The organism is Streptomyces sp. NPDC057099 (assembly GCF_042671245.1).
GTDB lineage: Bacteria > Actinomycetota > Actinomycetes > Streptomycetales > Streptomycetaceae > Streptomyces > Streptomyces purpurascens.
Map to the genome: position 1 here is coordinate 228,247 of NZ_JBHUTX010000004.1, position 114,656 is coordinate 342,902.

Sequence of the window (114,656 nt, forward strand, 5' to 3'; positions counted from 1 at the left end):
CGGTGCCCGGCTCGTCGTACAGGCCGGTGTTGCCGTAACGCTCCGGGCCGATGCGGGCGGCGATGGCCAGCTGGGCGAAGGTCTCGGCGTTGGAGAGCAGCGTGGGGGCGCCGCCGACGCCGTTCTGCGAGGCGCTGACCTTGCGGCCCGGCGGGACGGCCGGGCCGCCGTCGATCGAACGGATCAGCGACGCGGCGGCGCCGGTGACCATGCGGACCGGGTTGCGCTGCACACGCGCGCGCAGTGCCGACCGGCGGCCGTTGTTGAGACCGCGTTCGGCGAGCGCGGCCTCCATGGAGCGCTGTGTCGACTCACGGGTGACCCCCACCACGAGCGTGCGGGCACCCAGAGCCTCGGCGCACAGCAGCGCGCCGTCCAGGATCAGATGCGGGGCACGGTTGATCAACACCGTGTCCTTGCGGCAGGCAGGCTCGTCCTCGCTTCCGTTGACGACGACGACCGGCCGGATGCCGCGCTTGATCGCCGATTCGGCGACCGAGCGCAGCTTCTTGTGGAAGGGGAAGCCCGCGCCGCCGCGGCCCTTCAGGTTGATGCGTTCGGCGAGTTGCGCGAGCTGCTCGCCGCCCATCGGCTCGAGCGGCCCGTGCACCTTGAGATGCATGGGCAGATCGAGCCGATCGACAAGGTCGAAGCCCGACGTGAGCTGAGGAAGTCCGACGACGCGGACTTCGGGTACGTCGGGCAGAGCCTCGTTCACTTAAAGCCTCCGGAAGGCGTGTTCCAAGGTTCGCCCGATCCCGGTGCGTCGAAGTCGTAGGACGCACCGGGCGATGTTTCAGTGGCGGGACCGCTGTTGTACGTGTCGTTCGGGTAGTACGTGCCGAAGGCGGCGTTCGACTCACCCGTGTCGTACACGTCACTCGATCCATAGCCGGAGGCGCCTGGATTGCCATAGGCCGGAATGCTTTGTCCGGTGTCCTGCATGGGGTCGTAGGGCGGGATGTTGAAGCCCGTGTCCTGGAGGGGATCGTAGGCCGACGGCGGGGCCTCGCCGACCGGGGGCGGGGACGGGATCGGCCAGTTGCCCGAGGTGCTGGAGGGGCCGTCCACGAGCGGAAGGCTCTCGGTGGGCTGCATGTCCAGCGGCAGCTCCATGCGATTGCTCGGCCCCGGCGCGAAGGCCTGCTGGCCCGTGGGAGGGCCGGAGACCGCCCGGTAGGCGGCCGCGAATCCGTTGGCGGGCTCCCTGGCCGCGGGGCGTTCCGCCTTCTCGTACAGCGGCCCCGACGGGGATGCCGCGGGCCTGCGGGGCGCGTCCCGGTTCTCGTAGCCGGGCAGCGTGGAGCCGCCGGTCGCCCGGGCGCGGCTCTCCTCCAGGTCCCTGCGGGCCGAGGACTCGCCGGGGCCTATGAGGTCGGCGAACTTGTCGGCGATCTTTCGCTTGACCGGGCGCGGAGCGGCGCGCAGGGCGAGGGCCGCGGCCACTCCGGCCAGGGACAGGCCGTACAGGATGATGAAGATCGGCTTGGCCGCGCGACCCGCGTAGAGCCCGTGGACCAGGGCGGCGCACCAGGCCGGGTAGGCCAGCATGTGCATGGCCCGCCAGCGGGCGGCGACGGGGGCGGGGGATGCGAAGCGGTTGCGCAGTACGCCGGTGACGGCCACGAAGATCATGAGCATGCTGGCCAGGGTGCCGAGGCCGATGAGGAACGCCCTGCCCGTGACGGCCTCTTCACCGGTCAAGAGCAGCCCGAAGGGGATCACCGCGGCGACCCACGAGGTGTGCTCCAGCGCCAGCTTCACCCCGATGTGGACCAGGAGGAAGACGATCGAGGCGACCGCCGTGGTCCGGTGCACGGCCTGCGCCAGGATGCGCCTGCGCGTGTCGAGGAGGACCCGGTCCTGGGCGACGAGTCCCCAGATCACCGAGCAGGACAGGCACACGAGGGACAGCACGCCGGCGCCGAAGTTGAGGAACTCGGCGAACGAGTCGTCCGCCGTGGAGTCGTAGGGGTTCACGGCCGGCCTCCCCACATCCCGGCGGCCGGGGGTAGCGAGGTGTTACTGCGATGAGGGTTCATGGGGGCAACTCCGAGCGGTTCGGGAAAGCGGTCCCGCTGCCGCACTCTAAGCGGAGCCATACCGATGGGTACGAGGTTTGAGTTATTGCGTTGTTATCAAAGGACAATATGGATGTTGTGATGTCCCTTAGTGACTATTACGCGAAGTAACCTTTGACCCTGGTTCAGCTTTTCGGGTACCGAACGGCCGTCCAGAAGCGCGTCGCGGCGCGCTGGGGGCCTGCGGTACCCTAACGCCATGCGTGCCGTACGCCTTCTGCTTAGCGGGCCGCGCTGATCAGTCCCGGCCACCGGACGAGTCGAGTGGCCGGAATCGGCGCGGCGTCCCCTCCTGTGCGAGGGGATTTTTCGTTTCTCGAACCCACAGCCGCAGGCAGAGACGATCGATGGAGCTTTGAGGATCATGAGCGAGACGAACCCCGCTGCCGCCGCCGAGGTGGCGGCGCCGCACCGCTACACGGCCGCCATGGCAGCCGAGATCGAGGCACGCTGGCAGGACATCTGGGACGCCGACAACACCTACGGCGCGCCCAACCCGAAGGGTGACCTGGCGGGCGAGCGGGAGACCGTCGCCAAGCCCAAGAAGTTCATCATGGACATGTTCCCGTACCCCTCCGGCGCGGGCCTGCATGTCGGTCACCCCCTGGGCTACATCGCCACGGACGTGTTCGCCCGCTTCCAGCGGATGACCGGCCACAACGTCCTGCACACCCTGGGCTTCGACGCCTTCGGCCTGCCCGCCGAGCAGTACGCGGTGCAGACCGGCACGCACCCGCGCGTGTCCACCGAAGCCAACATGGAGAACATGAAGTCCCAGCTGCGCCGGCTGGGCCTGGGCCACGACAAGCGCCGGTCGTTCGCCACGATCGACCCGGACTACTACAAGTGGACCCAGTGGATCTTCCTGCAGATCTTCAACTCCTGGTACGACCACGAGGCCGGGCGGGCCCGCCCCATCGCCGAGCTGATCGAGCTGTTCGCCTCCGGTGAGCGGCCCGTTCCGGGACACACGCGCGCGTGGAGCGAGCTGAGCGCCGCCGAGCAGGCCGACGTCCTGGGTGAGTTCCGGCTGGCCTACGCCTCCGACGCGCCGGTCAACTGGTGCCCCGGGCTGGGCACCGTGCTGGCCAACGAGGAGGTCACCTCCGAGGGCCGCTCCGAGCGCGGCAACTTCCCGGTCTTCAAGTCCAAGCTGCGCCAGTGGAACATGCGCATCACCGCCTACGCCGACCGGCTGCTGGAGGACCTGGACGCGCTGGACTGGCCCGAGGCCATCAAGCTGCAGCAGCGCAACTGGATCGGCCGCTCCGAGGGCGCCCGGGTCGACTTCCCCGTCGACGGCGAGCGCATCACGGTCTTCACCACTCGCCCGGACACCCTGTTCGGCGCCACCTACATGGTGCTGGCCCCCGAGCACCCGCTGGTCGAGAAGTTCACCCCGGCCGCCTGGCCGGAGGGCACCCACGAGGTGTGGACCGGCGGCCACGCGACCCCCCGTGAGGCCGTCAGCGCCTACCGCGCGCAGGCCGCCTCGAAGTCCGACGTGGAGCGCCAGGCCGAGGCCAAGGACAAGACCGGCGTCTTCATCGGCGCGTACGCCACCAACCCGGTCAACGGCGAGCAGGTCCCGGTCTTCATCGCCGACTACGTGCTGATGGGCTACGGCACCGGCGCGATCATGGCCGTCCCGGCCGGAGACCAGCGCGACTTCGAGTTCGCGCGCGCCTTCGAGCTGCCGATCCACTGCATCGTCGAGCCCACCGACGGCCGTGGCACGGACACCTCGACCTGGGAGAACGCCTTCGGGTCGTACGACGCGAAGATCATCAACTCGTCGAACGACGAGATCAGCCTGGACGGCCTGGGCGTCGCCGAGGCCAAGGCGCGCATCACCGAGTGGCTGGAGCGGTCCGGCACCGGCGAGGGAACCGTCAACTTCCGGCTGCGCGACTGGCTGTTCAGCCGCCAGCGCTACTGGGGCGAGCCCTTCCCGATCGCCTACGACGAGGACGGCATCGCCCACGCGCTGCCCGAGTCGATGCTGCCCCTGGAACTGCCCGAGGTCGAGGACTACTCGCCCCGCACGTTCGACCCGGACGACGCCGACACCCAGCCCGAGACGCCGCTGTCCCGCAACGAGGACTGGGTCAACGTCACGCTGGACCTGGGCGACGGCCGCGGCCCGCGCACGTTCCGCCGCGAGACCAACACCATGCCCAACTGGGCCGGTTCCTGCTGGTACGAGCTGCGCTACCTGGACCCGCACAACTCCGAGAAGCTGGTCGACCCCGAGATCGAGCAGTACTGGATGGGCCCGCGCGAGGGCCAGCCGCACGGCGGTGTCGACCTGTACGTCGGCGGCGCCGAGCACGCCGTGCTGCACCTGCTGTACGCGCGCTTCTGGTCCAAGGTGCTGTACGACCTGGGGCACGTCTCCTCGGCCGAGCCGTTCCACAAGCTGTACAACCAGGGCATGATCCAGGCCTACGTCTACCGCGACAGCCGTGGCATCGCGGTGCCGGCCGCCGAGGTGGAGGAGCGCGACGGCGCGTACTACTACCAGGGCGAGAAGGTCACCCGTCTGCTGGGCAAGATGGGCAAGTCGCTGAAGAACGCGGTCACTCCGGACGAGATCTGCTCCGAGTACGGAGCCGACACGCTGCGCCTGTACGAGATGGCGATGGGCCCCCTGGACGTCTCCCGGCCGTGGGACACGCGCGCGGTGGTGGGCCAGTTCCGGCTGCTGCAGCGGCTGTGGCGCAACATCGTCGACGAGGCGACCGGCGAGGTGACCGTCGTCGACGCGGAGCCGGACGAGGAGACGCTGCGCGCCCTGCACAAGGCGATCGACGGGGTGCGCGGTGACCTGGAGGGCATGCGGTTCAACACCGCCATCGCCAAGGTCACCGAGCTGAACAACCACCTGACCAAGGCGGGCGGCGCCGTCTCGCGTCCGGTCGCCGAGGCCCTGGTGCTGATGGTCGCGCCGCTGGCCCCGCACGTCGCCGAGGAGCTGTGGCGCAGGCTGGGGCACACGGACTCGGTGGTGCACCACGACTTCCCGGTGGCCGACCCGCAGTACGTGGTCGACGAGACCGTGACGTGCGTCGTGCAGATCAAGGGCAAGGTCAAGGCGCGGCTGGAGGTCTCGCCGGCCATCTCCGACGACGAGCTGGAGAAGGTCGCCCTGGCGGACGAGAAGGTCGTCGCCGCGCTGGGCGGGGCCGGGATCCGGAAGGTGATCGTGCGGGCACCGAAGCTGGTGAACATCGTTCCGGCGTAGGCGCGGGGGCTGGGGACCGCTTTCGGGGTGACCCCTAGTGGTCCTGTGATGGTCCTCTACGGGCAGGTTCGGGGTTCTTCCGGAACTCCGGACCTGCCTGTTGCGTTTACCGTTGAAGAGCGACGTGAGGTGTGCCGCGATGCCCTGAGGAGGAGCCGGTGGAAGCAGTGATCGCAGTATTCGCCCTGCTTTTCGTGCTCTTTCTCGGGCTCGGCGTCTACGCGACCGTGAAGGTGGTCGGTGCCGCCAAGCGCGGTGTGGACCGCGGCCTCACCCAGGCCCGCCGCACCGTCGAGGACCACACCCTGCGGGCCAAGTCCTTCGCCCAGCCCGGCGCCGCGGGAGAGATCGCCCAGCTGCGACTGAAACTGCGCACCTCGATGCGCGCCACCCAGGACGCGCTGAACGCGGCCGTCGCCGAGGACGAGTCCCTGAAGGAGTCCATCGGCCTCTTCCAACGGCTCAGTGCGCACGGCCACGAGCTGGACGACGAGCTGAAGCGCCTGGAGACCGAGCCGGACCGCGGCGCGCTGACCCAGCGGCTGCCCGGGCTGCGCGAGCGCACCGAACGCATCACGCAGTCCGCGGACGCACTGCGCTGGGCGGCCCGCGACCGGGCCCGCCGCTTCGCCGAGGACGACCTCGACACGCTCAGCGCCCAGATCGACGTGGAGGCCGGGGCGCTGCGGCACTGGACGACGCCGGAGCCCGAGCCCGCCTCCCGGCCGTGGCCCGAAGCGCCCGCCGCCGATGCCACCACAGCCGGGCAGACCTGGCCGGAAGCGCCGCAGCCGAGCCCTGAGCAGGAGCCCGCAAGGCCCGCCATCACCCCGCCGGGACCGCGCCCCACCTACTCCTGGCAGAAGAAGGCCCGCCCCGAGAGCACCACTTGATCCGGCCACGCGCGCCGCGAGGCACAGGGGCCGGGCTGCCGCACGGGCACTACGGCAGGTAACCTCCAGCTCATGTCCCGCCATGTCGCGATCGTCACCGATTCAACGGCCTACCTGCCGGCCCGGACGATGGAGCGCCACGGCATCACAGCGGTACCCCTGACGGTGGTCCTCGGTGACCGGGCGCTCGAAGAGGGCACCGAGATCTCGACCCGTGCTCTCGCACAGGCTTTGCAGAAGCGGCGTCCCGTGACGACCTCGCGGCCCAGCCCCGCCGTCTTCGAGGAGACGTACCGCAAGGTCGCCGAGTCCGGCGCCACCGGCATCGTCTCCCTCCACCTCTCCGCCGAACTCTCCGGCACCTATGACGCGGCCGTCGTGGCCGCGCGCCAGGCGCCGGTGCCCGTGCGGGTGGTGGACACCGGCATGATCGCGATGGCGCTCGGGTTCTGCGCGCTCGCCGCGGCGGAGACCGCGGAGTCGGGCGGAACGGTGGACGAGGCCGTCACGGCAGCGGAGAAGAGGGCCGCGGGCACGTCCGCCTACTTCTACGTCGACACCCTCGACTACCTGCGCCGCGGCGGTCGTATCGGCGCCGCCCAGGCCCTGCTGGGCTCGGCGCTCGCGGTGAAGCCGCTGCTGCAACTGGCCGACGGCCGCATCGAACCGCTGGAGAAGGTGCGGACCGCGTCCAAGGCGATCGCCCGCCTCGAGGAGATCGCGGCCGACCGGGCGGGCGGCGCGCAGGTCGATGTCGCCGTCCACCATCTCGCCGCCCCGGACCGGGCGTCGGCCCTCGCCGACCGGCTGCGGACGCGGTTGACCGGGCTGGCCGATCTGCATGTCAGCGAGGTCGGCGCGGTGATCGGGGCGCATACGGGGCCCGGGCTGCTGGGAGTTGTGGTTTCGCCGCGGTGAACGTTGCTGCGGGGCTGCGGGCATCGGCTCCGATCACCCGTGTGAGTGGCGGAGTTGTCCACAGCCGGGCGGTTGTCCCCGGGAATTGACCAAGATCATCGCGGGTGGGCCGAGGTGGCCGATCCTCGTCGCATGGGACTTCGATCACGTTCACGTACAGCGACTGCGACCAGCGGCCCGGGCCGTGGACCCACGTCCGACGGGCGGGTCCGGCACCCTCGCCGCCGCCCGCATGGCGCAGGCGTCCGGGCTCGGCACCGTCATGCTTCTGCGGAGGAACTGCGTCGGCGGGCGGGGGTGCTGTTCGGAGAGCACGGCGGACGGGCTGGGCCTGCCGAGCGGGCTGGGCCGGATGAACGGGTCGAGCCTGCTGAATGGGTCGGGTCGGTTGAACGGGTCGAGGAACGGCGGGAGTCGGGGCAGGGGCCGTCGGTTCCGGGGCGGCCTTCCTGGGCTGTCGTGGAGGCGGATGACGGGGATCGTGCTCCGCGGGAGCGGGATCGGCACGGAGTTGTTGTGGAGCCCTGCTTGGAGCCCGACGTCCCCGCCGAGTCCGACGGCGGAGCGGCGGGCCGTGTCGCGGAAGGGGCCTGGCGGGAGCGGGCCGGGCTCGCGCTGCGGGAGCGCATGCCGTTGTGGTTGCAGGCCAGGTGTGGGCTGGAGCTGCGGAGTGTGCTCGCTCTGAGTGTGGTGCTCGTCGTGGCCGCGGTGTTCGCCGTGCAGCACTTCTGGACCGGCCGGACCCAGTCCGTGCGGCCGCCCGAGGTGGTGCGAGCGGCGGTGCCGTACGGGGAGCAGGGCCAGGGCGGGCAGGCCGAGGAGGAGCGGGGGCCGGGCGTGCCCGCGGGGGCGGCGAAGGCGACGGGTGCCGCAGGGCAGCCCGAGATCGTCGTGGACGTCGGCGGCAAGGTCCGTGAACCCGGAATCCATCGGCTGCCGAGCGGCTCGCGCGTCGCGGACGCCCTGCGCGCGGCGGGAGGTGTGAAGCCCGGGACGAACACCGACGGTCTCAACCGCGCCCGCTTCCTCGTGGACGGCGAACAGGTGGTCGTCGGAGGACCGGCCCCCGCCGCGGGAACCGGGGCAGGAACCGGGGCGGGCGGTACGGCTGCCGGAGGTCCGGCCGGTGGTGCGGCGGGCGGCGCGATGCCGGCGGCCCCGGTCTCCCTCAACATGGCCACCGCCGATCAGCTCGACACCTTGCCGGGTGTGGGCCCGGTGCTGGCGCAGCACATCATCGACTACCGCACGCGGCACGGCGGTTTCCGTTCCGTGGACGAACTGCGCGAGGTGAACGGCATCGGCGACCGCCGCTTCGCCGACCTGCGGAATCTCGTACGGCCATGAGGACGGCCCTTGACCCGCCGGTGCGGCGGGACGAGGCCGCTCCCGGAGCCGGAGCCGGAGCCGGAGCCGGAGCCGGAGCCGGAGCCGGAGCCGGAGCCGGAGCCTCGTCCGAGCAGGCTCGGTCGTCCGTGCATGCCTCGTCCGGGAAGCGTCTCGGCACCGCGCGTCCTCGGCAGGAAGGCCCCACCGACCTGAGGCTCGTGCCTCCCGCCCTCGCGGCCTGGGGGACGGCGGCGCTGGTGCTGGGTGCATCGCCGGGGTGGGCTGCGGGCATCGTGGCCGGCTGTCTGCTGGCCGTCGGCCTGTTGCCGCTGGCTCGGAGATCCGGTACGGCGTCCTGGCCGCGCGCGTCGGCCACCGCCGTGCTGCTCTGCGTCGCCGCTGCCGCCGCCTCGGCGGGGCTGCACGGGGCGGATCTGCGCCGGGGGCCCGTGCCCGGCCTGGCGCGGGAGTACGCGACGGTGACCGCCGAGGTCGAGCTCACCTCCGACCCACGGTTGACCCGTCCCAAGGTCCGGGGCGATCACGTGGCTCCCACCGCCGTACTGGTCGACGCCGAGGTGCGGCGGGTCCACGAGGCGGGTGGCAGGGCAGCGGTGACGCGGACGCCGGTGCTGATGATCGTCGACGTGAGGTCGGCCCACCGCGGTGCCGGGGGTGCCGGGGGTGGGCCGCCGGGGTCGGTGGCCGGTGAGCGGGTGCGGTCGCCGTGGCTCGGGCTGCTGCCGTCGACGCGGCTGCGGGTCAGCGCGCGGCTGGCGCCCGCGATGACGGGCGGCGACCGGGTCGCGGCCGTGCTGCGGGTGCGGGACCAGGGCGTACCGGAGGTGGTGGGAGAGCCCTCGGGGGCGCAGCGGCTCGCCGGGCGATTGCGCGCCGGGCTGCGGGAGGCGACCGGCGGGCTGCCGGCGGATGCTCGGGCTCTGTTGCCGGGGCTGGTGGTGGGCGACACCTCGCGGATCACCCCGGAGCTGGAGGAGGCCTTCAAGGAGACCGACCTCACGCACACGTTGGCTGTTTCCGGAGCGAATTTCACGATTCTGCTGGCCCTGCTGCTCGGGCCGCCGGGCCTGGCGCAACATGCCGAACGGCGGGGGATCGCGCCGCGTCTCGGTATCTCCCTGCGGGGGACGGCGGTGCTCGGGGGTGCGCTCTCCCTCGGGTTCGTCGTGGTCTGCAGACCGGATCCGAGCGTGTTGCGGGCGGCGGCCTGCGGGGCGGTCGCGCTGCTCGCCCTCGCGACCGGTCGGCGGAGGTCGCTGATCCCGGCGCTGGCGACGGCGGTCCTGCTGCTGGTGCTGTACGACCCGTGGCTGGCGCGGAGTTACGGGTTCCTGCTGTCCGTCGTGGCCACCGGGGCGCTGCTCACGCTGGCGCCGCGGTGGAGCGCCGGGCTGCGGCGGCGCGGGGTGCCGCCCAGGCTGGCCGAGGGGCTGGCCGCCGCTGCCGCCGCGCAGGCGCTGTGCGCGCCCGTGGTCACTGTGCTGTCGTCGCGGGTGAGCCTGGTCGCGGTGCCGTGCAATCTGCTCGCGGAGTTCGCGATCGCACCCGCCACCGTGCTGGGTTTCGCGGCCCTGGCCACGGCACCGGTGGGGATGCCGGTGGCCGAGGCCCTGGCGTGGTGTGCGCAGTGGCCCGCCGAATGGATCGCGGAGATCGCCCGGACCGGAGCGGCGCTGCCGGGAGCGGGGGTGGACTGGCCGGGCAGTTGGGCGGGCGCGGCGCTGCTCGCGGCCGTGACCCTGGTGGTGCTGCTCGTGGGGCGGCGGCTGCTCGGGCATCCGTGGTGGTGCGGGGTCTGCGGGCTGCTGCTGGCGCTGGCGGTGGTGCAGCCGCCGCCGCTGACCCGGGTGATCACGGGCTGGCCGCCGCCGGGCTGGCGGCTGGTGATGTGTGACGTGGGGCAGGGCGACGCCATGGTGCTCGCGGCGGGTGAGGGCGCCGGCGTGGTGGTGGACGCGGGGCCCGATCCGCAGCTCGTCGACCACTGCCTGCGCGCACTCGGCATCACCAGGATCCCGCTGGTCGTGCTCACCCACTTCCACGCAGATCATGTGGCGGGGCTGCCCGGCGTGCTGCGCGGACGGGCCGTGGGCGCGATCGAGACGACGGACTTCGAGGAGCCCGCCGACCAGGCCGCGTTCGTCCGGAGACAGGCGGCGGCCCGGCGGGTGCCCGTGACGAGTGCCGCCGTCGGGGAGCGGCGCCGCGCGGGCGGGCTGTCCTGGCAGGTGGTGTGGCCGCCGCCGAGCCCGCCACCGCCGTCGGCGGCCTATCCACCGGGTTCGCGTCCGCAGGTGCTCCCGGCCCACCCGGTGCCGGAGGGGCCGAACGACGCCAGTGTGGCCATGCTGGTCCGGACGGCGGGGCTTAGGCTGCTGCTCCTCGGGGACCTCGAACCCCCGGCCCAGCGGGCACTGGCCAGATCGCCGGCGGCCGAGGAACTGGAGGGCGTGGACGTGCTGAAAGTCGCCCACCACGGCTCGGCCTACCAGGACCCCGGCCTCATACGCCGGGCGGCCCCGCGGCTGGCCCTGATCAGCTGCGGCGCGAACAACACCTACGGGCATCCGGCGTCCGGCACGGTGGCGGCGCTGCGCGCCGGAGGTGCGACGGTGCTGCGGACGGACAGGGACGGCGCACTGGCGGTCATAGGAGGGCGCGGAGAGCTGAGGGTGGCGCGAGACTGAGGGCATGAACTCAGCACAGGTTGATGCCTATCTCCACCGCCTCGGGGTCGAGCCCCCGGCGTGGCCCACCGTCGACGCGTTGCGCGAGCTGCACCTGCGGCATCTGGTGGCCGTGCCGTTCGAGAACCTCTCGATCCATCTCGGCGAGGAGATCGTGCTGGAGGAGAAGCGGCTGCTGGACAAGGTGGTGGGCGCTCGGCGGGGCGGGTTCTGCTACGAACTCAACGGCGCCTTCGGGGCGTTGCTCGCCGCGCTGGGTTACGAGGTGTCGCTGCTCGCGGGGCGGGTGTACGGGGACGAGGGGCGGCTCGGAATCCCGTACGACCATCTCGCGCTGCGGGTACGGACGGTGGACGGGGGCGACTGGCTGGCCGACGTCGGGTTCGGGGCGCACAGCCATCTTCCGCTGGAGTTCGGGGAGAGGGGAGAACAGGAGGACCCGGGGGGCACGTTCCGGATCGTGGAGGCGGGGCCGGACGCGGCCGGGGTGCGCGGTGGGCACGACACGGCGGAGGCGGCGGACCTGCATGTGATCCGTGACGGCCGACCGCAGTACCGCCTGGAGATGCGGCCGCGGGCGCTCGGTGACTTCGTGGCCGGCGCGTGGTGGCACAGCACGTCGCCGGTGTCGCACTTCACGCGGTCGCTGGTCTGTTCGCGGGTCACGGAGGACGGAGGGAGGATCACGCTCAGCGGACGCAAGTTCACGGTGACGGAGGCCGACGGGACGCGGGAGGTGAGGGAGCTGGGGACGGACGACGAGGTGCTCGGGGTGTATCGGGAGCGGTTCGGGATCGAGCTCGATGCGGTGCCCGTGGTCCGGGGCGGCGGCGAGGAAGGCTGATCCGGACCGGCCGGGAAGGCTGATCCGGACCAGAAGGGGCACACCGTCCACACACGGTCCACATGGTTCTAGTCGGTTCTACTCGGGAGTAGTCCCATCACATGTGCTGGATTCCCGTGATGTGGTCGCGTGTTGCCTCGAAAGCCTCATCGGTGGTCGAATGCGTCCTCGGTGAACAGTGATCAAACCGCTGACTTCGAGTCGCACGAGGTGTCCAGATGATCAGCCGCTGGCTGGGAAGCCGAACCAACCGGGTGCAACGGACGAGCCCCCTGGCGGCGGTGCCGACACCGCCGAGTGCGGGGGTGTTGAGCTGTCGGGTGCTCGACCCGGTCAACGAGCCGGTCAGACACGCCGAGTTCGCGGTCACCGACGCCATGGGGCGTGCGGTGGTCAGCGGGGGCGCGGATCCGTTCGGGTCGTTCGTGACGACGGTGCCGGCGGGGGAGTACCGGCTCGCGGTGTCGGCGGAGGGGTACACGCCGTACCGGGCGACCACGCAGGTCGCCGAGAACACGCTCGCGTCGCTCGGGGACGTGACGCTGCAGGTGGCCCGGCCGCCGGAGCTGCCCGAGCCCGGCGACTGGGAGATCGAGTCGGCGCACTCCTCGCTCGGCTTCACCGCGCGGCACATCGGACTGGCCCGGATCCACGGGCAGTTCAAGTCGTTCGCGGGCGTCATACGGGTCGCCGATCCGCTGGAGCGGTCGGCGATGCATGTGGTGATCGACGCGGCGTCCATCGACACCAACGTGAGGATGCGTGACGACCATCTGCGGTCGGCGGACTTCCTGGACATCGCGAAGTTCCCGACGCTGGAGTTCTACAGCGACCGGTTCGTGCACAAGGGCGCGAACCGGTGGGCCGTGACGGGGGCGCTGTCGCTGCACGGCGTCACGCGGACGGTCACGCTGGACACGGAGTACCTGGGGCTGGGCAACGGCATGGAGGGCGAGGTGCGGGCGGCCTGCCGGGCCACGACCGAGCTGCACCGGGACGACTTCACCGTGAGCTGGCAGACGATGCTGGCGCGGGGCATCGCGGTGGTCGGGCCGAGCATCAAGATCGATCTCGATGTGCAGGTCGTCCGCAAGGGCTGAACCGGCGGATCCGGCGGATCGGGCCGCGACGCGGTGTCGGACAATGTCCGGCGTGAGTGATGTGCGACATGTGCTGGTGCTGCCCGACCGTGATGCCGCGGAAGAGGTGGTCGAGGCGCTCGGGGAGAGGTTCGGGGTCGTCGAGGAGCCGCAGCTCGTACGGGACGCGCTGGCCGGTGAGGACGACGCCGAGGACGCGCAGTGGCTGGTCGTCCTGAGGGACGAGGCCGGGCGGCTGGACGCCGGGCAGCTGGACCGGTTCGCCGGGGAGTGGGACGGCTGGCGGGAAGAGCCGTAGGGGGCTGGGCATACCCCGGTGCGTCCGGGGCCGTTGTCAGTGGCGCGTGGGATGCTTGTCGCGATGGCCAGGAAGACTGCGAATGACGACCCTCTCGCCCCGGTGACGCTCGCCGTGGGCCAGGAGGACCTGCTGCTCGACCGCGCCGTGCAGGAGGTGGTGGCCGCGGCGAAGGCCGCCGACGCCGACACGGACGTACGGGATCTGACCCCGGACCAGTTGCAGCCCGGCACGCTCGCCGAGCTGACGAGTCCGTCGCTCTTCGCTGAGCGCAAGGTCGTGGTCGTACGCAACGCGCAGGATCTCTCGGCCGACACGATCAAGGACGTCAAGTCCTATCTCGGAGCGCCCGCCGAGGAGATCACCCTCGTGCTGCTGCACGCCGGAGGGGCCAAGGGCAAGGGGCTGCTCGACGCGGCGCGCAAGGCCGGGGCGCGCGAGGTGGCCTGTCCGAAGATGACGAAGCCGGCGGACCGGCTGGCGTTCGTGCGGGGCGAGTTCCGGGCGACGGGGAGGTCGGCCACGCCGGAGGCGTGTCAGGCGCTCGTCGACGCGATCGGGAGCGATCTTCGGGAGCTGGCGTCGGCGGTCTCGCAGCTGGTCGCGGATGTCGAGGGGACGATCGACGAGGCGGTCGTCGGGCGGTACTACACCGGCCGGGCCGAGGCGTCGAGCTTCACGGTCGCCGACCGGGCGGTCGAGGGGCGGGCTGCGGAGGCGCTGGAGGCGTTGCGCTGGTCGCTGGCGACCGGGGTGGCGCCGGTGCTGATCACCAGCGCGCTGGCGCAGGGCGTCCGGGCGATCGGGAAGCTGTCCTCGGCGCGCGGCGGCCGGCCGGCCGATCTCGCGCGCGAGCTGGGGATGCCGCCATGGAAGATCGACCGGGTCCGGCAGCAGATGCGCGGCTGGACCCCGGACGGCGTGTCCGTGGCGCTGCGCGCGGTCGCCGAGGCGGACGCGGGAGTGAAGGGCGGCGGTGACGACCCGGGCTACGCCCTGGAGAAGGCGGTCGTCGCCATCGCCCGGGCGGCCCGGTCCCGGGGGCGAGGATAGGCGCCGCTTCTCAGGGGGCGGGGGCGTCGATGCCCGGCAGGTTTCCCTCGCTGTCGCGGACCAGCCGCCGGGGTTTCGCCCGGGCGGCCAGGTCCAGGGCAGGAGGTAGGGGGCCAGCTCCTCAGCGGACGGGCTGGCCGATGCCCGGCAGGTTTCCCTCGCTGTCGCGGACCAGCCGCTGGGTTTTCCCCCGGGTGGCCGGGGCCAGGGGGCGAGGGTATGGGCTGGCTCCTCAGCGGACAGGCGCGTCGATGCCCGGCAGGTTTCCCTCGCTGTCCCCGAATCAGCCGCCGGGTTTTCCCCCGGGCGGCCAGGTCCAGGGGGCGAGGGTAGGGGCGGCTCCTCAGCGGACGGGCGCGTCGGTGCCCGGCAGGCTTCCCTTCAGCGGACGGGCTCGCCGATGCCCAGTAGGTTTCCCTCGCTGTCGTGGAACCAGGCGCCGCGTTCACCGCGGGCGCCCTTGCTCGGGTAGTTTCCCTCGACCTCGGCGATCCCGTCCCGTGTGCGGAACCCGGGCAGGTCGACCTCCTCGAAGACCACACCGCGCCGCTTCAGCTCCGCCACGGCGGCGTCGATGTCGTCGACCTCCAGCGCCATCTGGGTGAAGGTGCCGGGCGAGGTACCCGTAGAGCGGAACAGGACGAACTCCCCGCCGCCGCAGCGGTAGAGCAGCCCGCCGGGGCGTTCGTCGGCGGGCTCCAGGCCGAGCTTCTCGGCGTAGAAGCGCCGCGCCCGGTCCAGGTCCTGGGCGGGCAGCCTGGTCGCCACGCGGGCCCGGGCCAGCACGTCCCTGTTGTCACCGTTCATCTCTCCACTGTGCCGCGAGTGACGGCCGGAGGGAGAATCGGGAGTGTCAGCCGTACGTCGCCCAGTGACGGAGAGGTGGCGAGGGTCATGGCTGAACACCCGCACGCAGCGCTCGTCCGCAAGGGATTCGAAGCCTTCTCGCGCGGCGACATGGACGCCTTGCGCGGGATGATCGCGTCGGACGCCACACACCACGTACCGGGAGATCACCCGTTGTCGGGCGACTTCAAAGGGGTGGACGCGATCATCGAGATGTACGAGCGGCTCGGCATGGAGACCGACGGGACGATGGATTCCGAACTGATCGGCATCTGTGTCGACGGCCGGGGCCATGTGGTCGCGATGAACCGCTTCACCGCAGAGCGCCGGGGCAAGCGCCTCGACGACACCGGCTGCATCATCTTCCGGATCGTCGGCGACAAGGTCACCGACCTCGACGAATGCGTCGAGGACATCGACAAGAACAACGCGTTCTGGTCCTGAACAGGCCGAAGGCCGGGTGCCCTCCCATGGGGAACGGGAGAGGCACCCGGCCTTCGATTCAAGCTGCTGGATCCGCGCCCGCGTGGCGAACGCAGGCCGCGCGCGGATCCTCAGGGGTGCCGGAAGGGAGCGGATGAGAGAGGGCCCGCTCGATTCCCCCCGGCGTCACATCAGATGTCAGCCCTTGAGCGCGGCGACCTTCTGAGCCAGCGCCGACTTCTTGTTGGCAGCCTGGTTCTTGTGGATGACGCCCTTGGAGACGGCCTTGTCGAGCTGACGCGCGGCAACGCGCTGGTACTCGTTGGCCTTCTCGACGTCACCCGCGGCAGCAGCCTCACGGGCCTTGCGGATCGCGGTCTTGAGGGAGGACTTGACGGCCTTGTTGCGCAGCCGCGCCTTCTCGTTGGTCTTGATCCGCTTGATCTGGGACTTGATGTTCGCCACGAATGAGCCTTTTCAGGTTCTGGCACGGGACCGCGCGGGACCCGCACCGATGATTTCTTGAAGGTAGCGCCTCCTGCTGAGAGGGCATGAGGCACAGCCCCCCACGGTACCAGCGGGCCCATCCACGGCCCAAACCCGTCCATGCTCCCCACGCGTGGGACCATGGAGGCTACGTATCGATCCGACCCGAGACCGCAGACCCTGCGGACGCCTCAAGAATCAGGACCCTGCGTGCCCGCGATCCCTAGCCATGTGCCCGAACCGAGCCGTACCGACCCGGCTCTGATCCGCAACTTCTGCATCATCGCGCACATCGACCACGGCAAGTCCACGCTCGCCGACCGGATGCTTCAGCTGACCGGAGTGGTCGAGCAGCGGCAGATGCGCGCCCAGTACCTCGACCGCATGGACATCGAGCGTGAGCGCGGCATCACGATCAAGTCCCAGGCGGTGCGTCTGCCGTGGGCTCCCACCGAGGAGCCGGGCAACACGCACATCCTCAACATGATCGACACTCCGGGCCACGTCGACTTCACCTACGAGGTCTCGCGGTCGCTCGCAGCCTGCGAGGGCACCGTCCTCCTGGTCGACGCGGCCCAGGGCATCGAGGCCCAGACTCTCGCCAACCTCTACCTGGCGATGGAGAACGACCTCAAGATCATCCCTGTACTGAACAAGATCGACCTCCCGGCCGCCCAGCCGGAGAAGTTCTCCGAGGAGCTCGCCAACCTCGTCGGCTGCGACCCGGAGGACGTCCTCAAGGTCTCCGCGAAGACCGGCGTGGGCGTCGACGCGCTGCTCGACAAGGTCGTCGCCGAGGTGCCGGCCCCGGTCGGCGTCGCGGACGCGCCTGCCCGCGCGATGATCTTCGACTCGGTCTACGACTCCTACCGCGGCGTCGTCACGTACGTTCGAGTCGTCGACGGCCAGCTCAACAAGCGTGAGCGCATCCGGATGATGTCCACCAACGCCACGCACGAGCTGCTCGAGATCGGGACGAACTCACCCGAGATGCTGTCCGCCGACGGCCTCGGTGTCGGCGAGGTGGGCTACATCATCACCGGTGTGAAGGACGTCCGCCAGTCCAAGGTCGGTGACACGATCACCAGCCTGCAGAAGGGCGCCACCGAGGCCCTCGGCGGGTACAAGGAACCCAAGCCGATGGTGTTCTCCGGCCTCTACCCCCTCGACGGATCCGACTACCCGGAGCTGCGCGAGGCCCTCGACAAGCTCCAGCTCAACGATGCCGCGCTGGTCTACGAGCCGGAGACCTCCGCGGCCCTCGGCTTCGGATTCCGCGTCGGCTTCCTGGGCCTTCTCCACCTCGACGTCATCCGTGAGCGGCTCGAGCGCGAGTTCGGGCTCGCCCTCATCGCCACCGCTCCGAACGTGGTCTACCGCGTGGTCATGGAGGATGGCACCGAGCACACGGTGACAAACCCGAGCGAGTTCCCCGAGGGCAAGATCAACGACGTGTACGAGCCGGTCGTACGCGCCACGCTCCTCGCCCCGAGTGAGTTCATCGGCGCGATCATGGAGCTGTGCCAGACCCGGCGCGGCACGCTGCTCGGTATGGACTACCTCTCCGAGGACCGCGTGGAGATCCGCTACACGCTTCCCCTCGCGGAGATCGTCTTCGACTTCTTCGACCAGCTCAAGTCCAAGACCAAGGGCTACGCCTCGCTCGACTACGAGCCCACCGGCGAGCAGGCCTCCAGTCTCGTCAAGGTCGACATCCTGCTGCACGGCGACAAGGTGGACGCCTTCTCGGCGGTCACGCACAAGGACGCGGCGTACGCGTACGGCGTGCGGCTCGTCGCCAAGCTGCGCGAGCTGATCCCGCGCCAGGCCTTCGAGATCCCCGTCCAGGCGGCCATCGGCTCCCGGGTCATCTCCCGCGAGACCATCCGCGCCATCCGCAAGGACGTCCTCGCCAAGTGCTACGGCGGTGACATCTCCCGTAAGCGGAAGCTGCTGGAGAAGCAGAAGGAGGGCAAGAAGCGGATGAAGATGGTGGGTTCCGTAGAGGTTCCGCAGGAAGCCTTCATCGCGGTCCTGTCCAGCGATGACAGCGCGGGGTCGGGCAAGGGCAAGAAGTAGTCACGGATTACCGTGGGTTACACCCCAAACCGGGTAGAACAGGGGCCCGCCGTGCGAGAGCGCGGCGGGCCCCTGTGCGCACGTGGGGTAGCTGTCTGTACGAAGAGACAGGCCGTGGGCCCTTACGCGGGGACCGGTCGGCCTTTACTCTGATCCCTGCTCGATAGTTACTCGCGAGTTAAACAACGGCTCGCGAGTAAAACCAGCCGCACCTGAGCCAGCCGCCTGACGCGGGCCCCGGAGGACGTCGTGAGCGACACACAGACCCTGATCGAGAACCGTCCGCCGTCGGTGGCGGGCCTGTTCCTGGAGCGCGTGGCGGCCACGCCGGACGCCGAGGCCTATCGGTATCCGGTCCCATCGTCCTCCGGTCAGGGGCCGGACGAGTGGAAGTCGCTGAGCTGGGCGCAGGCCGCCGAACGGGTCTACGCCATCGCGGCGGGACTCATCGAGCTGGGCGTGCGGGCCGAGCAGCGCGTCGCGCTCGCCTCCAGCACCCGGATCGAGTGGATCCTCGCCGACCTCGGCATCATGTGCGCGGGCGCCGCGACCACCACGGTGTACCCGCAGACCAACGCCGAGGAGTCCGCCTACATCCTGTCGGACTCCGAGAGCCGGGTGCTCATCGCGGAGAACGTCGACCAGCTGGCCAAGGCGAAGGAGAAGCGCGCCGAGCTGCCCGAGCTGACCCATGTCGTGGTCGTCGACCCGGCGGGTCTGGCGAGCGAGGAGAGCGCCGACTGGATCCTCACCCTCGACGAGCTGGAGAAGCGCGGCGCGGCCCGCCTGGAGAAGGACCCCGACCTGATCAAGGAGCGGGTCGGCGCCATCACCAAGGACCAGCTCGCCACCCTCATCTACACCTCCGGCACCACCGGCCGCCCCAAGGGCGTGCGCCTTCCGCACGACAACTGGTCGTACATGGCGAAGGCGATCGCCGCGACCGGCCTGGTCAGCAGCGAGGACGTGCAGTACCTGTGGCTGCCCCTCGCGCACGTCTTCGGCAAGGTGCTCACCTCCGGCCAGATCGAGGTCGGGCACGTCACCGCCGTGGACGGCCGCGTCGACAAGATCATCGAGAACCTGCCGATCGTGCAGCCCACGTACATGGCTGCAGTGCCGCGCATCTTCGAGAAGGTCTACAACGGCGTCGCCGCCAAGGCCCGTGCGGGCGGCGGGGCCAAGTACAAGATCTTCCAGTGGGCGGCCGAGGTCGCCCGCGAGTACGCCAAGGTCTCCCAGGACAACTTCCGGCGCACCGGCACCCTGTCCGTGCCCTTCGGCCTCGGCGCCAAGCACAAGGTCGCCGACGCGCTGGTGTTCGCCAAGATCCGTGAGGCCTTCGGCGGCAACCTGCGGGCCTGTGTCTCCGGGTCGGCCGCCCTCGCGCCGGAGATCGGGTACTTCTTCTCCGGCGCCGGCATCCACATCCTCGAGGGCTACGGCCTCACCGAGTCCTCGGCGGCTTCGTTCGTGAACCCGGGCGAGGCCTACCGCACCGGTACGGTCGGCAAGCCGCTGCCCGGCACGGAGGTGCGGATCGCGGACGACGGGGAGATCCTGCTGCGCGGCCCCGGCATCATGGAGGGCTACCACGGGCTGCCCGAGAAGACCGCCGAGGTGCTGGAGTCGGACGGCTGGTTCCACACCGGGGACATCGGGGAGCTGTCGGCCGACGGGTACCTGCGGATCACCGACCGCAAGAAGGACCTCATCAAGACCTCGGGCGGCAAGTACATCGCGCCGGCGGAGGTCGAGGGGCAGTTCAAGGCGGTGTGCCCGTACGTGTCCAACATCCTGGTGCACGGGGCCGACCGGAACTTCTGCACGGCGCTGATCGCTCTTGACGAGTTGGCCATCGTGGAGTGGGCGAAGGAGAACGGGCTCGGGGGGAAGTCGTACGCCGAGATCGTGGCCGCGCCCGCGACGGTGGCGATGGTCGACGGGTATGTGAAGCAGCTCAACGAGGGGCTTCAGAAGTGGCAGACCATCAAGAAGTTCCGGTTGCTGCCGCGGGATCTTGATGTGGAGCACGGGGAGATCACGCCGAGTCTGAAGTTGAAGAGGCCGGTTGTGGAGCGGGAGTACAAGCATCTGATCGAGGAGATGTACGAAGGCTCTCGCGAGGCGTAGGTGTGGGTCGGGAGCGCGGGCGGCTGCGGGTTGTTCGTGGTTGCTCGCGCAGTTCCCCGCGCCCCTAGGTGGCCGAACCAACTCGGCGTTTGAGGTCCTGGATCTCCGTTCGCAGGCGTTCCACCTCTCTGCCCTTGCGGTAGAGGTCCAGGAAGACGCTGACCTTCGCGCGTAGGACCCATGGGTCGAAGGGCTTCGTCAGGTAGTCGGCGGCGCCGGTCGCGTAGCCGCGGAAGGCGTAGCCCGAGTCGTCGTCCGCTCCGGTCAGGAAGATGATCGGGACGTCTCGGGTCTGGTCGAGGCGTTTGATGTGGGCGGCTGTCTCGAAGCCGTCCATGCCCGGCATGCGGATGTCGAGCAGGACCAGGGCGATCGGCTGCCGCAGGAGGGCCTTCATGGCCTCCTCGCCCGAACGGGCGCGGACCAGCGGTTCGTTGAGGGAGGCGAGGACGGCCTCCAGGGCGGTCAGGTTGTCCTCCATGTCGTCGACCAGGAGGATTCCGGCGCGATCGGTGCTCATGACGGTCGAGTCTCCTCCGCCGGGTCCTCTGTGTCCTCCGCGTGCTCCGGGTCCAGCAGTTCGCACACGACCGTCAGCAGCCGGTCGATGTCCACCGGCTTGGGCACGTAGTCGTTGGCGCCGCGGGCGATGGACTTCTCCCGGTCGCCCGGCATCGCCTTCGCGGTCAGCGCCACGATCGGCAGGCCCGTCCAGCGGGGAGCGCGGCGGATGGCGGAGATGGTCTCGTAGCCGTCCATCTCCGGCATCATGATGTCCATCAGGACCAGTTCGACGTCCGCGCTGCGCTCCAGGGTCTCGATGCCCTCGCGGCCGTTCTCCGCGTACAGCACGGTCATGCCGACCCGGCCCAGGACATGGGTCAGGGCGAACACGTTGCGGATGTCGTCGTCGACGATCAGCACCCGGCGCCCGGCCAGGATCCGGCCCGGCCTGCCGGACGTCCACGCCTCCAGCTTCGTCGGCGCCGGCCAGGAGTCCTCCGTGTCGTGCGCGGCCGGGTAGGGTCCCACCGTCGACTGGAGGGGCAGGGGCAGGGCAGCGCGCTCCTCCGGGACCGGAATCGGAGCCGTGTGGCCGGGGCTGACGACCGGGACGTACAGGGTGAACCTGGAGCCCTTGCCGGGCTCGCTCTCGGCGATGATCCGGCCGCCGAGCAGGCCCGCGATCTCCCGGCTGATCGACAGGCCGAGGCCGGTGCCGCCGTACTTGCGGTTGGTGGTGCCGTCGGCCTGCTGGAACGCCTCGAAGATCACCGGGAGTTTCTCCGGCGCTATGCCGATGCCCGTGTCGGACACGGCGAAGGCGACGACGTCGTCGGCGTCCCGGACATGGTGGCGCTCGGCATCCTGCACCACCCGGTCGACCCGCAGCTCGACCTTGCCCGACGCGGTGAACTTGATCGCGTTGGACAGGAGATTGCGCAGGATCTGCTGGAGCCGTTGTTCGTCCGAGTACATCTCGCGCGGCACGTCCTCGCCGACCGCGACCTCGAAGGCGAGGCCCCGGTCGATGGTGAGGGGGCGGAACGTGGCGTGGACGTAGTCGAGCAGCTTGATCAGCGGGAGCCGCTTGGGGCGTACGTCCATCCGGCCCGCCTCGATCTTCGACAGGTCGAGGATGTCGTTGATCAGCTGGAGCAGGTCCGAGCCCGAGCGGTGGATCGTCGTCGCGAACTGCACCTCCTGGTCGGAGAGACGGCCGTCCGGGTTGTCGGAGAGCAGCCGGGCCAGGATCAGCAGGGAGTTCAGCGGGGTGCGCAGCTCGTGCGACATGTTCGCCAGGAACTCCGACTTGTACTGCGAGGACGTGGCCAGCAGGGCGGCCTTCTCCTCCAGTGCGGCGTTGGAGCGCTGCAGCTCGCCCTGCTGCTTCTGGAGTTCGTCCGAGCGCTCCTGGAGCTGCATGGCGAGGCGCTGGGACTCGCCGAGCAGGGACTCCGTGCGGGAGTTGGCGATGATCGTGTTGATGGCGACGCCGATGGTGTTGACGAACTGGTCGAAGAACGCCAGGTGCACATCGGAGAAGCGGGAGAACGAGGCGAGCTCGATGACACCGAGGAGCTTGTCCTCGAAGAGGATCGGGATGATGACGATCGTGGTGGGGGCCGCCTCGCCCAGGCCACTGTTGATCTTGATGTAGTCGGGCGGGGCGCCCTCCACCAGGATCCGCTTCTTCTCCCGGGCCGCCTGCGCGACCAGGCCGTGCACGGGGAGGCCGCCGGTCTCCACGGTCGCGTCCTGGGCGGCGCCGTAGCCGGCGATGAAGGCCAGGCCCTTGATCGGCACGGCGGTGCGCAGGACCGCGCCGTCCTCGTCCGGGTCGGCCAGGTAGAACGCGCCGTACTGGGCGTTCACCAGCGGGGTCAGCTCCCGGAGTATCAGGTCGGCGACCTCCATCAGGTCGCGGTGGCCCTGCATCAGGGCGGCCAGGCGGGCCAGATTGGACTCCAGCCAGTCCTTCGCGCGGGTCGTCTCGCGGAGGTTGGCCACCATCAGGTTGATGTTGTCCTTCAGCTCGGCGACCTCGCCGCGCGTCTCGACCGTGATCGAGCGGGACATGTCGCCCTGGGCCACGGCGGAGGCGACCTCGGCGATGGCGCGGACCTGGGTGGTGAGGTTGAGCGCGAGTTCGTTGACGTTCGTCGTCAGGCGCTTCCAGGTGCCGTAGACGCCCTCGACCCGGGCCTGGCCGCCCAGTTGGCCCTCGCTGCCGACCTCGCGGGCCACGCGGGTGACCTCGGAGGCGAAGGAGGACAGCGTGTCGACCATCGTGTTGATGGTGGTCTTCAGCTCCAGGATCTCGCCGCGCGCGTCCACGTCGATCTTCCGGGACAGGTCGCCCTGCGCCACGGCCGTCGCCACCTGGGCGATGTTGCGCACCTGGGAGGTGAGGTTGTCGGCCATGTAGTTGACGTTGTCCGTCAGGTCCCGCCAGACGCCGGAGACGCCCAGCACCTGGGCCCGTCCGCCGAGCCGGCCGTCGGTGCCGACCTCGCGGGCCACGCGGGTCACCTCGTCGGCGAAGGCGCGCAGCTGCTCCACCATCGTGTTGACGGTGTCCTTCAGCTCCAGGATCTCGCCCCGGGCGTCGACCGTGATCTTCTTCGACAGGTCGCCGTTGGCGACGGCGGTGGTCACCTGGGCGATGTTGCGCACCTGGGAGGTCAGGTTCAGCGCCATGAAGTTGACGTTGTCGGTGAGGTCCTTCCAGACCCCGGAGACGCCCCTGACCTGGGCCTGACCGCCGAGGTTGCCTTCGGTGCCGACCTCGCGGGCGACGCGCGTGACCTCGTCGGCGAAGGCGGAGAGCTGGTCGACCATCGTGTTGATCGTGGACTTGAGCTCCAGGATCTCGCCCTTGGCCTCCACCGTGATCTTCTTGCCGAGGTCGCCCTGGGCGACGGCGGTGGAGACGAGGGCGATGTTCCGCACCTGGGAGGTGAGGTTGTCCGCCATGAAGTTGACGTTGTCGGTGAGGTCCTTCCAGACCCCGGAGACGCCCCTGACCTGCGCCCGGCCGCCGAGGTTGCCTTCGGTGCCGACCTCGCGGGCCACGCGCGTGACCTCGTCGGCGAAGGCGGAGAGCTGGTCGACCATCGTGTTGATGGTCGACTTGAGCTCCAGGATCTCGCCCTGCGCGGCGACCGTGATCTTCTGGGACAGATCGCCGTTGGCCACGGCCGTGGTCACCTGGGCGATGTTGCGGACCTGGGAGGTCAGGTTCGACGCCATGAAGTTGACGTTGTCGGTGAGGTCCTTCCAGACCCCCGACACGCCCCGCACCTGCGCCCGGCCGCCCAACTGGCCCTCGGTGCCGACCTCGCGGGCGACGCGCGTGACCTCGTCGGCGAAGGCGGAGAGCTGGTCGACCATCGTGTTCACGGTCAGCTTCAGTTCCAGCAGCTCGCCGGTCGCCTCCACCGTGACCGTGCGGGTCAGGTCGCCCCGGGCCACCGCCGTCGTCACGGCCGCGATGTCCCGCACCTGGGCCGTCAGCCGGGACGCCATGGTGTTGACGGCCTCGGTGACGTCCCGCCAACTGCCCGACAGGCCGCGCACATTGGCCCGGCCGCCGAGCCGTCCCTCGGTGCCGACCTCGCGCGCGACCCGGGTCACCTCGCCCGTGAAGAGGGACAGTTGGTCCACCATCGTGTTCACGGCCCGGCCGAGGCGACGCAGGTCGCCGCGTAACTGCCGGGTCCCGTCGTGCAGATCGACCCGCTGGGTCAGATCGCCTCCGGCCACCGCGTCCAGTACGCGCGTGGCGTTCGCCGCCGGGGCGACCAAGGCGTCGAGGAGCTGGTTCACGTCGTTGACGCGGGAGGTCCACAGGCCCTGGCCCGGGCTGGCCGAGAGGCGCTCGTCGAGCCGGCCGTGCCGCACCAGCTCCCGTCGGACGCGCTGGACCTCGGTGGTGAAGTGCACGCTGCGGTCCATGATCTGGTTGTAGACCGCGGTGAGTTCGGCCACCATCCCGTGGCCGGATTCCGGCACTTTGGTGAAGTCGCCGTCGCGTGCGGCGGTCATCGCGGCAAGGAGTGGACGCAGATCGGATGTACGAATCTGACCGTCTTCGTACCGGTCTTCGACCACAGGCGTAGCACTGTTCTCACTCATGGCGGCCCACTTCGGTAACTCGGCGCTTATGGGCGGGGTCAGTCTGTCACTCTGTCGGCATCGACTGTGGCGTATTCGTACGAACTGCCCGGGGAGCTGTCCATGGGGGCCATTCCGACGCAACGGGAGACCGCCTCCCGTGCCTCGCAGGCGCCTGCACACGCTTCGGAGACGCCCGCGTCCGGTGAGGACGCGCTCGTCTCCGAGGAGCCCGTACCGACCGCCGAGACACGCACGCCCGACGTGTGCGCCCCGGCCTGCGCGGCGCCCGCACCCATATCCCAGGCGCCCGCACGGGAGTGCGCGCGGGCGCACGCGACCCTGTCCGGCAGCTCGCTCGCGCCGGGCACCGCGCGCGCCCTGGTGCGCTCGGCGCTCGCCGAGTGGACCCGGCTCGGTCTGCCCGGCACCGAGCACCTCACCGACCGCCTCGCCGACGACGCCACGCTCGTCGTCAGCGAGCTCGTCACCAACGCCGTCGTGCACGCCGGCACGGACGTCGAGCTGGAGTGCCGGCTGGAGGGCGCCGAAGGCGGCGACCGCGGCGACGGCGGCGACGGCGTCGACACGGAGACGGTCGCGCTCGTCGTCGAGGTCTGCGACCACCACCCCTCACGCGCCCCGCGCGGCGGCGAACCGGAGACACCGCACGACATGCCCGAGTACGGGCGCGGCCTGCGGCTCGTCGGCGCGCTCTCCGAGGCCTGGGGCATCACGTACCGCACGGGCCGGAAGACCGTGTGGGCGCGGTTGCCCGCCGGGGGGTGCGCGGCGGGCGAGCAGATCGAGGCGTACGCCGAGGAGCAGGCGCTGGCGCGCGGGCTGCGGGTGGCGGAGATCCTGGCACCGGAGCCGCGCCAGGGCTGGGAGGCCGAAGGGCTGCCGGGTGCGTCGGACGCGGCGGACGCGGGGGAGTCGAGGGAGGCCGGACGGGGTCGGCGGGACGCGCAGGACTTCCGGGACGCGCAGCACTCTCGCGCTGTGCAGGACTCTCGCGGCTTACGGGACCGACAGGGCTCACCGGACCGACAAGACCCCCGTGGCCTACGGGACTCACGTGACTGGAACGACGTACGGGACTGGCGGGACCGTCACGAGGGCGGCTGTGACGGGCGCGACGGTGCCTGGCTGGGCCGCGGGGCCCTCTCCTTCCTCGCGGAGGCCTCCGACCTGCTCGCCGGGCAGCTCGACGAGGACCTGGTAGCCGCCCTCGCCGGGCAGCTGATCGTGCCGCGGCTGGCCGACTGGTGCGCGGTGTGGCTGGAGGACGAGGCCACCGGCGGCGGCTGGAGCGGCGGGGCCGGAGCGGGCGGGGCGCGCCTGGCCCGGGTCTGGCACGGCAGCGAGAACCGCATCGAGGAGCTGCGCCGGGCCCTGGAGAAGGACCCGCCGCACCCGTCCGACCCGCCCGGGTCCTGGCCCGTCGACTATCCCTGGCCGGGCGAGGCGCTCGGTGACGCGCCGGGCGAGCCGGGGTCGGCGCTCGCGTACCGGCTGGTCGCCGGGGGACGCCCGCTGGGCACCCTGGTCATCGGCCGGTCCGGGGCCGCCGGCTTCCCCGACGAGATCACCGGCCTCGTGGAGGATCTCAGCCGCCGCGTCGCCCTCGCCATCGGCGCCGCCCGCCAGTACGCCCGCCAGGCCACCATCAGTGCCGTACTCCAGCGCGGACTGCTGCCCGGCGCCGTCGCCGAGATCCCCGGGGTGCGCAGCGCGCTCGTCTACGAGCCGTACGACAAGGGCGGGCCCAGCGGCGACTTCTACGACCTGTTCCCGGCCGGAGACGGCCGCTGGTGCTTCGCCGTCGGCGACGTCCAGGGCAAGGGGCCCGAAGCGGCCGTCGTGATCGGACTGGCCCGGCCCTGGCTGCGGCTGCTGGCCCGGGAGGGCTACCGGGTCGCCGACGTCCTCGACCGCCTCAACCAGCTCCTCCTCGACGACGCCACGGAGGCCGCCGACGCGGCGGCCCGGGCGCTGGTGGCCGCGGGCGCCCGGCCGACCCCGCCCGGCGACGGCCCCCAGACCCGCTTCCTGTCCCTGCTCTACGGCGAACTGGTCCCCTTCGACGGTGGTGTCCGCTGCACCGTCGCCTCCGCCGGGCATCCGCTGCCCCTGCTGCTCGGGGCGGGCGGCGAGGTCCACGCGACAGCGCGGCCGCAGACCCTCCTGGGCGTCGTCGAGGACGCCACGTACACCAGCGACACCTTCGAGCTGCGGCCCGGCGACACGCTGCTGTGCGTCACCGACGGCGTGACCGAGCGCCGCTCCGGCTCCCGCCAGTTCGACGACGAGGACGGGCTCGCGGCAGCCCTGGCCGGGTGCGCGGGGCTGGACGCCGAGCTGATAGCCGAGCGGATCAAACGGCTGGTGCACGAGTTCGGGGCCCGGCCCCCGGCCGACGATCTCGCGCTGCTGGTGCTCCAGGCGGAGTGAGCAGACGGAGCGACCGCGCGGGTGCTGGACAATGGAAGGCATGCCTTCCGCACTTCCCGACGGCGAGCCCGTCCCCGACGACGGCGCGCTGCCCGTGTCCGCGCTCGCCGGGGCCGCCGACCGCCCGCTCGGGTTCTATCTGCACGTCCCGTACTGCGCGACCCGCTGCGGCTACTGCGACTTCAACACCTACACGGCGACCGAGCTGCGCGGCACGGGCGGTGTGCTGGCCTCCCGCGACAACTACGCCGAGACGCTGGTCGAGGAGGTCCGCCTGGCACGCAAGGTGCTGGGCGATGATCCGCGGCCCGTTCGTACGGTGTTCGTGGGCGGGGGGACGCCCACGCTGCTGGCCGCCGGTGATCTCGTACGGATGCTGGGCGCGATCCGTGACGAGTTCGGACTCGCGCCGGACGCCGAGGTCACGACGGAGGCGAATCCGGAGTCGGTGGATCCGGCGTATCTCGCCGCGCTGCGGGAGGGCGGCTTCAACCGGATCTCGTTCGGCATGCAGAGCGCGCGGCAGCATGTGCTGAAGGTGCTGGACCGTACGCATACGCCCGGGCGCCCCGAGGCGTGTGTGGCGGAGGCGCGGGCGGCGGGCTTCGAGCACGTCAACCTCGACCTGATCTACGGCACGCCGGGGGAGAGCGACGACGACTGGCGGGCCACGCTGAGCGCGGCGCTGGGGGCGGGGCCGGACCATGTCAGCGCCTACGCGCTGATCGTCGAGGAAGGCACGCAGCTGGCCCGTCGTATCCGCCGGGGCGAGGTCCCCATGACGGACGACGATGTGCACGCCGACCGCTATCTCATCGCCGAGGAGGCGCTGTCCTCGGCGGGGTTCGAGTGGTACGAGGTGTCCAACTGGGCGACCTCGGAGGCGGGGCGGTGTCTGCACAACGAGCTGTACTGGCGGGGGGCCGACTGGTGGGGGGCCGGGCCGGGGGCGCACAGCCATGTGGGGGGCGTGCGGTGGTGGAACGTCAAGCATCCGGGCGCTTATGCGGGGGCGCTGGCGGTGGGGCGGTCGCCTGGGGCCGGGCGTGAGGTGCTGGCGGAGGAGGACCGGCGGGTCGAGCGGATTCTGCTGGAGTTGCGGCTGCGGGAGGGGGTGCCGTTGGCGTTGCTGCGGGAGGAGGGGCTTGCCGCGTCGCGGCGGGCTTTGTCGGACGGGCTTCTGGATGCGGGGCCGTATGAGGACGGGCGCGCGGTGCTGACCTTGCGGGGGCGGTTGCTGGCGGACGGGGTTGTACGGGACCTCGTGGACTGAGGTGCTCGGGGTTCTTGCTGGGGCCGGGTGGGTCCGCAACCCGGCGTGGCGGGGTGCCGCTTCTTTGGGACGGGAGCCGCCCCTAGCGGCACGCATGCCCGCAGCTAAGCGGTTACGAAGTCGATCAGCTCCTCGACCCTGCCCAGCAGCTCCGGCTCCAGGTCCTTGTACGAGCGCACCCCCGACAGGATCCGCTGCCAGGCCGCGCCCGTGTTGGGGGGCCAGCCCAGGGCCCGGCACACGCCCGTCTTCCAGTCCTGGCCGCGTGGTACCCGGGGCCATGCCTCGATGCCCAGGGACGACGGTTTCACCGCCTCCCAGATGTCGATGTACGGGTGGCCCACCACCAGGGCGTGCTCGCTCGTGACCGACTCGGCGATGCGCCACTCCTTGCTGCCCGGGACCAGGTGGTCCACCAGGACGCCGAGGCGGGCGTCCGGGCCGGGGGCGAAGTCGGTGACGATCGCGGGCAGGTCGTCGACGCCCTCCAGGTACTCCACGACCACGCCCTCGATGCGCAGGTCGTCGCCCCACACCTTCTCGACCAGCTCGGCGTCGTGCCGGCCCTCGACGTAGATGCGGCCGGCGCGTGCCACACGCGCGCGTGCGCCGGGGACGGCCACCGAACCGGAGGCGGTGTGCGTGGGGCGGGCGGGGCCGGACGACGGGCGGACCAGCGTCACCACCCTGCCCTCCAGCAGGAAACCGCGCGGCTCCATCGGGAACACCCGGTGCTTGCCGAAGCGGTCCTCCAGCGTCACCGTGCCCGCCTCGCAGCGGATCACCGCGCCGCAGAAGCCGCTCCCCGCCTCCTCGACCACCAGGCCCGGATCCGCCGGAACCTCGGGTACCGGCTTCGGCTTCTTCCACGGCGGAGTCAGATCGGCGGAGTACTGGCGCATTCGAATGACGATAGGAGAAGGCGTACGGCGATCACCGCGACACGCCGAAACGCGCGGCCAGCGCGTCCCGCTGGGCCCGGACGAACGCCGCATCTACCACCGCTCCGTGACCGGGCACGTACAGTGCGTCGTCACCGCCCAGGTCGAGCAGCCGGTCCAGCGCGGCCGGCCAGTGCGACGGCACGGCGTCGGGGCCCGCCTGGGGTTCGCCGGACTCCTCGACCAGGTCGCCGCAGAACACCACCTCCGGATCACCCGGCACCAGCACCGCCAGGTCGTGCGCGGTGTGCCCCGGGCCCACGTTCGCCAGCAGCACCTGGCGGCCGCCGCCCAGGTCGAGCGTCCACTCGCCGGAGACCAGGTGGCCGGGCGGGACCAGCCGCTCCGCCGCCTCCTCGGCCGCGGACGCCGCCAGGCCCTGTCGCACCCCGTCCTCGCGCAGTTCCTCGCGGTCTCGCACCCGGGTCAGGAGCGCGTCCACGCCCACCGCGCCGAACACCTCGGTGTCCGGGAGCGCCGCGGCGCCGAAGACATGGTCGAAGTGCGGATGGGTCAGCGCGAGATGTGTCACACGGTGACCGGTGAGTGCCCGCGCCTGCGCGCCCAGTTTCGCGCCCTCGGCGAGGCTGGACCCCGCGTCGATCATGAGAACCGCCCCCTCGCCGGCGACCAGCCCGATCGTGCAGTCCCACACCGGCAGCCGGCACCGGCCCACACCGGCGGCCACGCGTTCCCATCCGAGCTCTTCCCAAGTCACCGTCATACGGCGACGCTAGCGGGTGCGCCCCGCCCGGGGTGCGGCGCGCACGACCAGCCTTGCCGGGGGTGTACCCCACCGCCGTACACTGGGCCGGGGGATGCTGGCACTCGCACGCATAGAGTGCCAGGCCGCGACAGGCAGGCAGCAGGCGGACGACTTCTGGAGGTGCGCGCGATGCTCAGTGAACGCAGGCTTCAGGTGCTGCGCGCCATCGTCCAGGACTATGTCGGCACCGAGGAGCCCGTCGGCTCCAAGGCCCTCACCGAGCGGCACAGCCTCGGCGTCTCCCCGGCCACCGTCCGCAACGACATGGCGGCCCTCGAGGACGAGGGATACATCGCCCAGCCGCACACCAGTGCCGGGCGCATCCCCACCGACAAGGGCTACCGGCTGTTCGTGGACAAGCTGGCCGGCGTCAAGCCGATGACCGCGCCCGAGCGGCGCGCGATCCAGAACTTCCTCGAGGGCGCCGTCGACCTCGACGACGTCGTGGCGCGTACGGTTCGGCTGCTGGCGCAGCTCACGCGCCAGGTGGCCGTCGTGCAGTACCCGTCGCTGACCCGGTCGACCGTGCGGCATGTGGAGTTGCTCTCCCTCGCGCCCGCGCGGCTGATGCTCGTGCTGATCACGGACACCGGGCGGGTCGAGCAGCGGGTGGTCGACTGCCCGGCGCCCTTCGGCGAGGCCTCGCTCGCGGATCTGCGCGCACGGCTCAACAGCCGTGTCGCCAACCGCCGTTTCGCGGATGTGCCGAGTTTGGTGGAGGATCTGGCGGAGGCGTTCGAGCACGAGGACCGGGGCACGGTTTCCATGGTGCTCTCCACGCTTCTGGAGACGCTCGTCGAGGAGAACGAGGAGCGGCTGATGATCGGCGGCACCGCCAATCTCACCCGCTTCGGGCATGACTTTCCCCTGGTGATCCGGCCGGTGCTGGAGGCGCTGGAGGAGCAGGTCGTGCTCCTCAAGCTGCTCGGCGAGGCGAAGGATCCGGGCGTGACCGTACGTATCGGTCATGAGAACGCCCACGAAGGACTCAACTCCACGTCCGTCGTGTCGGTCGGCTACGGTTCGGGCGGCGAGGCAGTCGCCAAGCTCGGCGTGGTCGGACCGACCCGCATGGACTACCCGGGAACGATGGGAGCGGTACGCGCAGTGGCACGGTACGTCGGACAGATCCTGGCGGAGTCGTAGTGGCCACGGACTACTACGCCGTACTCGGCGTGCGCCGCGACGCGTCGCAGGAAGAGATCAAGAAGGCCTTCCGGCGGCTCGCACGCGAGCTGCATCCGGACGTCAACCCCGATCCGAAGACCCAGGAGCGGTTCAAGGAGATCAACGCCGCCTACGAGGTGTTGTCGGACCCGCAGAAGAAGCAGGTCTACGACCTCGGCGGCGACCCGCTCTCGCAGGCCGCGGGCGGCGGCGCGGGCGGCTTCGGAGCCGGTGGCTTCGGGAACTTCTCCGACATCATGGACGCGTTCTTCGGCACGGCGTCGCAGCGCGGTCCGCGCTCGCGCACCCGCCGCGGCCAGGACGCGATGATCCGTATCGAGGTCGAGCTCGACGAGGCGGCCTTCGGTACGACCAAGGACATCCAGGTCGACACGGCCGTCGTCTGCAACACCTGCAGCGGCGAGGGTGCCGCGCCGGGTACGAGCGCGCAGACGTGTGACATGTGCCGCGGTCGCGGTGAGGTGTCGCAGGTCACCCGGTCGTTCCTCGGCCAGGTCATGACGTCCCGGCCCTGCCCGCAGTGCCAGGGCTTCGGGACCGTGGTGCCGACGCCGTGCCCGGAGTGCGCCGGCGACGGCCGCGTCCGCTCCCGGCGGACCCTGACCGTGAAGATCCCCGCCGGTGTCGACAACGGCACGCGCATCCAGCTCGCCGGCGAGGGCGAGGTCGGGCCCGGTGGCGGTCCCGCCGGTGATCTCTACGTCGAGATCCACGAACTTCCGCACTCCACCTTCCAGCGGCGCGGCGACGACCTGCACTGCACGGTGACGATCCCCATGACGGCCGCGTGTCTCGGCACGAAGGTGCCGCTGGAGACGCTGGACGGCATGGAGGAGGTCGACATCCGCCCGGGCACCCAGTCCGGCCAGTCGATCCCGCTGCACGGCCGGGGCATCACGCACCTGCGGGGCGGCGGACGCGGCGACCTCATCGTCCACGTCGAGGTCCAGACCCCGACGAAGCTCGACCCCGAGCAGGAGCGACTGCTGCGCGAGCTGGCCAAGCTGCGCGGCGAGGAGCGGCCCACGGGGCAGTTCCAGCCTGGGCAGCAGGGGTTGTTCTCGCGGTTGAAGGATGCGTTCAACGGGCGCTGATCGGTTTTCTGGGCGCCTTTTCCTCTGGTCTATGCCACACGGCAGGCCGGTTTCGGGGTTGTTCGGAGGACGTGACAACATGCGGTCATGTCCTCCGCGCTGACCGATCTCTTCCCGCACCCGATCGTGCAGGCCCCCATGGCGGGTGGCGTCTCCGTACCGCAGCTCGCCGCCGCCGTGTGCGAGGCGGGCGGGCTCGGATTCCTCGCCGCCGGGTACAAAACCGCCGACGGGGTGTACCAGGAGATCAAGCAGCTGCGGAGCCTCACGAGCAGGCCCTTCGGCGTGAACGTCTTCATGCCGCAGCCCGAGTACGCCGACCCCGCCGCCGTCGACGTCTACGCCCACCAGCTGGCCGGCGAGGCCACCTGGTACGAGGCCGAACTCGGCGACCCCGACAGCGGTCGCGACGACGGCTACGAGGCCAAGCTCGCGGTGCTGCGCGACAACCCCGTGCCCGTGGTGTCGTTCCACTTCGGCGTGCCGAGCCGCGAGGTCATCGACACCCTGCACCGCGTCGGCACCTTCGTCCTGGCCGCCGCGACCACCCCCGACGAGGCCCGGGCCGTGGAGCGGGCGGGTGCGGACGGCGTCATCGTGCAGGGCGTCGAGGCCGGCGGCCACCAGGGCACGCACCGGGACATACCGGAGACGGACGGTTCCGGCATCGGGCTGCTGTCGTTGGTCGCCCAGATCCGGGAATCCGTGAACATCCCGATCGTCGCCGCCGGCGGCATCATGCGCGGCGGCCAGATCGCCGGGGTGCTCGCGGCCGGCGCCAGCGCGGCCCAGCTCGGCACGGCGTTCCTCGCCACGCACGAGTCCGGCGCGAACGCCCTGCACAAGCAGGCGCTGACCAACCCCCTGTTCGTGCGTACGGAGTTGACCCGAGCCTTCTCCGGGCGTCCGGCGCGCGGGCTCGTCAACCGTTTCCTGCGCGAGCACGGCCCGTACGCGCCGCCCGCCTACCCCGAGATCCACCACCTGACCTCGCCGCTGCGCAAGGCCGCCGCAAAGGCGGGGGACGCGCAGGGCATGGCCCTCTGGGCCGGGCAGGGCCACCGGATGGCCCGGGAGCTGCCCGCCGGGCAGCTGGTGGAGGTGCTGGCCGGTGAACTCGCCACGGCACGCGCGGTGTTGTCGGGCGGGGGCGGCGTCCGATGACCGCGCCGGTGTTCGTGGTCGAGCACCTCGACGCGGGCGGTGGCGGTAGCGGTGGCCGGTACGTCCTCGACGGTCCGGAAGGGCGGCACGCCGTCTCCGTGAAGCGGCTGCGGCCCGGCGAGGACATCGTCCTCACGGACGGGGCCGGCCGCTGGGCGGACTGCGTCGTGCTCGACACCGAGGGCAAGGACCGGCTGATCGTCCGGCTGGACTCGGTGACCGAGGAGCCGGTGGAGCAGCCTCGGGTCACGGTCGTCCAGGCGCTGCCCAAGGGCGACCGCGGGGAGCTGGCCGTCGAGACGATGACCGAGGTCGGTGTCGACGCGATCGTGCCGTGGTCGGCGGCGCGTTGCATCACGCAGTGGAAGGGCGAGCGCGGGCTGAAGGCGCTGGGCAAGTGGCGGGCGACGGCCCGGGAAGCCGGGAAGCAGTCGCGCCGCGTGCGGTTTCCCGAGGTCGCGGAGGCGGCTTCGACCAAGCAGGTCGCTTCGCTGCTGGCCGGTGCCGACTTCGCCGCCGTGCTCCACGAGAGCGGGGACGAGCCGCTGGCGACCGCCGAACTGCCGTCCTCCGGTGAGATCGTGCTGGTCGTGGGGCCCGAAGGGGGCGTTTCGCCCGAGGAGTTGGCGCAGTTCGAGGAGGCCGGGGCGAAGGCGTACCGGCTGGGGCGCAGTGTGCTGCGCACATCGACCGCCGGGACGGCTGCCGCCGCCGTACTCCTGGCCCGCACCGGCCGGTGGTCCTGAGCCCGTAGTGCTGCGGGCCGTGGTGGCCGTATGCGCTCTACCGCCCCGCCCTCGTCGGTGGCAGGCTGCCTTCCATGGGGGCATCGAGGAGGACCGGACGGGGCTCGCGCGGCCGCCGGGTCGCGGCCGTGGCGGCGTTCGCGGTGGTCGGTGTGGGCGGCGCCGTCGCCTGTGAACCCGGGGCGGGGATCAGTTCCGCGGCCGTCGCCTATACGACCGACGAGACCGTCACCAAGGAACTCGACCGGCAGAAGGCGGGCGTGCGTTGGCTCACGTGTACCGCCTCGTACGGGGACTCCGGCAAGGGCGGGAACGCGTCGCCCTCGGCGCGGGAGAAGACCGTCGCGACCGTCGACTGCGAGGGGGAGACCAAGGACGGGAAGGACATCACCGTCACCGGCCGGGTCACCCACGCGGTGGACGGCGAATGCGTGCGCGGGAAGATCACCGCCAAGGTCGACGGCAAGGTGTGGTTCGAGGTCGACGGGCTCGGCAACTGCGACGCCACTCCGTCGCCGGTGGGGGGCGGTCCCACGAACGGGCAGCCCGGGCCCACCGTCACCGTGACCGTCACACAGACCATCTGGTGCGAGCGCTATCCGGACTGCAGGCCCGTCGAGGGCAAGTGATCCGAAGTCTGTCCGCGCGGCGTCGTCCCTGCATAGGGTGATCGGGTGACTCAGTCCGCATCGCCTGCTTACCTCCGGTTCCCCCACGTGCGCGGCGACCTGGTCGCCTTCACCGCCGAGGACGACGTGTGGCTCGCCCCTCTCGACGGCGGCCGGGCCTGGCGGGTCAGCGCCGACAACGTGCCGGTGACCCAGCCCCGCATCTCGCCCGACGGCACCACCGTCGCGTGGACCTCCTCCCGCGACGGCGCTCCCGAGGTGCACATCGCCCCGGCCGACGGCGGCCCCGCCAAGCGGCTGACGTACTGGGGCAGTTCGAGGACCCAGGTGCGCGGCTGGACCCCGGACGGCGACGTCCTGGCCACCAGCACCCAGGGGCAGGCCAGCCTGCGCCGCAGCTGGGCGCGTGCCGTCCCGCTCGACGGCGGTCCGGCCACCACCCTGCCGTACGGGCCCGTCGGTGACATCGCCTACGGGCCGAGTGTCGTCCTGCTGTCCGCGCCGATGGGGCGCGAGGCCGCCTGGTGGAAGCGGTACCGGGGCGGTGGCGCGGGCAAGTTGTGGATCGACCGGGAGGGGGACGGGGAGTTCGTACGGCTGCATCAGGAGCTCGACGGGAACATCGAGTACCCGCTGTGGGCCGGCGAGCGCATCGCGTTCCTGTCCGACCACGAGGGCACCGGCGCGCTGTACTCCTCCCTCGCCGACGGGTCCGACCTGCGGCGCCACACGCCGCTCGACGGCTTCTACGCCCGGCACGCCGCGACCGACGGCACCCGGGTCGTCTGGTCCAGCGCCGGTGAGCTGTGGGTGCTCGACGATCTGGACGGGGCCGAGCCGCGTCGGCTGGACGTGCGGCTGGGCGGGCAGCGCGTCGATCTCCAGCCGTTTCCGCTGAACGCCGCCCGGTCGTTCGGGGCGGCGTCCCCGGACCACACCGCGCGCGGCAGTGCCGTCTCCGTACGCGGCTCCGTCCACTGGGTCACCCACCGCGCAGGGCCCGCCCGCGCCCTCGCCGCGACGCCCGGTGTGCGGGCCCGGCAGCCGCGTGCCTTCCGCGCCGACGGCGAGGAGTGGGTGGTGTGGGTGACGGACGCCGAGGGCGACGACGCCCTGGAGTTCGCGCCCGCCACCGGGCTCGCCCCGGGAGCGACGCCGCGCCGGCTCGCCGCCGGGCAGCTCGGCCGGGTGCTGGACCTCGCCATGGCGCCCGACGGCAGCCGCGCGGCCGTGGCCTCCCACGACGGGCGGCTGCTGCTCGTCGAGCGGGAGACGGGCGAGGTGCGGGAGGTGGACCGGAGCGAGGACGGTGATGTGTCGGGCGTCGTCTTCTCGCCCGACTCCTCCTGGCTGGCCTGGTCCCACCCCGGCCCGCGGCCCCTGTCCCAACTGAAGCTCGCCAACACCACCGACCTGTCGGTCACCGAGGCGACCCCGCTGCGCTTCCAGGACTACGCGCCCGCGTTCACGGTGGACGGCAAGCACCTCGCGTTCCTGTCGACCCGCTCCTTCGACCCGGTCTACGACGAGCACGTCTTCGACCTGGCCTTCGTGGAGGGTGCCAGGCCGCACCTCATCACCCTCGCGGCGACCACGCCGTCCCCGTTCGGGCCGCAGCGGCACGGCCGGTCCTTCGAGACGCCCGACCGGGAGGAGACCCCCGACAGCGAGGGCACCCCCACCACCCGCATCGACCTCGAAGGCCTCAACGACCGCATCGTGCCCTTCCCGGTCGAGGCCGCCCGCTACTCCAATCTGCGGGCGGCGAAGGACGGCGTCCTGTGGCTGCGCCACCCCGTCGCCGGTGTGCTCGGCGCGTCCCGGGCCACCCCGGACGACCCGGAGCCCAAGTCCGAGCTGGAGCGGTACGACCTCGCCCAGCAGCGCGTCGAGCATCTCGCCATCGACGCCGATCACTTCGAGGTCAGCGGCGACGGCAAGCGCGTGCTGCTGTGGACCGACGGACGGCTGAAGGTCGTCCCCAGCGACCGGCGCGCCTCGAACGACGACGACAGCGACTCCAACATCACCGTCGACCTCGGCCGCGTACGCCAGTTCATCGACCCGGCCGCCGAGTGGCGGCAGATGTTCGACGAGAACGGCCGCATCATGCGGGACCACTTCTGGCGGCCCGACATGAGCGGCGTCGACTGGACCGGCGTCCTCGACCGCTACCGCCCGGTCGTGGACCGGCTCGCCACCCACGACGACCTGGTCGACCTGCTGTGGGAGGTGCAGGGCGAACTCGGCACCTCGCACGCCTACGTCACCCCGCGCGGCGGCTACGGCCGCGGCGCCCGCCAGGGCCTGCTCGGCGCGGACATCTCCCGCCACGAGGACGGCAGTTGGCGCGTCGACCGCATCCTGCCCTCGGAGACCTCCGACCCGGACGCCCGCAGCCCGCTGGCCGCACCCGGTGTCGCCGTACGCCCCGGGGACGCGATCCTCGCGATCGCCGGACAGCCGGTCGACCCGGTCGCGGGGCCCGGCCCGCTGCTGATCGGCACGGCCGGCAAGCCGGTCGAGCTGACCATCTCCCCGTCCGGCGGCGGCGACCCGCGGCACGCCGTCGTCGTCCCGGTCGCCGACGAGGAGCCGCTGCGCTACCACGCCTGGGTCGCCGACCGGCGTGCCTACGTCCACGAGAAGTCCGGCGGCCGCCTCGGCTACCTGCACGTCCCGGACATGCAGGCGCCCGGCTGGGCCCAGATCCACCGCGACCTGCGCGTCGAGGTCGCCCGCGAGGGCCTGGTCGTCGACATCCGCGAGAACCGCGGCGGCCACACCTCCCAGCTCGTGATCGAGAAGCTCGCCCGGCGCATCGTCGGATGGGCCGTGCCCCGTGGCATGCGCCCCTTCAGCTACCCCGAGGACGCCCCCCGGGGCCCCGTCGTGGCCGTCGCCAACGAGTTCTCCGGCTCCGACGGCGACATCGTCAACGCCGCGATCAAGGCCCTGGGCCTCGGCCCGGTGGTCGGCGCCCGCACCTGGGGCGGCGTCATCGGCATCGACAGCCGCTACCGCCTCGTCGACGGCACCCTGGTCACCCAACCCAAGTACGCCTTCTGGCTGGAGGGCTACGAGTGGGGCGTGGAGAACCACGGCGTGGACCCGGATGTGGAGGTCGTACAGCGCCCCCAGGACTACGCGGCGGGCAGGGACGCCCAACTGGACGAGGCAATCCGCCTGGCACTGGAGAGCCTGGAGGCCAGTCCCGCTAAGACGCCCCCGAGTTTGCCGACCTCTTAAGGGGCGCGGGGAACTGCGCGACCAGCCACAACGCACCCGCACACGACGACGATACGATGCCCGAGTAGGACCACATTCGGCCAACCCCCGGAGGGACCATGGCAGGGGAGCCCCAGGAAGACTGCCTGTTCTGCAAGATCGTCGCCGGCACCATCCCGGCGACCATCGTCCGCCAGACAGACACCACCATCGCGTTCCGCGACATCAACCCCCAGGCCCCCACCCACGTCCTGATCATCCCCAAGGCGCACTACGAGAACGCCGCCGCCCTCGCCGCCGCCGACCCCGCCCTCACCGCGGACGTGATCCGCGAGGCCCAGGCCGTCGCCGACGAGGAGAAGCTCGACAGCCACCGCCTCGTCTTCAACACCGGCAGCGGCGCCGGCCAGACCGTCTGGCACGTGCACGGCCACGTACTCGGCGGCCGCGGCCTCGACTGGCCCCCCGGGTAGTCGCCTTGTCCGTACGCGAACTCGTGGTCCTCGGCACCGCCAGCCAGGTACCGACCCGGCACCGCAACCACAACGGCTACCTGCTGCGCTGGGACGGCGAGGGCATCCTGTTCGACCCCGGCGAGGGCACGCAGCGCCAGATGCTGCGGGCCGGGGTCGCCGCGCACGACCTGAACCGGATCTGCGTCACGCACTTCCACGGCGACCACAGCCTCGGCCTCGCCGGTGTCATCCAGCGCATCAACCTGGACAAGGTGCCGCACGAGATCACCGCGCACTACCCCCGCTCCGGGCAGCGCTTCTTCGACCGGCTCCGGTACGCCACCGCCTACCGTGAGACCGTCGACATCAGCCAGTCGCCCGTCTCCGCCGACGGGCCCCTCGCCCGTTCGGGCACCTACACGCTGGACGCCCGGAAGCTGTCGCACCCCGTGGAGTCGTACGGCTACCGGATCGTCGAGCCCGACGGCCGCCGCATGCTGCCCGAGCGGCTCGCCGCGCACGGCATCAAGGGCCCGGACGTCGGCCGGATCCAGCGCGAGGGCTCGCTCGGCGGGGTCGCGCTCGACGACGTGAGCGAGGTGCGGCGCGGGCAGCGGTTCGCGTTCGTCATGGACACCCGGCTGTGCGACGGGGTGTACGCGCTCGCCGAGGGCTGTGACATGCTCGTCATCGAGTCGACCTTCCTCGACGAGGACGAGCAACTCGCCGTGGAGCACGGGCATCTGACGGCGGGACAGGCCGCGCGGGTGGCCCGGGACGGCGGTGTGCGGCATCTGGTGCTGACCCACTTCAGTCAGCGCTACACCGACCCGGAGGAGTTCGAGCGGCAGGCGCGGGCCGCCGGCTACGAGGGTGAGCTGACCGTGGCGCACGATCTACTGAGAGTGCCGGTTCCGAAGCGTCGGTGAATCGGCCGTACGATGAATTGATGTCCCTCCCCAAAGCCGAACTGCACCTTCACATCGAAGGCACCCTGGAACCGGAACTTGCCTTCGAGCTTGCCGCGCGCAACGGCGTCACACTGCCGTACGCCGACACGGACGAGCTGCGCGAGGCGTACCGGTTCGAGGACCTGCAGTCCTTCCTGAACCTGTACTACGAGCTCATGGCCGTCCTGCGCACCGAGCGCGACTTCGAGGACCTGGCCAACGAGTACCTCGCCCGCGCCGCCGCCCAGGGGGTCTGGCACGCGGAGATCTTCTTCGACCCGCAGGCCCACACCAGCCGGGGGCTGGAGATCGGCACGGTCGTCGAGGGGCTGTGGCGGGCGCTGGGCAGCAGCGAGGCGAACCACGGTGTCTCGACCCGGCTGATCCTGTGCTTCCTGCGCGACGAGTCCGCCGAGTCGGCCCTGGCGACCCTGGACGCGGCGAAGCCGTACCTGGACCGGATCACCGGCGTCGGCCTCGACTCGGCCGAGGTCGGGCACCCGCCGGTGAAGTTCCGCGAGGTCTACGAGGCCGCCGCCGCGCTCGGGCTGCGGCGGGTCGCGCACGCCGGTGAGGAGGGACCGCCGGAGTACATCACCGAGGCGCTGGACATCCTCGGCGTGGAGCGGGTCGACCACGGCCTGCGCTGTGTGGAGGACCCGGCGCTGGTGGAGCGGCTGGTGCGGGACCGGGTGCCGCTGACGCTGTGCCCGCTGTCGAACGTACGGCTGCGGACCGTCGACACCCTCGCCGACCACCCCCTGCCCGCCATGCTGGACGCCGGGCTCATGTGCACGGTGAACTCGGACGACCCGGCCTACTTCGGCGGGTACGCCGGCGAGAACTTCGACGCCGTGCGCGCCACCCTCGGCCTCAGCGAGGAGCGGCTGCGGGAACTCGCCCGCAACTCCTTCCTCGCCTCCTTCCTGGAGGACGACGAGGAGCTGCGGGCGCGGTATCTCGCCGAGGTGGAGGCCTACGCCTTCCCGTAGGCAGACCTACAGGGCTCCGGACCCCGGTGAGGCACCCGCCTGCCGGGGTCCCGCCTTGTCGTAGGCCCGCTGGGTGGGAATCGCCGCGGCCTCCACGGCGATCTCCACGACCGGCTGTTCCGGGGCGCCGATCTCGGGGACCGTGCCGGTGGGCGTGCCCGTGGCGGCGGCGACCAGGGCGGCCGGGTGGCCGCCGCGGCGGCGGATCGCGCCGGGCAGCAGCGGGCGTCCGCCGGTGTGCAGGGCGACGGCGGTCATCGGCACGGCGATGACCAGCAGCCCGGCGGCCAGGATCGCGCCCATGACCGGGAACCCGGCCTGCGCCGACAGCACACTGCCGGTGAGCGGTCCGGCGGCCGTGCCCAGCGAGGACGCCGAGCCGACCAGCACCGCCCAGCGGCCGCGCGGGTCGAGCGAGGCGGCGAGCCCGATCAGATACGACAGCACCACCGGGTACATCGTGTTCCAGGCGATCTCGCCGGTCGCGAAGCTCGTCAGGTCGGTCGAGGAGGCGCTGAGCGTGATGCAGCCGGCGATGAGGACCGTGCCGGCGCCGATGGGCACGGCACGTCCCAGCCGCGCGCCGAGCGCGCCCGCCGCCAGGACCCCGGTCAGGCCGGCGCCCAGTGCCACGGCGAACACGGCACCGACGGTGCTCTCGCTCAGATGGGCCTGGTCGAGACCGATCCGTCCGCTCACGCCCCACAGGGAGTTCTGGGCGAGCGACCAGCACAGCATGGCGGCGGCCAGCACCAGTCCCGAACGGGCGTGCGGCAACCGGGCCTTGTGCTGCCGCGTGGGTGCGGCGGGCGCACCGGCGGGGAGACGGCCGGTCAGCGGCCACACGACCAGGGCCGTGAGGGCGATCGCGGCCAGCGGCAGGCCGTGCCCCGGGCCGAGGTGCGGGACCGTCAGATACACGGCGCCCGCGAGGGCGGAGACGGTGAGCAGACCGGCGGTGGAGGCCCGGTGCGGATCCCGCTGTCCGGCGATGAGGGTGGCGGCGACGGTGGTGGCCGTGCCGGACCCGAACCCGCCGAGGACGGCCCCGGCGACGACGGCCGGGACGGCGGTGGTGAGGGCGGCGCCGCCGTAGCCGATCAGGGCCAGGGTGAGCCCGATGCGGGCGAGGGTGCGGGCCCCGATCCGTTCGACCCGTGAGGCCAGGACGAATCCGGCGGCGGCCGAACTCAGCAGCAGGGCACTGCCGGCGGCGCCGGCCTGCGTGGCGGAGAGTGGTAGGCCCGAATCGAGCCTGCCGACGGTGGTCGGCAGCAGATACGGAGCGAGGTACCCGGCCGTGAAAAGGGCGACGAGGGACCAGGGAGTGGTGCGGGGGGCGAACACGGGCGTTCCCAGGGCATGCGAAAGGAGCGGGAAGAGGGGGGAGGGGCGACGACCGTCGACGGACAGGAACGCGCGGGCAATTTGTATCAAGCAAGTAGTCGAACGCGTGAACCGAGAGAGCGTGATCTGGATCACGTTGCGTTTGATGCGGTGAAGTTCGGGTAAACGAGCGCCTTTCGCCAGGTGGCGCGGGTGTTCCCGCTAACGCCAGTGCACCGATCCGGCCCCCGTGGGAACCGTCGCCTCGGCCTTCGCCCGGATCTCCCGCATCACGGTGACGATCCGCTCCTCGTGCTCCGGAGTGAGCCGGGCGACCGGCACCGAGCAGCTGATCGCGTCCAGTGCGGGGGAGTCGTAGCGCAGCGCGAACCCGAAGCCGACGATCCCGCTCACGCCCTCCTCCCGGTCCACGGAGTGGCCGCGGGCCCGGACCCGCGCGAGGTCGGCCGCCAGGGACTCCCGGCTCGTGTGCGAGTTCGGGGTCAGTGCCTCGTAGGGGCCCTCGGGCAGCTCCTCGTCCGGGCGTTCCGCCAGCAGGGCCTTGCCCAGGGCCCCGACATGGGCGGGCAGCCGGCGTCCCACCCGGCTGATCGTGCGCAGGTACTCGTGCGACTCCCGCGTCGCCAGATAGGCCACGTCCCGGCCGTCCAGACGTCCCATGTGGATGGTCTCGCCGAGCGCCTCGGACGCCTCGTCGAGATACGGCCGTACGGCCCGCACCCGGGGGTCGGAATCGAGGTAGCCGGTGCCGGTGAGCAGGGCGTGGATGCCGATGCCGTACAGGGAGCCGGTGACGTCGGTGCGGACCCAGCCGCGCGAGATCAGGGTCTGGAGCAGCGCGTACATCGAGCTGCGCGGCACGCCGAGCGCGTCGGCCAGCTCCTGCAGCCGGGCCGGGCGGTCGCCGCGTGCCGCGAGGAGCTCCAGCAGCTCGACCGTGCGCGCCGCGGACTTCACTTCGCGGACGCCCCCTGTGTCTGACATGTGCCGATCGTAATCGGGCGGCCCGGGCGGTTGACGTTCGCGTATCCAACCGCCATTCTCATATATAGATGACGTCTACATAAGGAGATGACCGTGAGCGCTGGCGCTGGACCGGAAGCGGTCGCGCAGCGGCTGCGGGACGGCATGGCCGGTGGCGTGCTGTCGTTCCCGCTGACCGGCTTCCGCGACGACGGCACCCTCGACCCGGAGGGCTTCCGCGCCTACGTCGCGCAGCGGCTCGCCGCCTCGCCCGGCGCCGTCTTCCCCGCCTGCGGCACCGGCGAGTTCTTCTCGCTGGACGAGGACGAGTACCGGCAGGTCGTCACGATCACCGTCGAGGAGGCGGCGGGCCGCGTCCCCGTCGTGGCCGGCATCGGATACGGCTGGGCGCAGGCCGTGCGGTTCGCGCGCATCGCCGAGGACGCCGGCGCCGACGCGCTCCTCGTGCTGCCGCACTACCTCGTCGCCGCCCCGCAGGACGGCCTGGTCGCCCAGCTGGAACAGATCGCCGCCCGCACCCGGCTGCCGCTGATCGCCTACCAGCGCGGCCAGGTCGCCTTCACCGCCGAGTCCCTCAAGCGCATCGCGGCCCTGCCGAACGTCATCGGCCTCAAGGACGGCCACAGCGACCTCGACCGGCTGCAACGCCTCACGCTCGCCGCCCCCGAGGACTTCCTGTTCTTCAACGGCGCCGCCACCGCCGAGATCCAGGCCCGCGCCTACGCCACCGTCGGCGTCCCCGCCTACTCCTCCGCCGTGCACGCCTTCGCCCCCGAGATCGCCGACGCGTTCTTCGCCGCCCTGCGCGACGGCGACCACGGCACGGTCGACAAGCTGCTGCGCGACTTCTACGTCCCGCTCGTCGAACTGCGCGACCGCGTCCCCGGGTACGCCGTGTCGCTGGTGAAGGCGGCGGCCCGGCTGCGCGGCCACCGGGTCGGGCCGGTCCGCGCCCCGCTCACCGACCCCTCGCCCGCCGACCTGGCGACCCTCACCTCCGTCCTCGCCACCGGCCTCGACCTCGTAGGAGCCGCCCTGTGAACCTCGCCATCACGGACGTACGGCTGACGCCGATCCTGGTCGCCGACCCGCCGCTGCTGAACACGCAGGGCGTGCACCAGCCGTACACGCCCCGGCTGATCGTCGAGGTCGTCACGGCCGACGGGATCACGGGCGTGGGGGAGACCTACGGCGACGCCAAGTACCTGGAGCTGGCCCGCCCCTTCGCCGAGCGGCTGAAGGGGCACCAGGTCAGCGATCTGAACGGCCTGTTCACGCTCGCGGACCAGGTCGCCGTCGACCGCTCCCGGGTCGAGAACGCCGTCGACGTCGGCGGGCTGCGGGGCGTCCAGACCGCCGACAAGCTGCGGCTGTCCGTCGTCTCCGCCTTCGAGGTCGCCTGCCTCGACGCCCTCGGCAAGGCCCTCGGACTGCCCGTGCACGCGCTGCTGGGCGGCAAGGTGCGCGACGCCGTCGAGTACAGCGCCTACCTGTTCTACAAGTGGGCCGACCACCCGGAGGGCATCCCGGCCGAGAAGGACGACTGGGGCGCCGCGATCGACCCGGCGGGCGTGGTGGAACAGGCCCGCCGGTTCAAGGAGCGCTACGGCTTCACCTCCTTCAAGCTCAAGGGCGGCGTCTTCCCGCCCGACGAGGAGATCGCGGCCGTCCGGGCGCTCGCCGAGGCGTTCCCCGGGCATCCGCTGCGGCTCGACCCCAACGGCGCCTGGTCCGTCGAGGCGTCGGTCAAGGTGGCCCAGGAGCTCGGGGAGGTCCTGGAGTACCTGGAGGACCCCGCGCTAGGCACCCCCGCCATGGCCGAGGTCGCCGAGCGGACCGGCGTGCCACTGGCCACCAACATGTGTGTGACGACCTTCGCCGAGATCAAGGAGGCGTTCACCAAGGGCGCCGTGCAGGTGGTCCTCTCCGACCACCACTACTGGGGCGGCCTGCGCAACACCCAGCAGCTCGCCGCCGTCTGCCGCACCTTCGGCGTCGGCGTGTCGATGCACTCCAACACCCACCTGGGCATCTCGCTCGCCGCGATGACCCACGTCGCGGCCACCGTCCCGAACCTCCACCACGCCTGCGACTCCCACTACCCCTGGCAGTCGGAGGACGTCCTCACCGAGCGGCTCACCTTCGAGGGCGGCAAGGTGACGGTGTCGGACGCCCCCGGGCTCGGCGTGGAGCTCGACCGCGAGCGCCTCGCCGCACTGCACCGGCGGTGGCTGGACGACGACGGCGCGCTGCGCGACCGCGACGACGCGGCGGCCATGCGCGTCGCCGACCCGGAGTGGGTGACGCCCTCGATGCCCCGCTGGTAGGACATGACCGGGTGATCGGCGTCACGTTGTCGGTGGTGTGGTGCAGACTGGCCTGATCCGCACCACGTCAGGGAGCGCACCGTGATCGCGTCCACCGCCCCGGCCGGAAAGGGCCCGAGAAAGGGATCGCACCGCCAGAACCAGGTCGATCCCCTCGCCCCGCTGCGCGAGCCGGACGACCCGCCCTGGGATGTCTACCTCACCGGCACCGTCTTCCTCGACATCATCTTCACCGGGCTCGACTCCGCCCCGGTGCGCGGGACCGAGTCCTGGGCACGCGGGATGGGGTCGAGCCCCGGCGGCGTCGCCAACATGGCCACCGCCCTGGCCCGCCTCGGCCTCCGGACGTCCCTCGCGGCGGCCTTCGGCGACGACCACTACGGCGACTACTGCTGGGACGCCCTGGAGCACGGCGAGGGCATCGACCTCTCCCCGTCGCGCACGGTGCCCGGCTGGCACTCCCCGGTGACCGTCTCCATGGCGTACGAGGGGGAGCGCACGATGGTCTCGCACGGCCATGAGCCGCCCCTGGAGGAACCGGCCCCCGAGTGCCCGCCCCGCGCCCGTGCCGCCGTCGCCTCCCTCGCCCCGGGCGTCAGCGCGCCCTGGATCGCCCAGGCCGCGAGCAAGGGCACCCGGGTCTTCGGCGACGTCGGCTGGGACGACACCGGCGCGTGGGACCTGGCGGCACTGCCCGACCTGCGGCACTGCGAGGCCTTCCTGCCGAACGCGCAGGAGGCGATGCGGTACACCGGCGCCGACTGCCCGCGGGCCGCGGCGCACGCCCTGACCGAGTACGTGCCGCTCGCGGTGGTCACGCTCGGGGCGGACGGCGCGTACGCGGTGGACCGGCGTACGGGGGAGACCGCCGAGGTGCCGGCCATCGAGGTCGAGGCGCTCGACCCGACCGGGGCCGGTGACGTGTTCGTCGCCGGGTTCGTGACCGCGACGCTGGCGGACTGGCCGCTCGCGGACCGGCTGGCCTTCGCCGGGCTGACCGCGGCGCTGTCGGTGCAGGAGTTCGGCGGGTCCCTGTCGGCGCCGGGGTGGTCGGAGATCGCGGGGTGGTGGCGGAAGGTGCAGTCGGTCCAGGGACAGTCGGCGACGGCGTTGCGGCGGTACGGGTTCCTTGCGGGGCTGGTGCCGGAGAAGTTGGTCAGGCCCTGGCCGTTGCGGCGTGCCGTGCCGACGATCGGGTTCCGGCGCTCGGCGTGACCGGCCGGGTCAAGGCGAACTGCCGACCCGGTTTCCAACCCCACCCCTAAAAGCCCTACGGCGTTGTCAGTCCCCCGTCGTACCCTTGGAATCGCGAGGCCGCCCTCAGCTACGCGGCCGTGACGAGGAGGAACCGCAGGCCTTAAGCGCCGGCCCATGACTCAGACACCCACAGCTCACACCCCCGCGCAGGAGCAGGCGAGAGCGCAGTTCACCGTCCCCGCCCAGCACCCCATGGTGACCGTGCTGGGGTCCGGCGACAGCCTCCTGCGCGTGATCGAGAAGGCCTTCCCGGCGGCCGACATCCATGTCCGGGGCAATGAGATCAGCGCGGTCGGCGACCCAGCGGACGTCGCCCTCATTTCGCGCGTGTTCGACGAGATGATGCTCGTGCTCCGCACCGGGCAGCCGATGACGGAGGACGCAGTGGAACGCTCGATCGCCATGCTCAAGGCGAGCGAGAACGGGGAGAGCGACGGCCAGGAGACCCCGGCCGAGGTGCTCACGCAGAACATCCTGTCCTCGCGGGGCCGCACGATCCGCCCCAAGACGCTCAACCAGAAGCGCTACGTGGACGCGATCGACAAGCACACCATCGTCTTCGGCATCGGCCCCGCCGGCACCGGCAAGACGTACCTGGCGATGGCCAAGGCGGTGCAGGCCCTGCAGTCCAAGCAGGTCAACCGCATCATCCTGACCCGCCCGGCGGTCGAGGCCGGAGAGCGCCTCGGCTTCCTCCCGGGCACGCTCTACGAGAAGATCGACCCGTATCTGCGCCCTCTCTACGACGCGCTGCACGACATGCTCGACCCGGACTCGATCCCGCGGCTGATGGCGGCGGGGACGATCGAGGTGGCGCCGCTGGCATATATGAGGGGTCGCGCGCAGCCGACATTCACGAACGTCCTCACGCCGGACGGATGGCGCCCCATTGGTGACCTCAAGGTAGGTGACCTGGTCACTGGTTCGAACGGGGAACCGACTCCGGTCCTGGGCGTCTACCCGCAGGGCGAGAAGGACATCTACCGGGTCACCGCTCAGGACGGTTCCTGGACCTTGTGCTGCGGCGAGCACCTGTGGACCGTCAGGACACGTGACGACAAGCGCCGCGACAAGCCGTGGCGGGTCCTTGAGACCCAGGAGATGATCGGTAACCTGCGTGCCGCACATGCGCGCCGGTACGAGCTGCCGCTGCTTACCGCGCCAGTGCAGATGCCCGAGCGGGAGGTCCCGATGGACCCGTACGCGCTGGGGCTGCTGCTCGGTGACGGATGCCTGACCGGTTCCACCACACCCTCCTTCGCCTCGACGGACCCAGAGCTGGCCGAGGCTCTGGAGGCCGCGCTCCCGGGCATCGCCGTACGGCATCGTGGTGGCCCGGACTACGTGCTCAACCGTGTCAAGTCACCGGGCGATGTGGTCACGCTGGAGAATCCGATCACTCGTGTCCTGCGCGAGCTGGACCTCCTGCGCACGCGCTCCCATTCCAAGCTTGTCCCGGACGACTATCTGCACAACTCCGCCGAGGTCCGGCTGAGCCTGTTGCAGGGGCTCCTCGACTCCGACGGCGGCCCGGTCACGCAGAAGGACCGCACCTGTCGGATCCAGTACACGACGACGTCGATTCTGCTCCGTGACGATGTGATCGCTCTCGTCCAGTCGCTGGGTGGCGTCGCGTACACCCGCCGCAGGGCTGCTGAGGGCCGCAAGCCCGGCCTCGCGAACGGCCGGGAGGTCGCCTATCGCCACGACGCCCACATCATCGACATCCGGCTCCCCGAAGGGATCGAACCCTTCCGCCTCTCCCGTAAGCGAGACAAGTACCTCGCGGCCGGAGGGGGCGGGCGCCCGATGCGGTTCATCGACAGCATCGAGCCGGCGGGCCGCGAGGAGACGGTCTGTATCCAGGTGGCGGCCGAGGACTCGCTGTACATCACGCAGGACTACCTGCTGACGCACAACACCCTCAACGACGCCTTCATCATCCTGGACGAGGCCCAGAACACGAGCCCCGAACAGATGAAGATGTTCCTCACCCGCCTCGGCTTCGAATCGAAGATCGTGATCACGGGTGACGTGACGCAGGTCGACCTCCCGGACGGCACCAAGAGCGGTCTGCGGCAGGTGCAGGACATCCTGGAGGGCCTGGACGACGTCCACTTCTCCCGGCTGTCGTCGCAGGACGTGGTCCGGCACAAGCTGGTGGGCCGTATCGTCGACGCGTACGAGCAGTACGACACCAAGCACGGCACCCAGAACGGCGGGCACAAGAGCCGCGGCAAGTCCGTGCACAAGGGGAAGTAGAAAAGCACCACACCATGTCGATCGACGTCAACAACGAGTCCGGCACCGAGGTCGACGAGCAGGCGATCCTCGACATCGCCCGCTACGCGCTCGCTCGGATGCGCATCCACCCGCTCTCCGAGCTCTCGGTCATCGTCGTGGACGCCGACGCCATGGAGCAGCTCCACATCCAGTGGATGGACCTCCCCGGCCCCACGGATGTCATGTCCTTCCCGATGGACGAGCTGCGCCCGCCGTCCAAGGACGAGGACGAGCCGCCGCAGGGGCTGCTCGGCGACATCGTGCTCTGCCCCGAGGTCGCCACCAAGCAGGGCGCCGAGGCCGACACGCAGCACTCCATGGACGAGGAGCTCCAGTTGCTCACCGTCCACGGGGTGCTGCACCTGCTGGGCTATGACCACGAGGAACCGGACGAGAAGGCCGAGATGTTCGGCCTTCAGGCGGCCATCGTGGACGGCTGGCGCTCGGAGCGGGGCCTGACCGGCCCGTCCCCGGCGCCGACGGTCTCGTAGAGCCGCCGCCGATGAATCCGCAACTCGCCCTGGGCGCGGTCGCCCTGGTCGTCGTGGCCTGGCTCGCCGCCTGCGCGGAGGCGGGCCTCGCCCGCGTCTCCAGCTTCCGCGCCGAGGAGGCCGTACGCGGCGGCAGGCGCGGCAGCGCCAAGCTCTCCCAGGTGGCCGCCGACCCGACCCGCTATCTGAACGTGGCGCTGCTGGTGCGCGTCGCCTGCGAGATGGCCGCCGCCGCGCTGATCACCTACGGCTGCCTGATGGAGTTCGACAACACGACCGAGGCCCTCCTGATCGCCATCGCGGTCATGGTCCTCGTGTCGTACGTCGCCGTCGGGGTGTCCCCGCGCACCATCGGCCGCCAGCACCCGCTGAACACGGCGACGCTCTCGGCGTACGTCCTGGTGCCGCTGGCCCGGATCATGGGCCCCATCCCGTCGCTGCTCATCCTCATCGGCAACGCGCTCACCCCCGGCAAGGGCTTCCGCCGCGGTCCCTTCGCCTCCGAGGCGGAGCTGCGGGCGCTGGTCGACCTCGCCGAGAAGGAGTCCCTCATCGAGGACGAGGAGCGCCGCATGGTGCACTCGGTCTTCGAGCTGGGCGACACCCTCGTGCGGGAGGTCATGGTCCCGCGCACGGACCTGGTGGTCATCGAGCGGTTCAAGACCATCCGCCAGGCCCTCACCCTCGCCCTGCGCTCCGGCTTCTCCCGGATCCCGGTGACCGGCGAGAGCGAGGACGACATCGTCGGGATCGTGTATCTGAAGGACCTGGTCCGCAAGACGCACATCAGCCGCGAGGCGGAGTCCGAGCAGGTGTCCACGGCGATGCGCCCGGCGTTCTTCGTGCCCGACACCAAGAACGCGGGCGACCTGCTGCGCGAGATGCAGAAGGAGCGCAACCACGTCGCCGTCGCGGTCGACGAGTACGGCGGCACGGCCGGCATCGTCACCATCGAGGACATCCTCGAGGAGATCGTCGGCGAGATCACCGACGAGTACGACCGTGAGCTGCCGCCGGTGGAGGACCTCGGCAAGGACCGCTTCCGGGTCACCGCCCGGCTCGACATCGGCGACCTGGGCGACCTGTACGGCCTGGAGGAGTTCGACGACGAGGACGTCGAGACGGTCGGCGGTCTGCTGGCGAAGGCGCTGGGCCGGGTCCCCATCGCGGGTGCGTCGTCCGTGGTCGGTCTGCCCGACGGCCGGGAACTGCGGCTGACGGCGGAGGCCGCGGCCGGACGCCGCAACAAGATCGTGACGGTGCTCGCGGAGCCCGTGGAGCCGGCGGACGCCGCCCGGGAGGAGAAGCCGGAATGACCCCGCAGGAGCTGCGCGCGTTCTGCCTGTCCTTCAACGCGGCGGTCGAGGACTTCCCGTTCCGCCCGGAGATCTCGGTCTTCAAGGTCCAGGGCAAGCTGTTCGCCCTGTCGCATCTCGACGAGCGGCCCCTCAAGGTCAACCTCAAGTGCGACCCGGACGACGCGATCCGGCTGCGCGGCGAGCACGAGGGCCTGATCGTCCCCGGCTGGCACATGAACAAGCGGCACTGGAACACGGTCACGGCCGACGGCGGACTCCCGGACCGGCTGGTCCGGGAGCTCGTCGAGGACTCCTACGATCTCGTGGTCGCGGGCCTGCCGCGCGCGGACCGCCTCCGCCTCGACCGGCCCTGAGACCGGGCCGGGGCGGTCGCTACGTATGCTCGGATCATGACCGACAGCAGCGCGCTCGACCCCGAGGACCGCAAGATCGTCACCCTGGCCCGTTCCGCGCGGGCCCGCAACGGCGTGCCCGAGGGGGCGGCCGTACGGGACGAGACCGGACGTACGTATGTCGCGGGGACCGTGGCCCTCGACTCCCTGAAGCTCAGTGCCCTGCAGACGGCGGTGGCGATGGCGGTGGCCTCGGGGGCGACGTCCCTGGAGGCGGCGGCGGTCGTGACGGAAGCGGAGTCGCCCTCGGCCGAGGACCGGGCGGCGGTACGGGATCTCGGCGGGGCACAGACGCCGGTGTTGGTGGCCGGGCCCGACGGGACGGTCAGGGCCACCGTGACCGCCGGTTGACGGGTTGGCCGAACTTCGCTGTAACCGGCGGTAATTAGGCCAGTTTTCAACCTTGCCGCCGCCTGCCCCACACGCATCAATGGAACCGTCAGTTCCGACGGACCGTCAGGTTCGACTCTCGGCAGTGTGTCCGCATCCACGTGCCGAGCGGTCCACCCCCCCCACGGAAACGGAGCCGGAATCCCATGAGATGCAAGCGAATCGCAGCAGGTGCGGCACTGGCGGCCGGGGCTCTCGCGGTCAGCGGGCTCGCCTTCGCCCCCGCCGCTCTCGCCGTCACCCCCCAGACGGCGACGATCAGCGCGGACTGCGGCACCTTCGGCAGCGGCGAGGCCACCCTCACGGCCACGCAGAACGGCACCGCCGCCACCGTCACCGTCAAGTCCTCGGCGATCACCGCGCCGATCGCCCTGGGCGCGGACTCGATCACGTCCTCGCTCACGCTGGTGAAGTCCGGCGGCGGCACCGTCGCCTTCACCGGCACCAAGAACCCGGCGATGGCCGCCGGCGCTCCCGTCGAGGTCGGCCCCCTCAGCGGCACCGTGGCCTCCGGCGACAGCCTGGAGGCCTTCGGCGGCTCGCTGAAGATGACCGTCTTCGGCATCACCATCACCTGCACGGCGACCGGGCCGCAGTCGCCGGGCCCGTTCGTGTTCGACTGATCCCGAGGGCCGGGCGCGACCTACAGCGCGTCCGGCCCGCGCTCGCCCGTCCGCACCCGTACGACGGTGTCGACGGGCAGCGCCCACACCTTCCCGTCGCCGATCTTGCCGGTGTGCGCGGCCCTGACGACCGCGTCGATGACGGCCTCGGCGTCCGCGTCCTCGACGACGACCTCGATACGGACCTTCGGCACCAGGTCGACCTGGTACTCGGCGCCGCGGTACACCTCGGTGTGGCCGCGCTGCCGGCCGTAGCCGCTGGCCTCGCTCACGGTCAGGCCGTGCACGCCGAGTTCCTGCAGGGCGTTCTTGACCTCGTCGAGGCGGTACGGCTTGACGATCGCGGTGATGAGCTTCATGCCTGGGGGGTGACCTTCTGGGCGTGGGGGACGACGGAGGAGGAGACCGGGGCGCCGTGGCCCAGGACCCCGTGATCGTAGGCGGTCTCGGCGTGCACCGTAAGGTCCAGGCCGGTCTGCTCCTGCTCCTCGCTCGCGCGGAAGCCCATGGTGACGTCGATCAGCTTGCCGATGCCGTACGTCACGGCGAACGCGTACACCGCCACCACGACCACGGCCAGCAGCTGCTTGCCCAGCTGGGCGAGGCCGCCGCCGTAGAGGAGGCCCTCGGCGCCGCCGGTCATCGAGTCGACGGCGAAGACGCCGATGAGGAGCGTGCCGATGACACCGCCGACCAGGTGGACGCCGACGACGTCCAGGGAGTCGTCGTAGTTCAGCTTGAACTTCCAGCTCACGGCGTACGAGCAGACGGCACCGGCGGTGAGGCCGACGACCAGGGCGCCGAGCAGGGAGACCGAGCCGCAGGACGGCGTGATGGCGACCAGGCCGGCGACCGCGCCGGACGCGGCGCCCAGGGTCGTGGGGTGGCCGTCGCGCTTCTGCTCGACGAAGAGCCAGCCGAGCAGGCCGGTGCAGCCCGCGGCGAGGGTGTTGAGGAAGGCCGCGGCCGCGAGGCCGTTGGCGCCGAGGGCGGATCCGGCGTTGAAGCCGAACCAGCCGAACCAGAGCAGACCGGCGCCCATCATCACCATGGGCAGGTTGTGCGGGCGCATGGAGTCCTTCTTGAAGCCCAGACGCGGGCCCAGGACCAGGCACAACGCGAGTCCCGAGGCGCCGGAGACGATCTCGACGGGCAGGCCGCCGGCGAAGTCGAGGGCGCCGAGCTTCTCCAGGATCCAGCCACCGGGTCCCCACACCCAGTGCGCCACCGGAACGTATACGAGCAGCGCCCACACCGGCACGAAGACCAGCCACGCCCCGAACTTCGCCCGGTCCGCGACCGCGCCGCTGACCAGGGCGGCCGTGATGATCGCGAAGGTGAGCTGGAAGGTGGCGAAGAGGAGCGTGGGGACGGTCCCCTGGACACTGTCCGGGCCGAGCCCGCTCATCCCGATGTGCTCAAGCCCGCCGATGAGACCGCCCCCGGCGTCCTCCCCGAAGGTGAGGGAGAACCCGGCCGCCAGCCAGACCACCGTCACCAGGGCGATCGACACGAAGCTCATCATCAGCATGTTGAGCACGCTCTTCGTGCGGACCATGCCGCCGTAGAAGAGGGCCAGGCCGGGAGTCATCAGCAGGACGAGGGCGGTGGCGGCGAGCAGCCAGGCGGTGTCGCCGGTGTCGGCGCTTGCGGCGGCCAAGGACACGGTGTCTCCAACAGGGTGGGGCTCCGGGGGTTCGTCAGAGGTTCACCGGCGTCCGTTTCCGGTTGCGTACGGGTGTGTTTCCGTGACGTTTCGTTGCGTGAGGGTTTCCGGGAGCTCACGGGGCGGAGGGCGTTCGGGCGCCTGTGCGGCGGGGCTCTGTGGATCAGGGAGAATGGGCGCCATGAGCGTTCGTACCCAGTCATCCGAAGAGCCGGCCGAAGCTGTCCACAGGGCTGGCTTCGCCTGCTTCGTGGGCCGTCCCAACGCGGGCAAGTCCACCCTCACGAATGCTCTGGTCGGCCAGAAGGTGGCGATCACGGCGAACCAGCCGCAGACGACGCGGCACACCGTGCGGGGCATCGTGCACCGCCCGGACGCGCAGTTGATCCTGGTCGACACCCCGGGGCTGCACAAGCCGCGCACGCTGCTGGGTGAGCGGCTGAACGACGTCGTGCGCACGACGTGGGCCGAGGTGGACGTGATCGGCTTCTGTCTGCCGGCGAACGAGAAGCTCGGCCCCGGCGACCGCTTCATCGCGAAGGAACTGGCGTCCATCAAGAAGACGCCGAAGATCGCGATCGTCACGAAGACCGACCTGGTGGACGGCAAGACGCTCGCCGAGCAGCTCATCGCGATCGACCAGCTCGGCAAGGAGCTCGGCTTCGAGTGGGCGGAGATCGTCCCGGTGTCGGCGGTCGGGGACAAGCAGGTGAACCTGCTGGCCGACCTGATCGTCCCGCTCCTGCCGGAGGGCCCCGCGCTCTACCCCGAGGGCGACCTGACCGACGAGCCCGAGCAGGTCATGATCGCGGAGCTGATCCGGGAGGCCGCGCTGGAGGGCGTCCGCGACGAGCTGCCGCACTCCATCGCCGTGGTCGTCGAGGAGATGCTCCCCCGCGAGGACCGCCCCGCCGACAAGCCCCTCCTCGACATCCACGCCTTCGTCTACATCGAGCGCCCCAGCCAGAAGGGCATCATCATCGGCCCCAAGGGCAAGCGCCTGAAGGACGTCGGCATCAAGTCCCGCAAACAGATCGAGGCCCTGCTGGGCACGCCTGTCTTCCTGGACCTGCACGTGAAGGTCGCCAAGGACTGGCAGCGGGATCCGCGGCAGTTGCGCAAGCTGGGGTTCTGAGGCTCGTTCCTACGGCGTCGCCAGGCTCGCCCAGACCGCGTTGCCGCCGGTGAGGGTCGAGCGGGTGATGCCCCAGTTCTCCGCTATCTCCCGGACGAGCAGCAGGCCGCGGCCGTTCTCGTCGTCGAGGCCGGGGCGGCGGTCGGGGATGCCGCGGCCCGAGCGGTCGCCGTCGTGCACCTCGAGACGGAAGCGCGCGTCGGGCATCAGCCCGACGCCGCACAGGATCCGCTCACTGAGCGTGTGCAGCACCGCGTTGGTCACCAGCTCGGACATGAGCAGGACGGCGTTCGCGCACACCTCGTCGGGCGCCTGCCACGAGTCCAGCCGTGCCCGGAGGGCATGACGGGCGCTTCTGACGCTGGTCCGGTGCGGCGGCAGTTCCAGCCAGTGGGTGAGGCCCGGGCGCACCGCGTCCAGGAACCGGGGGATGGACGTCGTGTGGGGGGACACGGCAGTCGCCTTCCGTGGGGGGTGGGAAGGGGCGAGGCGGACAACGGACCGGCCGGGAGTGGGGAGTGGGGTTCCGGCCCTGGTCTCGCAAGTAATCATGCTCGCAGAGCAGTTCACCCTGCAACCATCCCCGGCCCGGCCCGTGGCCCGGCGTGGGCGTCAGACCGTAGCGCCCGTGGCGTTCTGGGCCTTCAGCAGCTCCCGGTACCAGCGGTACGACGACTTCGGGGTCCGCTCCTGGGTCTCGAAGTCGACATGGACCAGGCCGAAGCGGCGCGCGTAGCCCTCCGCCCACTCGAAGTTGTCGAGCAGGGACCAGACGAAGTAGCCGCGCACGTCGACGCCCGCCTCCAGCGCCCGGTGCAGCGCCCGGACGTGGCCGTCCAGGTAGGCGACGCGGTCCTGGTCGTCGACGCCCGGGTAGGAGCAGCCGTTCTCGGTGATGACGACGGGCGGGAGCCGGTCGCCGTAGCGCTCGCGGAAGCCGGTGAGCAGTTCGGTGAGGCCCTCGGGTACGACCGGCCAGCCGAAGTCCGTGACCGGGTGGCCTGCGATCTCGCGGACGGAGAAGGGAAGTTCGGCGGGCATGGAGACGCCGCCGAACTCGATCTCCGTGCCCTGCGGGGCGCCCACCCGGGTCGGCGCGTAGTAGTTGACGCCGTACCAGTCGAGCGGCTCGGCGATCACCTTCAGGTCGGCCTCGACGTCCCCGGGCATCAGCTCGCCGATGCCGTCCGGGTAGCGGCCCAGCAGCAGCGGGTCGGCGAAGAGGCGGTTCAGCAGCAGGTCGTAGAACTCGGCCGCCTCCACGTCCGCCGCCTCGGTCGACGCGGCCCAGGTCGGACCGTGCGAGTTGGCGACGCCGATGTCCGTGGCACCAGAGGCGCGCAGGGCCCGGACGGCCAGACCGTGGGCCAGCAGCTGGTGATGCGCGACCGGCAGCGCGTCGAACAGCAGCTTCCGGCCCGGCGCGTGCACGCCCAGGGCGTGGCCCAGCAGGGTGTGCTCGGCGGGCTCGTTCAGGGTGATCCACTTGGTCACCCGGTCACCGAGGCGCTCGGCGACCAGCGACACGTACTCGGCGAAGCGCGCGGCCGTGTCCCGCTCCAGCCAGTCCAGGTCCGCCGGCAGATCCCAGTGGAACAGGGTCGGCACCGGGCGGACGCCGGCCGCGCACAGGTCGTCCACCAGCCGGTCGTAGAAGTCCAGGCCCTTCTCGGAGCGCACCCGCGGCCAGGAGACCGAGAAGCGGTACGCGTTCACGCCGAGGTCCGCCAGCAGCGCCACGTCCTCGCGGTGGCGGTGGACATGGTCGCAGGCCACCGCCGCCGTCGAGCCGTCCTTGATCCGCCCCGGCTCGGCCGTGAAGGCGTCCCACACGGACGGCTCGCGCGCGTCCACCGCGCCCTCGATCTGGTGCGCCGAGGTGGACACGCCCCAGAGGAAGCCGGCCGGGAAACGGGGGATCGGGTTGCCTGCGTCAGTCGCCATGCGCGGATCATCCGTACCGGTGGTAACTCAAGTCAACAGGCCGCCGCCCGGGACCTGTTACGCCCCCTCCTTGAGGACCCACGAGATCAGCCTGCGCTGCTCGTCCGTCAGCCGGGGATCAGAGCAGTAGACCGTCGTGTCGTCCACCGTGATCTGGTAGCTGAAACCGTCCGGCACCCCGATCGGCGGAGTGCCCCGGCCGGCGGCCACCGCCTGCTCGGCCAGGGCGTGCCACTCGGCGGCATCGGGTCGGCCCGAGGTGTCCACCTCGGCATGCCGCTCGATACCCGCGAACCCGCCTGTGCGCCTCACCTGAATCCGCATGGCACCTGTCTAGTACGGAACTACAGGGTCCGCACCCCGACCTGCTCCCAGGCCTTCGACACGGCGTCCAGCTCCTCCCCGTCGCCGAAGCGCTCCCGGGCGGCCTTGACGGTGAGCGTGGCGAAGTCGGTGAACATCGCCTTCTCCTTCAGCTCGCCGCCGGTCAGCACGTCGTACCAGACCTGCCCCGCCCGCTCCCAGGCATGGCCGCCGAGGGCCGTGGCAGCCAGGTAGAAGGCGTGGTTGGGGATGCCCGAGTTGATGTGGACGCCGCCGTTGTCGCGGCCGGTGCGGACGAAGTCGTCCATGGTCGCGGGCTGCGGGTCCTTGCCGAGGACGTCGTCGTCGTACGCCGTGCCCGGCTCCTTCATGGAGCGCAGCGCCACGCCCGTCACGCGCGGGGCGAGCAGGCCCGCGCCGATCAGCCAGTCGGCCTCGGCGGCGGTCTGGCCGAGCGTGTACTGCTTGATCAGCGCGCCGAAGACGTCCGACACGGACTCGTTCAGCGCGCCGGGCTGGCCGAAGTACGTGAGGTTCGCGGTGTACTGCGTGACGCCGTGGACGAGCTCGTGGCCGATGACGTCGATCGGGATGGTGAAGTCGAGGAAGATCTCCCCGTCGCCGTCCCCGAAGACCATCTGCTCGCCGTTCCAGAAGGCGTTGTTGTAGTCGCGGTCGTAGTGCACGGTCGCGTCCAGCGGCAGGCCGTTCCCGTCGATCGAGTCGCGCTGGTACGCCGTGAGGAGCAGCTCGAAGGTGGCGCCGAGGCCGGCGTAGGCGCGGTTGACCGTGGCGTCCTTGCCGGGCTTGTCGCCCTCGCCGCGGACCTTGTGGCCGGGCAGGTCGGTGCCGTGCCGGGCGTCGTGGACCGTGCGCTGCGGCTTGCCGTCGGCGACCGAGGCGACGGCGCTCGCGCCGATGACCGTGGTGAGGCGGCGCTGGGTGCGCTCGAAGGCGTCGCGCTGCAGGGTGCGGCGGGCGGGTCCGGCCAGCGCGGGGTCCTCGGCCTGGGAGAGCTTGTCGAGGACATGGGGCGGAACGATGGTGCAGAAGACGGGCTCGAAGCCCCCGTGAGTCGTCATGACCGGCACCCTTGCACTGCGTGACAGGGCTGTCACTAGTCGCCACCATGATTGGTGAAATACGCGGACAAGCGACTTCACGCTCCGTGGTTGAGTGGTATGGCAAGTGGTATAGCGCACTTTTTGTCCCATATGCGCGCCCGGTCCCGCATACTGATACGGATCCGCACACCTGGAGGGCCTCGGCTAGCATGCTGCGCATCATGCGTTTCGGGCTGCTTCTCCTTAGCTGCCGCGGCGAGGGCCTGTAGTCGAGGCCGACTCCCTCCCCGCGGAGCTTGGTGCTGCGTCGTCGGCCGTCCATCCGGACATCCTGAGGAGCCCCCGCATCATGGCGAACCGCCAGCAGCCCAGCACCATGCCGATCCACAAGTACGGCCGCTACGAGCAGGTCGACATCCCGGACCGCACCTGGCCGGCCAACCGGATCACCACCGCCCCCCGCTGGCTCTCCACCGACCTGCGCGACGGCAACCAGGCGCTGATCGACCCCATGTCGCCCGCGCGCAAGCGCGCCATGTTCGACCTGCTGGTCAAGATGGGCTACAAGGAGATCGAGGTCGGCTTCCCGGCCTCCGGCCAGACCGACTTCGACTTCGTGCGCTCCATCATCGAGGAGCCGGGCGCGATCCCCGACGACGTCACCATCTCCGTACTGACCCAGGCCCGTGAGGACCTGATCGAGCGCACGGTGGAGTCCCTGAAGGGCGCCAAGCGCGCCACGGTCCACCTGTACAACGCCACGGCCCCCGTCTTCCGCCGGGTCGTCTTCCGCGGCTCCAAGGACGACATCAAGCAGATCGCCGTGGACGGTACGCGGCTGGTGATGGAGTACGCGGAGAAGCTGCTGGGCCCTGAGACCGAGTTCGGGTACCAGTACAGCCCCGAGATCTTCACCGACACCGAGCTGGACTTCGCGCTGGAGGTCTGCGAGGCGGTGATGGACGTCTACCAGCCCGGTCCGGGCCGCGAGATCATCCTCAACCTGCCGGCGACCGTCGAGCGCTCCACGCCCTCCACCCACGCGGACCGCTTCGAGTGGATGAGCCGCAACGTCTCCCGCCGCGAGCACGTCGTCATCTCCGTCCACCCGCACAACGACCGCGGCACGGCCGTCGCCGCCGCCGAGCTGGCCCTGATGGCCGGCGCCGACCGCGTCGAGGGCTGCCTGTTCGGACAGGGCGAGCGCACCGGCAACGTCGACCTGGTCACCCTGGGCATGAACCTCTTCTCCCAGGGCGTCGACCCGCAGATCGACTTCTCCGACATCGACGAGATCCGTCGTACGTGGGAGTACTGCAACCAGATGGAGGTCCACCCGCGCCACCCGTACGTGGGCGACCTGGTCTACACGTCCTTCTCCGGCTCCCACCAGGACGCCATCAAGAAGGGCTTCGACGCCATGGAGGCCGACGCCGCCGCCAAGGGCGTCACCGTCGACGACATCGAGTGGGCGGTGCCCTACCTGCCGATCGACCCCAAGGACGTCGGCCGTTCCTACGAGGCGGTCATCCGGGTCAACTCGCAGTCCGGCAAGGGCGGTATCGCCTACGTCCTGAAGAACGACCACAAGCTGGAACTGCCGCGCCGGATGCAGATCGAGTTCTCCAAGCTCATCCAGGCGAAGACGGACGCCGAGGGCGGCGAGATCACCCCGAAGGCCATCTGGGGTGCCTTCGAGGACGAGTACCTGCCCAACCCCGAGAACCCCTGGGGCCGGATCCAGGTCAAGAACAACCAGTCGACCACCGACACCGACGGCGTGGACACGCTGAAGGTGGAGGCCACGGTCGACGGCCAGGACACCGTGCTGACCGGCTCGGGCAACGGCCCGATCTCGGCCTTCTTCGACGCCCTGCAGTCCGTCGGCATCGACGTACGCCTGCTGGACTACCAGGAGCACACGATGAGCGAGGGCGCCTCCGCACAGGCGGCCTCCTACATCGAATGCGCGATCGACGACAAGGTCCTGTGGGGGATCGGAATCGACGCGAACACCACGCGCGCCTCCCTGAAGGCGGTCGTCTCGGCCGTCAACCGCGCGACGCGCTGACCAGTCGTAACGGGGATTGTGGGGCTCTGCCCGCCGTTGTCCGGCGGGTGGAGCCCCGTCACATACCGGCCAATCCCTGTGAGGGTCACGGAAAGGTCTCCTCCGGGGTGCTGACTCCTCCTCATGGATGTGGCTAACATCACGCAAGCGCGGCGACGCTGCCGTGCGGCGTGACGGAGGTGCGACGTGCTGCCAGGACGGGGACGAAACGGCCATGCCGCCAGGTTTTCGAGCATCCTGGGCACCCGTATCGCATGGACGGCCGCCGGTGACGGGGAGTTCTTCTGCCCCGGCTGCGGCGGCGACCGCAACTACCAGCGGCTGACCGGACAGCGCCGCTTCACCCTGCTCGGCCTGCCCGTGCTGCCGCGCGGCGAGACCGGCCCGGTCGTGGAGTGCGCCGCCTGCCGTCGCCACTTCGGCACGGACGTCCTCGACCATCCGACGACCACCCGCTTCTCCGCGATGCTCCGCGACGCCGTGCACACCGTCGCCCTCGCGGTACTGGCCGCGGGCGGCACCGGTGCCCGTACGGCGCTGGAGGCCGCCGTGCTGGCCGTGCGCGCGGCCGGCTTCGACGACTGCACGGAGGAGCAGCTGGCCGCCCTCGTCGAGGCGCTGGAGGCCGACACCGGCCGGATCACCGGCGAGCCCTGCGGTGCCGGGCTGGCCATAGAGCTGCACGAGGCCCTGGACCCGCTCGCCCCGCACCTCGCCACCGTCGGCCGCGAATCGATCCTGCTCCAGGGCGCCCGCATCGCCCTGGCGGACGGGCCGTACACCCCGGCCGAGCGGGACGTCCTCGCGACGGTGGGGGCGGCGCTGACCATCTGCCCGGACGACGTGACCCGGCTGCTGGCGGCCGCCGCGCGTACGCCGTCGTAGGACACGTCCCCGCGTTACTCCCCGGGGAGTAGTCCGCGGCCCGTGCCGCCCCGGGCAGTAGCCCTCAACTCGGCCTCGCGCCCGACGAACCCGCCCCCGCGCGCCGGGAGTCTGGAGAGCGTTCCAGACACCCGACCCGGAGGGAGCCCGGCTGATGGGGGACACAAGGACACGTACGCGGCGACGGGCCGTGCCCTGGGTGGTGGTCGGACTGTGGCTGGCCGCCCTCGTACTGCTCGGGCCGCTCGCCGGGAAGTTCGCCGGCATCCAGCAGAACCGCGCGGTCGACTACCTGCCCGACAGCGCCGACTCCACCCAGGTGGCCCGCGTCCAGGACCGGCTGCCCGGCGGGGAGTCGACCGACCTGGTGCTCGTCTACCACCGGGACGGCGGCCTGACCGACGCCGACCGGCGCACCGCCGCCGAGCAGGTCGCCGAGGTGAGCGGCGCCTACGACCTGACGGGCGGCGAGGTGCGGGGCGTTCCGTCGAAGGACGGCTCCACCCTGATGTACCCGGTCTCCAGCACCCAGCCGGGCCAGGACGAGGAGGCCCGGGACGCCTTCGTCGACGGAGTGCGCGACATCGCCGAGGGCGGCGGCGGGCTGAGCGCCGAGGTCGGCGGGCCGGGGGCGCTGAACACCGACATGAACAAGGTGTTCGGGACGCTCGACGCCACCCTGCTGCTCGCCACGCTCGGCGTCGTCACCGTGCTGCTGATCCTCATCTACCGCAGCCCCTTCCTGTGGCTGGTCCCGCTCGCCGTCGCCGGCGTCGCCGCCGCCACGGCGATGGCCGCCGGATACGGACTCCACGAACTGTTCGACGTCACCGTCACCGGCCAGAGCGGCGGTGTGATGACCGTGCTCGTCCTCGGCGCCGGCACCGACTACGCGCTGCTGATCGTCTCCCGCTACCGCGAGGAACTGCGGCGCCACGAGCGGCCGTACGACGCCATGCGCGCCGCCCTGCGCGGCTGCGGTCCGGCGGTCCTCGCCTCCTCGGGGACCGTCGCGGCCGGGCTGCTGTGCCTGCTCGCCGCCGACCTCAACAGCAGCAGCGGCATGGGGCCGGTCGGCATGGTCGGCGTCCTCGCCGCGCTGGTCGCCATGACGACCCTGCTGCCCGCGGTGCTGGTCCTGCTCGGGCGGCGCGTCTTCTGGCCGCTGATCCCCGCGTTCGGGAGCGAGCCGAAGGCCCGGCGGTCGCTGTTCGCCGCGATGGGCACGTCGGCGACGCGCCGGCCCGCCACGGTGCTGGTCGGCGGGGGCGTGCTGCTCGGCGCCCTCGCGCTCGGCACGTTCAATCTGTCCGGCGGTATCAAGCAGGAGGACTCGTTCACCGAGCGGCCCGAGTCGATCACCGCGATGCGGACGCTGGCGCAGGAGTATCCCGAGCGCAGCAGCCGCCCCGTGACGGTCATGGCGCCCGAGGGACGGGCCGGGGCGGTGGCGGAGCGGGCCCGTGCGACCGACGGGGTCGCCGAGGTGGTTCCCGGGCGGAGTGGTTCCGGGTGGACGGAGATCGCCGTCTTCACGACCGCCGCGCCCGAGACGTCGTCGGAGACCCGGACCATCGAGGCGTTGCGGGACGGGCTGGATCCTCAGGGCGCGTATGTCGGCGGGCCCAGCGCCCAGCAGATCGACCTGGCCGACAGTGAGTCCCGGGACCGCAAGGTGGTCGTGCCGTTGGTGCTCGTCGCCGTGTTCGTCATCCTCGTCGGCCTGTTGCGCAGCCTCGTCGCGCCGTTGCTGCTGCTGGCGGCGGTGGTCGCGGTGTGGGGTGCGGCGCTGGGCATCGGCGGGCTGGTGTTCGAGCCGGTGTTCGGGTTCGGTGGTACGGATGCGGGGCTCGGGTTGCTGTCCTTCGTGTTCCTGGTGGCGCTCGGGGTGGATTACGGCATCTTCCTGATGCACCGGATGCGGGAGGAGTCGGTGCGGGGGGTCGAGCCGGAGGTGGCCGCGTTGACCGCGTTGCGGACGACGGGTGGGGTGATCGCCTCGGCGGGGGTGGTGCTCGCGGCGACGTTCGCGGTGCTGACGACCTTGCCGATGGTCGGTCTGGTGGAACTCGGGTTCGTCATCGCTGTGGGGGTGTTGCTGGATACGTTCCTGGTGCGTACGTACTTGGTGACGACGGCGAGTGTGCTGTTGCGGCGGCGGGTGTGGTGGCCGGGGAAGCTCTCGCGTGCACCGGAACCGGTCGTTGAGGCCGAGCCGGGGCGCGTGCGCACGCCCGCCCGCCGCTAGCTGAGGATGTGACCGTGCAGGCACCCACCACCGGCAATCGGATCATCGCGGCGATCAACCGCGACCCCCTCACCGCCCCGCACGCGCTCCGTAACGACGCCCTGCTCGCGGTCGCCGCCGCCGTGGTCGCCGTCGGGCTCGGGCTGCTCGGGGGTGACGGGGGCGGGCCCGATGCGCTGGGGTGGGTGCTGCTGCTCGCGTGCAACGTGCCGATCGTGTGGCGGCGGCGTCGGCCGTTGCTCGTGCTGCTCGGGGTCGTGGCCTGTGTCGCCCCGTACCACGCCCTCGACAACCCCCACTCCGCGCCGACCCCGGCCACGTACATCGCGCTGTACACCGTCGCCGTCACCGGCCGCCCGCTGCGTGCCGTCCTGGTCGGGGCCGGCGTCCTCACCCTCTCGACCAGCACGATGCTCATCATCAACGCCCACGAGGCCCTGAGGATGCTGCAGATCTCGGGCTGGGTCGTCGCCGTGCTGTTCTGCGGCGTCGACGTACGGTTCTACCGCCAGTACGTCGCCTCCATCGTGGAGCGGGCCGAACGGGCCGAACGGACCAGGGAGGAGGAGGCCCGGCGGCGGGTCGCCGAGGAGCGGCTGCGGATCGCCCGGGACCTGCACGACCTGCTCGCCCACAGCATCACCCTCATCGGTGTGCAGACCTCCGTCGCCGCCCATGTGCTGTCCGCCGACCCCGAGCGGCTCGACCGGGAGACGGTCGCCAAGGCCCTCGACGACATCGCCGAGACCTGCCGCAGCGCCCGCGGCGAACTCCGTACGACGCTGGAGGTGCTGCGCGAGCACGGCCCGCCGGAGGCCCGCGGCCCGCTGCCCGGCCTCGACGGCCTGCCCGACCTGGCCCGGGCCGCGCGGCTGGCCGGTGCCCGGGTCGAGCAGACCGTACGGATACGCCAGGCACCGCCCGCCGTCGGCGCCGCCGCCTACCGCATCGTGCAGGAGGCCCTGACGAACGCGGTCCGGCACGCGGGACCCGACGTCTCGGTCCGTGTGGAGCTGGACGAACGGCAGGGCGCCCTGCATCTGTCGGTCAGCGACGACGGCACGGGACCCGACCCGGGCGGCACCTCGGGCTTCGGGCTCGTCGGAATGCGGGAGCGGGCCCGCAGTGTGGGTGGCACACTCGACGCCGGACCGCGCCCCGGGGGCGGCTTCGAGGTGGCCGCGGTCCTGCCGCTGACCACGACGGGGAAGAGGACCGGATGACCATCCGAGTGCTGCTCGCGGACGACCAGACCCTGGTGCGGGAGGCGTTCGCGATGCTCGTGGAGTCGGCCCGTGACATGGAGGTCGTCGGCCAGGCCGCCACCGGCCGGCAGGCCGTGGAACTGGCCCGCACCGGGCGCGCCGACCTCGTGCTGATGGACATCCGCATGCCCGACCTGGACGGCATCGAGGCGACCCGGCTCATCGCGGCCGACGACGACCTCGCGGGCGTCCGCGTCCTGGTCCTCACCACCTACGACACCGACGAGTACATCGTGGACGCCCTGCGCGCCGGAGCCTCCGGGTTCCTGGTCAAGGACACCAGGCCGGCCGAACTCCTCGACGCCATCCGCACGGTCGCGGCCGGGGACTCCCTGCTGTCGCCAGGCCCCACGGCACGGCTGATCGAGCGGTTCCTGCGCAGCCCCTCGGCACCCGCGACCGGCGGCCCGGAGTGCCTGTCCGAGCGCGAGCGGGAGGTGCTCGGCCTGGTCGGGCGCGGCCTCAACAACACCGAGATCGCCGAGGTGTTGGGCCTGAGCCCGCTGACCGCGAAGACCCACGTCATCCGCATCATGGGCAAGCTGGCGGCGCGGGACCGGGCGCAGCTCGTCATCGTGGCGTACGAGTCGGGGATCGTGACACCGGGGAACATCTGACGGACAGGCACCATCCGGCGCCCCCCTTTTTCAGGAGCAGGATGAGACTCCTCTGCCGCACCCTTCTCGTGACCACGGTCCTCTTCCCGGCCCTCACCGCGACGACCTCCGCCTCGGCCGCCCCCGGCTGCACGTCCTCCGTCCCGTACGTCTCGGGCGAGGGCGGCTACGACACGTACCGCATCCCCGCCGCCGTCACGACAGGCAAGGGCACCGTCCTCGCTTTCGCCGAGGGCCGACGCGGCGGCGCGGGGGACACCGGCGCCATCGACGTCGTCCTCAGGCGCTCGACGGACGGCGGCTGCACCTGGGGCCCGATCGTCGTCGTCGCCGCCGGGAAGGGCGACACCCGGGGCAACCCGGCACCCGTCGTCGACCCGCGCACCGGCGCGGTCGTGCTCCTCACCTCCTACAACAGCGGCAAGGTGACGGAGGCCCAGATCATGCGGGGCGAGGTCACGCCCGAGCAGAGCCGCCGGGTGTTCGTGCAGCACAGCCGGGACGACGGCCGGCACTTCACCGCACCCCGCGAGATCACCGCCCAGGTCAAGCGCCCCTCCTGGCGCTGGTACGCGACCGGCCCCGGCCACGCGATCGCCCTCACCCGTGGCCCGTACGCGGGCCGGCTGGTCGTCCCCGCCAACCACTCGGCGGCCCCGCCCGCCGGCTCCCCGGACACCGGCCAGGAGCCCCGCTACTACGGCGCCCACGCGCTCCTCAGCGACGACGGCGGCAGGACCTGGCGCCCGGGCTTCGTCGACGACTCCTACGACGGCGTGAGCAACGCCAACGAGTCGATCGCCGCCCAGCTCCCCGACGGCAGGGTCTACTTCAACGCCCGCGACCAGCACGGCACCAGCCCCGGCAACCGCCTCGACAGCCACTCGCGTGACGGCGGCCGGTCCCTGGAGCGGCCGTACACCGTGCAGCCCGCCCTGAACGAGGTCCCGGTCGTCCAGGGCAGCGTCCTGCAAGTCGCCGGGCGGCACGGACCGTTGTTGTTCGCCGGGCCCTCCGTCCCCACCGCCCGCCGGGCGATGGCCCTCTGGCGCAGTACCGACGGCGGGGTCACGTTCGCCAAGGCCCTGACGCTCTCCCAGCAGCCCGCGGCCTACTCCGACCTGGTGCCGCTCGGCCGGAAGTCGGTGGGGATCCTCTACGAGACGGGAGTCCAGGGGACCTACGAGACGATCGAGTTCCGGCGCCTCCCCGTCGGTGACCTCTAGAGCAGCCCGGCCGCCGCCAGGTACTTCCCGACCTGCTCCACCTCGTCCGGCGACAGCGGCACCTGCGGCTCCGCCGTCGCCGGGCAGTCGATCACGCCCCGCAGGTGCAGCGCGGCCTTGAAGGCGCCGATCGCCGAGGAACCCGGGCCCATCCGGGCCGGATCGCCGACCGTCACCATGCCGAACAGGGCGCACAGGCGCTCCTGTTCGGCACGGGCCTCGTCCCAGTCCCCGGAGCGGCAGAGCCGGTCCAGGCGGACGTAGCCGTGCGGGTCGACATTGGCGAGGCCGGGCACCGTGCCGTCCGCGCCGAGCGCGAGCGCCGCGTCGACGATCAGCTCGGAACCGGTCAGCACGCTGAAACCGGTGATGCCCTGGCGGTCCCGGGCGCCGGTCAGGACCTGGCGGAAGGCGGCCAGATCGCCGCTGGAGTCCTTGAGTCCGGCGAGGACACCGTCGGCGGCCAGTTCCAGGACCACGTCGGCGGGCAGCTTCGTGTGGACGGCGACGGGAAGGTCGTAGGCGATGACCGGGACCGGGCTGCCGGCCGCGACCGCGCGGTAGTGGCGGGCGATCTCCGCCGGGTGGGTGCGGGCGTAGAACGGGGCGGTGACGACGACCGCGTCCGCTCCGGCCGCCGTCACCGACGCGACATGGTCCAGGACCCGGGCCGTCGTCATATCGATCGCCCCGGCCAGCACCGGGAGCTGCCCGCTCACGTGCGCCGCGACCGACTCGACCACCAGTCTGCGCTGCCGGTCCGGCAGATACGCCGCCTCGGACGTCGAGCCGAGCACGAACAGTCCGCTCACCCCGCCGGCGACCAGATGGTCGACCAGCCTGAGCAGCGAGGGCACGTCCACCTCGCGGTCCGGTGTCAGGGGCGTGCACACGGGCGGGATGACACCGGTCAGCGGGGTGAGGGTCATGGAGCCTCCATCGGGTCGCACTGGCGGACGAGGTCGCGGGTCGATTCGTCCTCCTGGACAGGATGGTGGCAGCGGAAGCGGTGCCCGGGGGCCGACGCGGCCGAGAAGTCCGGCATCGCCGCCGCGCACGTCCCGTCCGCCTTCCAGCAGCGCGTGCGGAACGGGCAGCCGCTCGGCGGACGGGTCGCCGACGGCACCGGACCGACCAGCGGGATGGGGTCGATCGGGTCGAGCAGGCCGGGCGTGGCGGAGAACAGCGCGCGGGTGTACGGGTGCCGGGCCCGGTCGGTGACCAGGGCGGCCGGGGACTCCTCCACGATCCGGCCCAGGTACATGGTGATCACCCGGTCGCTCATCCGCCGCACCGTCTGGATGTCGTGCGAGACGAACACCAGGGCCAGGCCCAGGCGTTCCTTCAGGTCCAGCAGGAGGTTGAGGATCTGCGCCCGGACCGACACGTCCAGGGCGCTCGTCGGCTCGTCCGCCACGACCAGGTCCGGGTCCAGCGCCAGCGCCCGGGCGATCGCGACGCGCTGCCGCTGCCCGCCCGACAACTGGCCCGGCAGGGCGTCGGCGAGGGCCCGGGGGAGACCGACGAGGGACATCAACTCCCGCACGCGATCCTCGCGCTGGTTCCTCGTGCCCCGGTCGTGCACGTCCAGCGGGTCCCGCAGGATCTGCCGGACGGGCAGGCGGCGGTTCAGGGCCGTCGACGGGTCCTGGAAGATCATGCCGGTACCGCCGCCGACGGCCCGGCGGCGTTCGGCGGGCGGCATCGCCCACAGGTCCCGGCCCCGGAACGACACCGTCCCCCGCGTCGGCCGCTCCACCCCCACCAGCACCTTCGCCAGTGTCGACTTTCCGCAGCCCGACTCGCCGACCACACCGATGGTCTCGCCGGGCGCGATGGCCAGGTCCGCGCCGGTCAGGGCGTAGACCCGGTCCCGGGTGAACAGGCCGCCGCTGCGGGCCTTGTGGACGACGTGAGCATCAGCCAACTCCACGAGCGCACTCATGACACCGCCTCGGTCTCGGTGGCCGACAGCTCTATGGCCGGGTGATGGCAGGCAGCCGTGTGCGCCTCGGGACCGGCCAGGACCGGAGCCGTCGTACGGCAGATCCCGCTCGCGCGCGGGCACCGGTCCGCGAACCGGCAGCCCGCCGGGAAGTCGGCCGGAGAGGGCACGACGCCCCTGATCTGCGTCATCCGCTCCTGCGCCGACTCCAGCGACAGCACACTGCCGAGCAGACCGCGCGTGTAGTGGTGGGCCGGTGCCTCCACCAGGTCGGCGGTCACGCCCGTCTCCACGATCTGCCCGCCGTACATCACCACCACCCGGTCGGTGACGTCCGCGATCAGCGCCAGGTCGTGCGAGACGAGGATCAGCGCGAAGCCCAGCTCCTCGCGCAGCCGCAACAGCAGCTCTATGACCTGGGCCTGCACGGTGACGTCGAGGGCGGTCGTCGGCTCGTCGGCGACGATCAGCTTCGGGTCGCGGGACAGGGCCATGGCGATCAGGACGCGCTGGCGCTGTCCGCCGGACAGTTCGTGCGGGTAGCTGCGCAGGGTGCGCTCGGGGTCGAGGCCGACCATCGTCAGCAACTCGGCCGGAGTGCGCCGCCCGCCGCGCCGGACGACCTGCTTGAGCTGGGCGCGGATCGTCATCGCCGGGTTCAGCGACGACAGCGCGTCCTGGTAGATCATCGCCATCTCGTGGCCCAGGAGCTTGCGGCGTACGCGCATCGGCTCGGCGATCAGATCCCGCTGCTGGAAGCGGACCTGTCCGCTGACGCGCGCCCCCTTCGGCTGGAGGCCCATGACCGCCAGCGCGGTCAGCGACTTGCCGCAGCCCGACTCGCCGACCAGGCCCAGCACCTCACCGGGACGCACCTCGAAGCTGATGCCGTCCACGATGTCCACGCCGCCGTGCCGCTGGTCGAAGCCGATGGCGAGGTTCTCCACCGCGAGCACCGGCTGACCGTCCCGGGGCAGCCGGCGGGCCCGGGCCCGCAGCCGCCGGGCCGCCTCCGCCAGGCCGGGCAGCTGTACGACCTCCCCGGTGCCGGGCTCCGGCGTCTCCAGCCGGTCGTCCTCGGGCGCCTCCACGTCCCGCGCCGACGGGGCCGCCCACGCGTCGGACACGCCCTCGGACAGGATGTTCAGCGACAGCACCGTGACCAGCATCAGCAGCCCGGGGAACACGGTCGCCCACCAGCCGCCGGTCAGCACCATGTTCTTGCCGTCCGCGATGACACTGCCCCAGGACGGGTCGGGCGGCCGGACACCCGCCCCGATGAAGGACAGCGACGCCTCGAAGACCACCGCCTCGGCGACCTGGACCGTGCAGAACACCAGCACCGGCGCGGCACAGTTGATCGCCACGTGCTTCAGCACGATGTGCGGGGTCCGGGCGCCGATCACCCGTTCCGCCGTCACATAGTCCTCGCCGTACTGGTCGAGGACGTTGGCCCGGACGACCCGTGCCACCGGCGGCGTGAACAGGAACGCGATCGCGCAGATCAGCACCGTGATGCCACCGCCGAACACCGCCACCAGCACGGCGGCCAGCGCGATGCCCGGGAACGCCATCACCACGTCCAGACAGCGCATCAGCGTCTCGTCGACCGCCTTGCGCGAGGTGGCCGCGATCGCCCCGAGCAGCGCGCCGACCACCAGCGCCAGACCGGTGGCGCCGAGCCCGATCGCGAGCGACCAGCGCGCCCCGTACATCAGCCGGCTGAGGATGTCCCGGCCGAGGCTGTCCTGGCCCATCCAGTGCGCGGCGGACGGATGCCCGGTGCCGTCGACCGGCGGCTGCTGGTCGAGCGGGTCGTGCGGGGCGAGGACCGGCGCGAGCAGCGCCATCAGGACGACGACCGCCAGGAAGCAGACGGCGACCTTCGATAGTAACGGCAGCCGGCGCAGGCCGCGCAGCCGTACGCCGGGCCGGGACAGCGCCGTGGCGAGACTCTTGCGGGTCGTCATGAGGTGGCATCCCTCAGTCGCGGGTTGACCAGCAGGTAGAGGACGTCGATGACGAGGTTCACGACGACGAACCCGGCCGCCGTGGTCAGGACGACGCCCTGGACGACGGCAGGATCGCCGTTCTTCACGGCGTCGATCATCAGCTTGCCCATGCCGGGCAGCGAGAAGATCGTCTCGATGACGACCGCGCCGCCGAGGAGATACCCGACGCGCAGCCCGAGCACGGTGAGGGGGTTGATGAGCGCGTTCCGCAGCACGTTCCGCCCGACCACGACCCGGGGCGGCAGCCCGCTCCCGATCGCCGTCCGTACGTAGTCCTTGTCCAGTTCCTCCACCACGGCCGTCCGCACGATCCGGGTCAGCTGCGCCGCCACCGGCAGGGACAGGGCGAGGGCGGGGAGCGCCATGGTCTTCAGCCAGCCGGTGAAGGAATCGGCCGGGTTGATGTAGCCGCCGGTCGGGAACCAGCCCAGGTCGACGGCCAGGTACTGGATCATCAGCAGCGCCAGCCAGAAGCCGGGCGCGGCGACGCCGGTCAGCGACACGACCCGGATGATCTGGTCGGGCAGCCGGTCCCGGTAGATCGCCGCGGTCACCCCGCCCACCAGGGACAGGACGACCGCGATGCCCAGGCCCAGGAAGGTCAGCTGGAGGGTGAGCGGCAGCGCGGTGGTGACCTGGTCGATCACCGGCGCCCGGGTCAGCGCGCTGGTGCCCATGTCGCCGTGCAGCACGTCGGCGACGAAGTCCACATACCGCACGGGCAGCGGGTCGAGCAGGCCGTGTTCCTCGCGGAAGTCGTGCAGCTGTCGCGGTGTCGGGTTGGCGCCCTGGAAGAACGCGGACGCCGGGTCGACGTCCGAGAACCGCATCACCAGGAACACGAACAGCACGATGCCGAGCATCAGCGGCACGAGCAGGGCGATGCGGCGGAGCAGGATCCGGAGGACAGCGGTCATACCGCTAGGCCCACTTGGCCTGGAGGAGGTTGATGCCGGGGTACGGCTGTGGCCTTATCCCGCTGAGCCGCTCGGGGTTCCAGGCCGTCATCAGCTCGTTGTGGACGACCGGGTAGAGCACGGCCTGTTCGGCGACGACGTCGATGTAGTCCTGGACCATCGCCGTCTTCTTCGCGGCGTCGGGCTCCCGGGTGGCCCGGTCCATGTCCCTGAAGAGCGCCTTGGCGACGGAGTTGCCGGCCCAGCGCGTGTACTGCATCCACAGGTTCTCGGGCCCGTAGTTGTAATGCATGATCAGATCGGCGTCGAGGCCGAACTGGTTGGGGTTGGAGGCGGCGGCGACCACTTGGTAGTCCTGCTTCTGGTCCATCTTGGTGAAGACGGCCGTGGTCTCCTGCGGCGACAGGGTCGTGCGGACGCCGATCGCGTCCCAGGAGGACTTGACGGTCGGCAGGCAGTCCACGATCCAGCTCACGTTCACCGCGAGGATCTCGATGCTCAGCCCCTTGACCCCGGCGGCCTTGAGCAGCGCCTTCGCCTTGTCCGGGTCGTAGTCGTAGACCGTCTTGGCCCGGCGGTAGGAGGGGTTGCTCTCGTCGAGGAAGGAGCTCGACGGCTTCCCGCGTCCCTTGAGCGCGACCTCCACCATCTTCTCCGTGTCGATGGCGTAGTGCAGGGCCTGGCGCACGCGTACGTCGTCGAAGGGCTTGTGCTTCGTGTCGAACATCAGGAACAGGTTGTTCATCCCGGCCCCGCCGGCGACCGTCAGACCGCCGCTCTCCAGTTGCCCGATGTTGGCGTACGGGATGTTGTCCGCGATCTGCGCCCCCGCGCTCGACCCCGAGATCTTCGCGACGCGGGGCGCGGCGTCCACGATCGTCAGCCAGTTCATCTTCCGGAAGGCGGGCTTGCGCGGCCCGTTGTAGTCGGCGAACGCCTCGAAGGTCGTGTTCGACTTGGGGTGGTGAGCGGTCTGCCGGTACGGCCCCGAGCCGATAGCCTTGCCCTTGATGGCCTCCTCCCAGCCACCCGGCTGGGAGAACACGTGCTTCGGCATGATCTTGGCGAGCGTCAGCCGGGAGAGCCCGTCCGGGAACGGGAACTTGAGCACCAGCTCCACGTTCCGCGCGTCGATCTTCCGGACCTCTTTCAGCCAGCTCGCGAAGAAGCCCTTGGCGAGGGTCTGGGTGTCCGGGTCGAGGATCCGCTCGAAGACGAACACCACGTCGTCGGCGGTCACGGGCTTGCCGTCGTGGAACGTCGCACCGGCCCGCAGCGCGAACTTCCAGGACGTGCCGTCCGGGTCCTTCGGCACCTCGGTCGCCAGGGCCGGGTACGGCTCCCGGGAGATCGGATCGGTGTCCAGCAGACCCTCGTAGATGTGGTTGTTGGCGGCCATGCAGAACGCGGACGCCGTCTGGGTCGGGTCCCAGCTGCCGTCGTTGCCGTACCCGATCACCGCGGTGAGCGTCCGGTCCGCGCCGTCGCCCCCGCCGGTCTCGTTGGTGGACTCCGGCCCGGACGAACAGGCCGACAGCGACGCGGAGACGGCGGCCGCCGCGCCCAGCGCGCCGGTGTACTTCAGGAAGGTCCGGCGGTGCGGCGCCGGTACGTCGTGGGTCACGTCGCGCACGGGTCCTCCAGAGATCTGGCAAGGCGTGAAGGGGGGAGATACGACGTCCTACGTCCTGGTGGTCAGCGCGACCATAGGAGGGGGCGTGAGGGCGGTCAAGGGGTCGCACACGAATGGCGTATCTGCCAGAGGTCGCACCAATGGCACGCGCGCTAACGTGAGTTGACGGCTTATCAGGGCAGGCCCGGCACCGGGTACCGCCAGAGGTGGGACGTGGGACGTCCGGGGCGCGTACGATGCGGCGCATGTCCGAGGAGCCCAGGACCAGCCGGATACAGCGCGAGGTCGTCCAGCTCATCCTCGACCGCAGACTCACCGCCGGCGCGCCGCTGCCCACCGAGGCCGAACTGATGGAGGCCCTCGGTGTCAGCCGCAACTCCGTCCGCGAGGCCCTCAAGGCCCTCCAGGCCCTCGACATCGTCGAGATCAGACACGGCTACGGCACCTATGTCGGCAAGGCCTCCCTCACCCCGCTCGTCGACGGCCTGACCTTCCGCACCCTCGCCCGGCACGACGACGACACCGGCGCCCTCGCCGAGATCCTCCAGGTCCGCGAGGTACTGGAGGAGGGCCTGATCCGCCGGGTCGCCGGGACGCTCACCGAGGCGGAACTGGACAACCTGGAGGGCGTGGTGACCCGCATGGAGTCCGCCGGCGCCACGGCCCGCATGGGCAGCACGTTCCCCGACCTCGACCGCGAGTTCCACGAGGCCCTGTACGCCTCCCTCGGCAACCCCCTCGTCCCTCAGCTCCTCGGCGCCTTCTGGACGGTCTTCCGGCGCGTCTCCGGCGCCCGCGGCTGGACCGACGACCCCACCCCCGAGATCACGGTCCGCCGCCACCGCGACATCGTCACGGCCCTGCGCGCCCGCGACGTGGAGGGCGCGCAGCGGGCGATGGCGGTCCACTTCCGGGGGATCGAGGCGCGGGCGGCGGAGGAGTCGCGGGGGGTGGGGTGATTCGGCTCCGGCGTGCTGTGGCTCCGGCGTAATTCCGCTCTCGGTCGAGCGGACGCGCAGCATGATGAGGGGCGTGACCGATCTGTGGAGTGAGAGTGACACCGGCGTCCTGAGGCTGCCGTCCGGCCGGTTGGTGCGCGGGCGAGGCCTCCGCAACCCCCTGGACCCCAGCGCGCCCCTGCCCTCCCACGGCGTCTACCTGCTCGGCAAGCAGCCGCCCGAGGTCCCCTGGGAGTCGGGCTGGATCCGCTGGCCCGACTTCCGCCTCCCGTCGGACCGGGCCACCGCCCGCGTGGTGCTGGCCGACGCCTGGGAGCGGGCCGCCGGGGAGCGCGTGGAGATCGCCTGCGGCGGCGGACGCGGCCGCACGGGCACGGCCCTGGCCTGCCTCGCCGTCCTGGACGGCGTACCCGGCGAGGAGGCGGTGGCGTACGTCCGCCGGCACTACGACCGGCATGCGGTGGAGACGCCGTGGCAGCGGAGGTACGTACGCCAATTCGGGTAGGCCCTGTCGGTCTCTCCTTAGGCGCGGCGGCTCATACCTTGGTCGCGCCTCCGTAGACCGACGGCCGACAGCGGGCCCGGCACCCGCGTCGGCACAGTGAACGGTATGGAAGAGACCAAGGGGATCAAGCAGACGAAGGAGATCAGCCGGGCGCGGTTCCTGGCCGGGGCGGCGGCGGTGGGGGTCGTCGGAGCGGTGGGCCCGGCCGGGCAGGCCCTGGCGACGGAAGCCGGGCACGGCCGGGGACTGCGCCGGCAAGGCGTCGTCTACACCGTCGGGGCGGGGGAGACACCGGGCACCGCGTGGAGCGCGCGCCGGATGCGGGCGGATGTGTGCGCCATCCGTGACGACCTGCACGCCGACACCCTCGACGTCACGGGGGACGGCGTCGAACGGCTCACCGCCACCGCCGCCGAGGCCGCCGAACGGGGGCTGCACGTCTGGCTGCAGCCGACCCTCGGGGACGCACCGCAGCGGGACATCCTGGAACACCTCGCCGAGACCGGCCGGTTCGCGGAGCGGCTGCGGCGGCAGGGCGCGAGCGTCGACCTCAGCGTGGGCTGCGAGTTCTGGCTGTTCGTCCCCGGCATCCTGCCGGGCGAGACCGTCCTGGAACGCATCAGGAACCTCCAGAACGGCACGGTCGACTGGCCTCGGACGCTGCGCCGGCTCGCCGAGTTCACCGCGAAGGCCGCGAAGGTCGGCCGCTCCGTCTTCAACGGCAACCTCAGCTACGCCGCCGCCCAGAGCATCGACGACCCGGACTGGAGCCTCTTCGACATCGTCGGCATCGACTACTACTCGTACTTCGAGAAGCGGTCCGACCACGTCCGGGAGCTGAAGCGGTACCTGCGCTGGGGCAAGCCGCTCGCCATCACCGAGTTCGGCACGTGCGCGTACGCCGGTGCCCCCGAGACGGGCGGCATGGGCTGGGACATCGTCGACTACGACAAGGAGCCGCCGGAGATCAAGGGGGACCTGGTCCGCAGCGAGCGCGTCCAGGCGGACTACGTGGGCGAGCTGCTGGACGTCTTCGCGTCGATGGGCCTGTACGCGGCGATGACCTTCGAGTTCATCAGCGCGGACGCCCCGCACCGCCCGGACGAGCCCCGGTTCGACCTCGACCTCGCGTCGTACGCCATCACCAAGGTGATCAAGGACCGTCCGGACGACCCCGCGTCGGGCTGGCACCGGGAGCCGAAGGAGGCGTTCCACGCGGTGGCCCGCCGCTACGCCCGACGGGCGCGGCCGGGGTCACGGAGGCACCATGGCTGAGGAGGTGCGCCCATGGAATGGACCCTTGAGGTGGTCGCCGTACCGGTCACCGACGTGGACCGGGCCAAGGCCTTCTACGTGGACCGGTGCGGTTTCCGCGCCGAGATCGACGCCTCGTTCTTCGAGGGCGTGGGCCGCTTCGTCCAGCTGACCGCCCCCGGCTCCCGCTGCTCCATCGTGCTGGAGTCCGGCATGCCGGACCCGCCGGGGCAGCCTCGCATGGCCCCGGGGTCGCTGCAGGGCCTCCAGCTCTGTGTCACGGACATCGAGAAGGCCAGGGCGGAGCTGGTGGGACGCGGGGTGGAGGTGACGCCGGTCCTGCACGTGGGCGCGTCCGGCTGGGCGGAGGGCCGGGGCGAGGAGAGCTGGAACTCCTTTCTCTTCTTCCAGGACCCCGACGGCAACGGCTGGGCCATCCAGGAGGCCCCGGCACCCCTCGCTCAACGCTAGGCGCAGTAGGTGTCCCGGTCCGGGCGCTCGCCCGTCGCCAGGAAGCGGGAGACGGTCCGGTCGCCGCAGGCGTTGCCGTTGGCGAGGTAGGCGCCGTGGCCCGTGGAGTTCACCGTCACCATGACGGCCCGGTCGCCGAAGGCACGCCGGAGCTCACGGGCCCCGCTCAGCGGACTGGCGACGTCCCGCTCGTTCTGGACGAGCAGGATGTTCGACGGCCCGCGGTCGGTGATCCGGACCGCGGGCTCCCGCGGCTCGTACGGCCAGGCCGCGCACAGCATCGGGCCGCGCGGCATGCCCGCCGTCAGCGGGAACGCGGCGCGGCTCTCGTCGACGCTCTTCTGGTACTGGGCGGCGGACCTGGGCCACGCCACGTTGTTGCAGAGGATCCCGGCGCCGACCGCCGCGGCGTTCTGCATCATCGCCTCGTCCGGGGCCTCGGGCACGGGCGGCACGGTGCCCTTGCGGGCGGCGAGGATCATCTCCGCCAGCACAGGGTAGTCGTCGGGGCCGTACAGGCTGCTCAGCATGGTCTGGCGCAGGACGTTGCCGTTCAGCTCCGCCGGGTTGGCGCCGGGCCAGGGGAGGGGCTCGCGGTCGAGCCGTTCGGCGAGGCGGAGGAAGAGGGGCCGTACGTCGGCCGCCTCACGGGCCAGCCGGTGCGGATTCCCGGGCTGGGACGCCCACTTGGCGAACTCCGGGAAGGTGTCCTCCACCCCGGCCTCGAACGCGGCGAGCCAGGCGCGTCCGACGCGGGTGTGGTCAGGGTTGTTGTTGCTGTCCAGCACGATGCGGTCGGTGCGGTGCGGGAACAACTGGCTGTAGACGGAGCCGACGTACGTGCCGTACGAGTCGCCCCACGCGGAGACCCGGCTCTCGCCCAGCGCGGCCCGGACGCGGTCGAGGTCGCGGGCGTCGTTGGCGGTACTGAGGTGCCGTATCAGCTCACCGCCGCTACGGGCACAGGCGCCGGCGATACGCCGGGCGGTGGTCATCGTCTCGGCGACGGAACCGTCCGGGGCGGGCCAGGGCAGCTTGGCGAGGGCGAGGTCCTTGCTCTCGAGCCCACATGAGGCGGTACTGGACGGCGCCATCCCGCGAGGCGCGAACCCGATCAGGTCGTAAGCGTCCCGCACCTCCTGCGGCAGCTTCTGCCCCTTGCCGGACGGATCCTCGAGACTGACCCCACCGGGCCCGCCCGGAATGAGTAACAGCGCACCCCGGCGAGCGGAGGGCTTCTCACTGGGCAGACGGGAGACGGCGATCTGGATCTTCCTGCCGCCGGGGTCGGAGTAGTCCATGGGGACGTCGACGGTGGCGCACTGCTGACGGGCGTCTAGGCCGGTTCCTTCGCACTTGGTCCACGTGATCGACTCGGCATCAGCGGCGGACGCACCGCCGCCAGGCCCGGCCAGACCGAGAACGACACCGGCGGCGGCGATCAGCGCGGCGTTCTTCGTGATCTGCTTCATACGCAGCAGAGTGGCGGACTCTGACCCCCTTCCCCATCCGGACAACTGCCCGATATCCCAGGGGGATTACCCCCGGTCCGCCCTTCGGGATACCGTGAGTGAATGACGTCGAGATCGTCGTGGAACGCCCGGAATTCAGATGTGGCATGGGCGAAATTCGACCCGATCGCCTACGTTGATCACAACTACCGCGACATGCAGGAAGTGGACGCGGAGATTCTGTGCATCGTCCGGGATCATTTCGCAGATCATTTCCGGACGACGGACACGACCGGGCCGGTTTCCGGTATCGACGTGGGTGCCGGCGCGAACCTCTATCCCGCGCTCGCCATGCTGCCCTGGTGCGACGAGATCACTCTCCTCGAGTACTCGCCCGCGAACGTGAGCTACCTGAAGAGCCAGGTCGCGTACTACGACCCGAACTGGGACCAGTTCTGGGACGTCCTGCGCGAGCACGAGGCGTACCGTGCGCTGGGGATGGACCCGCGCGAGAGGTTCGGCTTGGCCGTAGAGGTGAAGGAGGGCAACCTCTTCGACCTGGCGCGGCACGAGGGGCGGTGGTCCCTGGGGACCATGTTCTTCGTCGCGGAGTCGATGACGAGCTCACATCAGGAGTTCCGACTCGGCGTCGAGCGCTTCCTGCGGGCCCTGACTCCCGGTGCCCCCTTCGCCGCCGCCTTCATGGAACATTCCAAGGGCCTCGGTGTGGGCGAGTATTTCTTTCCCGCCTGTGACGTGGGGGAACCCGAGGTGAAGGCGAGTCTCGACGCCTTCGCGACCGACGTCACGGTCGTGCGACCCGAGTCACACGCCAAAGTGCGCGACGGCTATTCGGGAATGATCCTTGCCTGCGGCAGGCGTCGGTAGATTCCCGGAAGGAAGCATGTGCTGATCTTCGCCGCCTCAGACAAGGGAGGCGCGGGCCGTTCCGTCACCAGTGCCAATCTCGCCTATCGCCGGGCTTTGGCCGGTGACGAGGTCTGTTATCTGGACTTCGACTTCGGGTCGCCCACCGCGTCGGTCGTCTTCGATGTGCCCAAGGCCCGCCGGGCCGCCGAGGACCAAGGCCTGCACGCCTACCTGAAGGGCGAGGTCGTCGACCCCGCCCGCATCGACGTCTGGGCAGAGACCGAGCACCAGGTGCTGCGCCACCGGCCGTCCCGCTCCGGACGGCTCGTGCTGATGCCCGGTGATCTCGGCGGCGGAGACTTCGCCACGACCGAGAACGACCTGCGGCGGTGCGTCGACCTGCTGCTGAAGCTGCACCACGAGTTCGACCTGATCGTCGTCGACCTCCGGGCCGGCCGCAGCTACGCCGTCGACCTGGCCCTGGCAGCCACCGCACAGCCCGAGATGAAGGCCGTCCCGGCCCGCTGGCTGGTCTTCCACCGCTGGACCCGCCAGCATGTGGCCGGCGCCGCGCACCTGGTCTTCGGCCGGCGCGGCCTCGTCAGCGGCGGCGTCGCCCGAGGCCACGACGCGGACGCCCTGCGCGGCGCCATCCGCTTCGTACGGTCAGCCGTACCCGATCCCGACTCGCCGCTGTGGTCGCAGGCGCGCCCCGCGCAGTCGGTGTGGATGCGGATGCGCGACGGCGACCTCGAGCAGCTCGCCTCCGAACACGGCATGGGGCGCAGCCAGGTCCTCGGCTCCGTCCCCTTCGAGCCCGTTCTGCAGTGGCGTGAGCAGCTCATCACCGACGAGGACGTACTGGACAGCCAGATCGCGGACATGACGACCTGGCAGGCCCTGAGCGACCTGGCCGCTCGGCTCACCGACGACAGGCACTGGGAACTGGCGTGAACCGGTCCCCGTGCCGCCAGGGCACCGCGAGGAGGGTCGGTTAGTCTCGGCGGAGAGCTGCGGACCAGGGAGGCGAGCCCGTGTCGGCCAGTGCGGTGGTGATCGGCGCCGGAGTCTCAGGGCTCACCACGGCGGTGTGCCTGGCGGAGTCCGGCATGGACGTCCGGGTGGACACCGACCGGCCCCCGTCCGCGACGACCTCGGCGGCCGCGGGCGCCATGTGGGATCCCTATCTGGCCGAGCCCCGCGACCTGGTGGAGCGGTGGAGCCGGGTGACCCTCTCGGAGCTGACCGAGCTGAGCACGGATGCCGGCACGGGGATCCGGCTGCTGGAAGGGACTCAGGAATCCAGGGTTCCCTGTGACCTGCCGACCTGGGGCGGCCTGGTCGAGGCGCGGATGTGCCCACCGGACGACCTGCGGGACGGCTTCGTGTCCGGCTGGCGGTACCGCGCCCCTCTCGTGGACATGCACCGCTACCTCCAGTACCTCGTCGAGCGGCTCGCCAAGGCCGGTGGGCATGTCCGCGAGCACCACTACGACACCCTCGACGACGCGATGGGCGCAGCGCCCGTGGTGGTGAACTGCACCGGGACCGGGGCCCGGGACCTCGCGGCCGACGCTGCCGTCGAGGCGGTGCGCGGCCAGCTCGTCGTCGTGGAGAACCCCGGTATCCGGGCGTTCTTCACCGACGACACCCCTGGCGCCGAGGAACTCACCTACATCTACCCGCACTCCGACGTCGTCGTCCTGGGCGGAACCTCGGACCGGGGCAACTGGGACCTCGGCCCCGACCCGGCCGAGGCCGAGGCGATCATCCGGCGCTGCGCCGCCGTCGAGCCGTCGCTCGCCGGAGCCCGGGTCGTCGAACACCGGGTGGGACTGCGGCCGGCCCGCAGCCGGGTCCGGCTGACGGACGAGTGGCATCAGGGCACGCTGCTGATGCACAACTACGGTCATGGCGGAGCCGGACTGACCCTGTCCTGGGGGTGCGCCCGCGAGGTCGCGGACCGGATCCGCACAGCGCTGGGGCCGTATCCCTGATCCGCGCCGGGACCTGCTCACCTACCCCCTGATCTGCCACTGCCTGCGCTCCGCGATGTCGGCCTCCGCGCCTCTGCGAAAGAGGTACAGCCAGGTGCGGGCCATGAGTGTGGCGGTCAGGGCGATGGTCCAGGGCCAGCTGACGGCATCCGCCTCCACCAGCGCCGCACCGACCGTCGGAGATGCTGCCGTAAGGACCATCAGGCCGATTTCGGTCCGGCTTCTTCGGAATCGGTGGGCGATGGAGAATTCCGACCGCTCGTACCAGGCCATGGCCGCGCTGATCACGACGGCCAGCACCATGGTCGTCCAGGGATTGCCGCTGACCTGCGCATAGGTGACGGGCAGTGAGATGAGGAAGGGGAACACGCCGCCGTACTCGGACAGCACGTTTCCCCACTTCATTATCTTGCCGAACGCGTTCGAGCGGATCCGGGCGAGCTCGCCGGAGGCGCTGGCGTAGACGATCAGGGAAAGCACCGTGCTGAACGTCGCACCGATGAGAAGCAGACGGACGTCGTCGGGGAACCGGGTGGACGAGAAGGCGAAGCCCAGGAGGAACGTGATGGCGGCCAGGATGGAGCCGGAGAACGCTATTCCGGCCGCGGCCTCCCCGGACTGGAGGGTCGCGGGGTCGTCCTTCTCGAACCGGGCGATCTCGAAGGCCGGTTCACCGCCCAGGCTCACCAGCGCCGTCACCGCGTGGTCGGACGGCCCCAGCGACTCCGCGAGCTGCTCCCGCGCGGTGACGTGGACGAGATGCCGCGCGTCCGGATCGATGTACTCGACACGCGACTTGTACTGGTAGTAGACGCGGTCGGCGCAGTCCCCGTCACCTGCGCGCATGACCCGAGTGCCGATGAAGCCGCACGCCAGCAGGAGGCGTGTCACCGTCAGTTCCTCCGTCCCCGCCACAGCGGAGATCAGCGGCGGCTCGCTCGACTTCCGAGGCAGATCCCGCACCATCTCGCCCAGAAGCCGCGTGGCCATGCCCTGCCGTCGCGAACGGTCCCGCACCGCGATCAGCGACAGCCGCGCATGCCCCGGCGACGGCATCTCCGCGGCGATGCACCCCACCAACTCGCCTTCGGATTCGACCACCCGGACCAGCTCGCGTTCCACGGCCGCGCTGAGGAGAGGCGGCGGAATGACCTCCGCTTCGCACGATTCGGCCAGAAGCAAGCGGAGTCGGTCCAGATCGGCGGGGCGGGCCGGACGGGTGGACCATGCAGTCATATCCGTCCATTTCATTCGGTTCGTAGTCGTGTCTCGTCATAGTGCAGCACAACTGGCGAAGTCTGGCGCCGAGTTGTACTTTTTGAGGACGGTGCGAAGGGGGCGGCCATGACGGGGTCCGTGTTCCGGGAGTCCACCGCCGAGCCCCGCACCCAGGCCGTACCGCTCGCCCATCTCTCCCTGGAAGTGGGCCATCTCTACATGGAGGACTTCGAGGCCGGGCCCGGGCGGTTGCGGGAGCACTTCGGCGAGGTGCGGGTCTGGGCGGATGCCGCCCGTGTCGCTGTGGCCCGTCGCGTGGGTGGCGGGCGCAGTCGCGTCAGCACCTGCTTCCTCGTCGACGACTACTTCACGCGCTTCTCCACCCCGGCGGAACTCCTCCCCGTCGTCCTCGAAGAGGCGGAGAAGGCGGGTCTGGTCATCGACTATCTGGCTCGTGAGTCCGGCTGCGCGGTCGACGGCAGGACCGAGCCTGCCGAGTCCGTCCTGCACCGCCTCGTCGAGTCGCCGCCGCCCGGCAGCTACGGCGCCCGCCCACCTGTCGGCCAGACCGGCTGGCTCGCCAACGGGCAGCGCACGCCGAGCACGGCCCGCAGCGCGCTGTCCGAGGCTCCCGGCTGGCAGCCGCCCCAGGAGACCGCCGCCCGCACCCACTCGGTCTTCATGGACGTCGAGCTCTGGTCGGAGGAGGAAGGGCGGCGCCTGTGGTCCTGCCCGTTCCTGGCCGCCGTCTGGCAACTGGCCCGCCTCGGCCTCCTACGGCACTCCGGTGAGCCCGTCCTCACCCCGAGCCCCTGGACCGGCGGCGGCTTCCCGGACGACTGGGACCACCTGCCGCCGCTGCTCCGGCTCAACGACTCCGCGGCCCCCTTCAGTGCCTACCGCACCTGCACGCTGCTGCCCAACCGCTTCCTGCCCGTCGAGGACGCGGTGCGGCTCATCCTCGACCAGACGGACGTCGACGCCGGGGCACTGCGGCAGGTCGCCGAGCGGTCCGCGGGGGAAGGGGTGCCGGTGCCGGCGGCGATCGCGCAGCGGACGACGTACGTCTTCTACGAGGAGCCCACGGACTCCCTTACCTCCGAGGTGACTTGAGTGACGGCCTCCCTCGGACAGCCGGTGCGGTCGGTCCTCGCCTGCGGTGAGGTGCGTACTTGTCTGCTGCCGACCCTCCGGGCACTGGACGGCTTGACCGCTGCCCGGATGCTGCGGCTGCGTGCCGACGAGCACGTCCTTGTCTCCGAGCGGCCGAACCCGTACGTCCGTTCACCGGAGGTCCTCACCGGCGTGGACTGCGGGCTGCCGACCTCCAACGGCGCCAAGGTCCGTGCCGTGGGGACGGTGGCCGCCCGCGCCGCGCTCACCGAGGGCCGCGTTCTGCAAGCAACCGCCTACTTCAGCGCACCGGCCTCCGGCCCGGAAACACGGCGGCCCTGGGGCCAGTACCTCGTACGGCCGGGTGTGCTCGAACCCTTCGGAAAGCTGCCTGAGGAAGCGACGGCGAAGGGCATTCTGCACGGCCCCGGACGCGACGAGCTGAACCTGGGGATGATCGCCGAAGGGCTGCTCGCCCGACTCCGCCGCAGTCCCCCGCTCGATCAGCGAGCACCGCTCAAGTCCCGCTCCACACAACTGCGTTGGGTCGCGAGGTACGTCCCCGTGGGGGAGGGGGCGTCACTGGAACACTTCACCCTGGCCGAAGAAGGGCTGCGGACCGTGGAGCTGCGACTGCCGGAGGACATCCCGGCCGCCGCAGTGGCGGGCCTGTGCGAGGACCTCGCGTTGCACGACTGGCTGCTCACGACCGTGACGCACCTGCTGGACCGCAGCCGGCGCGTTGCCGCCTCCTCGCCCGTCCCGGCCCTGCGTCCGGTCGTCGAGCACCTCCTGCATCTGTGGATGCCGCGTGCCCGCGTGGCCCCCTCGCTGGGGCACCTGTGGGACGGGCTGGAACAGACACCGGGATTCACCCGCCAGTGGCAGAACCTCGTCCAGCACATCCGCGATCAACTGGCCGTCCAGGCCGCGATCACTGAATGAAGTAACTGTCGTGCCGGAGCTGGAACTCCCGGAGTTCCTCGCCGCCGCGCTGCGCGAACTCGGCGACCCGCTCGAAGTACTCCTCGCGAGGAGCGCCCGGCGAGAACAGCATCAGCATGGACACGGGGTCGTCGCTGTCGTTCTTGAACGCGTGCAGCCCGCCGACCGGCACGTACAGGAAGTCGCCCTGCCGCCCGGTGACCCAACGCTCGCCGTCGTAGAGTTCGATCTCGCCCGACAGGACGTAGAAGGACTCGGAGATGCTCCGGTGAAAGTGCGTCTTCGCGCCGGGTGCCTTGGGTCCCATGTCCACCTTGTACAGCCCGAACTCTCCTCCGGTGGAGGAGTGGCTCGCGAGGTAGTGGGTGGTGGTCCCGCCCGGGGAGACGATGTCGGGCGGGGTGTCGGCAGACCTGAAGACGGCGTTGATCTCGCCGTTCTCACCGAGGTAGCGCGGTTCCGGATACGACATGGGGTCCCCTTCGTCAGGTGGTACGGGGACCTTCCCACGCCCCGCCTTCTTGGTCATCGGGCGTTGGGTGGAGGGGGAGTGGGCCTGGGGGTCTAGGGCTTGTCGGGCGGTCGCACCATGAAGACGTCGATCGGGTCCTGGGTCTCGACCGTGAAGCCGTGGCGTTCGTAGAGGCGTCGGGCCGGGCTGCCCTGGAGGACGTTCAGGCGTACGGGTTCGGCGTCGGCGTCGGTTCGGGTCAGCAGGGTTCGGAGGACTGCCGTACCCAGGCCCCGGCCCTGGAGGCCGGGATCGAGGTAGAAGTGCTCCAGCCAGGTGCCGTCGTCGGACGGTCGTAGCGTGACGCTGCCCGCGAAGGTGCGGTCGGCCTCGATGACCGAGGTGTGCTGCGGGGCGTAGCCGTCGCGCAGCCGCTGTCTGACCCGGTGTGCGTCGTAGCGGCCCAACCGCTCCAGGTCCGGGCGCATCACGATCGCCCGAAGTTCCGCGATCGGTTCGACGTCCGTTGCTGCGGCGGGGCGCAGGGTCCAGTGCACGGCCGGATCGTGTCAGTGGCGGCGGTGGTGGCGTATGAACATGCCCCAGGCGGCGGCCCCGACCAGGACCATCGGGCTGTCGGCCAGTTTGCTGTCGCGGACGGGGACCGTGCCGGGGACTCCGTCGGCGACCTCGATGCAGTTGCCGCCATCGCCGTTGCTGTAGCTGCTCTTTCGCCAGCGGGCGTTGCTCAGGTCGTAGGAGTGCATCGTCTGAGATCCTCAGCCGCCGATCGGATCAGGGCGAGGGACGCCTCCGGCGACAGTGCGGCACCCCTGAGCAGATCGTAGGCGCGCCGTGCACGCTTCACCATGGCCGGGTCGTCGATCAACGTTCCCGAAAACGACGTCTCTGTATAGGCGACGGGCGGCGCTTCCTCGAACTCCATGAGCCGTAGCGAGCCGTTGTTGGCGGGGGCGCCTGCGGAGAACGGGAGCACCTGCAGCACCACCTTGCGTGCGCTCGCGAGATCGGCCATGTGGTCCAGGGCTTGAGCGGCGATGTCAGGACCGCCGACCGGGATCCGGAGCACGGTTTCGTGCACGATCACCCAATACACGGGCCTTGTAGCGTCGTCGAGGATCTGGGCGCGTTCCACGCGGGCGGCGACTCTGTCCTCGATGAACTCGTCCGCGGCGAATGGATGCGTCGCCAGAGTGAGTGCCCTCACGTACGCGGGCGTTTGAAGAAGGCCCGGCACGACGGTCGGCTCGAACTCGCAGATCGCCGTCGCCTGCCGCTCCAGCTCCACAACCTCCGCGAAATAATCCGCATACCGCTTATCGTCAATCAGCTTCCTGCACAACCGCTCGAAAATACCGTCGGTTTGCAGCACCCCGTCGATCCGCTGCGCCACATCCAACTGCGGTTTGCGAATGGCCTGTTCGAACTGGCCGATGTATCCGCCGGAGACGAAAACCCGCAACCCCAGCTCCACCTGGGTGATCCCCGCGTCCTCCCTCCGTCGCTTGAGCTCCGCGCCGAAGAACTCCCACGCCGCCTGCCGAGAACCGTTGGCCATTGCCGAACCCCTTTGTGCTGCCCCGCAGTTGTAGGGCACAGACCTCTCCCGAGTGTAGATGCGGAGCGTCATCGTGGGGATGCGAAGAGTGAAACTGCAAAAGGAAGGGGAGCACGGTGGAGGCACGACACTCGGCGCACTGCGTCGAAGAAGCGGAGGACGCGGTGAAAGAATTGCGGGCAGAACTCGCCAAGGCGGGAATTACCCTGCCGTCACTGGGCCTGGACCCGGTGAGTCTTGCGCGGGAAGCACCCTGTCCGCTCGTGGAATTGGGCCGGTGTTCCGTGGAGACCGCCCGGCGGCTCGCGGCGGTTCTGCGATGAACCCCCCGGTCGGCGCGTACGTCGTGGACACCCGCAGTGGACGCATCGGCATCGTCATGGGGCATGAGGGGCCCTACGTGCAGCTGCGGCCGTACGGGGGCGGGAAGGAATGGGACGTGGACCCCGGTGCCGTCCGGCACGCCACCCCGGCCGAGCGGCTGAGCGCGGCGACGGCGTATGCCAACGCCCGCAGCAGGGGCGAGGTCCCTTGACCCGGAATACCCGGAACACCCAGGGAACCCGTGCGCCCCGGTGACCCTGCGAGAATGACGCCATGAGTCTGTTCCGCGACGACGGCATCGTGCTGCGCACCCAGAAGCTGGGTGAGGCGGACCGGATCATCACGCTGCTCACGCGCGGTCACGGACGGGTACGGGCCGTGGCCCGGGGCGTGCGCCGGACGAAGTCGAAGTTCGGTGCGCGCCTCGAACCCTTCTCCCACGTCGACGTGCAGTTCTTCGCGAAGGGGAGCGAGCTGATCGGGCGCGGGCTCCCGCTGTGTACGCAGAGTGAGACCATCGCGCCGTACGGCGGCGGGATCGTCAGCGACTACGCGCGGTACACGGCCGGAACGGTCATGCTGGAGACCGCCGAGCGGTTCACCGACCATGAGGGCGAGCCGGCCGTGCAGCAGTATCTGCTGCTCGTCGGCGGGCTGCGGACCCTCGCCCGGGGAGAGCACGCCCCGCATCTCGTGCTCGACGCCTTCCTGCTGCGCTCCCTCGCCGTCAACGGCTACGCCCCGAGCTTCACGGACTGCGCGAAGTGCGGGATGCCCGGGCCCAACCGGTTCTTCTCGGTCGCCTCGGGTGGCTCCGTCTGCGTGGACTGCCGGGTGCCCGGCAGCGTCGTACCCTCGCCTCAGGCCCTCGAACTCCTCGCCGCGCTGCTTACGGGAGACTGGGACACCGCGGACGCGTGCGAGGCGCGGTACGTCCGCGAGGGCAGCGGGCTGGTGTCCGCGTATCTGCACTGGCACATGGAGCGCGGGCTGCGTTCCTTGCGATACGTGGAGAAGTAGCCCCGCCCGTAGAGACGCACAGACCCACAGACGCACTGCAAGCGAGCACGAGGAGCGAGAGACACATGGCCGTACGCGGGATCCTGGGGCGGCAGCGCCGTGAGTACAGGACGCCGGAGCCGCACCCGACCGGCGCACGGCCGCCGAAGCTCGGAGAGCTCGTACCGAAGCATGTGGCGATCGTCATGGACGGCAATGGCCGCTGGGCCAAGGACCGGGGGCTGCCGCGCACCGAGGGTCACAAGGTCGGCGCGGAGCGGGTGCTGGACGTGCTCCAGGGCGCCATCGAGATGGGCGTCGGAGCGATCTCCCTGTACGCCTTCTCCACGGAGAACTGGAAGCGGTCGCCGGACGAGGTGCGCTTCCTGATGAACTTCAACCGGGACTTCATCCGCAAGACCCGCGACCAGCTCGACGAGCTGGGCATCCGGGTGCGCTGGGTGGGCCGGATGCCGAAGCTGTGGCGTTCCGTGGCCAAGGAGCTGCAGATCGCCCAGGAGCAGACCAAGGACAACGACAAGCTGACGCTGTACTTCTGCATGAACTACGGCGGCCGGGCCGAGATCGCCGACGCCGCGCAGGCGCTCGCCGAGGACGTGAAGAGCGGGAAGCTCGACCCGTCCAAGGTCAACGAGAAGACCTTCTCGAAGTACATGTACTACCCGGACATGCCGGACGTGGACCTGTTCCTGCGCCCGAGCGGTGAGCAGCGCACCTCCAACTATCTGATCTGGCAGAGCGCCTACGCCGAGATGGTCTTCCAGGACGTGCTGTGGCCGGACTTCGACCGGCGTGACCTGTGGCGGGCGTGCCTGGAGTTCGCCTCGCGCGACCGGCGGTTCGGCGGGGCCATCCCGAACGAGGAGCTGCTGGCCATGGAGGGCAGGCAGGAGTAGGGGCCGATCGGCCCGGCCGCACTGCGGTGGCAGCCGGGCCCCACCGGCGGTGTGCTGGTGGCATGGGTTCGACGGCCGTCAGCGCTCCTCAGGGGACCACCCCCAAGCGGGCCGGGGCGTTCGTCGCGGCCTCGCTCGCCCTGTTCTGCATCCAGCTGGACTTCTTCGCGCTCAACCTGGCCATCCCCGGCATCTCCGCCGAGCTGGACACGACGGTCTCGGCGGCTCAGTGGACGCTGTCCGCCTACATGCTCGCCATCGGATGTCTCTTCATCGTCGGCGGGCGGCTGGGCGATCTGCTCGGCCGCCGTCCGATCCTGCTGATCGGGATCGGCCTGTTCGCCGCCGCCTCCGTCGGCTGTGCTCTCGCGCCCACCCTGGGCGTCCTCGTCATGTGCCGGGTGGTGCAGGGCGCGGGCGCGGCGCTGATCTTTCCCGTGTCGGTCTCCGTCATCAGCAACGCCTTTCCCGAGGAGACCCGGGCCCGGGCGCTCGGGGCGGTGTTCGGCATCGCCAACGTCGGCACCGCCCTCGGACCGTTCGTGGGCGGCGGCTTCACCGACGGCCCCGGCTGGCGGTGGATCTTCTGGCTGCTGGCTCCGCTCAGCGCCCTCTCCCTGCTGATCGCCGTGTGGTGCGTCCCCGACTCCCGGGACGAGAGAGCCCCGCGCCAGATCGATCTGCCCGGCTGTGCGGCCGTCGTGATCAGCCTGGCCGCGCTGACCCTCGCCGTGGAGCGGGGCAGCGCCTGGGGCTGGGACCACGCGCGCACCCTCGCCCTGCTCGGCGTCGCGGTGGTGGCCGGTGCGCTCTTCGTCCTGCGGGAGCGGGCCTGCCGGCATCCGCTGGTCGATTTCCGGCTCTTCCGTAACATCCCCTTCGACCTCGTCACCGTGATGGGGGCGGTGGCCAACACGGGCTACGCCGTCACCGTGTTCCTCGCCACCCTGCAGTTGCAGCAGGTGCGGGGCCTGTCCGCGATCCTGTCCGGCACGGTGTTCCTCGCCCCGGCCGTGATGGTGGCCTGCGCGGGGCCCATCGGCGCCTGGCTCTCCACCCGGATGCGCCCCACCAGCGTCATGGCCCTGGCCGGGACCATCGCGGGCACCGGCATGATCGGGCTGAGCTGGGCCTGGTCCTGGTGGGTCTACGTGCCCGTCTTCACCTGGTGCCTGCTCGGTCTCGGCCTGGGCTGGACCTTCGCCAGCGTGGCCACCCAGCAGGTCGTCTCGCCCGCCCGCGCCGGGGAGGCCTCGGGTGTCGTCCTCACCGCCCTCGTCACCCTGGGCGCCATCGGCCTGGCCGCCGTGGCCGCGGCGATCACCTCCCTCACCCCGGAGACCGGCCCGGAGCGCGCCTACGACCTTCTCCTGCGCATCGGCGGCGTCGTCATCCTCGTCGCGGCCGCGCTGTCGCTGCTCGTCCGGCGCGGGCTCGGCGCCCGCGGCCTGGCGCCGTCCGCCTGAGCGACCCGGCGGGGAACCTTTGGCAAGGGCAGGACAGGCGGCCACTTCCCGGCCGCCACCGAGCCATGCGACGTTCATGTACCGACTCGACGATGCGGCGGATCACCCGGTCTGCCGCATCAGTCGCTTTGACGCGGTCCTGAACGAAACGGCACCGCTATGAGACGTCTCACCCCAGCGCTGGCCCTCGGCCTCGCCACCCTCGTCGCCGTCCCCTGGGCCGCCCAGGCGACCGACCACCGCCCGACCCGGGCCGCGGGCCACGACAGCGCCGACGTCCGCGACAGCTTCGGCACCAAGGCCTCCTACGTCCCCCAGCAGAACGCCCGCACCTACCAGCGGCCCCCGGCAGGGTTCACGCCCGTCTTCACCGAGAACGTCTCCCGGCACGGCTCCCGCGCCGCCACCGACAGCGAGGACGGCGACCTGATCCTCGCCCTGTGGGACAAGGCGCAGAGCGAGGGGCAGCTCACCCGTGAGGGGCGGGAGTTCGGGCCCAAGGTCCGGGCGCTGCTCGACGCCATGTCCAAGGTCGGCTACGGCAACCTCAGCGGACGCGGCAAGCAGGAGATCGCGGGCACCGCCGTACGCATGGAGCAGCGGCTGCCCGGGCTGTTCCGGCAGATCGCCAAGAACGGCGAGAAGATCGACGTCGTCAGCTCCGGGCAGGGCAGGGCCGTCGACAGCGGCAACCTGTTCGCGGCGACCCTCGGGACCACCGACCCGGCGCTGAAGCCCCTGATCGGCCCGGCCCGCTCCGACGCCAACCTGCTGTACTTCCACAAGGCGGCCGGGGGCGCCGCGTACCGCGACTACATCGACAACGACCAGCGCCTCGCGCACACCCTCGACAAGCTCACCGACCAGCCGAAGACCCACCGGGCCGCCCGCAGCGTCCTGCGCGGGCTCTTCACCCCGGCCTTCGTCCAGGGGATCACCGACGAGGTCCAGGCCGCGCAGGCCGTCTTCAACCTGTACGCGATCGCCCCGGCCATGAGCGAGGAGAGCCCCGGCGGCAAGGGCTGGGGCATGGAGCGGTACCTCTCACGCGGCGACGCGGCCTGGTTCGGATACCTGAGCGACGTCGAGGACTTCTACGAGAAGGGCCCCGGCTTCGCCGACAGCGACATCACCTACAAGATGGCCGACGTCCTCCTCGACGACTTCTTCAAGCAGGTCGAGGCCAAGCGCGCCGGCACCAGCGACCTGGGCGCCGAACTCCGCTTCACCCACGCCGAGGAGATCATCCCCCTGGCCGCCCTGATGAAGCTCCCGGGCAGCACGGTCGGGGTGACGCCCGAGAAGCCCTACACCTACCCCGACAACCCCTGGCGAGGCGCCTCGGTAGCCCCCATGGCCTCCAACATCCAGTGGGACGTCTTCCGCAAGGGCAACACGTATCTCGTCCGCATGCTCTACAACGAGAAGGAAACGGCCTTCAAGACCGGTTGCCGGCCAGTTGCCAAGGGCAGCAAGTTCTACGACTTCAAGGAACTCGAACGCTGCTTCAACCGGAGCTGACGGGCACTGACCTCAGGGGCGCGGGGAACTGCGCGACAAGCCCCCACACACCCGCAGCCGAAACTCAACCCCCAGCAGCCGCACACTCCGCACAGGTCCCAAAAATCTCCACCGTATGAGCCACGTTCACGTAGCCATGCTCCGCGGCGACGGCCTCCGCCCACTTCTCCACGGCCGGGCCTTCGACCTCGACGGCCTTGCCACAAGTGCGGCACACGAGGTGATGGTGATGGTCGTCGGTGGAACAACGCCGGTACACGGACTCGCCGTCCGCCGTACGCAGGACATCGACCTCACCGGCGTCGGCAAGGGACTGCAGCGTGCGGTAGACCGTGGTGAGCCCGACCGAGTCGCCCTTGTGCTTGAGCATGTCGTGCAGGTCCTGCGCACTGCGGAACTCGTCGACCTCTTCGAGGGCCGCCGACACGGCGGCCCGCTGCCGGGTGGCGCGGCCCTTCACGGACGGTCCAGCGGTCGTCACCGTTGCCTCCTCACGTCTGCCTTGCCCGGGTCATTGTGCCAGCCCGGGGTGGGGGCGGTCAGACGCCGACTTCGTCGGCCGCCTCCCGGGTACCCGGAATCGTGCACTCGCCGGGGTCGTGGGCGGATTGCGCGGAAGTCCGGGCGCGGGCGCGGCGGCGGGCCAGCGGAGCCGCCAGTGCCGTCAGCACGATGAACGCGCCGATGGTCAGCAATACGATCGTCGCACCGGGCGGGACGTCCTGGTAGTACGAGGTGACCGTGCCGCCGATCGTCACGCTCACCCCGATGGCGACGGCGATCACGAACGTGGCCGCGAAGCTGCGGCTGATCTGCTGGGCCGCCGCGACGGGCACCACCATCAGCGCGCTGACCAGCAGCAGGCCGACCACGCGCATCGCCACCGTCACCGTGACGGCCGCGGTGATCGCCGTCAGCAGGTTCAGCGCGCGCACCGGCAGGCCCGTCACCCGGGCGAACTCCTCGTCCTGGCTCACCGCGAACAGCTGTCGGCGCAGACCGAGCGTGACCAGGACGACGAAGGCGGCCAGCACGCAGATCGCCGTGACGTCCGACTCGGACACCGTCGACAGGGAGCCGAAGAGGTACGACGTCAGGTTGGCGTTGGAGCCCGTCGGCGCGAGGTTGATGAACATCACACCGCCGGCCATGCCGCCGTAGAACAGCATCGCGAGGGCGATGTCGCCGCGGGTCTTGCCGTACCAGCGGATCAGCTCCATGAGGACTGCGCCGAGGACGGAGACGAGGGTCGCCATCCACACCGGGGACCAGGTCAGCAGGAAGCCGAGGCCGACGCCGGTCATCGCCACGTGGCCGATGCCGTCGCCCATCAGGGCCTGGCGGCGCTGGACCAGGTAGATCCCCACCGCGGGGGCCGTGATGCCGACCAGGACGGCGGCGAGCAGGGCCCGCTGCATGAAGGCGTAGTCGAGGAAGTCCATCAGCTCAGCAGTCCCGTACGGATCGGTTCGGCGCCCGCCGGCGCGTGCGGGTGTACGTGGTCGTGGCCGGGGAGGGCGTGCTGCCCGACGGCCTTCGGGGGCGGTCCGTCGTGCACGACGCAGCCGTCGCGCAGGACGACCGCCCGGTCGATGAGGGGCTCCAGGGGGCCCAGTTCGTGCAGCACGAGCAGCACGGTGGTGCCCTGGGAGACCTGCTCGGTGAGGGTGTGCGCGAGCACCTCCTGGCTGGCCAGGTCGACGCCCGCCATCGGCTCGTCCATGATCAGCAGCTCGGGCTCGGAGGCGAGCGCGCGGGCGATCAGGACCCGCTGGTGCTGGCCGCCCGAGAGGGCGTCGACGGAGTCCTTGGCCCGGTCCGCCATGCCGACGAGGTCCAGGGCGCGTCGTACGGCCTCGCGGTCGGCCTTGCGCAGCACGCCGAAGCGGGCCCGGGACAGGCGGCCGGAGGAGACCACCTCGGTCACCGTGGCGGGTACGCCGCCCGCGGCCGTGGTGCGCTGCGGGACGTAGCCCACGCGGTGCCAGTCACGGAACCGCGCGCGGGGCGTGCCGAACAGCTCTATCTCGCCGGCGCCGGTCTGCACCTGGCCGATGACGCTGCGCACGGCCGTGGACTTGCCGGAGCCGTTCGCGCCGAGCAGCGCGACGACCTCACCGCGGTGCACGGTGAGGTCGATGCCGCGCAGGACGGGGCGCGAGCCCAGGTCCGCGCGGACGCCGCGCAGGGATACGACGGGCTCGGTCATGCCGTCCTCCGATGAGTGAGTCACTTGGCTCCCAGAGCCGTCTGCAGGGCCTTGAGGTTGGCTTCCATGACCTGGAAGTAGTCGTCGCCGCGGGACTTGTCGGTGATGCCCTCAAGGGGGTCGAGGACGTCCGTCTTGAGGTCGGCGTCGCGGGCCAGGGTCTTCGCGGTGCGGTCGGAGACCAGCGTCTCGTAGAAGACGGTGGTGACGCCGTCGGCCTTGGCCTCCTGCTGGAGCTCCTTGACCCGGGCGGCGCTGGGCTCGCTCTCGGGGTCGACGCCGGAGATGGCCTCCTGGGTGAGGCCGTAGCGCTCGGCGAGGTAGCCGAAGGCGGCGTGGTTGGTGAAGAAGACCTTGGACTTGCTGTCCTTGAGGCCGTTCTCGAAGTCGCTGTTCAGGCCGTTCAGCTTCTTGACCAGGGCCTCGGTGTTCTTCTTGTAGTCGGCCGCGTGGTCCGGGTCGGCCTTCTCGAAGGCCTTGCCGACGCCCTGGGCGATCTCGGCGTACTTCACGGGATCGAGCCAGACGTGGGGGTCGCGGCCGTGCTCCTCCTCGGATTCCCCGGAGTGAGCTTCCTCGCCCTCGTGGCTGTGCCCGGCGCCGCCGTGGTCCTCGAGGTGGGTCAGGGAGGCCGCGTCGATCTTCGTCTCGATGCCGGTCTGTGTCACGGCCTCGTCGACGGCGGGCTGGAGGCCCTTGAGGAAGAGCGCCGCGTCGGCCTCTTCGAGCTGGGCGCGCTGCTGGGTGCTGATCTCCAGGTCGTGCGGCTCCTGGCCGGGCTCGGTCAGACTGGTGACGTTCGCGTGGTCGCCGCCTATCTGCTCGGCGAGGAACGCCATGGGGTAGAACGACGCGACGACGTCGAACTTCTCCGTGTTGCCCGTCGCCGCGCTGTCGCTGGAGCAGGCGGTCAGAGCGCCGAGGCCGAGAGAGGCGGCCGCGGCGGCGGGTATGAGGCGTCGTCGTACGTTCATGACAGTCATTTTCAACAAATATGGAAACCGTTGTCAACAAACGTCCTGAACAGGGGTTGAAACCGGGTCCGCGGCCCTCTGGCGGTCGCTGAGGGGGGAGCGATTTGATTGAGGGGGCGTCCCCGCCGGTAACCTGAATCATTCGCTGGAAGCAACTCGCTTCGCCCGCCCGTCTCCCGACCACCACCCCTCATCGAGGCGCTACGCGCCGCCCCGTCAGTATTCGTCGTCGTAATGAAGAGAGCACCGTGGCCGCCGACAAGATCGACACCATCGTCAGCCTGAGCAAGCGCCGTGGCTTCGTATTCCCCTGTAGTGAGATCTACGGCGGTCAGCGCGCCGCCTGGGACTACGGCCCGCTGGGTGTCGAGCTCAAGGAGAACCTCAAGCGCCAGTGGTGGCGCTACATGGTGACGTCGCGCGAGGACGTGGTCGGTATCGACTCGTCCGTCATCCTGGCCCCCGAGGTCTGGGTCGCCTCCGGTCACGTCGCCACCTTCACGGACCCCCTCACCGAGTGCACCTCCTGCCACAAGCGGTTCCGCGCGGACCACCTGGAGGAGGCCTACGAGGAGAAGAAGGGCCGCGCCCCGGAGAACGGGCTCGCCGACCTCAACTGCCCCAACTGCGGAAACAAGGGCACCTTCACCGAGCCCAAGCAGTTCTCGGGCCTGCTGTCGACCCACCTCGGCCCGACGCAGGACTCCGGCTCCGTCGCCTACCTGCGGCCCGAGACCGCGCAGGGCATCTTCACCAACTTCTCGCAGGTGCAGACCACTTCGCGCCGCAAGCCGCCGTTCGGCATCGCCCAGATGGGCAAGTCCTTCCGCAACGAGATCACGCCCGGCAACTTCATCTTCCGCACGCGCGAGTTCGAGCAGATGGAGATGGAGTTCTTCGTCAAGCCGGGCGAGGACGAGACGTGGCAGGAGTACTGGATGGAGCAGCGCTGGAACTGGTACACCGGTCTCGGCCTGCGCGAAGAGAACATGCGGTGGTTCGAGCACCCGAAGGAGAAGCTCTCCCACTACTCCAAGCGCACCGCCGACATCGAGTACCGGTTCCAGTTCGGCGGCAGTGAGTGGGGCGAGCTCGAGGGTGTCGCCAACCGCACCGACTACGACCTCGGTGCCCACTCCAAGGCCTCCGGCCAGGACCTCACCTACTTCGACCAGGAAGCCGGCGAGCGCTGGACGCCGTACGTCATCGAGCCCGCGGCCGGTGTCGGCCGGTCGTTGCTCGCCTTCCTGCTCGACGCCTACGTCGAGGACGAGGCGCCCAACGCCAAGGGCAAGATGGAGAAGCGCACCGTGCTGCGCCTCGACCACCGCCTCGCGCCGGTCAAGGTCGCGGTGCTCCCGCTGTCCCGGAACCCGGAGCTGTCCCCGAAGGCCAAGGGCCTCGCCCAGGCGCTCCGCCAGAACTGGAACATCGACTTCGACGACGCCGGCGCCATCGGCCGCCGCTACCGTCGCCAGGACGAGATCGGTACGCCGTTCTGCGTGACCGTCGACTTCGACACGCTCGAGGACAACGCGGTCACCGTCCGCGAGCGTGACTCGATGAAGCAGGAGCGGGTGTCCCTCGACCAGATCGAGGGGTACCTGGCGGCTCGCCTGGTCGGCTGCTGACCGCTTCTCGCCCGCACGTCGGTGCCGGGTTCCTCTTCGGAGGGGCCCGGCACCGTCGCGTTCACGGGGGAGTGGTCCTCCAGCGGGGCGGCCGATTGGACCTGTTTGCCGGGGCGGCGCCGCGCCAGGGTGGGCGCATGAGTATCGCGTTCCTGCTGACCGCCCTGGTCGTGGTCGCCACGCCCGGCACCGGCGTCGTCTACACCCTCGCCGCCGCGCTCTCCCGTGGGCGGCGGGCCGGCGTTGTCGCCGCGTTCGGGTGCGCGCTCGGGATCGTGCCGCATGTGCTGGCCACGGTGACCGGGCTGGCGGCGTTGCTGAATGCCAGTGCCGCTGCCTTCCAGGTCCTCAAGTACGCCGGTGTCGCCTACCTCCTCTACATGGCGTGGGCGACCGTGCGGGACAAGGACGCGATCGCCGTCGAGGAGGGCGCCGCCCCGGACTCGGCGCGCCAAGTGATCGTCCGGGCCGTGCTGATCAACATCCTCAACCCGAAGCTGACGATCTTCTTCTTCGCGTTCCTGCCGCAGTTCGTGAGCCCGCACGAGCCGCACGCGCTGACGCGGATGCTGGCGCTGAGCGGGGTGTTCATGCTGGCGACGTTCCTGGTCTTCGCGGCGTACGGCGTCCTGGCCGCGTCCGTGCGCAGCCACGTCACCTCCCGGCCGCGGGTGATGGCGTGGCTGCGGCGGGGTTTCGCGGGGTCGTTCGTGGCGCTGGGGGCGAAGCTGGCGTTCACGGCCCGGTAGCCGGTAGCCGGTAGCCGGTGGTCAGTCGGGATGGGTGACAAGTATGGGGTGACAGATATTGAAATCTGTCAGCTGTCATGGCATGGTGGTTGGCATGACGATGCGAACCCGACCCCTCGGAACCACCGGCCCCCAGGTCTCCGCCCTCGGTCTCGGCTGCATGGGCATGTCCGCGCTGTACGGCGAGACGGACCGGGCCGAATCCATCGCGACCCTCCACGCGGCGCTCGAAGCCGGCGTCACCCTGCTGGACACCGGCGACTTCTACGGCATGGGCCACAACGAAATGCTGATCGGCGAGGCCCTCCGCGCGGCCCCCGCCGCCCGGCGTGAACAGGCGCAGGTCAGTGTGAAGTTCGGCGGCCTGCGCGACCCGGACGGCGGCTGGTCCGGCTACGACGGCCGGCCCGCCGCCGTGAAGAACTTCGCCGCGTACTCCCTCCAGCGGCTCGGCGTCGACCACATCGACGTCTACCGCATCGCCCGCCTCGACCCGGACGTGCCGATCGAGGAGACGGTCGGCGCGATCGCGGAACTCGTCGAGAAGGGATACGTGCGGCACATCGGCCTGAGCGAGGTCGGCGCCGAGACCATCCGCCGGGCCGCCGCCACCGCGCCGATCTCCGACCTCCAGATCGAGTACTCCCTCATATCGCGCGGCATCGAGGAGGAGATCCTGCCGGCCACGCGTGAGCTGGGCATCGGGATCACGGCGTACGGGGTGCTCTCCCGGGGCCTGATATCGGGCCACTTCACCGCGGACCGGCAGCTCGGCGCGGGCGACTTCCGGGCGATGTCGCCGCGCTTCCAGGGCGAGAACCTCCGGCACAACCTGGACCTCGTCGAGGCGCTGCGGAAGATCGCCGAGCAGAAGGGCGCCAGCGTCGCGCAGATCGCCATCGCCTGGGTGCTGTCCCGCGGTGAGGACATCGTGCCGCTGGTCGGCGCCCGCCGCCGCGACCGGCTCACGGAGGCGCTGGGCGCGCTGGACGTGACGCTGGACGCGGCCGACCTGACCGCGATCGAGGAGGCCGTGCCGGCCGGTGCCGCCGCCGGCGAGCGCTACCCGGCGGCCCAGATGGCGCACGTCGAGCGCTGAGCCGGGCTCCGGGTACGGTCTGGGCATGGCACCGACCAGCGAGATCCTGACCGCCGAGCGCATCCTCGAGGCCACCGAGGAGGTGCTGCGGCGGCACGGCCCGGCCAAGGCCACCGTCGTGGACGTCGCCCGGGCCCTCGGTGTCAGCCACGGCAGCGTCTACCGCCACTTCCGCACCAAGGCGGCGCTGCGCGAGGCGGTCACCAAGCGCTGGCTGGACCGCACCTCGGGGGAACTCTCCGGCATCGTCACAGGCGACACCGCCCCGGAGGCCCGGCTGCGGGACTGGCTCGCCGCACTCTTCGCCGCGAAGCGCCGCAAGGCGGGCGAGGATCCGGAGCTGTTCGCCACCTACATGGTCCTCACGGACGAGGCCGGCACAGCGGTCGGCGACCACATCACCGACCTCACCACCCAACTGGCCCGCATCATCGAGGCCGGCGTCCAGACCGGCACCTTCACCACCCCCGACCCGGAGTCCTCGGCCCGAGCGGTGTTCCAGGCGACGGGGCGGTTCCATGACCCGTGTTATGCGCGGGAGTGGGAGCAGCCGGGTGTGGAGGGGGAGTTCGAGGCGGTGGTGGAGCTGGTGGTGCGGGGGCTGCACGTCTAGGGGACCTCTGGGCAGGGGACTTCTAAGGGAGAAGCGCCTCACGCAGCCGTCGGGTCCACCGTTGCCTGGTGGGCCTGCGTCAGGTGTTCCTCCGCCTTGAGCCATGGCAGGAACTGCGCGCCTCGCCGCCAGCCGCAGGTGTCGCAGTTGAGGGTGCGCTGTATGCCCGTGCGCTGTACCCGCACGACGTGTTCGCGGCCGTGCTGGTCCCAGCGGCTGACCTTGCTCGTGTCGATCTGCGCCATGATGCCTTCCGCGTCCAGGGATCCGGCGGATCCGGTCCGCTCGCAGCAAGGAGTGTGCAGCAAGACCAACATCAACAGGGTTTCCCCGGATGCGAGTTATCAGGCCGTGAGATGCCTCAGACGACCGTGCGCGGCAGCCTGAGGCTCAGCAGGCCTGTCAGCACCACCCCGGCGAGCTGCACCAGCAGCGTCGTGACCAGGGCGTTCCGCATGCCCATCGTCGGGACCAGGGACAGGAACAGCGTACCCAGGGTGGCCACACCGAGGGCCAGTGCCGACTGCTGAGTGGTGATCATCACGCCGCTGCCGACGCCGGCACGGGCGGGCGGCACCTCGGAGAGGATGACCCGGTAGATGACGGGCAGTTGGAGCGCCTGGCCCGCGCCGGCGATCGCCGCGCCCGGGAGCAGCTCGACGAAACCGAGGTGCGGCCAGAAGCGCCAGGCGGCCAGGGCCATCAGCGCCAGGCCCACGCCCTGGAGCACGGCACCGGCCGTCACCACGCGCGTCCCGTACCGGGCGACCAACCGGGGGCCCAGCAGGGAGAACACGAAGAAGACCACCGCCAGAGGTGCCAGCGCCAGACCCGCGGTGACCGGGCCGAGCCCGGCGCCCTCCTGCAGGGCCACCGCGATCACGAACATGAAGCCGCTGAAGCCGATCGAGAAGGGCAGCACCAGCAGCAGTCCGCGGCGCAGTGAGGTGAGCGTGAACAGGCTCGGCGGGACCAGCGGCGTACGGCCCGCGCGGTCGGCCCTGCGCTCCACCGCGTAGAACGCCGCCGCCACGAACGGGAACGCGGCCAGCGACAGCCACGTCCACAACGGCCAGCCCGCCGCCCGGCCTTCGGTGAGCGGGACGAGGAGAGTGAGGAGCGAGGCGGCGAGGAGGAACGTGCCGGGCACGTCGACCGGCTCCGGTCGCGGCGAGCGGGTCTCGGGGACCACCCGGACGGCCAGCACCAGACCGGCGAGGACGACCGGCACATTGACGAGGAACACCGAGCGCCAGCCGGTACCGGCGAAGTCGGCCGCGACGAGGACCCCGCCCAGGATCTGCCCGGCGATCATGGACAGCCCGGCGGTCGCGCCGTACAGGCCCATGGCCTTCGCGCGCCGGGGGCCGGTCGTGGTGGCCTGGATGGTGGCCAGGACCTGCGGCAGCATCGCGGCGGCCGACGCGCCCTGCGCCACCCGGGCCGCGACCAGCGACCAGGCGTCCGGCGCCAGTCCGCACGCCAGCGAGGTCAGCCCGAAGGCCGCCATACCGCCGAGGAACAGCCGCCGCCTGCCGAACAGATCACCGAGCCGGCCCCCGAGGACCAGCAGGACGGCGTACGACACCCCGTACCCGGCGACGACGAGTTCGAGGACCGCCTCGCTCGCGGCGAGGTCGCTGCCGATGGTGGGCAGGGCGACGTTGACGATGAAGAAGTCGACGAGGGGCAGAGCGGCGGCCAGCAGCACCGCGAACAGTCCGAGCCCGCCGAGCACGGGGGCCGGGGCGGTGGGCGGGCGGACGGGGCGTGAGGTGAGGGATTCCGTGGTCACGGTCATGAGCCTGCTGCCTCACTCAGGCTGGTACCAGAGTGTCCTTATCCTGGTAGTCACACCACCTGGAAACAGGGTCCGGGCGGCGGCAGGCTGGAGGGCATGACGACCATGGCCGAGGAGACGGCGGTACGCGCGCCCGGGGCGCCCCGCGACGGGGATGTCCGGCGGCACGAACTGGCGGCGTTCCTGCGCAGCCGCCGGGAGCGGATCGCCCCCGAGCGGGTCGGCCTGCCCCGGGGCCGTCGGCGCCGCACGCCGGGTCTGCGCCGTGAGGAGGTCGCCCAGCTCTCCGCCGTGGGCGTCACCTGGTACACGTGGCTGGAGCAGGCCCGTGACATCCAGGTCTCCGTCCAGGTCCTCGACGCGCTCGCCCGCGCCCTGCTGCTCGACCCCGGCGAGCGCGCCCACCTCTTCCAGCTGGCCGGCGCCGCCGACCCGACGCCCGCGACCACGTGCCCGTCGGTCACGCCGGCGATGCGGGCGGTGCTGGAGCAGGTCGAGCCGTTCCCGGCGTGCCTGCAGAACAGCCGGTACGACATCCTCGCCTACAACCGCACGTACGGGCTGCTGCTGTGCGACCTGGACACGGTGCCGCCCGAGAACCGCAACTGCATGGTCCTGTCCTACACGCACCCCGAGTGGCAGTCGTCGATCGTGCACCTGGAGGAGACCCAGCGTCTGATGGCGGCCCGTTTCCGCGCCGCGATGGCCGGCCATCTCACCGAGCCCGCCTGGAAGATGCTGCTCAAGCGCCTGCGCACGGAGTCCCCCGAGTTCCGCACCGCCTGGGACCGCCACGAGGTCGTCGCCCACCGCACCAAACGCAAGGAGTTCCTCAACCGCCACGTCGGCCGCATCGCCGTCGACCACACGGACCTGTGGCTGACGCCGGGGTCGGGGCCACGGATCGTGACGTACGTACCGGCGGACGAGGAGTCCCGGGAGCGCTTGGAGAGGCTGCGGGAGATCGCCGTGGACCGGGCCGCGTCCGCCGTGTAGCCGGTTGCGCCGGTCAGCCTGGGCGGTCACCATTGGGCGCTGCCCACCAGGTAGGTGATGCCCGCGAGGACGGCCAGGATCAGGGCCGGGATCGCCAGACCTTTCACGACCGAGGTCAGGGTTTTCGTACCGTTCGCCGCCTTGCTCGTGTACTGCTCCCGCCGTGCTCCCAGCTCGTGCCGGGCGAACGCGCCGGCGACCAGTGCCACCGCACCGGTGATCAGGCACACGATGAGCGGGGTGAGCGCCCCGTGCTCGCGGATGTTGTCCTCGACGTTGCCGTACACCCCTGCGTCGCCCCGGTCGATGACGGCCGCCACCGCCGCCTGGATGGCCAGTACGAGCGTGATGACAGACGTGACGGCGAGGGCGAGCGCGGCACCGGCGAGGGCGGGAGCGCGGTGGGCCGGGGATATCTGGGGTGTAGTGGTCTCCGGCGCCTTCTTGGGCGGCTTCTTGGGCGGCTGCTTGGGGTGGGACGGGATGCGCGGGGGATCGGTGGCCACCGTCTTCCGTTCGGCGTCCGATTCCCGCGTCGGCCCCGTGGAGCCGTTCGAGGGCGGGCCTTCGCGCTCGGGTACCGGGGCCACCACCGCCTCGACGTGGATCACCGCCTCGTCCGCCACACCCTTCAGCACGATGCCGCCGGCCAGATGCCCCGCCGTCGTCGTGTCGACGTGGACCTCCAGACCCGCCGGGGTCGGATCGACCCGTAGCCACGACTGTTGGGACTGGGCCACGCAGTGACGGGCCAGCGGTGGACCGTGCAGGGCCACCGACTGCTTCCGAGGGGGCGAGTCCTGTGGTGCCCGGCCGAAGTCCAGGTGGTCCGGGGACGGTGTCACGTGGATCGTGTTCAAGGCCTCGGACGCCAGTTCGGCGATCGGCTGGATGTCGTTCCGTGCGACCTCCTCCAGGTGCTGACGCGCCCCTTCCGCCACGGGCAGTTCGGTGTGCTGCAGTCGTTTGCGCAACTCCGTCACGGCGCCCTGCCGTGTGAGGAATTGGTCGCTGTTCATGGCCGCCCGCAGAGGGGGCGGCGTATCAACGGCGACGATCTTGATGCGGCCACGCCGACTGTGTGCCAGATGCAGCTCCCCGCGCAGCTCCGCCGCCTTCTTCGGCGTCTGATGGGGGTTCTGCTCCTGTACGTGCCGGTAGACGTACTCGTACAGGTCGTCCAGGGAGACCTTCCCGTCCCCGTGGAGGTCGGCATCGCCGGTCTCCAGGCCCTCGACGACCGCGTGGGTGAACAGCGAAGGCCGCGGACCGGAGTTCTCCGCGAGTTTGCTGCCCTCGAAGGCGTACTCCATGGAGTCGGACGCGGTGATCACGGCCCATCCCCGCCCAGTCGCGGGCTCGCCCTTCGCGAACGACTCGAGGGCGTTGATCTCTCCGGAAGCGCGTACGGAGGTCGAGCCCCGGGAGAAGGCGCCGCCGTAGCAGCAGTCGAGGAACAGGACGGTGAGGCCTGCCCGGGTGCCGTACATGCATCCGCGGACGAACTGGGAGGGGACGGCTGTGGCGGCCAGCAGCGGGGGCTCGGTGTCGCTCGCGGCCAAGTACAGCTCGCCGGACTCGCTCTTGATGCCGTGGCAGGAGAAGTGCAGCAGAAGAGTGTCGGCGCGGCCGCGCTCGTTGAAGAAGCCCTGGATGCGCCTGCGCATGAGGTCGGCCGACGCGTTGTGCACGACCTCCACCTCGAAGTCGCCGATCTCCGGGTCGTGCAGCACCCTTTCGAGGGCGGCGGCGTCCTGGGCGGGTGCCTTGAGCTTCTTGAGCCCCTGGTCGTCGTACCGGTCGTTGGCGATGATCAGCGCGTGTCTGGATTCCGTCATGGCTCGGCTCCGGCCGGGGAATGGCGCTGGACGAAGACCTTGAACGCCTCCGCGACCTGATCGTCGGTCGCCTCGGACACCTCCAGGACGTCGTCGCCCATCTGCAGCCGCAGGGACGGGTGGGTGTCATGGCGCCTGCCCATCCACGACCGGATCACAGTCACCACCTGGCTCAGGGCGGTTGCCGAAGTGCCCAGGGTCACCAGCAGCGCACCGATCTGGGTGACGTCCACGGCCCGCGCACCGGGCGGGGCCTCCCCGCCGGGGAGCGTCGTGACGTCGTCCACGTCCAGCTCGAGCAGTTCCTCGCGCAGGTAGCCGGTCAGCTCCGCGACACGTTCGGCTTCCGCGTCCTCTTCGGCGACGAGGATGTGCAGGGTGTTGTCCACCGGCTCAGCCCCTTTGTTCGCGACGGTCGGGGCGGCGCAGAGTCGGACTATCGGTGGGCTCTACGTCCTCACTTACAGTTTCTGCTGCTCAGAGCGGGGTGGCAAGTCGCCGCCGGAGGAATGAGTTTCACGGTTCAACCGTGAGGTTCCTCGCCTAACCGCCGCGGACGCGCTCCGTGTTACCGAAACGGCGACGAACCACCGCTACGAGGCACGGTCCGCGGTCACCGCCACATCACGCACCTCCACGGACTTCAGCCGCTCCGCCGCACGCTCCGCGGTCCCCCGAGCCCACCGCCCACTCGACACCGCCCCCAACGCCAGCACGGCGAAACCGCACACCGCGATGATCCACCACCCGGGCCGAGCCGCCGACAGGAACGTCTCCCGGTACGACGACGAGCCCACGCCGGAGGCGAGTACCGCCCCGACCACCGCGACCCCCAGCGTCTGCCCGAGCTGACGGCTGGTCGAGGCGACCGCAGCGGCGACACCCGCCTGCGCACGCGGCATCCCGGACACCGCCGTGTTGGTGATCGGAGCGTTGACGAAACCGAAGCCGATGCCGAAGAGGACGTAGCCGGCGAAGAGGGCGACGTCGGAGGTCTCGGCCTCGAAGGCGGCGAAGAGCACGCCGCTCGCCGTCATCGCGAAGCCGGCGATCAGGAGCGGGAGGCGTGGACCGCGGGTGCCGACCAGGCGGCCGGAGAGCGGGGCGCACAGGAACGTCGGGGCCGCCATCGGCAGCATCCACAGGCCCGCCTCCAGGGCGGTCAGGCCGCGCACGTTCTGGAGGTACAGCGTGGACAGGAAGAGGAATCCGCCGAGCGCGGCGAACGCGCTGACCGCGATGACCGTGGCCCCGCTGAACGGCGCCGAGCGGAAGAACCGCAGGTCGATCAGGGGTTCCGTGCGGCGGGGCTCGTAGAGCAGCAGACCGGCGAGAGCGGCCAGGGCGACCACGGCCAGTGGGGCTGTCGACGCGAACGGCGTGCTCGGCGCCTCGATGATCGCGTACGTCAGGGAGCCGAAGAGGGTGATCACCAGGAGCTGGCCGACCGGGTCGGGGCGGCGGGCCTTGGCGGCACGGGACTCGGGGACGAAGCGGAGGGTGAGGAGGAGGGCGGCGAGGCCCACCGGCAGGTTGATCCAGAAGATGGAGCGCCAGCCGACCGACTCGACGAGGAGGCCGCCGACCAGTGGGCCGGCGGCCATCGATATGCCGACGACCGCGCCCCACACGCCGATCGCCCGGGCCCGCTCACGCGGGTCGGTGAACGTGTTGGTGATGATCGACATGGCGACCGGGTTCAGCATCGAGCCGCCCACCGCCTGGATCATCCGGAAGGCGACCAGCGCTTCCAGGTTCGGCGCGAGGGAGCACAGCACCGAGCCGATGGTGAAGACGACGAGCCCCGCCATGAAGACGCGTTTGCGGCCGATGCGGTCGGCCGTGGAGCCCGCGAGCATCAGCAGCGAGGCCAGGACCAGGGTGTAGGCGTCGATCGTCCACTGCAGACCTGAGGTGCTCGCGTGCAGGTCCTGCTGCATGGAGGGCAGGGCCACGTTCAGGACCGTGTTGTCGAGGCTCACGATCAGCAGGCTCATACAGCAGATCGCGAGCACCAGCATGCGGCGGCGGGGGCTGAGCTCGGGCATGCGGGCCATCGTACGCCGATTTCGATAGTGTGGCTAACTAATGAATTTTACCGTCTCATTGCACGGCACAATGGATGCATGTCCACGCCCCTCCACATCGGCCCGCACACCGTCCAGCCCCCCGTCGTCCTGGCCCCCATGGCCGGGATCACCAACGCCCCCTTCCGCACCCTGTGCAGGGAGTTCAGCGGGGGCAAGGGCCTGTTCGTCAGCGAGATGATCACCACCCGGGCGCTGGTCGAACGCAATGAGAAGACCATGCAGCTCGTCCACTTCGACGAGACGGAGCGGCCCCGGTCGATCCAGCTGTACGGCGTGGACCCGGCGACCGTCGGCAAGGCCGTCCGCATGATCGCGGAAGAGGACCTCGCCGACCACATCGACCTCAACTTCGGCTGCCCCGTGCCGAAGGTCACGCGGAAGGGCGGCGGATCCGCGCTGCCGTACAAGCGGAACCTGCTGCGGGCCATCCTGCGCGAGGCCGTCAGCGGCGCCGGCGATCTGCCCGTCACGATGAAGATGCGCAAGGGCATCGACGACGACCACATCACCTTCCTGGACGCCGGCCGGATCGCCGTCGAGGAGGGCGTCACCTCCATCGCCCTGCACGGCCGCACCGCCGCCCAGCACTACGGCGGCACCGCCGACTGGGACGCCATCGCCCGGCTGAAGGAGCACGTGCCGGAGATCCCGGTGCTCGGCAACGGCGACATCTGGTCGGCCGAGGACGCGCTGCGGATGGTGCGCGAGACCGGCTGCGACGGTGTCGTGGTGGGACGTGGCTGCCTCGGGCGGCCGTGGCTGTTCGCCGATCTGGTGGCCGCCTTCGAGGGGCGCACTGAGGACATCGCCCGCCCGGCGCTGCGCGAGGTCGCCGACGTCATGGTCCGGCACGCCACCCTGCTCGGCGAGTGGATCGGGGACGAGGCGCGGGGCGTGATCGACTTCCGCAAGCACGTCGCCTGGTATCTGAAGGGCTTCGCCGTCGGGTCCGAGATGCGCAAGCGCCTCGCGATCACGTCCTCGCTGGAGGAGCTGCGCTCCGGGCTGGACGAGCTGGACCTCGACCAGCCCTGGCCCGCCGGTGCCGACGGGCCCCGGGGCCGTACGTCCGGCAACAACCGGGTCGTGCTGCCGGACGGCTGGCTGAAGGACCCGTACGACTGTGCCGGGGTGGGCGAGGACGCCGAGCTCGACACCTCCGGCGGCTGATCAGCCCTCCGAGCGGTGCGGCGTGGAGCCGTACGCCTTGAGGAAGCGGTCGCGGAAGGAGCTCATCTTCCACACCGGGGCGTCGCGGTCGGGCTTGAGGCCTTCCGTCCAGTTCCAGTCGGCGACCTTGTCGAGGACCTTCGGGTCCTTCGCGACGATGGAGACCGGGACGTCGCGGCTGGCGCGGGTGCCGCTGACCCGGGCCATGGGCTGGTGGTCGCCGAGGAAGACCAGGACGGTGTCGTCGGTGCCGTAGCGCTCCAGCCACTGGGTGAGGCTGGTGACCGAGTACTGGATGGACTTGCCGTACTCCTGCCGGGACTTGGTGGTGTCGGTGATGATGTCCGATGCCTTGTTGCCGGCCTTCTCGATGGCGTCGAAGCGTGAGCCGTCGCCGAGTTCGTCCCAGTCGACCATCTTCGGGATGGGTGCCCAGGGCTGGTGGCTGGAGGTCAGGATGACGAACGACATCAGCGGCTTGTCGCGCTTCTTGCCGTGCACCCGGCGCTGGAACGCCTCCAGCGTGTACTGGTCCGGCATGGTCGACCAGCTGAACTTCGGGCCCTTGTACCCCAGGTCGTAGGCGTCGTAGAGCTTGTCCAGGCCGTACCACTTCTCCTCCGGCCAGCCCTTCTGCACGCCGGGCATCACACCGACCGTGTCCCACGCGCCGCTCTTGCGGAACGCCTTGGTGAGGGTGAGGTGGTCGCCCGCGGTGACCGTGCGGTAGCGGCGCTGGTTGTCGATCCACAGGCCGGACATGGTCGTGGAGTGGCCGAGCCAGCTGCTGCCGCCGTAGGTCGCCGAGGTCAGCCAGCCGCTGCGGGCGGCGAAGCCGGCCTTCTCCAGCGCCCTGCCACTGGTGTCGAGGGTGCGGTCGACGCCGGGTGCCATGATCGGGTCCTCGATGGCGCTGCGGCCGTAGCTCTCGATGAACGTGAAGATCACGTCCTTGCCGCGCAGGTCGGGCAGCAGCTGGTCGGGCGGGGTGTTGCCGAAGGTGTCCGCCTGGGCGTGCCTCGCGAAGGCCGCCTCGTCGCGCAGGGACTCCACCGTCCGCTGGGCGTGGACCCGGAGGGCTCCGGCGCCGCGCTCGGAGGCGATCGGCCCGCCGAAGAGCGTCAGGCCCAGGGCGGAGCAGGTGACCCAGACGACGCCGGCGATCAGCGCGCCCCGGGCCGCCCGGGGCCGGTGGCGGACGAGCAGGTCGCTGAGCCGGATCGTCGCCGCGACCATGACGGCCGCCAGCAGCAGGACCAGCACGATCGCCCCGACGGCGGCGGCGGTCGCGACGCCCCCGCCCAGCGTGTCCCCGACGTACGCCTGGGCGTCGGGCAGCAGGTCCCAGTCGAGCGCGGCGTTGAAGCCCCGGCCCAGATACTCGTTGAACCCCATGTCGAGCAGGTTCACGGCGGTCAGCGCGGTCAGACCGAGTCCGTACAGCGCCGCCGCGACCAGCCGGGGCCGACGGGGCAGCCACAGCACCACGACGGCCCCGATGACCGCCTCGGCCGGTAGGCGCGTGAAGCTCTTCGGCCCCATGGCGGGAAGGGTGTTGGGCAGCAGCAGGGCACCGAGGACCAGGGCGGCGGCGAGGGCGGTGGTGGTCCAGCGGAGGGCGCGGGCGGCCCGGGGATGGCGGATGCGGAGGCCGGATGCCGCAGCGGGTGTCTCCGGTGCTGGTTCCTGTGCCGGTGCTGGTGGCAGTGCCGGTGCCGATGCCGTTGCGGACTCTGACCGTGATGACTGGCGCAGGCGTGTGAAGACAGGCACCCGGAGGTCCTTCCCGTACGAAACCCGGTGAAGTGGCGGACCCGCGTGGGGGTTCGGGTCCGCCTCAGTTCCGTACGGGGCGCCCACCAGGTGCGTTCAGCCCGCCGGGCCAGCGCTCGGCAAACACCCGGCAAACGCCCGGCCAATCGTCCGGCCAGACGCCCCTCAGACGCCCCCGACCGCCGTGAGCAGCGCCAACGGGGCCGAGGCCGAGCGGGATTCGCGTACGCACGCGTGCGGGTACGGGACCGGCTCCGGGTGGGTGTCGCGGCCGTAGCCGGCGAGGACCTCGGGGAGCCGGTTGCCGGTGGCGGTCGCCGCGTCGACCAGGCCGCGGGCGATCGCGCGGGCCTCGTCGTGCAGTCCGTAGCGGGCCAGGCCGAGCGCGATCAGCGCGTTGTCGTGCGGCCAGACCGAACCGCGGTGGTAGGAGAGCGGGTGGAACGCCGGCTGGCCGGCGGCCAGGGTGCGCACGCCCCAGCCGGAGAAGAAGTCCGGTTCGAGGAGGCGCCGGCCGACCTGTTCGCCGTACTCCTTGTCCAGCAGGCCCGACCACAGCAGATGCCCGGCGTCGGAGGCGAGGGCGTCGACCTGGGCGCCCCGGCCGTCGAGCGCGAGCGCCGGGAAGGAGTGCTCCGCCATCCAGAAGTCCCGCTGGAAACGGTCGCGCAGATCACCGGCCGCCTGTTCCAGCAGGTCCGCGTACGTCCCGTCCTGCCACACCGTGCGCGCGAGCCACGCCGTGCGGCGCAGCGCGTCATAGGCGTAGCCCTGGGCGCCCGCGGCCGTCACCGGGCCGTTGGGGCGGGTGCCCTCGGCGGAGCAGATGGCGCCGGGGGAGTCCTTCCAGTTCTGGTTGGCGAGGCCGCCCTGGTCGGCGCGGTAGACGAGGTAGCCGCGCGAGGTCAGGCCGCCGTGGTCGAGCATCCAGCCGACGGCCGCGCGGGCGTGTGACTGGAGGCGGTGGGCCAGGGCGGTGTCGCCGGTCTGCTCCGTGTACGCGCCGAGGAGCACGAGGAACAGCGGTGTGGCGTCGACCGAGCCGTAGTAGCGGCCGTAGGGGACCTGGCCGAAGTGCGCCAGTTCGCCGTGCCGCACCTCGTGGACGATCTTTCCGGGCTGGGCGACCTCGCTCGTGCCCGCGTCCGTGGCCTGGGTCGCGGCGAGCGCGGGCAGGGTGGCGGCGGCCAGCCGGGGCCGGTAGGGCAGCGCGAACAGCGACGTCAGCAGGGCGTCCCGGCCCAGCAGCGTCAGGAACCAGGGAGCACCGGCGGCCGGGACGCGCAGTTCCTCGCCGTCCGGGCCCTTGGCCGGGACCTGGAGCGCGGCGAGGTCGGCGAGACCCCGGGAGCAGGCGGCGGCCAGCTCCGGCCAGCCGGTCGGGAAGGCCAGGCCCTCTATGAACTCGCCTTCCCGGGCGAGCAGTTGCTCCCTCACGGCGGCGGGGGAGCGGGGGACGCGCAGGGCCCGCTTCTCGCCGTGCGGGCGGGCCATGACCCGCAGGACCAGCTCGGCGGTGCCGTGCGGTGCGAGCTCCAGCGTCCAGACCAGGCGGCGGGCGCCGGTGCCGGTCTCCTCCACGGCGTCCGGCTGGGGCTCGGCCGTCACCGTCGTGCATGAGCGCCACTCGCCGCGCCGGTAGGCGAACTCCACGCCGTGGCCGAGGACCTGGCGGGAGCGGACCGCACCGGCCTTGGTGTAGGTGCGGTGGTCGGAGCGCAGCTCGAACTGGTCGGTGAAGTCGGCGTCGGCGGTGACCGCGAGGCGGACCGTCGTCGGCGCCGGACGGTTGCTGGTGATCCGCAGCGACTCCACGAACGAGGCGTCCCCGACGGCCTGTTCACGGAAGAGCGTGTACGCGGGCGGCTCGTCGCGGCCGCCGCGCGGCACGAGGACACAGCGCGCCGTGTCCCCGTCGGCCACCGGCGTCAGCGTGTCGGGCACGGCCCCGTCCACGGTGAGCTGCCACCGGCTGAGATGCCGTGCGTCCCGTACGAACATGCCGTCCGGGGCGCTGCCGCCCCGGTAGCCGCTGATGTCGCCGCGGTCTCCGACGGCGGCGAACGTGCCGCCGTGCACGAGCAGATGATGCCGGTCCGTCATCCCCGGTCCCCTCCCTTGATCGCCGTGACGCCGTTTCTGTCCCCTGCGGGCCGGTCGTGCAGCAGGTCGAGCGTGAGCGCGGCGGTCCAGCCGAAGCCGGTGGCGCCGCAGGCCTGTGCCGTGTACGGGTCGACGTACTCCGCGAAATCGGAGGCGCCGGCGGTGTGCAGGATGCCCTTGCGCAGGGCGTCGGCCCGGCCGCGCTCGCCGTGCAGCCGCAGGCCGCCCTCCAGGAGCCAGTTGGTGTTGATCCAGGCCGGGCCGCGCCAGTAGCGGTGCGGGTCGAAGGCCTCGCCGAGCAGGTCGTAGCTGGGCACCAGGCGGGTGGTGCCGCCGAGGCCGAAGTGCGGGCCGCACATCGTGCGGACCAGGGTGGCGGCGAGGTCGCGGGGCAGGGTCGGCAGCAGCAGCGGGATCAGTCCGGAGACACCGCGCTCGGGGATCGGCTCCCCGGCGCGCACGTCCCGGCACAGGAACATCCCGGCGGCCGGCTCCCACAGCCGCTCCACCAGCGCGGCGGTGAGCCGCTCGGCGCGGGCCTGCCGGGCCGTCGACGCCGCGCCCAGCTCGTGGGCGATCCGGGCCAGGGCGTACTCGGAGGCGATGAGCAGCGCGTTGAACGCCGGGTCCTCCACGGCGAACTCCCCCGCCCCGTCGGCGTATCCGCGGTCCCGGTAGTCGCTCGCCAGCCGCACGTACCGCCCGTAGTCCAGATCCGTCGGCCGGTCCTCGGGGGAGCCGTGGTCGAGGTCGGCGCGGCGGAAGGAGCGGGCCGGGGCCGGGGTGACCCGGGACAGCGGACGGTCCCAGCAGGGACTGTTGTCCATTCCCTGCTCCCAGGGGTGCACGACGGACACCAGCCCGCCCCCGCCCAGGTCGCGCCGGTGCAGCAGATACCGGTGCCAGGCCGCGAGGCGGGGGTACATCCGGGTGAGGAAGCCGCGCGCCCGCGACAGCCCGGGGTCGGCCAGGTGCACCAGCCACACGGCCAGCGCGTGGACCGGTGGTTGCACGATCCCGGAGGTCTGTACGGTGCGCGGGGCGCCCGCGGTACGTCCCGCGGTCGAGGAGCGCCAGAAGTCGGGGCTCGGGAAGTACGCGTCGAGGGGGACGGAGGGGTTGAAGACGATGTGCGGGATCCGCCCGTCCGCCCACTGGGCCGCCAGCAGCGTGTCCAGTTCCGTCTGGGCGCGTAACGGCGAGACGTGCCGCAGGCCGATCGCGATGAACGCCGAGTCCCACGACCACTGGTGGGGATACAGGCTGCGCGAGGGCACGGTGGACGTCCCCGTCCAGCCTGCCTCCAGCACGGCGGCTGCCCTGACCTGCAGGGGTGAGGCGGTGCTGGACGGATCGTATGCAACGGTGCGTCCGGTACGACGTAGGGCGCGTTGGGCGGTGCGGTCCACTCGGGGCTCTCCGAAAAGACGTCCGGCCGGCCGGTTCGGCCGCGGCTACCGTAGGGTTACGTCTATTTAACACGCAAAACCCACTATGTAAGGCAAGGTTGAGAAACACAAGGGGGTGTGCATGACCGGACAGCCCGGAAGAACGGGACAGAGAACGGGACGCGGTGCCGGCCAGGCGAGCGCCGGCGAACTGCTCGAACTGGTGCGCAGTCGCCGTGCGGTGACCCGGGGTGCCCTGCAGCAGGCGACCGGACTGTCCCGGGCCACCGTCGGGCAGCGGCTCGACCGGCTGTTCCGCGCGGGCTGGCTGCGCGAGGGCGCCGGGGGACCGGTGGACTCCCCGCTGGGCGGACGCCCCTCCATCACCCTGGAATTCGACGACGAGCACGCGGTGGTACTGGCCGCCGACCTCGACACCCGGCACGCCCGGGCGGCCGTGCTGTCGCTGAGCGGCGAGATCCTCGCCGAGCACTCCGGCACCCTGGTCGTCGAGGACGGGCCGGACGCGGTGCTCGGCGAACTCGGCCGCTGGTTCGCCGAGCTGCTGGAGAAGGCGGGCTGCCCGGCCGCGTCGGTGTGCGGGGTCGGGCTCGCGGTGCCCGGTCCGGTCGACACCGAGACCGGCCGTGTCGTCCAGCCGCCGATCATGCCCGGCTGGGACGGCTACGGCATACGGGGCCGGCTGTCCCGGGCCCTCACCGAGCACACCGGCGCCGCCGCCGTGCCCGTGCTGGTGGACAACGACGCCAACCTCATGGCGTACGGCGAACAACGCACCGGCTACCCCGACTGCTCCGCCTTCGTGCTGGTCAAGGTCTCCACCGGCATCGGCGCCGGGGTCGTGGTGGACGGCTCGGTGTTCCGGGGCATCGACGGGGGCGCCGGGGACATCGGGCACATCCGGGTGCCGGAGGGCACCCAGACGCTGTGCCGGTGCGGTTCCTACGGCTGTCTGGCCGCCGTCGCGAGCGGTGGGGCGGTGGCGCGGCGGCTGGCGGAGGCCGGGGTGCCGGCGGCCTCCGGCTCGGATGTGCGGGACCTGCTGGCCTCCGGGCACCCCGAGGCGGTCGGTCTCGCCCGGGAGGCCGGGCGCCGGGTCGGGGACGTGCTGGCGACCGTCGTGACCCTGCTGAACCCCGGCGTGCTGATGATCGCCGGGGATCTGGCCGGAACTCCCTTCCTGACAGGCGTGCGCGAACTGCTCTACCAGCGGGCGCTCCCCCGCTCCACGGCCCATCTGGACGTGGTGACCTCACGGCTGGGCGAGCGAGCCGGGCTGGTGGGAGCCGGTGCGATGGTCGTGGAGCACCTGTACGCCCCCGAGCGGGTCGAGGAGCGGCTGCGGGCGCTCGGCGTGTGACAAGGACATTTCGCCCCCGCTGCCCGTCCGCATGGTGAAATCCGACGGGCTGTGGCAGCGTGATTCTCGCCACCTCTGATAAGGCTTGCGCTCAGATGAGCGGATCATGAGCGGCTGCACTTCTCCAAGGGGTGGCACTGAGTGCCACGCTTTGATCGTTCATCGATCGAACTCAAGCGTGGAGAACCCCGCTCAGATGAGCGCTCAGTGGGCTCAATGGAGGTTCATGCGTTCAAGAAGTGAACACATGCGGCTGTGATTGCTTGCCAAGCCTTGACTTTCGATCCGCTGGCGGACGAGTGGTTACAGGCGCATGACGCACGCATGGACGTACCCAGACGCCTTCGATCTGGGTATGTTCCTCGCCGTCAGGGCAGCCACCGCGTCCTCGAGGAGTCGAGACCCGTGTCGGAAAACAAAGATCTCCCGGTAGCCGAGCAGGCCGCGAGCGTTGAGGGCGTGAAGTTCGTTTACGACTTCACCGAGGGAAACAAGGACCTCAAGGACCTCCTCGGTGGCAAGGGCGCGAACCTCGCCGAGATGACGAACCTGGGCCTGCCGGTCCCGCCCGGCTTCACGATCACCACCGAGGCCTGCAAGGTCTACCTCGACAGCGGCGCGGAGCCGGCGGCACTGCGTGACGAGGTGAGTGCACACCTCGACGCGCTCGAGGCCCGCATGGGCAAGAAGCTCGGCCAGGCGGACGACCCGCTGCTGGTGTCGGTGCGCTCGGGCGCCAAGTTCTCCATGCCCGGCATGATGGACACCGTCCTCAACATCGGTCTCTCCGACAAGTCGGTGCAGGGCCTCGCCAAGCAGGCCGGCGACGACCGCTTCGCCTGGGACTCCTACCGCCGCCTCATCCAGATGTTCGGCAAGACCGTCCTCGGCGTCGACGGGGAGCTCTTCGAGGACGCGCTGGAGGCGGCGAAGGCGGCCAAGAAGGTCACGGTCGACACCGAGCTGGAGGCGGCCGACCTCAAGAAGCTCGTCACCAAGTTCAAGAAGATCGTCAAGACCGAGGCCGGCCGGGACTTCCCGCAGAGCCCGCGCGAGCAGATGGACCTCGCCATCCACGCGGTCTTCGACTCCTGGAACACCGACCGGGCCAAGCTCTACCGCCGCCAGGAGCGCATCCCGCACGACCTGGGCACGGCCGTCAACGTCTGCTCCATGGTCTTCGGCAACCTCGGCCCCGACTCCGGCACCGGCGTCGCCTTCACCCGCGACCCCGCCTCCGGCCACCAGGGCGTCTACGGCGACTACCTGCAGAACGCGCAGGGCGAGGACGTCGTCGCGGGCATCCGCAACACCGTGCCGCTCGCCGATCTGGAGCAGATCGACAAGAAGTCGTACGACCAGCTGATGCAGATCATGGAGACGCTGGAGAACCACTACAAGGATCTCTGCGACATCGAGTTCACCATCGAGCGCGGTGTGCTGTGGATGCTCCAGACCCGTGTCGGCAAGCGCACCGCGGGCGCGGCCTTCCGCATCGCGACCC

Annotated in this window: 101 protein-coding genes (2 of these 101 only partly in view); 62 read left to right on the forward strand and 39 right to left on the reverse strand. The window is 71.0% G+C overall.

Going from position 1 to position 114,656, the window contains the following annotated elements:
• Both ACFT4A_RS07820 and ACFT4A_RS07825 read right to left on the reverse strand, forming a co-directional pair.
• Positions 1-718: the 5' end (the start) of an NADH-ubiquinone oxidoreductase-F iron-sulfur binding region domain-containing protein gene (locus tag ACFT4A_RS07820; protein ID WP_382826909.1), read on the reverse strand. Its footprint begins 899 nt before the window's first position; only the first 718 of its 1,617 coding nucleotides appear in the window; the start codon lies at positions 716-718; its stop codon lies off the left edge, out of view.
• The gene (locus tag ACFT4A_RS07825; protein WP_382826911.1) at positions 715-1,980 is read right to left on the reverse strand and encodes a cytochrome b/b6 domain-containing protein; all 1,266 of its coding nucleotides are present in this window, start codon (positions 1,978-1,980) and stop codon (positions 715-717) included. The genes ACFT4A_RS07820 and ACFT4A_RS07825 overlap by 4 nt, the downstream gene beginning before the upstream one ends.
• Positions 1,981-2,445: 465 nt before the next feature.
• On the opposite strand from ACFT4A_RS07825, the gene leuS reads away from it, so the two are divergent.
• The 9 genes from leuS (at position 2,446) to holA (ending at position 14,468) form a co-directional block, all read left to right on the forward strand.
• A complete protein-coding gene (gene leuS / locus ACFT4A_RS07830) occupies positions 2,446-5,325 on the forward strand; it encodes a leucine--tRNA ligase (protein WP_382826913.1) in 2,880 nt (959 codons plus the stop codon).
• Between the two features lie 158 nt (positions 5,326-5,483).
• Positions 5,484-6,218 (forward strand): hypothetical protein, encoded by a 735-nt coding sequence (locus ACFT4A_RS07835; RefSeq protein ID WP_382826915.1) that lies wholly within the window; start codon positions 5,484-5,486, stop codon positions 6,216-6,218.
• A 72-nt stretch (positions 6,219-6,290) separates the two neighbouring features.
• A complete protein-coding gene (locus tag ACFT4A_RS07840; RefSeq protein ID WP_382826916.1) occupies positions 6,291-7,136 on the forward strand; it encodes a DegV family protein in 846 nt (281 codons plus the stop codon).
• Positions 7,137-7,268: 132 nt separating this feature from the next.
• Positions 7,269-8,483, forward strand: coding sequence for a helix-hairpin-helix domain-containing protein (locus ACFT4A_RS07845; RefSeq protein WP_382826918.1), 1,215 nt, complete (start codon positions 7,269-7,271; stop codon positions 8,481-8,483).
• Positions 8,480-11,173 (forward strand): ComEC/Rec2 family competence protein, encoded by a 2,694-nt coding sequence (locus tag ACFT4A_RS07850; RefSeq protein WP_382826920.1) that lies wholly within the window; start codon positions 8,480-8,482, stop codon positions 11,171-11,173. The genes ACFT4A_RS07845 and ACFT4A_RS07850 overlap by 4 nt, the downstream gene beginning before the upstream one ends.
• A 4-nt stretch (positions 11,174-11,177) precedes the next feature.
• Complete coding sequence (locus ACFT4A_RS07855; RefSeq protein ID WP_382826922.1) at positions 11,178-12,017, forward strand: arylamine N-acetyltransferase; 840 nt, start codon at positions 11,178-11,180, stop codon at positions 12,015-12,017.
• A 218-nt stretch (positions 12,018-12,235) separates the two neighbouring features.
• A complete protein-coding gene (locus ACFT4A_RS07860) occupies positions 12,236-13,117 on the forward strand; it encodes a YceI family protein (protein WP_382826923.1) in 882 nt (293 codons plus the stop codon).
• Between the two features lie 52 nt (positions 13,118-13,169).
• Entirely contained in the window at positions 13,170-13,415 is a 246-nt protein-coding gene (locus tag ACFT4A_RS07865) for a hypothetical protein (RefSeq protein ID WP_382826925.1), read from the forward strand.
• A 63-nt stretch (positions 13,416-13,478) separates the two neighbouring features.
• A complete protein-coding gene (gene holA, locus ACFT4A_RS07870; protein ID WP_382826927.1) occupies positions 13,479-14,468 on the forward strand; it encodes a DNA polymerase III subunit delta in 990 nt (329 codons plus the stop codon).
• Positions 14,469-14,849: 381 nt separating this feature from the next.
• Here holA and ACFT4A_RS07875 read toward each other — a convergent pair whose 3' ends face one another.
• Positions 14,850-15,275, reverse strand: a complete 426-nt coding sequence (locus tag ACFT4A_RS07875; protein ID WP_382826928.1) for a VOC family protein — start codon at positions 15,273-15,275, stop codon at positions 14,850-14,852.
• 87 nt (positions 15,276-15,362) lie between these two features.
• Between ACFT4A_RS07875 and ACFT4A_RS07880 the strand changes: the two genes are divergently transcribed.
• On the forward strand, positions 15,363-15,758 hold the full coding sequence (locus ACFT4A_RS07880; protein WP_382826930.1) for a nuclear transport factor 2 family protein: 396 nt from the start codon (positions 15,363-15,365) through the stop codon (positions 15,756-15,758).
• Between the two features lie 177 nt (positions 15,759-15,935).
• Here ACFT4A_RS07880 and rpsT read toward each other — a convergent pair whose 3' ends face one another.
• A complete protein-coding gene (gene rpsT / locus ACFT4A_RS07885) occupies positions 15,936-16,202 on the reverse strand; it encodes a 30S ribosomal protein S20 (protein ID WP_311125643.1) in 267 nt (88 codons plus the stop codon).
• 231 nt (positions 16,203-16,433) lie between these two features.
• Here rpsT and lepA point away from each other — a divergent pair, with 231 nt between their 5' ends.
• Positions 16,434-18,302, forward strand: a complete 1,869-nt coding sequence (gene lepA, locus ACFT4A_RS07890) for a translation elongation factor 4 (protein WP_215121468.1) — start codon at positions 16,434-16,436, stop codon at positions 18,300-18,302.
• Positions 18,303-18,551: 249 nt separating this feature from the next.
• Positions 18,552-20,435, forward strand: coding sequence for an AMP-dependent synthetase/ligase (locus ACFT4A_RS07895; RefSeq protein ID WP_382826932.1), 1,884 nt, complete (start codon positions 18,552-18,554; stop codon positions 20,433-20,435).
• A gap of 64 nt (positions 20,436-20,499) precedes the next feature.
• Here the strand turns inward: ACFT4A_RS07895 and ACFT4A_RS07900 are convergent, their stop codons facing one another.
• A complete protein-coding gene (locus ACFT4A_RS07900) occupies positions 20,500-20,955 on the reverse strand; it encodes a two-component system response regulator (RefSeq protein ID WP_382826934.1) in 456 nt (151 codons plus the stop codon).
• Positions 20,952-24,983 carry a HAMP domain-containing protein gene (locus ACFT4A_RS07905; protein WP_382826936.1) on the reverse strand — a complete coding sequence of 1,344 codons (4,032 nt, stop codon included), beginning with the start codon at positions 24,981-24,983 and terminating at the stop codon, positions 20,952-20,954. Before ACFT4A_RS07905 ends, ACFT4A_RS07900 begins: the two co-directional genes overlap by 4 nt.
• A 192-nt stretch (positions 24,984-25,175) precedes the next feature.
• Between ACFT4A_RS07905 and ACFT4A_RS07910 the strand changes: the two genes are divergently transcribed.
• Together ACFT4A_RS07910 and hemW are read left to right on the forward strand one after the other, a co-directional pair.
• A complete protein-coding gene (locus ACFT4A_RS07910) occupies positions 25,176-27,506 on the forward strand; it encodes a SpoIIE family protein phosphatase (RefSeq protein ID WP_382826937.1) in 2,331 nt (776 codons plus the stop codon).
• A gap of 40 nt (positions 27,507-27,546) precedes the next feature.
• Positions 27,547-28,779, forward strand: a complete 1,233-nt coding sequence (gene hemW / locus ACFT4A_RS07915) for a radical SAM family heme chaperone HemW (protein WP_382826938.1) — start codon at positions 27,547-27,549, stop codon at positions 28,777-28,779.
• A 104-nt stretch (positions 28,780-28,883) separates the two neighbouring features.
• On the opposite strand, the gene ACFT4A_RS07920 is transcribed toward hemW, so the two are convergent.
• Positions 28,884-29,681, reverse strand: a complete 798-nt coding sequence (locus ACFT4A_RS07920) for a DUF3097 domain-containing protein (protein WP_382826939.1) — start codon at positions 29,679-29,681, stop codon at positions 28,884-28,886.
• Between the two features lie 31 nt (positions 29,682-29,712).
• Positions 29,713-30,444 carry an MBL fold metallo-hydrolase gene (locus tag ACFT4A_RS07925; RefSeq protein WP_382826941.1) on the reverse strand — a complete coding sequence of 244 codons (732 nt, stop codon included), beginning with the start codon at positions 30,442-30,444 and terminating at the stop codon, positions 29,713-29,715.
• Positions 30,445-30,615: 171 nt separating this feature from the next.
• Here ACFT4A_RS07925 and hrcA point away from each other — a divergent pair, with 171 nt between their 5' ends.
• From hrcA to ACFT4A_RS07970, 9 genes are all read left to right on the forward strand, one after another.
• Positions 30,616-31,632, forward strand: coding sequence for a heat-inducible transcriptional repressor HrcA (hrcA, locus tag ACFT4A_RS07930; protein ID WP_189723489.1), 1,017 nt, complete (start codon positions 30,616-30,618; stop codon positions 31,630-31,632).
• A complete protein-coding gene (gene dnaJ / locus ACFT4A_RS07935) occupies positions 31,632-32,768 on the forward strand; it encodes a molecular chaperone DnaJ (RefSeq protein ID WP_382493548.1) in 1,137 nt (378 codons plus the stop codon). The genes hrcA and dnaJ overlap by 1 nt, the downstream gene beginning before the upstream one ends.
• Positions 32,769-32,855: 87 nt before the next feature.
• Positions 32,856-33,932, forward strand: coding sequence for a nitronate monooxygenase (locus ACFT4A_RS07940; RefSeq protein ID WP_382826943.1), 1,077 nt, complete (start codon positions 32,856-32,858; stop codon positions 33,930-33,932).
• Positions 33,929-34,678, forward strand: a complete 750-nt coding sequence (locus tag ACFT4A_RS07945; protein ID WP_382826945.1) for a 16S rRNA (uracil(1498)-N(3))-methyltransferase — start codon at positions 33,929-33,931, stop codon at positions 34,676-34,678. Before ACFT4A_RS07940 ends, ACFT4A_RS07945 begins: the two co-directional genes overlap by 4 nt.
• A 74-nt stretch (positions 34,679-34,752) precedes the next feature.
• On the forward strand, positions 34,753-35,307 hold the full coding sequence (locus ACFT4A_RS07950; protein WP_382826946.1) for a hypothetical protein: 555 nt from the start codon (positions 34,753-34,755) through the stop codon (positions 35,305-35,307).
• 45 nt (positions 35,308-35,352) lie between these two features.
• A complete protein-coding gene (locus ACFT4A_RS07955) occupies positions 35,353-38,556 on the forward strand; it encodes a S41 family peptidase (protein ID WP_382826947.1) in 3,204 nt (1,067 codons plus the stop codon).
• Positions 38,557-38,654: 98 nt separating this feature from the next.
• Complete coding sequence (locus ACFT4A_RS07960) at positions 38,655-39,008, forward strand: HIT domain-containing protein (RefSeq protein WP_382826949.1); 354 nt, start codon at positions 38,655-38,657, stop codon at positions 39,006-39,008.
• Between the two features lie 5 nt (positions 39,009-39,013).
• Positions 39,014-39,919 carry a ribonuclease Z gene (locus ACFT4A_RS07965; RefSeq protein ID WP_382826951.1) on the forward strand — a complete coding sequence of 302 codons (906 nt, stop codon included), beginning with the start codon at positions 39,014-39,016 and terminating at the stop codon, positions 39,917-39,919.
• A 20-nt stretch (positions 39,920-39,939) separates the two neighbouring features.
• Complete coding sequence (locus tag ACFT4A_RS07970; protein ID WP_382826952.1) at positions 39,940-40,932, forward strand: adenosine deaminase; 993 nt, start codon at positions 39,940-39,942, stop codon at positions 40,930-40,932.
• Between the two features lie 6 nt (positions 40,933-40,938).
• Here the strand turns inward: ACFT4A_RS07970 and ACFT4A_RS07975 are convergent, their stop codons facing one another.
• Entirely contained in the window at positions 40,939-42,279 is a 1,341-nt protein-coding gene (locus tag ACFT4A_RS07975; RefSeq protein ID WP_382826954.1) for an MFS transporter, read from the reverse strand.
• Positions 42,280-42,480: 201 nt separating this feature from the next.
• Positions 42,481-43,263 (reverse strand): IclR family transcriptional regulator, encoded by a 783-nt coding sequence (locus tag ACFT4A_RS07980; RefSeq protein ID WP_382826956.1) that lies wholly within the window; start codon positions 43,261-43,263, stop codon positions 42,481-42,483.
• 87 nt (positions 43,264-43,350) lie between these two features.
• On the opposite strand from ACFT4A_RS07980, the gene ACFT4A_RS07985 reads away from it, so the two are divergent.
• The 9 genes from ACFT4A_RS07985 (at position 43,351) to ACFT4A_RS08025 (ending at position 52,345) form a co-directional block, all read left to right on the forward strand.
• Positions 43,351-44,304 carry a 5-dehydro-4-deoxyglucarate dehydratase gene (locus ACFT4A_RS07985; RefSeq protein ID WP_382826957.1) on the forward strand — a complete coding sequence of 318 codons (954 nt, stop codon included), beginning with the start codon at positions 43,351-43,353 and terminating at the stop codon, positions 44,302-44,304.
• Positions 44,301-45,590, forward strand: a complete 1,290-nt coding sequence (locus ACFT4A_RS07990; protein WP_382826958.1) for a glucarate dehydratase family protein — start codon at positions 44,301-44,303, stop codon at positions 45,588-45,590. Before ACFT4A_RS07985 ends, ACFT4A_RS07990 begins: the two co-directional genes overlap by 4 nt.
• An 81-nt stretch (positions 45,591-45,671) precedes the next feature.
• Positions 45,672-46,805 (forward strand): carbohydrate kinase family protein, encoded by a 1,134-nt coding sequence (locus ACFT4A_RS07995; RefSeq protein ID WP_382826960.1) that lies wholly within the window; start codon positions 45,672-45,674, stop codon positions 46,803-46,805.
• Between the two features lie 156 nt (positions 46,806-46,961).
• A complete protein-coding gene (locus ACFT4A_RS08000; RefSeq protein WP_382826962.1) occupies positions 46,962-49,109 on the forward strand; it encodes a PhoH family protein in 2,148 nt (715 codons plus the stop codon).
• Between the two features lie 14 nt (positions 49,110-49,123).
• A complete protein-coding gene (ybeY, locus tag ACFT4A_RS08005; RefSeq protein WP_184592507.1) occupies positions 49,124-49,621 on the forward strand; it encodes an rRNA maturation RNase YbeY in 498 nt (165 codons plus the stop codon).
• Positions 49,622-49,632: 11 nt separating this feature from the next.
• Positions 49,633-50,937 carry a hemolysin family protein gene (locus tag ACFT4A_RS08010; protein ID WP_382826964.1) on the forward strand — a complete coding sequence of 435 codons (1,305 nt, stop codon included), beginning with the start codon at positions 49,633-49,635 and terminating at the stop codon, positions 50,935-50,937.
• A complete protein-coding gene (locus tag ACFT4A_RS08015; RefSeq protein WP_382826966.1) occupies positions 50,934-51,293 on the forward strand; it encodes an MmcQ/YjbR family DNA-binding protein in 360 nt (119 codons plus the stop codon). Before ACFT4A_RS08010 ends, ACFT4A_RS08015 begins: the two co-directional genes overlap by 4 nt.
• Before the next feature lie 36 nt (positions 51,294-51,329).
• On the forward strand, positions 51,330-51,683 hold the full coding sequence (locus ACFT4A_RS08020; protein ID WP_215121497.1) for a cytidine deaminase: 354 nt from the start codon (positions 51,330-51,332) through the stop codon (positions 51,681-51,683).
• A gap of 185 nt (positions 51,684-51,868) precedes the next feature.
• Positions 51,869-52,345, forward strand: coding sequence for a hypothetical protein (locus tag ACFT4A_RS08025; protein WP_382826968.1), 477 nt, complete (start codon positions 51,869-51,871; stop codon positions 52,343-52,345).
• 20 nt (positions 52,346-52,365) lie between these two features.
• Here the strand turns inward: ACFT4A_RS08025 and ACFT4A_RS08030 are convergent, their stop codons facing one another.
• Positions 52,366-52,704: a P-II family nitrogen regulator gene (locus ACFT4A_RS08030; protein WP_114252339.1), complete on the reverse strand. Its 339-nt coding sequence runs from the start codon at positions 52,702-52,704 to the stop codon at positions 52,366-52,368.
• Complete coding sequence (locus ACFT4A_RS08035; protein ID WP_382826970.1) at positions 52,701-54,011, reverse strand: ammonium transporter; 1,311 nt, start codon at positions 54,009-54,011, stop codon at positions 52,701-52,703. The genes ACFT4A_RS08030 and ACFT4A_RS08035 overlap by 4 nt, the downstream gene beginning before the upstream one ends.
• Before the next feature lie 172 nt (positions 54,012-54,183).
• Between ACFT4A_RS08035 and era the strand changes: the two genes are divergently transcribed.
• Positions 54,184-55,146, forward strand: coding sequence for a GTPase Era (era, locus tag ACFT4A_RS08040; protein ID WP_189723452.1), 963 nt, complete (start codon positions 54,184-54,186; stop codon positions 55,144-55,146).
• Positions 55,147-55,155: 9 nt separating this feature from the next.
• Here era and ACFT4A_RS08045 read toward each other — a convergent pair whose 3' ends face one another.
• From ACFT4A_RS08045 to ACFT4A_RS08060, 4 genes are all read right to left on the reverse strand, one after another.
• The gene (locus ACFT4A_RS08045) at positions 55,156-55,599 is read right to left on the reverse strand and encodes an ATP-binding protein (protein ID WP_382826972.1); all 444 of its coding nucleotides are present in this window, start codon (positions 55,597-55,599) and stop codon (positions 55,156-55,158) included.
• A gap of 159 nt (positions 55,600-55,758) precedes the next feature.
• Positions 55,759-57,090 (reverse strand): GH1 family beta-glucosidase, encoded by a 1,332-nt coding sequence (locus ACFT4A_RS08050; protein WP_382826974.1) that lies wholly within the window; start codon positions 57,088-57,090, stop codon positions 55,759-55,761.
• 57 nt (positions 57,091-57,147) lie between these two features.
• On the reverse strand, positions 57,148-57,414 hold the full coding sequence (locus ACFT4A_RS08055; RefSeq protein WP_382826976.1) for a protealysin inhibitor emfourin: 267 nt from the start codon (positions 57,412-57,414) through the stop codon (positions 57,148-57,150).
• A gap of 20 nt (positions 57,415-57,434) precedes the next feature.
• Positions 57,435-58,496, reverse strand: coding sequence for a M4 family metallopeptidase (locus ACFT4A_RS08060; RefSeq protein ID WP_382826977.1), 1,062 nt, complete (start codon positions 58,494-58,496; stop codon positions 57,435-57,437).
• Positions 58,497-58,827: 331 nt separating this feature from the next.
• On the opposite strand from ACFT4A_RS08060, the gene leuA reads away from it, so the two are divergent.
• The 6 genes from leuA to ACFT4A_RS08090 all read left to right on the forward strand — a co-directional run bounded on the left by leuA (position 58,828) and on the right by ACFT4A_RS08090 (position 66,790).
• Positions 58,828-60,549, forward strand: coding sequence for a 2-isopropylmalate synthase (gene leuA / locus ACFT4A_RS08065; RefSeq protein WP_382826979.1), 1,722 nt, complete (start codon positions 58,828-58,830; stop codon positions 60,547-60,549).
• A 186-nt stretch (positions 60,550-60,735) separates the two neighbouring features.
• Entirely contained in the window at positions 60,736-61,434 is a 699-nt protein-coding gene (locus ACFT4A_RS08070; protein WP_382826980.1) for a TerB family tellurite resistance protein, read from the forward strand.
• Between the two features lie 154 nt (positions 61,435-61,588).
• On the forward strand, positions 61,589-63,682 hold the full coding sequence (locus ACFT4A_RS08075; protein WP_382826982.1) for an MMPL family transporter: 2,094 nt from the start codon (positions 61,589-61,591) through the stop codon (positions 63,680-63,682).
• Between the two features lie 14 nt (positions 63,683-63,696).
• On the forward strand, positions 63,697-64,905 hold the full coding sequence (locus ACFT4A_RS08080) for a sensor histidine kinase (protein ID WP_382826983.1): 1,209 nt from the start codon (positions 63,697-63,699) through the stop codon (positions 64,903-64,905).
• Positions 64,902-65,564: a response regulator gene (locus ACFT4A_RS08085; protein ID WP_382826985.1), complete on the forward strand. Its 663-nt coding sequence runs from the start codon at positions 64,902-64,904 to the stop codon at positions 65,562-65,564. The genes ACFT4A_RS08080 and ACFT4A_RS08085 overlap by 4 nt, the downstream gene beginning before the upstream one ends.
• A 41-nt stretch (positions 65,565-65,605) precedes the next feature.
• Positions 65,606-66,790: an exo-alpha-sialidase gene (locus ACFT4A_RS08090; protein WP_382826987.1), complete on the forward strand. Its 1,185-nt coding sequence runs from the start codon at positions 65,606-65,608 to the stop codon at positions 66,788-66,790.
• Here the strand turns inward: ACFT4A_RS08090 and ACFT4A_RS08095 are convergent.
• From ACFT4A_RS08095 to ACFT4A_RS08115, 5 genes are read right to left on the reverse strand one after another with little or no spacing between them, the layout of a single operon-like run.
• The gene (locus ACFT4A_RS08095; RefSeq protein WP_382826988.1) at positions 66,787-67,719 is read right to left on the reverse strand and encodes a dihydrodipicolinate synthase family protein; all 933 of its coding nucleotides are present in this window, start codon (positions 67,717-67,719) and stop codon (positions 66,787-66,789) included. The genes ACFT4A_RS08090 and ACFT4A_RS08095 overlap by 4 nt on opposite strands.
• Complete coding sequence (locus ACFT4A_RS08100) at positions 67,716-68,735, reverse strand: oligopeptide/dipeptide ABC transporter ATP-binding protein (protein ID WP_382826990.1); 1,020 nt, start codon at positions 68,733-68,735, stop codon at positions 67,716-67,718. Before ACFT4A_RS08100 ends, ACFT4A_RS08095 begins: the two co-directional genes overlap by 4 nt.
• On the reverse strand, positions 68,732-70,705 hold the full coding sequence (locus ACFT4A_RS08105; protein WP_382826992.1) for a dipeptide/oligopeptide/nickel ABC transporter permease/ATP-binding protein: 1,974 nt from the start codon (positions 70,703-70,705) through the stop codon (positions 68,732-68,734). Before ACFT4A_RS08105 ends, ACFT4A_RS08100 begins: the two co-directional genes overlap by 4 nt.
• Positions 70,702-71,664 (reverse strand): ABC transporter permease, encoded by a 963-nt coding sequence (locus tag ACFT4A_RS08110; RefSeq protein ID WP_382826994.1) that lies wholly within the window; start codon positions 71,662-71,664, stop codon positions 70,702-70,704. The genes ACFT4A_RS08105 and ACFT4A_RS08110 overlap by 4 nt, the downstream gene beginning before the upstream one ends.
• A gap of 4 nt (positions 71,665-71,668) precedes the next feature.
• On the reverse strand, positions 71,669-73,297 hold the full coding sequence (locus ACFT4A_RS08115) for an ABC transporter substrate-binding protein (RefSeq protein WP_382826996.1): 1,629 nt from the start codon (positions 73,295-73,297) through the stop codon (positions 71,669-71,671).
• Between the two features lie 236 nt (positions 73,298-73,533).
• Between ACFT4A_RS08115 and ACFT4A_RS08120 the strand changes: the two genes are divergently transcribed.
• From ACFT4A_RS08120 to ACFT4A_RS08135, 4 genes are all read left to right on the forward strand, one after another.
• Positions 73,534-74,256, forward strand: a complete 723-nt coding sequence (locus ACFT4A_RS08120) for a FadR/GntR family transcriptional regulator (protein ID WP_382826997.1) — start codon at positions 73,534-73,536, stop codon at positions 74,254-74,256.
• 73 nt (positions 74,257-74,329) lie between these two features.
• Positions 74,330-74,761 carry a protein phosphatase gene (locus ACFT4A_RS08125; RefSeq protein ID WP_382826998.1) on the forward strand — a complete coding sequence of 144 codons (432 nt, stop codon included), beginning with the start codon at positions 74,330-74,332 and terminating at the stop codon, positions 74,759-74,761.
• 105 nt (positions 74,762-74,866) lie between these two features.
• Positions 74,867-76,036, forward strand: a complete 1,170-nt coding sequence (locus ACFT4A_RS08130) for an abortive phage infection protein (protein ID WP_382827000.1) — start codon at positions 74,867-74,869, stop codon at positions 76,034-76,036.
• Positions 76,037-76,048: 12 nt separating this feature from the next.
• The gene (locus ACFT4A_RS08135) at positions 76,049-76,486 is read left to right on the forward strand and encodes a VOC family protein (protein WP_382827002.1); all 438 of its coding nucleotides are present in this window, start codon (positions 76,049-76,051) and stop codon (positions 76,484-76,486) included.
• Here the strand turns inward: ACFT4A_RS08135 and ACFT4A_RS08140 are convergent.
• Positions 76,483-77,958: an alpha/beta hydrolase gene (locus tag ACFT4A_RS08140; RefSeq protein ID WP_382827004.1), complete on the reverse strand. Its 1,476-nt coding sequence runs from the start codon at positions 77,956-77,958 to the stop codon at positions 76,483-76,485. The genes ACFT4A_RS08135 and ACFT4A_RS08140 overlap by 4 nt on opposite strands.
• 102 nt (positions 77,959-78,060) lie before the next feature.
• Between ACFT4A_RS08140 and ACFT4A_RS08145 the strand changes: the two genes are divergently transcribed.
• The 3 genes from ACFT4A_RS08145 (at position 78,061) to ACFT4A_RS08155 (ending at position 80,804) form a co-directional block, all read left to right on the forward strand.
• Entirely contained in the window at positions 78,061-78,825 is a 765-nt protein-coding gene (locus ACFT4A_RS08145) for an SCO2525 family SAM-dependent methyltransferase (RefSeq protein WP_382827006.1), read from the forward strand.
• An 18-nt stretch (positions 78,826-78,843) separates the two neighbouring features.
• The gene (locus ACFT4A_RS08150) at positions 78,844-79,761 is read left to right on the forward strand and encodes an SCO2523 family variant P-loop protein (RefSeq protein ID WP_382827008.1); all 918 of its coding nucleotides are present in this window, start codon (positions 78,844-78,846) and stop codon (positions 79,759-79,761) included.
• Positions 79,762-79,841: 80 nt separating this feature from the next.
• On the forward strand, positions 79,842-80,804 hold the full coding sequence (locus ACFT4A_RS08155) for an FAD-dependent oxidoreductase (protein WP_382827010.1): 963 nt from the start codon (positions 79,842-79,844) through the stop codon (positions 80,802-80,804).
• Between the two features lie 21 nt (positions 80,805-80,825).
• Here the strand turns inward: ACFT4A_RS08155 and ACFT4A_RS08160 are convergent, their stop codons facing one another.
• On the reverse strand, positions 80,826-82,040 hold the full coding sequence (locus ACFT4A_RS08160; RefSeq protein ID WP_382827012.1) for a GNAT family N-acetyltransferase: 1,215 nt from the start codon (positions 82,038-82,040) through the stop codon (positions 80,826-80,828).
• A gap of 108 nt (positions 82,041-82,148) precedes the next feature.
• On the opposite strand from ACFT4A_RS08160, the gene ACFT4A_RS08165 reads away from it, so the two are divergent.
• Together ACFT4A_RS08165 and ACFT4A_RS08170 are read left to right on the forward strand one after the other, a co-directional pair.
• Positions 82,149-83,135, forward strand: coding sequence for an SCO2522 family protein (locus tag ACFT4A_RS08165; protein WP_382827014.1), 987 nt, complete (start codon positions 82,149-82,151; stop codon positions 83,133-83,135).
• Positions 83,136-84,080 (forward strand): SCO2521 family protein, encoded by a 945-nt coding sequence (locus tag ACFT4A_RS08170; protein ID WP_382827015.1) that lies wholly within the window; start codon positions 83,136-83,138, stop codon positions 84,078-84,080.
• Here ACFT4A_RS08170 and ACFT4A_RS08175 read toward each other — a convergent pair.
• From ACFT4A_RS08175 to ACFT4A_RS08190, 4 genes are all read right to left on the reverse strand, one after another.
• Positions 84,070-84,552, reverse strand: coding sequence for a cupin domain-containing protein (locus tag ACFT4A_RS08175; protein WP_382827017.1), 483 nt, complete (start codon positions 84,550-84,552; stop codon positions 84,070-84,072). The genes ACFT4A_RS08170 and ACFT4A_RS08175 overlap by 11 nt on opposite strands.
• Positions 84,553-84,644: 92 nt before the next feature.
• Positions 84,645-85,088: a GNAT family N-acetyltransferase gene (locus ACFT4A_RS08180; protein ID WP_382827019.1), complete on the reverse strand. Its 444-nt coding sequence runs from the start codon at positions 85,086-85,088 to the stop codon at positions 84,645-84,647.
• Between the two features lie 12 nt (positions 85,089-85,100).
• A complete protein-coding gene (locus ACFT4A_RS08185) occupies positions 85,101-85,298 on the reverse strand; it encodes a DUF397 domain-containing protein (protein ID WP_382827021.1) in 198 nt (65 codons plus the stop codon).
• Positions 85,280-86,110, reverse strand: a complete 831-nt coding sequence (locus ACFT4A_RS08190; protein ID WP_382827023.1) for a Scr1 family TA system antitoxin-like transcriptional regulator — start codon at positions 86,108-86,110, stop codon at positions 85,280-85,282. The genes ACFT4A_RS08185 and ACFT4A_RS08190 overlap by 19 nt, the downstream gene beginning before the upstream one ends.
• Positions 86,111-86,226: 116 nt before the next feature.
• On the opposite strand from ACFT4A_RS08190, the gene ACFT4A_RS08195 reads away from it, so the two are divergent.
• From ACFT4A_RS08195 to ACFT4A_RS08220, 6 genes are all read left to right on the forward strand, one after another.
• Positions 86,227-86,433 carry a hypothetical protein gene (locus ACFT4A_RS08195; protein WP_229845541.1) on the forward strand — a complete coding sequence of 69 codons (207 nt, stop codon included), beginning with the start codon at positions 86,227-86,229 and terminating at the stop codon, positions 86,431-86,433.
• The gene (locus tag ACFT4A_RS08200) at positions 86,430-86,645 is read left to right on the forward strand and encodes a hypothetical protein (protein ID WP_382827025.1); all 216 of its coding nucleotides are present in this window, start codon (positions 86,430-86,432) and stop codon (positions 86,643-86,645) included. The genes ACFT4A_RS08195 and ACFT4A_RS08200 overlap by 4 nt, the downstream gene beginning before the upstream one ends.
• Before the next feature lie 62 nt (positions 86,646-86,707).
• On the forward strand, positions 86,708-87,454 hold the full coding sequence (gene recO, locus ACFT4A_RS08205) for a DNA repair protein RecO (protein ID WP_189723392.1): 747 nt from the start codon (positions 86,708-86,710) through the stop codon (positions 87,452-87,454).
• Between the two features lie 65 nt (positions 87,455-87,519).
• Positions 87,520-88,350: an isoprenyl transferase gene (locus ACFT4A_RS08210; RefSeq protein WP_382827027.1), complete on the forward strand. Its 831-nt coding sequence runs from the start codon at positions 87,520-87,522 to the stop codon at positions 88,348-88,350.
• A gap of 62 nt (positions 88,351-88,412) precedes the next feature.
• A complete protein-coding gene (locus ACFT4A_RS08215; RefSeq protein WP_382827029.1) occupies positions 88,413-89,816 on the forward strand; it encodes an MFS transporter in 1,404 nt (467 codons plus the stop codon).
• A 159-nt stretch (positions 89,817-89,975) separates the two neighbouring features.
• Positions 89,976-91,337 (forward strand): histidine-type phosphatase, encoded by a 1,362-nt coding sequence (locus ACFT4A_RS08220; RefSeq protein ID WP_382827031.1) that lies wholly within the window; start codon positions 89,976-89,978, stop codon positions 91,335-91,337.
• Between the two features lie 64 nt (positions 91,338-91,401).
• On the opposite strand, the gene ACFT4A_RS08225 is transcribed toward ACFT4A_RS08220, so the two are convergent.
• From ACFT4A_RS08225 to ACFT4A_RS08240, 4 genes are read right to left on the reverse strand one after another with little or no spacing between them, the layout of a single operon-like run.
• Complete coding sequence (locus ACFT4A_RS08225; protein ID WP_382827032.1) at positions 91,402-91,818, reverse strand: Fur family transcriptional regulator; 417 nt, start codon at positions 91,816-91,818, stop codon at positions 91,402-91,404.
• Between the two features lie 58 nt (positions 91,819-91,876).
• Positions 91,877-92,779 carry a metal ABC transporter permease gene (locus ACFT4A_RS08230; RefSeq protein WP_382827033.1) on the reverse strand — a complete coding sequence of 301 codons (903 nt, stop codon included), beginning with the start codon at positions 92,777-92,779 and terminating at the stop codon, positions 91,877-91,879.
• A complete protein-coding gene (locus tag ACFT4A_RS08235) occupies positions 92,779-93,546 on the reverse strand; it encodes a metal ABC transporter ATP-binding protein (RefSeq protein ID WP_382827035.1) in 768 nt (255 codons plus the stop codon). The genes ACFT4A_RS08230 and ACFT4A_RS08235 overlap by 1 nt, the downstream gene beginning before the upstream one ends.
• A 20-nt stretch (positions 93,547-93,566) precedes the next feature.
• A complete protein-coding gene (locus ACFT4A_RS08240; RefSeq protein WP_382827038.1) occupies positions 93,567-94,520 on the reverse strand; it encodes a metal ABC transporter substrate-binding protein in 954 nt (317 codons plus the stop codon).
• Positions 94,521-94,768: 248 nt separating this feature from the next.
• On the opposite strand from ACFT4A_RS08240, the gene ACFT4A_RS08245 reads away from it, so the two are divergent.
• The 4 genes from ACFT4A_RS08245 to ACFT4A_RS08260 all read left to right on the forward strand — a co-directional run bounded on the left by ACFT4A_RS08245 (position 94,769) and on the right by ACFT4A_RS08260 (position 98,612).
• A complete protein-coding gene (locus ACFT4A_RS08245) occupies positions 94,769-96,151 on the forward strand; it encodes a glycine--tRNA ligase (RefSeq protein WP_382827040.1) in 1,383 nt (460 codons plus the stop codon).
• Positions 96,152-96,288: 137 nt separating this feature from the next.
• Positions 96,289-96,900, forward strand: a complete 612-nt coding sequence (locus ACFT4A_RS08250) for a LysE family translocator (protein WP_382827042.1) — start codon at positions 96,289-96,291, stop codon at positions 96,898-96,900.
• Positions 96,901-96,994: 94 nt separating this feature from the next.
• Entirely contained in the window at positions 96,995-97,999 is a 1,005-nt protein-coding gene (locus ACFT4A_RS08255) for an aldo/keto reductase (RefSeq protein ID WP_382827045.1), read from the forward strand.
• 25 nt (positions 98,000-98,024) lie between these two features.
• A complete protein-coding gene (locus ACFT4A_RS08260; RefSeq protein ID WP_382827046.1) occupies positions 98,025-98,612 on the forward strand; it encodes a TetR family transcriptional regulator in 588 nt (195 codons plus the stop codon).
• A gap of 38 nt (positions 98,613-98,650) precedes the next feature.
• Here ACFT4A_RS08260 and ACFT4A_RS08265 read toward each other — a convergent pair whose 3' ends face one another.
• Positions 98,651-98,857, reverse strand: coding sequence for a hypothetical protein (locus ACFT4A_RS08265; RefSeq protein ID WP_382827167.1), 207 nt, complete (start codon positions 98,855-98,857; stop codon positions 98,651-98,653).
• A gap of 116 nt (positions 98,858-98,973) precedes the next feature.
• Positions 98,974-100,413 carry an MFS transporter gene (locus tag ACFT4A_RS08270; protein WP_382827048.1) on the reverse strand — a complete coding sequence of 480 codons (1,440 nt, stop codon included), beginning with the start codon at positions 100,411-100,413 and terminating at the stop codon, positions 98,974-98,976.
• 96 nt (positions 100,414-100,509) lie between these two features.
• On the opposite strand from ACFT4A_RS08270, the gene ACFT4A_RS08275 reads away from it, so the two are divergent.
• Positions 100,510-101,409, forward strand: coding sequence for a helix-turn-helix domain-containing protein (locus tag ACFT4A_RS08275; RefSeq protein ID WP_382827050.1), 900 nt, complete (start codon positions 100,510-100,512; stop codon positions 101,407-101,409).
• A 26-nt stretch (positions 101,410-101,435) separates the two neighbouring features.
• Here ACFT4A_RS08275 and ACFT4A_RS08280 read toward each other — a convergent pair whose 3' ends face one another.
• The 3 genes from ACFT4A_RS08280 to ACFT4A_RS08290 all read right to left on the reverse strand — a co-directional run bounded on the left by ACFT4A_RS08280 (position 101,436) and on the right by ACFT4A_RS08290 (position 105,295).
• Positions 101,436-103,247 (reverse strand): caspase domain-containing protein, encoded by a 1,812-nt coding sequence (locus tag ACFT4A_RS08280; RefSeq protein WP_382827052.1) that lies wholly within the window; start codon positions 103,245-103,247, stop codon positions 101,436-101,438.
• A complete protein-coding gene (locus ACFT4A_RS08285; protein WP_382827054.1) occupies positions 103,244-103,636 on the reverse strand; it encodes a hypothetical protein in 393 nt (130 codons plus the stop codon). The genes ACFT4A_RS08280 and ACFT4A_RS08285 overlap by 4 nt, the downstream gene beginning before the upstream one ends.
• A gap of 204 nt (positions 103,637-103,840) precedes the next feature.
• The gene (locus ACFT4A_RS08290) at positions 103,841-105,295 is read right to left on the reverse strand and encodes an MFS transporter (protein WP_382827056.1); all 1,455 of its coding nucleotides are present in this window, start codon (positions 105,293-105,295) and stop codon (positions 103,841-103,843) included.
• 78 nt (positions 105,296-105,373) lie between these two features.
• Between ACFT4A_RS08290 and dusB the strand changes: the two genes are divergently transcribed.
• Positions 105,374-106,507, forward strand: a complete 1,134-nt coding sequence (dusB, locus tag ACFT4A_RS08295) for a tRNA dihydrouridine synthase DusB (protein WP_382827058.1) — start codon at positions 105,374-105,376, stop codon at positions 106,505-106,507.
• Here the strand turns inward: dusB and ACFT4A_RS08300 are convergent, their stop codons facing one another.
• The 3 genes from ACFT4A_RS08300 to ACFT4A_RS08310 all read right to left on the reverse strand — a co-directional run bounded on the left by ACFT4A_RS08300 (position 106,508) and on the right by ACFT4A_RS08310 (position 111,792).
• Positions 106,508-108,280 (reverse strand): sulfatase-like hydrolase/transferase, encoded by a 1,773-nt coding sequence (locus ACFT4A_RS08300; protein WP_382827059.1) that lies wholly within the window; start codon positions 108,278-108,280, stop codon positions 106,508-106,510.
• 165 nt (positions 108,281-108,445) lie between these two features.
• Positions 108,446-110,383 (reverse strand): glycogen debranching N-terminal domain-containing protein, encoded by a 1,938-nt coding sequence (locus ACFT4A_RS08305; RefSeq protein ID WP_382827061.1) that lies wholly within the window; start codon positions 110,381-110,383, stop codon positions 108,446-108,448.
• Positions 110,380-111,792: a trehalase family glycosidase gene (locus ACFT4A_RS08310; RefSeq protein ID WP_382827063.1), complete on the reverse strand. Its 1,413-nt coding sequence runs from the start codon at positions 111,790-111,792 to the stop codon at positions 110,380-110,382. The genes ACFT4A_RS08305 and ACFT4A_RS08310 overlap by 4 nt, the downstream gene beginning before the upstream one ends.
• Before the next feature lie 121 nt (positions 111,793-111,913).
• Between ACFT4A_RS08310 and ACFT4A_RS08315 the strand changes: the two genes are divergently transcribed.
• Both ACFT4A_RS08315 and ppdK read left to right on the forward strand, forming a co-directional pair.
• Entirely contained in the window at positions 111,914-113,152 is a 1,239-nt protein-coding gene (locus tag ACFT4A_RS08315; protein WP_382827065.1) for an ROK family protein, read from the forward strand.
• Positions 113,153-113,557: 405 nt separating this feature from the next.
• Positions 113,558-114,656, forward strand: the 5' end (the start) of a protein-coding gene (ppdK, locus tag ACFT4A_RS08320) for a pyruvate, phosphate dikinase (RefSeq protein ID WP_382827067.1). Its footprint extends 1,649 nt past the window's final position; only the first 1,099 of its 2,748 coding nucleotides appear in the window; the start codon lies at positions 113,558-113,560; its stop codon lies beyond the right edge, outside the window.

Coding starts and splice junctions, on each gene's coding strand:
- ACFT4A_RS08315 (WP_382827065.1), top strand. CDS start 111,914: ATGACCGGACAGCCCGGAAGAACGGGACAGAGAACGGGACGCGGTGCC.
- ACFT4A_RS07980 (WP_382826956.1), bottom strand. CDS start 43,263: ATGTCAGACACAGGGGGCGTCCGCGAAGTGAAGTCCGCGGCGCGCACG.
- ACFT4A_RS08255 (WP_382827045.1), top strand. CDS start 96,995: ATGACGATGCGAACCCGACCCCTCGGAACCACCGGCCCCCAGGTCTCC.
- ACFT4A_RS08130 (WP_382827000.1), top strand. CDS start 74,867: ATGGAAGAGACCAAGGGGATCAAGCAGACGAAGGAGATCAGCCGGGCG.
- ACFT4A_RS07845 (WP_382826918.1), top strand. CDS start 7,269: ATGGGACTTCGATCACGTTCACGTACAGCGACTGCGACCAGCGGCCCG.
- ACFT4A_RS08120 (WP_382826997.1), top strand. CDS start 73,534: ATGCGGCGCATGTCCGAGGAGCCCAGGACCAGCCGGATACAGCGCGAG.
- holA (WP_382826927.1), top strand. CDS start 13,479: ATGGCCAGGAAGACTGCGAATGACGACCCTCTCGCCCCGGTGACGCTC.
- ACFT4A_RS08095 (WP_382826988.1), bottom strand. CDS start 67,719: ATGACCCTCACCCCGCTGACCGGTGTCATCCCGCCCGTGTGCACGCCC.
- ACFT4A_RS08110 (WP_382826994.1), bottom strand. CDS start 71,664: ATGACCGCTGTCCTCCGGATCCTGCTCCGCCGCATCGCCCTGCTCGTG.
- ACFT4A_RS08175 (WP_382827017.1), bottom strand. CDS start 84,552: ATGTCGTATCCGGAACCGCGCTACCTCGGTGAGAACGGCGAGATCAAC.
- ACFT4A_RS08275 (WP_382827050.1), top strand. CDS start 100,510: ATGACGACCATGGCCGAGGAGACGGCGGTACGCGCGCCCGGGGCGCCC.
- ACFT4A_RS08000 (WP_382826962.1), top strand. CDS start 46,962: ATGACTCAGACACCCACAGCTCACACCCCCGCGCAGGAGCAGGCGAGA.
- ACFT4A_RS08210 (WP_382827027.1), top strand. CDS start 87,520: ATGGCCGTACGCGGGATCCTGGGGCGGCAGCGCCGTGAGTACAGGACG.
- ybeY (WP_184592507.1), top strand. CDS start 49,124: ATGTCGATCGACGTCAACAACGAGTCCGGCACCGAGGTCGACGAGCAG.
- ACFT4A_RS07860 (WP_382826923.1), top strand. CDS start 12,236: ATGATCAGCCGCTGGCTGGGAAGCCGAACCAACCGGGTGCAACGGACG.
- ACFT4A_RS08030 (WP_114252339.1), bottom strand. CDS start 52,704: ATGAAGCTCATCACCGCGATCGTCAAGCCGTACCGCCTCGACGAGGTC.
- ACFT4A_RS07925 (WP_382826941.1), bottom strand. CDS start 30,444: ATGACGGTGACTTGGGAAGAGCTCGGATGGGAACGCGTGGCCGCCGGT.
- ACFT4A_RS08145 (WP_382827006.1), top strand. CDS start 78,061: ATGACGTCGAGATCGTCGTGGAACGCCCGGAATTCAGATGTGGCATGG.
- ACFT4A_RS08220 (WP_382827031.1), top strand. CDS start 89,976: ATGAGACGTCTCACCCCAGCGCTGGCCCTCGGCCTCGCCACCCTCGTC.
- leuS (WP_382826913.1), top strand. CDS start 2,446: ATGAGCGAGACGAACCCCGCTGCCGCCGCCGAGGTGGCGGCGCCGCAC.
- ACFT4A_RS07910 (WP_382826937.1), top strand. CDS start 25,176: ATGGGGGCCATTCCGACGCAACGGGAGACCGCCTCCCGTGCCTCGCAG.
- ACFT4A_RS07850 (WP_382826920.1), top strand. CDS start 8,480: ATGAGGACGGCCCTTGACCCGCCGGTGCGGCGGGACGAGGCCGCTCCC.
- ACFT4A_RS08050 (WP_382826974.1), bottom strand. CDS start 57,090: ATGGCGACTGACGCAGGCAACCCGATCCCCCGTTTCCCGGCCGGCTTC.
- ACFT4A_RS08240 (WP_382827038.1), bottom strand. CDS start 94,520: ATGAACGTACGACGACGCCTCATACCCGCCGCCGCGGCCGCCTCTCTC.
- ACFT4A_RS07900 (WP_382826934.1), bottom strand. CDS start 20,955: ATGAGCACCGATCGCGCCGGAATCCTCCTGGTCGACGACATGGAGGAC.
- hemW (WP_382826938.1), top strand. CDS start 27,547: ATGCCTTCCGCACTTCCCGACGGCGAGCCCGTCCCCGACGACGGCGCG.
- ACFT4A_RS08165 (WP_382827014.1), top strand. CDS start 82,149: ATGACGGGGTCCGTGTTCCGGGAGTCCACCGCCGAGCCCCGCACCCAG.
- ACFT4A_RS08075 (WP_382826982.1), top strand. CDS start 61,589: ATGGGGGACACAAGGACACGTACGCGGCGACGGGCCGTGCCCTGGGTG.
- ACFT4A_RS08280 (WP_382827052.1), bottom strand. CDS start 103,247: ATGACGGAATCCAGACACGCGCTGATCATCGCCAACGACCGGTACGAC.
- ACFT4A_RS08290 (WP_382827056.1), bottom strand. CDS start 105,295: ATGCCCGAGCTCAGCCCCCGCCGCCGCATGCTGGTGCTCGCGATCTGC.
- era (WP_189723452.1), top strand. CDS start 54,184: ATGGGCGCCATGAGCGTTCGTACCCAGTCATCCGAAGAGCCGGCCGAA.
- recO (WP_189723392.1), top strand. CDS start 86,708: ATGAGTCTGTTCCGCGACGACGGCATCGTGCTGCGCACCCAGAAGCTG.
- ACFT4A_RS08185 (WP_382827021.1), bottom strand. CDS start 85,298: ATGCACTCCTACGACCTGAGCAACGCCCGCTGGCGAAAGAGCAGCTAC.
- ACFT4A_RS08010 (WP_382826964.1), top strand. CDS start 49,633: ATGAATCCGCAACTCGCCCTGGGCGCGGTCGCCCTGGTCGTCGTGGCC.
- ACFT4A_RS08215 (WP_382827029.1), top strand. CDS start 88,413: ATGGGTTCGACGGCCGTCAGCGCTCCTCAGGGGACCACCCCCAAGCGG.
- ACFT4A_RS07840 (WP_382826916.1), top strand. CDS start 6,291: ATGTCCCGCCATGTCGCGATCGTCACCGATTCAACGGCCTACCTGCCG.
- ACFT4A_RS07985 (WP_382826957.1), top strand. CDS start 43,351: ATGACCGTGAGCGCTGGCGCTGGACCGGAAGCGGTCGCGCAGCGGCTG.
- ACFT4A_RS08230 (WP_382827033.1), bottom strand. CDS start 92,779: ATGGACTTCCTCGACTACGCCTTCATGCAGCGGGCCCTGCTCGCCGCC.
- ACFT4A_RS07950 (WP_382826946.1), top strand. CDS start 34,753: ATGGGGGCATCGAGGAGGACCGGACGGGGCTCGCGCGGCCGCCGGGTC.
- ACFT4A_RS08305 (WP_382827061.1), bottom strand. CDS start 110,383: ATGACGGACCGGCATCATCTGCTCGTGCACGGCGGCACGTTCGCCGCC.
- ACFT4A_RS07875 (WP_382826928.1), bottom strand. CDS start 15,275: ATGAACGGTGACAACAGGGACGTGCTGGCCCGGGCCCGCGTGGCGACC.
- ACFT4A_RS07960 (WP_382826949.1), top strand. CDS start 38,655: ATGGCAGGGGAGCCCCAGGAAGACTGCCTGTTCTGCAAGATCGTCGCC.
- ACFT4A_RS08090 (WP_382826987.1), top strand. CDS start 65,606: ATGAGACTCCTCTGCCGCACCCTTCTCGTGACCACGGTCCTCTTCCCG.
- ACFT4A_RS08265 (WP_382827167.1), bottom strand. CDS start 98,857: ATGGCGCAGATCGACACGAGCAAGGTCAGCCGCTGGGACCAGCACGGC.
- ACFT4A_RS07855 (WP_382826922.1), top strand. CDS start 11,178: ATGAACTCAGCACAGGTTGATGCCTATCTCCACCGCCTCGGGGTCGAG.
- ACFT4A_RS08015 (WP_382826966.1), top strand. CDS start 50,934: ATGACCCCGCAGGAGCTGCGCGCGTTCTGCCTGTCCTTCAACGCGGCG.
- ACFT4A_RS08105 (WP_382826992.1), bottom strand. CDS start 70,705: ATGACGACCCGCAAGAGTCTCGCCACGGCGCTGTCCCGGCCCGGCGTA.
- ACFT4A_RS07920 (WP_382826939.1), bottom strand. CDS start 29,681: ATGCGCCAGTACTCCGCCGATCTGACTCCGCCGTGGAAGAAGCCGAAG.
- ACFT4A_RS08020 (WP_215121497.1), top strand. CDS start 51,330: ATGACCGACAGCAGCGCGCTCGACCCCGAGGACCGCAAGATCGTCACC.
- ACFT4A_RS07970 (WP_382826952.1), top strand. CDS start 39,940: ATGTCCCTCCCCAAAGCCGAACTGCACCTTCACATCGAAGGCACCCTG.
- dusB (WP_382827058.1), top strand. CDS start 105,374: ATGTCCACGCCCCTCCACATCGGCCCGCACACCGTCCAGCCCCCCGTC.
- ACFT4A_RS08160 (WP_382827012.1), bottom strand. CDS start 82,040: ATGACTGCATGGTCCACCCGTCCGGCCCGCCCCGCCGATCTGGACCGA.
- ACFT4A_RS07905 (WP_382826936.1), bottom strand. CDS start 24,983: ATGACCGCCGCACGCGACGGCGACTTCACCAAAGTGCCGGAATCCGGC.
- ACFT4A_RS08135 (WP_382827002.1), top strand. CDS start 76,049: ATGGAATGGACCCTTGAGGTGGTCGCCGTACCGGTCACCGACGTGGAC.
- ACFT4A_RS08270 (WP_382827048.1), bottom strand. CDS start 100,413: ATGACCGTGACCACGGAATCCCTCACCTCACGCCCCGTCCGCCCGCCC.
- hrcA (WP_189723489.1), top strand. CDS start 30,616: ATGCTCAGTGAACGCAGGCTTCAGGTGCTGCGCGCCATCGTCCAGGAC.
- ACFT4A_RS08250 (WP_382827042.1), top strand. CDS start 96,289: ATGAGTATCGCGTTCCTGCTGACCGCCCTGGTCGTGGTCGCCACGCCC.
- leuA (WP_382826979.1), top strand. CDS start 58,828: ATGGCGAACCGCCAGCAGCCCAGCACCATGCCGATCCACAAGTACGGC.
- ACFT4A_RS07945 (WP_382826945.1), top strand. CDS start 33,929: ATGACCGCGCCGGTGTTCGTGGTCGAGCACCTCGACGCGGGCGGTGGC.
- ACFT4A_RS08200 (WP_382827025.1), top strand. CDS start 86,430: ATGAACCCCCCGGTCGGCGCGTACGTCGTGGACACCCGCAGTGGACGC.
- ACFT4A_RS08025 (WP_382826968.1), top strand. CDS start 51,869: ATGAGATGCAAGCGAATCGCAGCAGGTGCGGCACTGGCGGCCGGGGCT.
- ACFT4A_RS08060 (WP_382826977.1), bottom strand. CDS start 58,496: ATGACGACTCACGGGGGCTTCGAGCCCGTCTTCTGCACCATCGTTCCG.
- ACFT4A_RS08085 (WP_382826985.1), top strand. CDS start 64,902: ATGACCATCCGAGTGCTGCTCGCGGACGACCAGACCCTGGTGCGGGAG.
- ACFT4A_RS08260 (WP_382827046.1), top strand. CDS start 98,025: ATGGCACCGACCAGCGAGATCCTGACCGCCGAGCGCATCCTCGAGGCC.
- ACFT4A_RS08100 (WP_382826990.1), bottom strand. CDS start 68,735: ATGAGTGCGCTCGTGGAGTTGGCTGATGCTCACGTCGTCCACAAGGCC.
- ACFT4A_RS07880 (WP_382826930.1), top strand. CDS start 15,363: ATGGCTGAACACCCGCACGCAGCGCTCGTCCGCAAGGGATTCGAAGCC.
- ACFT4A_RS08140 (WP_382827004.1), bottom strand. CDS start 77,958: ATGAAGCAGATCACGAAGAACGCCGCGCTGATCGCCGCCGCCGGTGTC.
- ACFT4A_RS08190 (WP_382827023.1), bottom strand. CDS start 86,110: ATGGCCAACGGTTCTCGGCAGGCGGCGTGGGAGTTCTTCGGCGCGGAG.
- ACFT4A_RS07940 (WP_382826943.1), top strand. CDS start 32,856: ATGTCCTCCGCGCTGACCGATCTCTTCCCGCACCCGATCGTGCAGGCC.
- ACFT4A_RS08055 (WP_382826976.1), bottom strand. CDS start 57,414: ATGCGGATTCAGGTGAGGCGCACAGGCGGGTTCGCGGGTATCGAGCGG.
- ACFT4A_RS08235 (WP_382827035.1), bottom strand. CDS start 93,546: ATGACCGAGCCCGTCGTATCCCTGCGCGGCGTCCGCGCGGACCTGGGC.